Annotated in this window: 115 protein-coding genes and 1 pseudogene (1 of these 116 running past the window's edge); 56 read left to right on the top strand and 60 right to left on the bottom strand. The window is 66.0% G+C overall.

The features are described 5' to 3' along the window. From A5756_RS05500 to A5756_RS05520, 5 genes are all read right to left on the bottom strand, one after another. Positions 1–1362: NAD(P)/FAD-dependent oxidoreductase (locus tag A5756_RS05500; RefSeq protein WP_066948542.1), on the bottom strand; the 1362-nt coding region annotated here is incomplete at its 3' end. Next, complete coding sequence (locus A5756_RS05505) at positions 1359–1574, bottom strand: ferredoxin (protein ID WP_066948546.1); 216 nt, start codon at positions 1572–1574, stop codon at positions 1359–1361. The genes A5756_RS05500 and A5756_RS05505, both read right to left, overlap by 4 nt. A 116-nt stretch (positions 1575–1690) precedes the next feature. Beyond that, positions 1691–1942, bottom strand: a complete 252-nt coding sequence (locus A5756_RS05510; protein WP_066948550.1) for a hypothetical protein — start codon at positions 1940–1942, stop codon at positions 1691–1693. Between the two features lies 1 nt (position 1943). Continuing rightward, positions 1944–2189 carry a DUF6480 family protein gene (locus A5756_RS05515; RefSeq protein ID WP_082948147.1) on the bottom strand — a complete coding sequence of 82 codons (246 nt, stop codon included), beginning with the start codon at positions 2187–2189 and terminating at the stop codon, positions 1944–1946. Positions 2190–2388: 199 nt separating this feature from the next. Next, positions 2389–2643, bottom strand: coding sequence for a hypothetical protein (locus A5756_RS05520; RefSeq protein WP_066948558.1), 255 nt, complete (start codon positions 2641–2643; stop codon positions 2389–2391). Positions 2644–2888: 245 nt separating this feature from the next. On the opposite strand from A5756_RS05520, the gene A5756_RS05525 reads away from it, so the two are divergent. Next, complete coding sequence (locus A5756_RS05525) at positions 2889–3446, top strand: CsbD family protein (RefSeq protein ID WP_066948561.1); 558 nt, start codon at positions 2889–2891, stop codon at positions 3444–3446. A gap of 26 nt (positions 3447–3472) precedes the next feature. Further along, positions 3473–4147, top strand: a complete 675-nt coding sequence (locus A5756_RS05530; protein WP_066948564.1) for an IF2 family translation initiation factor — start codon at positions 3473–3475, stop codon at positions 4145–4147. A 12-nt stretch (positions 4148–4159) separates the two neighbouring features. Here A5756_RS05530 and A5756_RS05535 read toward each other — a convergent pair whose 3' ends face one another. The 4 genes from A5756_RS05535 to A5756_RS05550 form a co-directional block, all read right to left on the bottom strand. Further along, positions 4160–4837, bottom strand: a complete 678-nt coding sequence (locus A5756_RS05535; protein WP_066948567.1) for a cutinase family protein — start codon at positions 4835–4837, stop codon at positions 4160–4162. A gap of 105 nt (positions 4838–4942) precedes the next feature. Further along, positions 4943–5272, bottom strand: a complete 330-nt coding sequence (locus tag A5756_RS05540) for a DUF3253 domain-containing protein (RefSeq protein WP_231989090.1) — start codon at positions 5270–5272, stop codon at positions 4943–4945. 14 nt (positions 5273–5286) lie between these two features. Next, positions 5287–6060, bottom strand: coding sequence for an enoyl-CoA hydratase/isomerase family protein (locus A5756_RS05545; protein WP_066948570.1), 774 nt, complete (start codon positions 6058–6060; stop codon positions 5287–5289). 100 nt (positions 6061–6160) lie between these two features. Next, the gene (locus A5756_RS05550; protein WP_066948573.1) at positions 6161–7429 is read right to left on the bottom strand and encodes an alpha/beta hydrolase family protein; all 1269 of its coding nucleotides are present in this window, start codon (positions 7427–7429) and stop codon (positions 6161–6163) included. A 173-nt stretch (positions 7430–7602) separates the two neighbouring features. Between A5756_RS05550 and hrpA the strand changes: the two genes are divergently transcribed. Both hrpA and A5756_RS05560 read left to right on the top strand, forming a co-directional pair. After that, positions 7603–11523, top strand: a complete 3921-nt coding sequence (hrpA, locus tag A5756_RS05555; RefSeq protein WP_066948577.1) for an ATP-dependent RNA helicase HrpA — start codon at positions 7603–7605, stop codon at positions 11521–11523. Positions 11524–11638: 115 nt separating this feature from the next. Continuing rightward, positions 11639–13132, top strand: coding sequence for an FAD-dependent monooxygenase (locus A5756_RS05560; protein ID WP_255360741.1), 1494 nt, complete (start codon positions 11639–11641; stop codon positions 13130–13132). A 3-nt stretch (positions 13133–13135) separates the two neighbouring features. Here A5756_RS05560 and A5756_RS05565 read toward each other — a convergent pair whose 3' ends face one another. After that, positions 13136–13318 (bottom strand): hypothetical protein, encoded by a 183-nt coding sequence (locus tag A5756_RS05565; RefSeq protein WP_066948580.1) that lies wholly within the window; start codon positions 13316–13318, stop codon positions 13136–13138. A 161-nt stretch (positions 13319–13479) separates the two neighbouring features. Between A5756_RS05565 and zwf the strand changes: the two genes are divergently transcribed. Then, the gene (zwf, locus tag A5756_RS05570) at positions 13480–14985 is read left to right on the top strand and encodes a glucose-6-phosphate dehydrogenase (protein ID WP_066948583.1); all 1506 of its coding nucleotides are present in this window, start codon (positions 13480–13482) and stop codon (positions 14983–14985) included. Positions 14986–14994: 9 nt separating this feature from the next. Here the strand turns inward: zwf and A5756_RS05575 are convergent, their stop codons facing one another. After that, positions 14995–15918, bottom strand: a complete 924-nt coding sequence (locus tag A5756_RS05575) for a class I SAM-dependent methyltransferase (RefSeq protein WP_066948587.1) — start codon at positions 15916–15918, stop codon at positions 14995–14997. 161 nt (positions 15919–16079) lie between these two features. Here A5756_RS05575 and A5756_RS05580 point away from each other — a divergent pair, with 161 nt between their 5' ends. Then, on the top strand, positions 16080–16961 hold the full coding sequence (locus A5756_RS05580) for a CoA ester lyase (RefSeq protein ID WP_066948590.1): 882 nt from the start codon (positions 16080–16082) through the stop codon (positions 16959–16961). Positions 16962–16971: 10 nt separating this feature from the next. Here the strand turns inward: A5756_RS05580 and A5756_RS05585 are convergent, their stop codons facing one another. Then, positions 16972–17718, bottom strand: a complete 747-nt coding sequence (locus A5756_RS05585; RefSeq protein ID WP_066949108.1) for a sensor domain-containing protein — start codon at positions 17716–17718, stop codon at positions 16972–16974. Positions 17719–18128: 410 nt separating this feature from the next. On the opposite strand from A5756_RS05585, the gene A5756_RS25795 reads away from it, so the two are divergent. Both A5756_RS25795 and A5756_RS05600 read left to right on the top strand, forming a co-directional pair. Next, a complete protein-coding gene (locus tag A5756_RS25795; protein WP_156659257.1) occupies positions 18129–18557 on the top strand; it encodes a hypothetical protein in 429 nt (142 codons plus the stop codon). Between the two features lie 199 nt (positions 18558–18756). Beyond that, positions 18757–19992 carry an osmoprotectant NAGGN system M42 family peptidase gene (locus tag A5756_RS05600; RefSeq protein WP_156659259.1) on the top strand — a complete coding sequence of 412 codons (1236 nt, stop codon included), beginning with the start codon at positions 18757–18759 and terminating at the stop codon, positions 19990–19992. 10 nt (positions 19993–20002) lie between these two features. On the opposite strand, the gene A5756_RS05605 is transcribed toward A5756_RS05600, so the two are convergent. Both A5756_RS05605 and A5756_RS05610 read right to left on the bottom strand, forming a co-directional pair. After that, positions 20003–20776, bottom strand: coding sequence for a class I SAM-dependent methyltransferase (locus tag A5756_RS05605; protein WP_066948602.1), 774 nt, complete (start codon positions 20774–20776; stop codon positions 20003–20005). A gap of 52 nt (positions 20777–20828) precedes the next feature. Continuing rightward, positions 20829–21512 (bottom strand): GAP family protein, encoded by a 684-nt coding sequence (locus A5756_RS05610; protein ID WP_066948606.1) that lies wholly within the window; start codon positions 21510–21512, stop codon positions 20829–20831. Between the two features lie 243 nt (positions 21513–21755). Between A5756_RS05610 and A5756_RS05615 the strand changes: the two genes are divergently transcribed. The 3 genes from A5756_RS05615 to A5756_RS25800 are packed head-to-tail and all read left to right on the top strand — an operon-like array spanning position 21756 to position 24492. After that, positions 21756–23189 (top strand): FAD-binding oxidoreductase, encoded by a 1434-nt coding sequence (locus A5756_RS05615; protein ID WP_066948611.1) that lies wholly within the window; start codon positions 21756–21758, stop codon positions 23187–23189. A 41-nt stretch (positions 23190–23230) separates the two neighbouring features. Next, on the top strand, positions 23231–24295 hold the full coding sequence (locus tag A5756_RS05620; RefSeq protein WP_066948614.1) for a hypothetical protein: 1065 nt from the start codon (positions 23231–23233) through the stop codon (positions 24293–24295). Between the two features lie 26 nt (positions 24296–24321). Continuing rightward, positions 24322–24492 carry a hypothetical protein gene (locus A5756_RS25800; RefSeq protein ID WP_156659261.1) on the top strand — a complete coding sequence of 57 codons (171 nt, stop codon included), beginning with the start codon at positions 24322–24324 and terminating at the stop codon, positions 24490–24492. Between the two features lie 25 nt (positions 24493–24517). Here A5756_RS25800 and A5756_RS05625 read toward each other — a convergent pair whose 3' ends face one another. From A5756_RS05625 to A5756_RS05635, 3 genes are all read right to left on the bottom strand, one after another. After that, a complete protein-coding gene (locus A5756_RS05625; RefSeq protein ID WP_066948618.1) occupies positions 24518–25078 on the bottom strand; it encodes an FKBP-type peptidyl-prolyl cis-trans isomerase in 561 nt (186 codons plus the stop codon). Between the two features lie 48 nt (positions 25079–25126). Beyond that, positions 25127–25438, bottom strand: coding sequence for a DUF732 domain-containing protein (locus A5756_RS05630; RefSeq protein WP_082948153.1), 312 nt, complete (start codon positions 25436–25438; stop codon positions 25127–25129). A gap of 149 nt (positions 25439–25587) precedes the next feature. Further along, a complete protein-coding gene (locus A5756_RS05635; RefSeq protein WP_066948621.1) occupies positions 25588–25956 on the bottom strand; it encodes a hypothetical protein in 369 nt (122 codons plus the stop codon). A 165-nt stretch (positions 25957–26121) separates the two neighbouring features. Between A5756_RS05635 and A5756_RS05640 the strand changes: the two genes are divergently transcribed. Then, entirely contained in the window at positions 26122–28425 is a 2304-nt protein-coding gene (locus A5756_RS05640) for a bifunctional diguanylate cyclase/phosphodiesterase (RefSeq protein WP_197505742.1), read from the top strand. 22 nt (positions 28426–28447) lie between these two features. On the opposite strand, the gene A5756_RS05645 is transcribed toward A5756_RS05640, so the two are convergent. Both A5756_RS05645 and A5756_RS05650 read right to left on the bottom strand, forming a co-directional pair. Beyond that, on the bottom strand, positions 28448–28924 hold the full coding sequence (locus A5756_RS05645; RefSeq protein WP_066948628.1) for an ATPase: 477 nt from the start codon (positions 28922–28924) through the stop codon (positions 28448–28450). Next, positions 28921–29625, bottom strand: a complete 705-nt coding sequence (locus A5756_RS05650) for a DUF899 family protein (RefSeq protein ID WP_066949114.1) — start codon at positions 29623–29625, stop codon at positions 28921–28923. The genes A5756_RS05645 and A5756_RS05650 overlap by 4 nt, the downstream gene beginning before the upstream one ends. 199 nt (positions 29626–29824) lie before the next feature. On the opposite strand from A5756_RS05650, the gene A5756_RS25285 reads away from it, so the two are divergent. The 7 genes from A5756_RS25285 (at position 29825) to A5756_RS05675 (ending at position 36659) form a co-directional block, all read left to right on the top strand. After that, positions 29825–30055, top strand: coding sequence for a DUF167 domain-containing protein (locus A5756_RS25285; RefSeq protein WP_082948143.1), 231 nt, complete (start codon positions 29825–29827; stop codon positions 30053–30055). A 122-nt stretch (positions 30056–30177) separates the two neighbouring features. Next, positions 30178–31017 (top strand): PPOX class F420-dependent oxidoreductase, encoded by an 840-nt coding sequence (locus A5756_RS05655; RefSeq protein WP_066948633.1) that lies wholly within the window; start codon positions 30178–30180, stop codon positions 31015–31017. A gap of 273 nt (positions 31018–31290) precedes the next feature. After that, complete coding sequence (locus A5756_RS05660; RefSeq protein ID WP_066948637.1) at positions 31291–31767, top strand: DUF1772 domain-containing protein; 477 nt, start codon at positions 31291–31293, stop codon at positions 31765–31767. A gap of 86 nt (positions 31768–31853) precedes the next feature. After that, positions 31854–31985, top strand: a complete 132-nt coding sequence (locus A5756_RS26605) for a hypothetical protein (RefSeq protein ID WP_255360742.1) — start codon at positions 31854–31856, stop codon at positions 31983–31985. Next, entirely contained in the window at positions 31982–32365 is a 384-nt protein-coding gene (locus A5756_RS05665) for a DUF4267 domain-containing protein (protein ID WP_066948640.1), read from the top strand. Before A5756_RS26605 ends, A5756_RS05665 begins: the two co-directional genes overlap by 4 nt. A 410-nt stretch (positions 32366–32775) precedes the next feature. After that, positions 32776–33882, top strand: a complete 1107-nt coding sequence (locus A5756_RS05670) for a methyltransferase (RefSeq protein WP_066948643.1) — start codon at positions 32776–32778, stop codon at positions 33880–33882. A 512-nt stretch (positions 33883–34394) separates the two neighbouring features. Continuing rightward, positions 34395–36659 carry a bifunctional diguanylate cyclase/phosphodiesterase gene (locus A5756_RS05675; RefSeq protein ID WP_156659263.1) on the top strand — a complete coding sequence of 755 codons (2265 nt, stop codon included), beginning with the start codon at positions 34395–34397 and terminating at the stop codon, positions 36657–36659. A gap of 173 nt (positions 36660–36832) precedes the next feature. Here A5756_RS05675 and A5756_RS05680 read toward each other — a convergent pair whose 3' ends face one another. Beyond that, positions 36833–37651 carry an alpha/beta fold hydrolase gene (locus A5756_RS05680; protein WP_066948650.1) on the bottom strand — a complete coding sequence of 273 codons (819 nt, stop codon included), beginning with the start codon at positions 37649–37651 and terminating at the stop codon, positions 36833–36835. A gap of 612 nt (positions 37652–38263) precedes the next feature. On the opposite strand from A5756_RS05680, the gene A5756_RS05685 reads away from it, so the two are divergent. Together A5756_RS05685 and A5756_RS05690 are read left to right on the top strand one after the other, a co-directional pair. After that, complete coding sequence (locus tag A5756_RS05685) at positions 38264–39067, top strand: SDR family oxidoreductase (protein WP_066948653.1); 804 nt, start codon at positions 38264–38266, stop codon at positions 39065–39067. Positions 39068–39151: 84 nt separating this feature from the next. After that, positions 39152–40045: a helix-turn-helix transcriptional regulator gene (locus tag A5756_RS05690; RefSeq protein WP_066948657.1), complete on the top strand. Its 894-nt coding sequence runs from the start codon at positions 39152–39154 to the stop codon at positions 40043–40045. Positions 40046–40201: 156 nt separating this feature from the next. Here the strand turns inward: A5756_RS05690 and A5756_RS05695 are convergent, their stop codons facing one another. Then, complete coding sequence (locus tag A5756_RS05695) at positions 40202–40699, bottom strand: hypothetical protein (RefSeq protein ID WP_231989086.1); 498 nt, start codon at positions 40697–40699, stop codon at positions 40202–40204. Positions 40700–40800: 101 nt separating this feature from the next. Continuing rightward, positions 40801–41142, bottom strand: coding sequence for a hypothetical protein (locus tag A5756_RS05700; RefSeq protein WP_232005324.1), 342 nt, complete (start codon positions 41140–41142; stop codon positions 40801–40803). 400 nt (positions 41143–41542) lie between these two features. On the opposite strand from A5756_RS05700, the gene A5756_RS05705 reads away from it, so the two are divergent. Further along, positions 41543–41881, top strand: coding sequence for a hypothetical protein (locus tag A5756_RS05705; RefSeq protein WP_231989085.1), 339 nt, complete (start codon positions 41543–41545; stop codon positions 41879–41881). A gap of 353 nt (positions 41882–42234) precedes the next feature. On the opposite strand, the gene A5756_RS05710 is transcribed toward A5756_RS05705, so the two are convergent. The 3 genes from A5756_RS05710 to A5756_RS05720 form a co-directional block, all read right to left on the bottom strand. Further along, positions 42235–42975: an SDR family NAD(P)-dependent oxidoreductase gene (locus A5756_RS05710; RefSeq protein WP_066948672.1), complete on the bottom strand. Its 741-nt coding sequence runs from the start codon at positions 42973–42975 to the stop codon at positions 42235–42237. 65 nt (positions 42976–43040) lie between these two features. Beyond that, positions 43041–43403: a nuclear transport factor 2 family protein gene (locus A5756_RS05715; RefSeq protein ID WP_231989084.1), complete on the bottom strand. Its 363-nt coding sequence runs from the start codon at positions 43401–43403 to the stop codon at positions 43041–43043. Between the two features lie 41 nt (positions 43404–43444). Further along, entirely contained in the window at positions 43445–43873 is a 429-nt protein-coding gene (locus A5756_RS05720; RefSeq protein WP_082948151.1) for a MarR family winged helix-turn-helix transcriptional regulator, read from the bottom strand. A gap of 443 nt (positions 43874–44316) precedes the next feature. On the opposite strand from A5756_RS05720, the gene A5756_RS26375 reads away from it, so the two are divergent. Together A5756_RS26375 and A5756_RS05730 are read left to right on the top strand one after the other, a co-directional pair. After that, positions 44317–44628, top strand: coding sequence for a lipoprotein LpqH (locus tag A5756_RS26375; RefSeq protein WP_197507859.1), 312 nt, complete (start codon positions 44317–44319; stop codon positions 44626–44628). Positions 44629–44893: 265 nt separating this feature from the next. Continuing rightward, on the top strand, positions 44894–45829 hold the full coding sequence (locus A5756_RS05730; protein WP_066948683.1) for an SAM-dependent methyltransferase: 936 nt from the start codon (positions 44894–44896) through the stop codon (positions 45827–45829). Positions 45830–45885: 56 nt separating this feature from the next. Here the strand turns inward: A5756_RS05730 and A5756_RS05735 are convergent, their stop codons facing one another. Next, positions 45886–46341 (bottom strand): DUF1942 domain-containing protein, encoded by a 456-nt coding sequence (locus A5756_RS05735; RefSeq protein ID WP_066948686.1) that lies wholly within the window; start codon positions 46339–46341, stop codon positions 45886–45888. A gap of 308 nt (positions 46342–46649) precedes the next feature. Between A5756_RS05735 and A5756_RS05740 the strand changes: the two genes are divergently transcribed. Continuing rightward, entirely contained in the window at positions 46650–47261 is a 612-nt protein-coding gene (locus A5756_RS05740; protein ID WP_066948691.1) for an LGFP repeat-containing protein, read from the top strand. Positions 47262–47287: 26 nt separating this feature from the next. Here A5756_RS05740 and A5756_RS05745 read toward each other — a convergent pair whose 3' ends face one another. After that, entirely contained in the window at positions 47288–48115 is an 828-nt protein-coding gene (locus A5756_RS05745; RefSeq protein ID WP_066948696.1) for a DUF1906 domain-containing protein, read from the bottom strand. Between the two features lie 279 nt (positions 48116–48394). Continuing rightward, positions 48395–50080, bottom strand: coding sequence for a GMC family oxidoreductase (locus tag A5756_RS05750; RefSeq protein ID WP_066948699.1), 1686 nt, complete (start codon positions 50078–50080; stop codon positions 48395–48397). 438 nt (positions 50081–50518) lie between these two features. Here A5756_RS05750 and A5756_RS05755 point away from each other — a divergent pair, with 438 nt between their 5' ends. The 3 genes from A5756_RS05755 to A5756_RS05765 all read left to right on the top strand — a co-directional run bounded on the left by A5756_RS05755 (position 50519) and on the right by A5756_RS05765 (position 54155). Then, positions 50519–50920: a nuclear transport factor 2 family protein gene (locus A5756_RS05755; protein WP_066948702.1), complete on the top strand. Its 402-nt coding sequence runs from the start codon at positions 50519–50521 to the stop codon at positions 50918–50920. Positions 50921–50941: 21 nt separating this feature from the next. After that, entirely contained in the window at positions 50942–51667 is a 726-nt protein-coding gene (locus A5756_RS05760) for a YafY family protein (RefSeq protein WP_066948706.1), read from the top strand. A gap of 889 nt (positions 51668–52556) precedes the next feature. Continuing rightward, entirely contained in the window at positions 52557–54155 is a 1599-nt protein-coding gene (locus tag A5756_RS05765; RefSeq protein ID WP_066948709.1) for a PPE family protein, read from the top strand. A gap of 24 nt (positions 54156–54179) precedes the next feature. Here A5756_RS05765 and A5756_RS05770 read toward each other — a convergent pair whose 3' ends face one another. Next, positions 54180–55547 (bottom strand): aldehyde dehydrogenase, encoded by a 1368-nt coding sequence (locus A5756_RS05770; protein ID WP_369828586.1) that lies wholly within the window; start codon positions 55545–55547, stop codon positions 54180–54182. A 140-nt stretch (positions 55548–55687) separates the two neighbouring features. On the opposite strand from A5756_RS05770, the gene A5756_RS05775 reads away from it, so the two are divergent. The 4 genes from A5756_RS05775 (at position 55688) to A5756_RS05790 (ending at position 61065) form a co-directional block, all read left to right on the top strand. Next, positions 55688–56617, top strand: coding sequence for an alpha/beta hydrolase (locus A5756_RS05775; protein WP_066948713.1), 930 nt, complete (start codon positions 55688–55690; stop codon positions 56615–56617). Positions 56618–56821: 204 nt separating this feature from the next. Further along, positions 56822–57430: a TetR/AcrR family transcriptional regulator gene (locus tag A5756_RS05780; RefSeq protein WP_066948717.1), complete on the top strand. Its 609-nt coding sequence runs from the start codon at positions 56822–56824 to the stop codon at positions 57428–57430. A gap of 276 nt (positions 57431–57706) precedes the next feature. Further along, a complete protein-coding gene (locus A5756_RS05785; RefSeq protein WP_197505326.1) occupies positions 57707–58153 on the top strand; it encodes an MmpS family transport accessory protein in 447 nt (148 codons plus the stop codon). After that, positions 58150–61065 (top strand): RND family transporter, encoded by a 2916-nt coding sequence (locus tag A5756_RS05790; RefSeq protein WP_066948721.1) that lies wholly within the window; start codon positions 58150–58152, stop codon positions 61063–61065. Before A5756_RS05785 ends, A5756_RS05790 begins: the two co-directional genes overlap by 4 nt. Here A5756_RS05790 and A5756_RS05795 read toward each other — a convergent pair. The 4 genes from A5756_RS05795 to A5756_RS05810 all read right to left on the bottom strand — a co-directional run bounded on the left by A5756_RS05795 (position 61058) and on the right by A5756_RS05810 (position 64475). Beyond that, positions 61058–61840 carry an SDR family oxidoreductase gene (locus tag A5756_RS05795; protein WP_066948725.1) on the bottom strand — a complete coding sequence of 261 codons (783 nt, stop codon included), beginning with the start codon at positions 61838–61840 and terminating at the stop codon, positions 61058–61060. The two genes, A5756_RS05790 and A5756_RS05795, sit on opposite strands and share 8 nt — an antisense overlap. 68 nt (positions 61841–61908) lie before the next feature. Further along, the gene (locus A5756_RS05800) at positions 61909–62775 is read right to left on the bottom strand and encodes a hypothetical protein (RefSeq protein ID WP_066948728.1); all 867 of its coding nucleotides are present in this window, start codon (positions 62773–62775) and stop codon (positions 61909–61911) included. A gap of 12 nt (positions 62776–62787) precedes the next feature. Beyond that, positions 62788–64017 carry an acyl-CoA dehydrogenase family protein gene (locus A5756_RS05805; protein ID WP_066949124.1) on the bottom strand — a complete coding sequence of 410 codons (1230 nt, stop codon included), beginning with the start codon at positions 64015–64017 and terminating at the stop codon, positions 62788–62790. An 80-nt stretch (positions 64018–64097) separates the two neighbouring features. Then, on the bottom strand, positions 64098–64475 hold the full coding sequence (locus A5756_RS05810) for a DUF1801 domain-containing protein (protein WP_066948732.1): 378 nt from the start codon (positions 64473–64475) through the stop codon (positions 64098–64100). 83 nt (positions 64476–64558) lie between these two features. Here A5756_RS05810 and A5756_RS05815 point away from each other — a divergent pair, with 83 nt between their 5' ends. The 3 genes from A5756_RS05815 to A5756_RS05825 all read left to right on the top strand — a co-directional run bounded on the left by A5756_RS05815 (position 64559) and on the right by A5756_RS05825 (position 67066). Then, a complete protein-coding gene (locus A5756_RS05815) occupies positions 64559–65365 on the top strand; it encodes an acyl-CoA thioesterase II (RefSeq protein WP_066948735.1) in 807 nt (268 codons plus the stop codon). A 62-nt stretch (positions 65366–65427) separates the two neighbouring features. After that, positions 65428–65961, top strand: a complete 534-nt coding sequence (locus tag A5756_RS05820) for a nuclear transport factor 2 family protein (protein WP_066948739.1) — start codon at positions 65428–65430, stop codon at positions 65959–65961. Between the two features lie 4 nt (positions 65962–65965). Continuing rightward, entirely contained in the window at positions 65966–67066 is a 1101-nt protein-coding gene (locus A5756_RS05825) for an NAD(P)-dependent oxidoreductase (protein WP_066948743.1), read from the top strand. A gap of 58 nt (positions 67067–67124) precedes the next feature. Here the strand turns inward: A5756_RS05825 and A5756_RS05830 are convergent, their stop codons facing one another. Next, positions 67125–68096: an aldo/keto reductase gene (locus tag A5756_RS05830; protein WP_066948747.1), complete on the bottom strand. Its 972-nt coding sequence runs from the start codon at positions 68094–68096 to the stop codon at positions 67125–67127. Between the two features lie 83 nt (positions 68097–68179). Here A5756_RS05830 and A5756_RS05835 point away from each other — a divergent pair, with 83 nt between their 5' ends. From A5756_RS05835 to A5756_RS05895, 13 genes are all read left to right on the top strand, one after another. Beyond that, a complete protein-coding gene (locus tag A5756_RS05835; RefSeq protein WP_066948750.1) occupies positions 68180–69514 on the top strand; it encodes an acyltransferase in 1335 nt (444 codons plus the stop codon). A gap of 173 nt (positions 69515–69687) precedes the next feature. After that, positions 69688–69993 (top strand): hypothetical protein, encoded by a 306-nt coding sequence (locus A5756_RS05840; protein WP_066948754.1) that lies wholly within the window; start codon positions 69688–69690, stop codon positions 69991–69993. A 224-nt stretch (positions 69994–70217) separates the two neighbouring features. Next, the gene (locus A5756_RS05845; RefSeq protein WP_066948758.1) at positions 70218–70886 is read left to right on the top strand and encodes a TetR/AcrR family transcriptional regulator; all 669 of its coding nucleotides are present in this window, start codon (positions 70218–70220) and stop codon (positions 70884–70886) included. A 649-nt stretch (positions 70887–71535) separates the two neighbouring features. Continuing rightward, the gene (locus A5756_RS05850) at positions 71536–72249 is read left to right on the top strand and encodes an MlaE family ABC transporter permease (protein ID WP_369806105.1); all 714 of its coding nucleotides are present in this window, start codon (positions 71536–71538) and stop codon (positions 72247–72249) included. Between the two features lies 1 nt (position 72250). After that, positions 72251–73120 (top strand): ABC transporter permease, encoded by an 870-nt coding sequence (locus tag A5756_RS05855; RefSeq protein WP_066948763.1) that lies wholly within the window; start codon positions 72251–72253, stop codon positions 73118–73120. A gap of 6 nt (positions 73121–73126) precedes the next feature. Next, on the top strand, positions 73127–74434 hold the full coding sequence (locus A5756_RS05860) for an MCE family protein (protein WP_066948766.1): 1308 nt from the start codon (positions 73127–73129) through the stop codon (positions 74432–74434). Beyond that, positions 74431–75471 carry a virulence factor Mce family protein gene (locus tag A5756_RS05865; RefSeq protein ID WP_066948769.1) on the top strand — a complete coding sequence of 347 codons (1041 nt, stop codon included), beginning with the start codon at positions 74431–74433 and terminating at the stop codon, positions 75469–75471. Before A5756_RS05860 ends, A5756_RS05865 begins: the two co-directional genes overlap by 4 nt. Continuing rightward, the gene (locus A5756_RS05870) at positions 75468–77027 is read left to right on the top strand and encodes a virulence factor Mce family protein (RefSeq protein WP_066948773.1); all 1560 of its coding nucleotides are present in this window, start codon (positions 75468–75470) and stop codon (positions 77025–77027) included. The genes A5756_RS05865 and A5756_RS05870 overlap by 4 nt, the downstream gene beginning before the upstream one ends. After that, complete coding sequence (locus A5756_RS05875) at positions 77024–78586, top strand: virulence factor Mce family protein (RefSeq protein WP_066948776.1); 1563 nt, start codon at positions 77024–77026, stop codon at positions 78584–78586. Before A5756_RS05870 ends, A5756_RS05875 begins: the two co-directional genes overlap by 4 nt. After that, on the top strand, positions 78583–79758 hold the full coding sequence (locus tag A5756_RS05880) for a virulence factor Mce family protein (protein WP_066948780.1): 1176 nt from the start codon (positions 78583–78585) through the stop codon (positions 79756–79758). The genes A5756_RS05875 and A5756_RS05880 overlap by 4 nt, the downstream gene beginning before the upstream one ends. Next, positions 79752–81308, top strand: coding sequence for an MlaD family protein (locus tag A5756_RS05885; protein ID WP_066948784.1), 1557 nt, complete (start codon positions 79752–79754; stop codon positions 81306–81308). The genes A5756_RS05880 and A5756_RS05885 overlap by 7 nt, the downstream gene beginning before the upstream one ends. A gap of 15 nt (positions 81309–81323) precedes the next feature. Then, positions 81324–81797, top strand: coding sequence for a type II toxin-antitoxin system Phd/YefM family antitoxin (locus A5756_RS05890; protein ID WP_066948787.1), 474 nt, complete (start codon positions 81324–81326; stop codon positions 81795–81797). Between the two features lie 67 nt (positions 81798–81864). Beyond that, positions 81865–82716 carry a pyridoxamine 5'-phosphate oxidase family protein gene (locus A5756_RS05895; RefSeq protein WP_066948791.1) on the top strand — a complete coding sequence of 284 codons (852 nt, stop codon included), beginning with the start codon at positions 81865–81867 and terminating at the stop codon, positions 82714–82716. Here the strand turns inward: A5756_RS05895 and A5756_RS05900 are convergent. After that, positions 82713–83354, bottom strand: coding sequence for a TetR/AcrR family transcriptional regulator (locus A5756_RS05900; protein WP_066948796.1), 642 nt, complete (start codon positions 83352–83354; stop codon positions 82713–82715). The two genes, A5756_RS05895 and A5756_RS05900, sit on opposite strands and share 4 nt — an antisense overlap. A 95-nt stretch (positions 83355–83449) precedes the next feature. Between A5756_RS05900 and A5756_RS05905 the strand changes: the two genes are divergently transcribed. Genes A5756_RS05905 through A5756_RS05915 form a run of 3 tightly spaced genes read left to right on the top strand, consistent with a single transcriptional unit; the run spans position 83450 to position 87155 of the window. After that, positions 83450–84580 (top strand): VOC family protein, encoded by a 1131-nt coding sequence (locus A5756_RS05905; RefSeq protein ID WP_066948799.1) that lies wholly within the window; start codon positions 83450–83452, stop codon positions 84578–84580. Continuing rightward, on the top strand, positions 84577–85521 hold the full coding sequence (locus tag A5756_RS05910; RefSeq protein ID WP_066948802.1) for a fumarylacetoacetate hydrolase family protein: 945 nt from the start codon (positions 84577–84579) through the stop codon (positions 85519–85521). The genes A5756_RS05905 and A5756_RS05910 overlap by 4 nt, the downstream gene beginning before the upstream one ends. Continuing rightward, positions 85518–87155 (top strand): bifunctional 3-(3-hydroxy-phenyl)propionate/3-hydroxycinnamic acid hydroxylase, encoded by a 1638-nt coding sequence (locus A5756_RS05915; RefSeq protein ID WP_231989083.1) that lies wholly within the window; start codon positions 85518–85520, stop codon positions 87153–87155. Before A5756_RS05910 ends, A5756_RS05915 begins: the two co-directional genes overlap by 4 nt. Here the strand turns inward: A5756_RS05915 and A5756_RS25290 are convergent. The 11 genes from A5756_RS25290 to A5756_RS05975 all read right to left on the bottom strand — a co-directional run bounded on the left by A5756_RS25290 (position 87047) and on the right by A5756_RS05975 (position 97134). Further along, entirely contained in the window at positions 87047–87937 is an 891-nt protein-coding gene (locus tag A5756_RS25290; protein ID WP_067260722.1) for a universal stress protein, read from the bottom strand. The genes A5756_RS05915 and A5756_RS25290 overlap by 109 nt on opposite strands. A 136-nt stretch (positions 87938–88073) precedes the next feature. Further along, complete coding sequence (locus A5756_RS05930; RefSeq protein ID WP_066948814.1) at positions 88074–88988, bottom strand: formate/nitrite transporter family protein; 915 nt, start codon at positions 88986–88988, stop codon at positions 88074–88076. Further along, a complete protein-coding gene (locus A5756_RS05935) occupies positions 88985–89254 on the bottom strand; it encodes a hypothetical protein (RefSeq protein ID WP_066948818.1) in 270 nt (89 codons plus the stop codon). The genes A5756_RS05930 and A5756_RS05935 overlap by 4 nt, the downstream gene beginning before the upstream one ends. Continuing rightward, the gene (locus A5756_RS05940; protein ID WP_066948822.1) at positions 89251–89871 is read right to left on the bottom strand and encodes an RNA polymerase sigma factor; all 621 of its coding nucleotides are present in this window, start codon (positions 89869–89871) and stop codon (positions 89251–89253) included. Before A5756_RS05940 ends, A5756_RS05935 begins: the two co-directional genes overlap by 4 nt. A 10-nt stretch (positions 89872–89881) precedes the next feature. Beyond that, positions 89882–90949, bottom strand: coding sequence for an acyl-CoA dehydrogenase family protein (locus A5756_RS05945; protein ID WP_066948827.1), 1068 nt, complete (start codon positions 90947–90949; stop codon positions 89882–89884). Then, positions 90946–91422 carry a cyanase gene (gene cynS / locus A5756_RS05950; protein ID WP_066948831.1) on the bottom strand — a complete coding sequence of 159 codons (477 nt, stop codon included), beginning with the start codon at positions 91420–91422 and terminating at the stop codon, positions 90946–90948. The genes A5756_RS05945 and cynS overlap by 4 nt, the downstream gene beginning before the upstream one ends. A 22-nt stretch (positions 91423–91444) precedes the next feature. Next, the gene (locus A5756_RS05955; RefSeq protein ID WP_066948835.1) at positions 91445–91969 is read right to left on the bottom strand and encodes an OsmC family protein; all 525 of its coding nucleotides are present in this window, start codon (positions 91967–91969) and stop codon (positions 91445–91447) included. A 162-nt stretch (positions 91970–92131) separates the two neighbouring features. Further along, positions 92132–93415, bottom strand: a complete 1284-nt coding sequence (efeB, locus tag A5756_RS05960; protein WP_066948838.1) for an iron uptake transporter deferrochelatase/peroxidase subunit — start codon at positions 93413–93415, stop codon at positions 92132–92134. Positions 93416–93419: 4 nt separating this feature from the next. Then, positions 93420–94595 carry an iron uptake system protein EfeO gene (gene efeO / locus A5756_RS05965; protein ID WP_197505319.1) on the bottom strand — a complete coding sequence of 392 codons (1176 nt, stop codon included), beginning with the start codon at positions 94593–94595 and terminating at the stop codon, positions 93420–93422. A 37-nt stretch (positions 94596–94632) separates the two neighbouring features. Continuing rightward, positions 94633–96240: an iron uptake transporter permease EfeU gene (efeU, locus tag A5756_RS05970; RefSeq protein WP_066948841.1), complete on the bottom strand. Its 1608-nt coding sequence runs from the start codon at positions 96238–96240 to the stop codon at positions 94633–94635. A gap of 60 nt (positions 96241–96300) precedes the next feature. Further along, positions 96301–97134 (bottom strand): DUF3097 family protein, encoded by an 834-nt coding sequence (locus A5756_RS05975; protein ID WP_066948846.1) that lies wholly within the window; start codon positions 97132–97134, stop codon positions 96301–96303. Positions 97135–97350: 216 nt separating this feature from the next. On the opposite strand from A5756_RS05975, the gene A5756_RS05980 reads away from it, so the two are divergent. Then, entirely contained in the window at positions 97351–97638 is a 288-nt protein-coding gene (locus A5756_RS05980; RefSeq protein WP_066948850.1) for a DUF3349 domain-containing protein, read from the top strand. A 22-nt stretch (positions 97639–97660) separates the two neighbouring features. Here A5756_RS05980 and A5756_RS05985 read toward each other — a convergent pair whose 3' ends face one another. The 6 genes from A5756_RS05985 to A5756_RS06010 are packed head-to-tail and all read right to left on the bottom strand — an operon-like array spanning position 97661 to position 103797. Then, positions 97661–98638, bottom strand: a complete 978-nt coding sequence (locus tag A5756_RS05985; RefSeq protein ID WP_066948855.1) for a patatin-like phospholipase family protein — start codon at positions 98636–98638, stop codon at positions 97661–97663. A gap of 13 nt (positions 98639–98651) precedes the next feature. Beyond that, entirely contained in the window at positions 98652–99722 is a 1071-nt protein-coding gene (locus A5756_RS05990; protein WP_066948858.1) for an ABC transporter ATP-binding protein, read from the bottom strand. Between the two features lie 3 nt (positions 99723–99725). Then, positions 99726–100520, bottom strand: a complete 795-nt coding sequence (locus A5756_RS05995; RefSeq protein WP_066948861.1) for a carbohydrate ABC transporter permease — start codon at positions 100518–100520, stop codon at positions 99726–99728. A 34-nt stretch (positions 100521–100554) separates the two neighbouring features. Beyond that, positions 100555–101496: a carbohydrate ABC transporter permease gene (locus tag A5756_RS06000; protein ID WP_066948864.1), complete on the bottom strand. Its 942-nt coding sequence runs from the start codon at positions 101494–101496 to the stop codon at positions 100555–100557. After that, on the bottom strand, positions 101493–102815 hold the full coding sequence (locus A5756_RS06005; RefSeq protein ID WP_066948867.1) for a sugar ABC transporter substrate-binding protein: 1323 nt from the start codon (positions 102813–102815) through the stop codon (positions 101493–101495). Before A5756_RS06005 ends, A5756_RS06000 begins: the two co-directional genes overlap by 4 nt. Next, complete coding sequence (locus tag A5756_RS06010; RefSeq protein WP_066948870.1) at positions 102805–103797, bottom strand: sigma-70 family RNA polymerase sigma factor; 993 nt, start codon at positions 103795–103797, stop codon at positions 102805–102807. The genes A5756_RS06005 and A5756_RS06010 overlap by 11 nt, the downstream gene beginning before the upstream one ends. A 169-nt stretch (positions 103798–103966) precedes the next feature. Between A5756_RS06010 and A5756_RS06015 the strand changes: the two genes are divergently transcribed. Next, on the top strand, positions 103967–104317 hold the full coding sequence (locus tag A5756_RS06015; protein ID WP_066949130.1) for a DoxX family protein: 351 nt from the start codon (positions 103967–103969) through the stop codon (positions 104315–104317). Positions 104318–104329: 12 nt separating this feature from the next. Here the strand turns inward: A5756_RS06015 and A5756_RS06020 are convergent, their stop codons facing one another. Both A5756_RS06020 and pncA read right to left on the bottom strand, forming a co-directional pair. Next, positions 104330–105130, bottom strand: a complete 801-nt coding sequence (locus tag A5756_RS06020; protein WP_066948874.1) for a ketosteroid isomerase family protein — start codon at positions 105128–105130, stop codon at positions 104330–104332. After that, positions 105130–105690: a pyrazinamidase PncA gene (gene pncA / locus A5756_RS06025; protein WP_082948140.1), complete on the bottom strand. Its 561-nt coding sequence runs from the start codon at positions 105688–105690 to the stop codon at positions 105130–105132. Before pncA ends, A5756_RS06020 begins: the two co-directional genes overlap by 1 nt. Before the next feature lie 95 nt (positions 105691–105785). Between pncA and A5756_RS06030 the strand changes: the two genes are divergently transcribed. Beyond that, positions 105786–106817 carry a DoxX family protein gene (locus tag A5756_RS06030; RefSeq protein ID WP_066948882.1) on the top strand — a complete coding sequence of 344 codons (1032 nt, stop codon included), beginning with the start codon at positions 105786–105788 and terminating at the stop codon, positions 106815–106817. 4 nt (positions 106818–106821) lie between these two features. On the opposite strand, the gene A5756_RS06035 is transcribed toward A5756_RS06030, so the two are convergent. From A5756_RS06035 to A5756_RS06045, 3 genes are read right to left on the bottom strand one after another with little or no spacing between them, the layout of a single operon-like run. Then, complete coding sequence (locus tag A5756_RS06035) at positions 106822–107316, bottom strand: gluconokinase (RefSeq protein WP_066948886.1); 495 nt, start codon at positions 107314–107316, stop codon at positions 106822–106824. Next, positions 107313–109319 carry a phosphotransferase gene (locus tag A5756_RS06040; RefSeq protein WP_066948890.1) on the bottom strand — a complete coding sequence of 669 codons (2007 nt, stop codon included), beginning with the start codon at positions 109317–109319 and terminating at the stop codon, positions 107313–107315. Before A5756_RS06040 ends, A5756_RS06035 begins: the two co-directional genes overlap by 4 nt. Before the next feature lie 18 nt (positions 109320–109337). Next, the gene (locus A5756_RS06045) at positions 109338–110843 is read right to left on the bottom strand and encodes a carboxylesterase/lipase family protein (protein WP_066948895.1); all 1506 of its coding nucleotides are present in this window, start codon (positions 110841–110843) and stop codon (positions 109338–109340) included. Positions 110844–110923: 80 nt separating this feature from the next. Here A5756_RS06045 and A5756_RS06050 point away from each other — a divergent pair, with 80 nt between their 5' ends. Further along, positions 110924–111595 carry a hypothetical protein gene (locus A5756_RS06050; RefSeq protein WP_066948897.1) on the top strand — a complete coding sequence of 224 codons (672 nt, stop codon included), beginning with the start codon at positions 110924–110926 and terminating at the stop codon, positions 111593–111595. On the opposite strand, the pseudogene A5756_RS06055 reads toward A5756_RS06050, so the two are convergent. Beyond that, a pseudogene (locus tag A5756_RS06055) lies at positions 111582–112321 on the bottom strand (SDR family NAD(P)-dependent oxidoreductase). The gene A5756_RS06050 and the pseudogene A5756_RS06055 overlap by 14 nt on opposite strands. 8 nt (positions 112322–112329) lie before the next feature. After that, positions 112330–113562 (bottom strand): cytochrome P450, encoded by a 1233-nt coding sequence (locus A5756_RS06060; RefSeq protein ID WP_066948900.1) that lies wholly within the window; start codon positions 113560–113562, stop codon positions 112330–112332. Between the two features lie 92 nt (positions 113563–113654). Here A5756_RS06060 and A5756_RS06065 point away from each other — a divergent pair, with 92 nt between their 5' ends. Then, a complete protein-coding gene (locus A5756_RS06065; protein ID WP_066948903.1) occupies positions 113655–114284 on the top strand; it encodes a TetR/AcrR family transcriptional regulator in 630 nt (209 codons plus the stop codon). Between the two features lie 5 nt (positions 114285–114289). Here A5756_RS06065 and A5756_RS06070 read toward each other — a convergent pair whose 3' ends face one another. Further along, positions 114290–114806: the 3' portion of a mycofactocin-coupled SDR family oxidoreductase gene (locus tag A5756_RS06070; protein WP_066948906.1), read on the bottom strand. 299 nt of this gene lie beyond the right edge of the window; only the last 517 of its 816 coding nucleotides appear in the window; the start codon falls outside the window, past its right edge — the gene reads right to left on this strand; the stop codon is at positions 114290–114292.

Below are 114806 nucleotides of genomic sequence, written 5' to 3' on the forward strand. Positions count from 1 at the left end.
GGCGTGTCCGGTCAGCACCACGTCGGGCAGGGCGGGGGGTTCGCGGGTAGCGGGGAACCGGGCCGGCATCGGCTCTAAGATGACCGTAGGGTCGTATCCGGGGGGGGGGGGGGGGAAGGGCGCCGACCGCTCGATGAGGGAGGCGTAATACGGCAACCACTTGCCATGGTTGAACGTCACCGCCCCCACGATTCGGCCCCGGTAGCCGTAGGCGGCCGCGAAGCGGCGTTCCGTGATCGAACCTTGGGTGAAGACGATCTCGTCGCCGAACGAACACACCCCGACGCTCTTGATGTTCACGCCGAACTGGCCGGACCAGAAAGAGGGCAGCGGCAGGTGCGGTCGACGCCCCAGCTCGAGGCTGATCATATTGTTGGCCGCCACCTCGGCGCCGAAAGCGGCATTGTCCCAATGCTCTTGGGACATGAACTGGTATTCGTAGAGGACGTGCGGGGCGCGGGCCACGTCGCCGGCGACGAAGATGTTGTCGGTCACCACGCCATTGATGTCGAAGGCGCGGCAGCCGGCGTCACACGCCACTCCCCAGAACCCACTCGCCAGCTGAGCGCCGTCCAGCCATTCCACGTTGCGGATCGAGCCCAGCGAGGCGACCACCACATCGACGTCGAGCACGGTGCCATCCGAAAGGCGGGCGGCGCGGACGCGGCCGTCGGCGTCGCCGTCGAGGCCGTCGACCGCCACACCGGTACGCAGGTCGACGCCGGCCTCGATCTGCATCCGTGCGGCGATATCGCCGATCACGCCGCCGAGCGCGCCGACCAGCGGAGCCTTGCCACGTTCGGCGACGGTCACCGGCAGGCCGAGGTCCCGGCACACCGACGCGATCTCGGAACCCACGAAACCGGACCCGACGATGAGGACCCGGCGGGGTCGGTCCTTCAGCGCGGCGGCCAATCTCGCGGCATCGTCACACGTGCGCACCGTGAATAACCCGGCCAGGGCGGCCTCATCCGAATTGAACCACGGGCGGGCCCTGGTCCCGGTGGCGATCAGCAGCCGGTCGTAGTCGAGCCTCTCGCCGTTGGCCAGCAACACTTGACGGTTGGACCGGTCCAATCCCACCGCCGCGACGCCCAGTCGCCAGTCCGCGTCGACGGGTTGCAGGCGGGGCAGCTTCGTGTGGTCGGCGGGCACCCAACCCTTCAATACCTGCTTGGACAGGGGCGGCCGATCGTAGGGCTCGTGCGGCTCATCACCGACGATGGTGAGCGAGCCGCGAAACCCTTTGTGCCGCAGCGTTTCCGCGGCGCGCAGGCCGGCCAGTGAGGCGCCGACGATGACGATTCGGCCGTCGGACTTGAACGATTCGACGAGCTGGCCGACGAGGGAAGCGGTGCTCACGGGGTGTCCCGGTCGGCGGGCGGATCCACTTCGAGGATGATCGCCTGCACCGGGCAGGAGGCCGCCGCGCGCAATACGCGCAGACGCTGGGAATCGTCCGGGTTGGGGTCGTACGCTAACGCTTCTTCGCCGACAAGCCGCAGCACGTCGGGCGCCAGAGGGACACACTGCGCGTAGCCCTGACACTTGTTGAGATCGACGACCAGCCGCATACTCCGACCTTCCGCCCGTCGGCTACCAGCCCCCTTGCGGGCAGACTACTTCGCCGCGGCTGTCGGCTACGAAAGATCACGGAGATTCGCTGCGCAGCGGTCGCAGCGCAGGGATATCAGGCACCCAAGTTGCGGAGCGCAGTGTCGAGCTCCTCGGCCTGTTCGGCCAGCTCACGTTCCGACAGCTGCCTGCCCCCGGCCCGGTCCAGCACCTCTCGGCGCGTCGCGATCTGCAGTGCGCCACGGTAATCCGGTGCATCCAACTCTGCCGGCGAGGCGACGTCGATGCGGCCCTCGATCGCGACCAGCGCGGCGTGCTCATCCTGGCAGTCGAGTAGCCGCCGGACATCGTCAGCGGTGACGGTCATCCTAAGTCGCCCCAACCATTTTCATGACGAGCAGCACCGCTACCGCGAGGAAGACCACGACGAAGACGCAAACGGCGGTCACCGTGAGTACGGAGCTGGGGGTGAATCGCCCGGTCGCCGGCGGTTGGCGCTCGCCCACGCCCGACGTCTGCGGTGCCGCGGGGGGAGTGGATCCCGGGGGGACGCCGCCACCGGCCTCGAGCCCGGGCGTTTGCACCGGGTCGGGATTAGGGGGTTGTGCTGTCATCGCTGACGCCCGTCCTTTCCTGGGCTTTCGGTGTCTCGCTCGCGCCGGCGTCCGTCCCGGGTCGCTTCGCCACCCGCGCACGCCATTGCGCCGTTGCATTCCCGCCCAGAACGCGCCCAAACGGGGTGCTGCGATTACGGCCCGATCAGCCAGCGTCCGCCCGGCAAATGAGCGGCATCAGGCGGCTGGAAGCCGGTGTCTAGGATTCCGCGTGCGGAGTGGGGCTTTGTGCGGATTCCCACTTCGACTCCAGCGACCTGCTCACCGTGGTGCCGGCGGGCAGGTCGAGCTGGAAGGTCTCCCCGTCGTCGTCCTGGAAGGTGACGGTGTAACCGGTGTCGGTGGAGTCTTTGAACACCACCTTGTAGGGCTGTTCGCCCGAGCCACGGTCGACGGCGATGATGTCGCCAGGGGTGACGTCGTCGATGAGGTCGTTGCCGGAGGCTTTGGACATACGGTCGACGGTAGCCGATGGCGCGGCCGCGCCGGTGTCACGATGACAGTCGCCCATCCTCGACGACCGCATTGCACGCGAATTACTCTGCAGCGCTGGCGAATTGATTCACCCCCGGTACATCGATCCGGTCCGACGCGTGGGTGACGCAGGTCACATGCGGGTTTGATCGCCCTCATCGGTGGAATCACTGGGCGTACACGAGCGAACGCAATTCTTGGCTAACCGCCGCAAGGAGATTTTCGATGAGCGAGCAGAACAAAGCCGACGAGGCCCGGCGGGGCCTGATCGATTCGGTGAAAGGCAAAGCCAAAGAGGTGTTCGGGGCTGTTACCGGCAACGAATCGCTGACCGCCGAGGGGCAACTCGAGCAGACCCAGGCGCACGAGCGCAAGGAAGCGAACGCGATGGAGGCCGTCGCCGAGGCGCAGGCCAAGCAGGCGCAGGACGCCGCGGCCGAAGCCAGGGTCCAGGGCGCCCAACAGCGGGTCGCGGCGAACGCGCAAGCCGTCGCCGCCGAAGAATCGATCGAAGCCCAGGAGGCGGCTCAGAAACGGGCCGCCGAGGAGGCCGCGCGGCAGCGGGCGACCGCCGAGAAGACCCAGGCCGAGCTGGACGCGCAGCGTGAAGCGCAGCGAGCGAAAGCCGAAGAGCGCGCCGAGATCCGTGAAGCGTCGGAGGACATCATCGACGCCGTCGCCGAGCACCAGACCTCGGTCCAGGTGGCGCACAACGAGGCGTCGGAGGCCGACCGCCTGCGACGTCAAGCCCAGAACGTCACCGACGAAGCCGACCTGCCCTGACGGCGGGTCACACACAGGAGAAGTTGATGAGAATATCCGAAGTCCCGTTCGCCGTTCTGCGGTTCCACTACCAGCTGGCCCGTTTCCCATTGCAGGTCATCGAGGATCGGGTTGTCACCCGAATCCCGACCGAAGCGCCCGCGCGGCTGCTGTTCGAGCGCTCGCTCGGCATGCTGGACACCACGGTCGGCAATGTGCTCGATGATCCGAAGCTGGTCGAGCGGGGGACGGCACTCGTTGAACGCAGCGACGCGCTGGGCCGCGCGGCGCAGCTGGACGCGAAGGCCGTAGCCAGGAAGGAGCAGGCCGACGCGAAGCTGAAGGGCGCCCGCGACGAGGCGATCGCGGACCGGCAGGAAGCGCAGGCGGCCACGCAGCAGGAGATCACCGAGGCCCGCAACGCCGCCGAGCAACGCAAACGCGAAGCCGCGCAATCGGCCCAGCAGCAGAGCGCCGCGGCGAAGCGGCGCGCCGACGAGGCGGCGGAGAGGCAGAAGCGGACGGTCGAGTCGGCCAAACGCCAGGTGGAGACCAGGACTCAGGCCGCCGAGAAGGCCGCCTCCAAGGCCGCGGCGGCGAAGATCGACGAGGCCGAGGACAAGCTGGGCGACGCCGCCGAAAAGCGCTCCGAGGCGGACCGCGTCGCGCAACTGGCGGCCGCCGAGAAGCGGCAGCGGCAAGAAGAACGCGCGAACGACTGACGGCCGCGCGCCTCAGACGCGCGGCGCCGGCCCCTGGTTGATCTTGTTGGCCGCGAACGTCGCGGCCTGGGCGGTCATTCCGGCGTCGATATAGGAGACGTGCGCCATGATGTTGCCGCCTCCGGAGCAGATCGGGTCGTCGGGGGCGCACAGGCTGATGGTCTTGGATCCGTACGCCGGGTTGATCGTCGGTAGCGGTTGTCCGCCCCACAACATGGATGAGAATCCGCTGCTGGGCTCGCCGAAGAGGGCCACCGCGGCGACGTGGTCGGCGACCGAGGGCGCCATCGCGTTGGTCGCCAGATCGATCACCGTCGAGCCCTGCGAGTATCCGCCGAGGACGATCCTCGAGTTCGGGCAGCTGGCCACCGTGTCTTGAATATGTGTGCTTGCGTCATTGGATCCGGCGTTGGCGCTGTTGTGGTAGTCGTCGTTGGCCGGGTAGTTGACGGCGTAGACGTCGACGGACTTGCCTCCGAGCTGCGAGGTGAGCGAGTCCACGAACGCCTGCCCGATGTTGCCCAGACCGGGCTCCTGATGAGTGCCGCGGGCGAACACCACCGAGACGTCGGAGCATGCGTCGGCGGCAGCGGAGGGCAGGGCTGACGAGTCCCAGACGGGGATGCTCAGCGCAGCCCAGGTCGTCGCCACCGACACACCAACTATGCGACCAAATCTGCGTGCACTCATGCCGAAATCCTGTCACATCATCGACCGCGGCGGTCCTGCCGGTTGACGCTGGGTCGGGGAAGCGAACGCATACAGCCGAATCATATTGCGGCGCAACGGAAGCTCTCAGTCGGCGGTAGTCCGGATGCGAATGGGGCCGGTCCAGTCGCCCTCGGGATCGACAGCGGAGCCGCGCTGCGTGATCTCCACGTCGCCCGATCTGGCGAGCTGCCGCGCGACGTCGCGTGCTTCGGGCATCAGCGCGCGCCAGTTCTCGCCACCCACGGCCCGGGCCGCGTCCGACGGGCAGATGCTGCTCCGCGAGCCGCGGTGCTCGGCCAGCGCGCGGATCGACGATTCGAGTCGCCGCCTGATCGGCCCGTCCCCGAGCGCGATCTCGGCATAGTCGGCGCCGGGCCCGCCGCCGTCACGGACCCGGCCCAGCTCGGCACGCAATCGCCCACCCATTCCTAGCGGCCGCGCCACTGGGGCTTGCGCTTCTCGGCCCACGCCCGGAGGCCCTCGGCGACGTCCTCGGTCGCCCCGGCCACCTTGCGCATGGTCTCCCCGAAGCGAACGGCCTCGATCCAGCCCATGTCCGCCGTCCGCCACGCCACTTCCTTGGTCGCCCGCTGGGCCAGGGGAGCGGCCTCGGTCAGGGTCCGGGCCCAGGCCCGGGCCTCGGCCTGCAAGTCGTCCGGCTCGACGAGCTTCCACACCAGACCGATTTCCTTGGCCCGCACGGCGCTCATGGGCTTGCCGGTCAGGAGCAGTTCCATGGCGTGGGCCCAGCCCACCCGCTGGGGTAGCCGGATGGCCCCGACGATGGTGGGCACGCCGATCGACACCTCGGGAAAACAGAACGTCGCCTCGGTGCTGGCGATGACGAAGTCGCAGAAGAGCGCGCCGGTCACTCCATAGCCGATGCAGGGCCCGTGCACGGCGGCGATGGTCGGCTTGAACAGCTCCATCCCCGACTCGAAGGAGTTGATCGTCGGCTTCTCCCAGAAGGTGCCGCCGAAGGTGCCCACCGAGCCCTCGCCGTCCTTGAGGTCGCCGCCGGCGCAGTAGACGCTGCCGTTGGCGGTCAGGATCGCGACCCACGCGTCCAGGTCGTCGCGGAACCGCTCCCACGCCGCGTTCAAGTCTTGACGGAGAGGCCCGTTGATGGCGTTACGAGCCTCGGGGCGGTTGAGGGTGATGGTAGCGACGTGGTCGTCCAGCTCATACGTGACGAGACTCATGGGTTCACCCTAGGGCGCCGAGTGTGGGCCCTACGGATGAAAACTGACTCGAATTCGTCCATCGGCCCCACGCTCGGCGAACGGCCCACGGCCCGACCCCCTAAGTACGGCAGGTCGCGGTGACACCTGGGGTTTGCAGCCGTCCGGCAAGCCAGGGCAGCGTTGCGGCGAATGCTGTTGCGGCAGAGGGCCAGTCGTGCTTCCCGGGCAGTTCGACGATGCTGCAGTCGATGCCATGGGCGGCACCGAGACCGCAGAGCGATTCCGCGGCGGCCTGACCGACCGCCTGCGACCGGCCGCCATGCCCACCCGGAACCGCGAACAGACCGGACAGATCGGAGTAGGCGCCGTGGCGCGCGATGACCGTGCTGGGGTCGAACGACGACCAGGCCTCCGAGTCGCCGCCAAACAACCGGTCGACGGTTTGGGATCGCGTGCCCGCGTTGGGCGCGAGGTCACCGCCGACGTCGACGAAGGCGCCGAACGTGCCGGGATGCATGACGGCCAAATCGACCGCGCAGGTACCGCCGGAGGAGAAGCCGACGACGCCCCACCTCGCCGCCGCGAATTGGGCATTGATCGCGGGAACGACATCGGCGGTCAGGTGGTCGGCGGCGTTGCCGCGCGACCCGTTCACACACTCGGTGTCGACGCCGAATCCGCCGGTCGCGTCGGCGAAGACGGCGATGGGCGCGTTGCCGGCGTGCGTCGCGGCAAAGGCGTCGAGGGTGCTGACGGCCTCGCCGGCGCGAATCCAGTCGGCCGGTGTGTTGAATTCCCCGCCGAGCATGAGCACCGCCGGCAGCCGCGCTGGTGGTGTGCTGCTGAACCAGGCCGGTGGCAGGTAGACCCATTCGCCGCGGTGGCGAAAACCCGACGCTTGGTCGCCGGAGTCCACCGCGACGACCACGCCGCGTGACGGCTTGACGCCTTTGTGCCGCATCGCCGCAACGGCATCCCAGTCGGCTTGGCCCGGCAACGGCGCATTGGTCAGTTGGCCCCAGGCGGCGTAGACAGTGGGGAAGTAACCCAGCCAGCCGTTGATCGTCAATCCCGTGCTCAGCAGGCAAAACGACGCCGCGAACACAGCGGCGTTGCGCCGCCACCAGCCGGCGCCATGCCAGCCGACTACCGCGATCACCACGGAGAATCCCGTGAGCGAGACCCACAGCCACATCGGCCACGGCGCCGGCTCGCTGGCCAGACCGAGCGTTTCGTAATGCCAGTGAATGAGCGCGCCGAACAGGACGCCCATAACCGCCCCCGCCGGCACCGACAACACCCGCCAGCGGCGCCCTCGCCATCCGATCGCGTAAACCAACGCCACGACGGTGAGCAGCTCGACGGCGATCGGGATGGCGCCCCGCATCAACGAGATCCGCCACAGGGGATTGGTGTAGTCGGCCGCCTGCGCGAGACGCGAAAACGCTGCCGGCTTCGGATATTCCGGACGCCGCCGTGGATTACCCGGGCCGATTGCGCGCGAATCACCGTCGCCCGACCCGATGATGTCCGCGAGCGGGCACGCCTACCCTGGCCCGAGTGGCCGAACTGTCCGTCGCGGAACTGCGCACCCGACTCGACGGTCTGACAACCCGCGACGCCGCACGCCTCGGCAGGCGCCTGAAGAATCTGCGCGGAGCCAAACCCGACCAGCTGCGGCAGCTCGCCGAGCAGATCACGCAGGCCGAAGCGCTCGTCGCCGCGCGGCAAGCCGCGGTGCCGGCCATCAGCTATCCCGATCTCCCGGTCAGCGCGCAGCGGCGGGAGATCGCCGACGCGATTCGGGACAACCAGGTCGTCGTCGTCGCCGGTGAAACTGGTTCGGGCAAGACCACCCAACTGCCCAAGATCTGTCTCGACGCCGGCCGGGGCGTCCGCGGAACCATCGGGCACACCCAGCCCCGGAGGCTGGCCGCCCGCACGGTCGCGCAACGCATCGCCGACGAATTGGGCGGCCCGCTCGGCGAGACCGTCGGCTTCACGGTCCGGTTCACCGATCAGGTCAGCGACCGCACCCTGGTGAAGCTGATGACCGACGGCATCCTGCTCGCCGAGATTCAGCGGGACCGCCGGCTGCTGCGCTACGACACACTGATCCTCGACGAGGCCCACGAGCGCAGCCTGAACATCGACTTCCTACTGGGTTACCTGCGCGAGCTGCTGCCGCGCCGCCCCGACCTGAAGGTGATCGTCACCTCGGCGACCATCGAGCCGCAACGGTTCGCGGACCACTTCGGCGGTGCGCCGATCCTCGAAGTGTCCGGGCGGACGCACCCGGTAGAGATCCGCTACCGGCCGCTGGAACTCCCCGTGTCAAGCGGCCGGGAGGATGATCCCGACGACCCAGATCACGAGATCGTGCGCACCGAGACCCGTGACGAGGTCGAGGCGATCGTCGACGCGATCGCTGAGCTCGAGGCCGAACAAGCCGGGGACGTCCTGGTGTTCCTCTCGGGCGAACGCGAAATCCGGGATACCGCCGAGGCTTTGGGCGGATTGAGAAACACCGAGGTGCTTCCGCTGTACGCCCGGTTGCCGACCGCTGAGCAGCAGAAGGTGTTCGCGCCCCACACCGGGCGCCGGGTCGTGCTGGCAACCAACGTCGCCGAGACGTCGCTGACGGTGCCGGGTATTCGCTACGTCGTCGACCCCGGCAACGCCCGTATCTCGCGCTACAGCCGCCGCTTGAAGGTTCAACGGCTGCCGATCGAACCGATCTCGCAGGCCTCCGCCGCCCAACGGGCGGGCCGCTGCGGCCGGGTCGCGGCCGGCGTGTGCATCCGCCTGTACTCCGAGGAGGACTTCGCGGCCCGTCCGCGCTACACCGAGCCCGAGATCTTGCGGACCAACCTCGCCGCGGTGCTGTTGCAGATGGCCGCGCTGCGGCTCGGCGAGGTGGAGAACTTTCCATTTCTCGACCCGCCGGACCGGCGCAGTGTCCGCGACGGCGTGCAGCTGCTGCAGGAGTTGGGAGCTTTCGACGCCCAGGGCACCATCACCGACCTCGGCCGCCGCCTGGCCCGCCTGCCGGTCGACCCCCGCCTGGGCCGGATGATCCTGCGGGCTCACACCGAGGGATGCGTGCGGGAGGTGCTGGTGCTGGCCGCGGCGCTGACCATCCACGACCCGCGGGAGCGGCCCACCGACCGCGAGGAGGCCGCCCGTCAGAAGCATGCTCGCTTCGCCGACGAGAACTCCGACTTCCTTACCTACCTCAACCTCTGGCGCTACCTAAGCGAACAGCGGAATACCCTGACGGGCAACGGATTTCGCCGCATGTGCCGAGATGAGTTTCTGCACTACCTGCGCATCCGCGAGTGGCAGGACCTGGTCGGGCAACTCCGTGGCATCGCGCGCGACCTGGGCATCGTTGAAGGTGCCGCATCCGATGCGCCCGCCGACCCGGAGCAGGTGCACGCGGCGCTGTTGGCCGGGCTGCTGTCGCACGTAGGCATGCGCCGCGAGGGCGGACGCGAATACGGCCGTGAGTTTCTAGGCGCGCGCAACTCGCACTTCGTCCTCGCACCGGGCTCAGCGCTCACCAAAAGCCCACCCCGCTGGGTGGTCGTGGCCGAGCTGGTCGAAACCAGCCGCCTGTACGGGCGCACCGCCGCGCGCATCCAGCCCGAGGCGGTCGAGCGGATCGCGGGCGACCTCGTGCAGCGCACCTACAGCGAACCGCACTGGGACGCCAGGCGCGGCGAGGTGATGGCCTACGAGCGGGCGACGCTCTACGGCCTGCCGCTGGTTGCGCGCCGCCGCGTCGGTTACGCCGGGGTGGAGCCGACGGTGGCGCGGGAGTTGTTCATCCGGCACGCGCTGGTGGAGGGCGACTGGCAGACCCGCCACCACTTCTTTCGCGACAACGCGCGGCTGCGCGCCGACCTCGAGGAGCTGGAGGAGCGTGCCCGCCGCCGCGACCTCCTCGTCGGTGACGACGAGGTCTACGCGCTCTACGATGCCCGCATTCCGGCCCAAGTCGTCTCCGCGCGGCACTTCGACGGGTGGTGGAAGAAGCAGCGACACAAGACACCGGAGTTGCTGACCTTCACTCGGGACGATCTGTTGCGCACCGCCGACACCGCCGACGCCGAGCGGCCGACCGCCTGGCATTCGGGCGACGTCACGCTGCCGCTGACCTACCGGTTCGAGCCGGGTGCCCCCGACGACGGCGTCACGGTGCACGTGCCGATCGACGTGCTCGCGCGGTTGGGCGGTGACGAGTTCGCCTGGCAGGTGCCGGCGATGCGCGAGGAGCTGGTGACCGCGCTCATCCGCTCACTGCCAAAAGACTTGCGCCGCAACTTCGTTCCCGCCCCCGACACCGCCCGAGCCGTGCTGACGGGGATCGACGCGGCGGAGGAGTCGTTGCTGGAGGCGCTGCAGCGCGAATTGCGCCGTCGCACCGGCATTCTGGTGCCCGTCGAAGCATTCGACCTCGACAAGTTACCGGCGCATCTGCGGGTGACCTTCGCCGTCGAGTCCCCCGACGGTACCGAGGTCGCCCGCGGAAAGGACCTCGACGCGTTGCAACTACGGCTGGCCGCGCCCGCTCGTCAGGCCGTGGCGGGGGCGGTCGCCGGCGGGCTGGAACGGACGGGCCTGCGCACCTGGCCCGACGACCTCGACGCGCTGCCGCGTGTCGTCGAGCGAACGGTCGACGGCCGCGCCGTGCGCGGCTTTCCGGGCTTCGTCGACGCGGGCAGCGCGGTCGACCTGCGGGTCTTTGCGACGCAGGCGGAGCGGGACAACGCGCTGGGGCCGGGAATGCGGCGATTGGTCGGGCTGAGCGTGGCGTCGCCGGTCAAAGCGGTTGAGCGACAACTGAGCTCACGAACCCGCCTGGCGCTCGGCGCGAACCCGGACGGCTCGCTGACCGCGCTGCTCGAGGACTGCGCCGATGCCGCGACGGGCGCGCTGGCGCCCGGGCCGGTGTGGACCCACGACGAGTTCGCCGCGCTACGCGAGCGGGTGGGCGAGGCGCTCGTGTCCGCGACCGCCGACATCGTGGCCCGCGTGGAGCAAGTGTTGGACGCCGCGCAGGACGTGCAACTCGCCCTGCCCGGCCGGCCGCCGCCCGCGCAGTCCGAGGCGATCGCCGACGTTCGCGCTCAGCTGGATCGACTGTTGGTGCCGGGGTTCGTCGCCGCCACCGGAACTGCCCACCTGGGCGATCTCATCCGCTACCTGAGCGCAATCCGCCGGCGCCTCGAGAGGCTGCCGCACGGGATCGACGGGGACCGGGAGCGAATGCAGCGGGTGCGCGCCGTGCAGCGCGCCTACGACGATCTGACACAGTCGCTGCCACCAGCGCGGCAGGCGGCGTCCGACGTCCGCGAACTTGGGTGGCAGATCGAGGAATTACGGGTGAGCCTTTGGGCCCAGCAGCTGGGCACCCCGCGGCCGGTTAGCGAGCAGCGGATCTACCGAGCGATCGACGCGCTACGCGACCGTACGTGAATTATTGCCCTCCCACTCTCAACGTATAGCGCACCGGGGGGCTTGCGGCAAGGGCGGGGTGATGCCGCACAATCGCTGGCCGAAGCCGATTTTCGCTCTTATCAGGGGGTTGGGAGTGTTATCACACGAGAACGTCGACCACGCGGTGCTGATCGCCGGAGGAGGCCCGACGGGCCTGATGTTGGCCGGTGAATTGGCGTTGGCGGGGGTCGATGTGGCGATAGTCGAGCGGCGCGCCGGCCAGGACCTCATCGGTGCGCGCGCCGGGGGTCTGCACGCGCGCACCATCGAGGTCCTCGATCAGCGGGGCATCGCCGATCGGTTTCTTGCCCGGGGCGAGGTTGCCCAGGTCGCCGGGTTCTCCCAGATTCGGCTCGACATCAGCGACTTTCCCACCCGGCATCCCTACGGTCTCGCGTTGTGGCAGAACGAGATCGAACGCATACTCGCCGACTGGGTGGACGAGTTGGAGGTGCGGTTCTATCGCGAACATGAGGCGATTGGCATCGCCCAGGACCGCAGGGGTGTCGACGTGGCGTTGTCCGATGGCCGATCCCTGCGAGGGGCATACGTCGTCGGCTGCGACGGCGGGCGCAGCGTGGTCCGTAAAGCCGCCGGCATCGATTTCCCCGGCTGGGAGCCGACAACCAGTTACCTGCTCGGCGAGGTCCAAATGGATTTCGGGACAGGGGATTCGCCGGTATGGGGCATCCGCCACGATGCACTCGGGGTGCATTCCCTTTCCGCGTTTGAGGAGGGCGGGCCGGTGCGAGTCATGGTCACCGAGCGGCGTCTCGGGCCAAGCAGCGAACCCACGTTAGGCGACCTGAGTGAGGCGCTGATCGCCGTATACGGAACGGACTACGGGATACACAGTCCCGCTTGGCTTTCCCGATTTACCGACACGGCGCGGCAAGCCGCAACCTATCGCGACCGGCGCGTCCTGCTGGCCGGGGACGCCGCGCATGTCCACCACCCGGTGGGCGGCCAGGGGCTCAACACCGGCGTGCAGGATGCGGTCAATCTGGGGTGGAAGCTGGGACAAGTGGTCAACGGCACGTCGCCCGGCAGCCTGCTCGACAGCTATCACACCGAACGGCACCCGGTCGCCGCGCGCGTGCTGCGCAACGCGATGGCGCAGATGGCGCTTCTTCGCCCCGACGACCGAACCAAGGCCTTGCGCGACACGATTGGCGACCTGCTCGCCATGGAAGAACCTCGCCAACGGTTCGCCGCCATGATGTCCGGCCTGGACATCCGCTACGACCTGGGCGACGCACACCCGCTGCTCGGACGGCGCATGCCCGACCTTGACCTGGTCACCGCCGAGGGGCCGCTGCGGGTTTTCACGCTGCTACACCAGGCCCGACCGGTGCTGCTCAACCTCGGCGAAGCGGGCCGATTCAACCTGGCTTCCCGGGCGGACAGGGTCCAGCTGGTCGACGCGGAATACGGAGGTAACTGGGAACTTCCGGCAGTCGGCAGGGTAACGGCTCCCGACGCGGTATTGATTCGTCCGGACGGGCACGTGGCCTGGGTCGGAATTGGCACGAGTGACGGCTTGGGCGACGCGCTCACGGCGTGGTGCGGCGCCCCGCCCGGCCCTTAGGGGCTAATCCGGCGGTTCGTCGCCCGAGCCGAGGGTGGGGGCGCGTTTCCGGTCGCTGGGCTTGCCGGCAACGCCTTCGGCCTCCCGGTCGTCGGCGACCTTCTCCTCGAGCTGGTCGACGATGTCTTCCAGCTCCTGAGAGTGGCCCCGGAGATCTTTGTCGGGTTTCGTCATATCACTTTCCATCGACTGTGGTCGGGCAGCGCCCGTCGCTTTCCAGTACCCCATCCGCCGGCTGGTAACCGGCCGGGTCTTGTGATCCTCAACATGGCGGTGAAGTGGCCGCGTTGGCCGAGCTAGCAGTGACGGACGCGACATTACGCCGCAGCGGTGGAAGTATCGCAGGGGTGGCCGATAAGAAACCGCAGACCATCTCGTACCCGGCGGCCGACAGGCGTCCGCGCCGCCACGAAACCGAGCCGCTCGATCCCCACGTCATCGTTCTGTTCGGTGCGACCGGGGATCTGGCGAAACGCAGGCTGATCCCCGGCTTGGCCTATCTGGACCAGTCCGAGCTTGCGCCCGACATCCAGATCGTCGCGACGTCGCTGGAAGACCTCAGTGATGACGATTTCCGCGATATCGCCAAAGATGCCATCGAGTCGTTCGGCAGGCACAAGCTCACGTCCGAACAGTGGGCCAATTTCGCGAAGATCATCACCTACGTCCCGCAGGGGAAGGGACCGGAAGCGCTGGCGGCGGCGGTCGCCGAAGCCGAAGCCGAGCTGGGCTCCAACGTCAAGCGGCTGCATTACCTGTCGGTGCCCCCCAAAGCCGCGCGCGAAGTCATCACCATGCTGAGCGACGCCAAGCTCGTCGAGCGCTCGCGGGTGGTGATGGAGAAGCCGTTCGGAACCGACCTGGCCAGCGCGGTGGCGCTCAACGACTTCGTGCACGAAACGTTCGAGGAATCCCAGATTTTCCGTATCGACCACTTCCTCGGCAAGGAGGCAGCACAGAACATTCTGGCGTTCCGCTTCGCCAACGGACTGTTCGAGCCGATCTGGAATCGCAACTTCATCGACCATATCCAGATCGACATCCCCGAGGCTCTCGGCCTGGATCAGCGGGCGAACTTCTACGAGGAGACCGGCGCCTACAAGGACATGGTCGTGACCCACCTGTTCCAGGTGATGGCGTTCGTCGTCATGGAGCCGCCCACGGCGCTCGAACCTTTTGCCATCAGCGAAGAAAAGAACAAGGTGTTCCGCTCGATGCTGCCGGTCAAACCCTCCAACGTGGTGCGCGGCCAATACAACGGCTACCGCGAAGAGAAAGGCGTGGCAAAGGATTCCGACACCGAGACGTTCATCGCCCTCAAGGTCGGCATCGACAACTGGCGCTGGGCGGGCGTGCCCATCTATCTGCGTACCGGCAAGAAGATGGCCGAGGGCATCCGCATCATCTCGATCGCATTCCGGGAGGCGCCCCGGACGATGTTTCCGCCCGGCTCGGGGGTCGGGACTCAGGGTCCCGACCACCTGACGTTCGACCTCGCCGACAACTCGAAGGTTTCGCTGTCCTTCTACGGCAAGCGGCCGGGCCCCGGCATGAAGCTGGACAAGTTGTCCATGCAGTTCTCCTCGCAGGAGATCGACACCGTCGTGGACGTGCTGGAGGCCTACGAACGGCTCATCCTCGACGCCATGCGGGGTGACCACACGCTCTTCAACACCGCGGAGGGCATCGAATCGTTGTGGGAGCGTTCGCAGGAGCTGCTCGACGACCCCCCGCCGGCGAAGATGTACCAGCCGGGCACCTGGGGTCCCAACGCCATCCATCAACTGATCGCACCCAATGCGTGGCGGTTGCCCTTCGAGCGGGAATGGCGCGACGCCAGGCCTGACTCCTAGCCGGCGCGGTCAGCCCAGTTCGGCGCTGATGTAGGTGATGGCGTGCCGAAATTCCTTGAGCATTTCGTTGTCAGGAACGACGAAGCCGTGCTCGGCGTATAGCTGGTCGGTGGGGTGGGGGGCGACGATCCAGCCGGTCGCGGCCAGGTGCTCTCCGGCGGGTTGGCGCACCCCCTCCCACACCAGATCGGCGACGTCGATGTCCAGTCCGTGCTTACGCCACGTGGTGCGCATCGCCCGGGCGCGCTCGTTGGTGAACACGGCCATGTCGGTGATGTTCTCGGTGGCCAGCCGGCTGCCCGGTGCGCTGAGCGCGGTGATGTTGTCCAGGAGGCGGTCCTGTGCCTGCGGCGGCAGGTAGGGGAGCAGGCCTTCGGCGATCCAGGCCGTCGGTGCCGTCGGGTCAAAACCCGTGCCACGCAGCGCGGTTGGCCAATCCTCGCGCAGGTCGATGCCTACCGTTCGGCGTTCGGCGGTCGGTTCGGCACCGATCCGGGCCAGCGTTTCGCTTTTGAAGGCGATGACCTCGGGCTGATCAACCTCGTAAACCACCGTGCCCGCCGTCCAGGCCAAGCGATAGGCCCGGGCGTCGAGCCCGGCGGCCAAGATCACGGCCTGACGTATCCCGGCGCTGGACGCCGATGTGAGGAAATCATCGAAAAACCTGGTGCGTACGGCGATCTGCTCGCGACGCTGCTGCAGGGTCACGGGCATGTCGTCGTTTTCGAGCGGGATCTGGCCGTCGAGCATGCGGACGAAGAACGGGTGCCCGACCGCGCGCACCAACGGCTCGGCGAACCGGTCATCCAGCAGCGGATCGGGCTCGCGGGAGGCCAGCGCCCGGGACGCGGCGACCATCGTCGCGGTAGCCCCAACACTGGAAGCCAAATCCCAGCTGTCGCCCTCGGTGCGCGCCGAACCAAGTGATGACACTCGCCGCTCCCTCCTTTGATTCGCCCGCCGCGGCGGCAGGAGTCCGGATGTTCGCCGCCAACGGACTGTGCGGCCATACCACCTGAGATCGAAGGGTACTTTCTGCCTAAGCCGCGCTCACCAAGCCCCCGCTGAGCTCGAGACAGGAAGCGAATCACTGGATGGCACCGACTCTGCGCCCGCGCCGCTCGGCGTTGTATCTGCCCGGCAACAAGACCCGCGCATTGGAGAAGGGTAAATCGCTGCCCGCGGACGTGGTCATCCTCGACCTCGAGGACGCCGTAGGACCCGACGCCAAAGCCGATTCGCGGGCCGCGGTGTGCGACGCGATCTCCCCGGACAGCTACGGGCCCCGGGAGGTCGTGGTGCGCATCAACGGCTTGGACACCGAGTGGCACGACGAGGACTTGGCCGCGGTGGCGGGTTCGGCCGCCCACGGCGTGCTGGTGCCGAAAGTCGAGTCGGGCGATCAGGTCCGAGCGCTGGCCGCGACGCTGGCCAAGCTCGACGCCCCGGAGTCGTTGCGGCTGTGGGTGATGATCGAAACGCCGCGCTCCTTCCTGAGGGTCGAGGAGATCGCTTCGGCCAGTGACCGACTGGCCGCGCTGGTGATCGGCACCAACGACCTGGTGAACGATCTGCACGCGTTGCACGTGCCTGGCCGCACGCCGGTCGTGCCCGCGTTGTCGTTGGCGGTGCTGGGAGCCAGGGCGGCCGGAAAGGTGATTTTGGACGGCGTGTTCAACGACATCACCGATGAAGACGGATTTCGCGCCGAGGCTCGGCAGGGCCGCGAAATGGGTTTCGACGGCAAGACTTTGATCCATCCGTCTCAGATCGGCCCAGCCAACGACCTGTTCGGTCCGTCGGAGCAGGAAGTCGCCGACGCCCGCAAGGTTGTCGCGGCCTATGAGGAAGCGCGGGCCGCGGGGACCAGTGTCATCACGGTGGACGGTCGGATGGTCGAGAGCCTGCACGTCCGCAACGCCGAGCGCATCCTCGCGCTCGCGGACCTCATCGCGGAACTGGCGTCCGCCTCCTAGACGTACGGGCTCATTGCTTGTCGACTCGGCCGGCGATCTGGCCGGCGAGTTTGACCGCCAAGTCCGCCGGTTCCTTGCGGACCACACCGACATCGATCGCCACGTTGTTGCGCACGGTCAGCGCGCGCTGGCAGGTCATGGTCAGCAGGACGTTGCCGTTGTCGCGCACTGTCATCGTCAGGGTGGTGCTCAACATCCCGTTGGCGTTGGAGACCGGTCCCACCTGCCACCCCGTCTCGGGGGTGTCCTGTCCGGCGGGAGTGGTGAATTGGCGGTTCGCGCAGGCCGGCCAGCGCTGCGCCGAGCTACTGAAGAAGGCGTTCGCCTCTTTGGGAGACGGGAACAGCACCAGTACCTGGCCCACCTCGGGATCCGGCTCATTGGAATTCGGGGGAAGGGACGCGACCTCGTCGTCGCCGCTGACCGCGGTGTAACCGCTACCCGCATAGACGGGAGCCTGACCGGGGCCGATGGCATAGATGCAGTCGTCGGGGAATTTCCAGCCCGCGGGCCAAGGCTGCTTCGCGTTGTCGTCTTGGAGCTTGTCGTTCTTTTCTTTGCTCTTCGATCCGGTCACACCCAGCGCGCTGTCGATCTCCGCCGAACCGAGCAAGAGCCCCGACAGCGCCGCCTGCGCGACCGGCGGACGCGTCGAGGTCGTCGTCGACGAGCCGGGGCCACCTTCATTGCTACCGCCGCACGCGGCAACCAGTAATCCGATGGTCGCGAACGAGATCGCGGCTGACAGTCGGCGCATGTATTGCTCACCTTTCACGGTCGCGTTCAGCTCTGCAAGCCTCCGCGCGACCAGACGCATCCACGACCAAGCTAACGAGGTGGACGGAAGCATAACCGCTCGGACAGCAAATTGCGTGATTCGTCGCAAAGTGTTCGATGAACCGTCGTTCGAAACTCGGGATTCATGTCGCTCGCGTAGCGCGCCGACCGGGCCAAGACCGACGGATCGGCCCGCTCGGCGGCCCGCAACCGGGAATCATTCGCAGATCAAGGGTTTCCTAGGGCAACAAAATCGGGCGGTGCCGTCCACCGACGCAGGCGCCGCAGCGCGTCTCGGATTCAAATGCGAATTAAAACCGCGCCGGGGGTATGCCAGTTGCCGGTAAGGTGCATTCAGCAAACGCCATTCTTGGAACAGAGGAGCCTCCGATGCGGCTGGACCGAACCAAGATCGCGGGAGTCGTCGCCATCGCGATCGTCGCAGCGGGATGCTCGAACGGCACGTCATCGTCGGGCTCGTCGTCAAGCCCGTCGGCGGCCTCGGGCTCCCAGGCGCCCAGCTCGGCACCGCCGACGACGACACCACCCTCGTCCTCCACGCAAGGCGGCTCCTTCGATCAATCCACCTGCTTGGACATTTCGTTCACCAAAGACAACTTGATGGTGACCCAGAAACCCGAGGATGCGCGCAGGTTCGCCGACACGCTGGAAAAGTACGGGCCGCCCGAATCGGTCAAGGCCGCGATCGAGCACTTCGTCACCACCGTCGGCGCGCAGCCCAACGATCCCGACCTCAACGCCAACCGGGACGCGCTTACCGCCTGGATCAAGCAGGTGTGTCCCAACGTCAACCCGTAACATTGGATCAGCTAAGCCCGTCGCCTTTGCGCGAGCGAATCCGGTTGCGCCAACGGGCGTCCGGACACCACGTGCTCTACCGTGATGGCGGGGGGACAGGGGTGCCCGGTTTCGGCGCGGGCGCCCGCCCGTACCGGTGAGTCGACGGTGACCACGCGGTAGGTTGAACGCGGTTCCGGACGACTCGAGAGGAGACACCGTGCGTCACAGCGCGGCCATGGCCGAGGCCGACCGCACGTGGATGGTTGACACGCTGCTCGCGCTGCTGCAGACGCCGAGTCCGGCGGGGCGCACGGATGCGGTGATGCAGCTGATCGGCGACATCTTCGATGACTTCGGGGTGCCGTTCTCGTTGACGCGCCGCGGCGCGTTGACCGCCGAACTCCCAGGGGACTCCGCGACTATCGACCGCGCGCTCGTCGTTCACGCCGACACCATCGGCTGCATGGTGCGTCGGCTCAAAGACAATGGCCGTCTCGAGGTCATTCCGGTCGGCACGTTCTCGGCCCGGTTCGCGGCGGGCGCCCGGGTGCGGATCTTTTCCGACGATCCCGACGAATTCATCACCGGCACAGTCATGCCGCTCAAGGCCAGTGGGCACGCCTTCGGTGACGAGATCGACCTGCAGCCCACCGACTGGGAACACGTCGAGGTCCGCGTCGACCGCAAGGTGTCCTCGCGGGAGGACTTGGTCCGGCTGGGCCTGCAGATCGGTGACTTCGTCGCCTTCATCGCCAGCCCCGAGCTGACCGCCGACGGCTACATCGTTTCCCGCCACCTGGACGGTAAGGCCGGCGTCGCGATCGCGCTGGCCCTTGCCAAGAATTTCGCCGAGAACAAGTTAGTGCTGCCGCACCGCACCATGGTCATGATCACCATCACCGAGGAGGTCGGCCACGGCGCGAGCCATGGCTTGCCCGCCGACGTCGCCGAATTGGTCTCGGTGGACAACGCGGTGTGTGCACCCGGCCAGCACTCCATCGAGGACGGCGTGACTATACCGATGGCCGATCTGCACGGTCCGTTCGATTACCACCTGACCCGGAAGCTGTGCCGGCTCGCGCAGGAGCAGGAAATCCCATGTGCGCGGGACGTGTTCCGCTTCTACCGCTCCGACGCCGCCGCGGCGATCGAGGCGGGCGCGGGCACTCGCGCGGCGCTCGTCGGCTTCGGGCTCGACGGCAGCCACGGTTGGGAGCGCACTCATCTGGATTCGCTGCAGGCGGCGTACTGCCTGCTGCACACCTGGCTGCAGACGCCGTTGACCTTCGCTAAATGGGATGCCAAGCCGTCGGGCCAGCTGCGGGACTTCCCATCGTCCGAGCAGCCCGCCCCGAGCGAGCGGTGGGTGCCGCTCGCACGTGGCGAATACGAGGGACCAGGCGAGGCGTCGCCGGGATCGCACTGGCCGCCGTCGGAGGGCCCGCAGGCCTGAGGCGTAGCGCCTAGCGTCCGACACCGCGGGGGATCCGGTCGGCGCGCCAGCACCGGGACTTCATCGGGACCTCGATCGCTTCGGCCCGGGGGAATCGCTCAGTCAGGGCAGCGCGGGCATTGGCGAGTCGCTCGGCGCGCTCATCCGCAGACGCGATGATCACCCGGCTGTAGGTGCCCACCATTGCGACGACGTCGTCGATGCTCATCGTCCGCGCGAACGTGAATGTTTCGCGGGCGAGGTTGTGGAAGATCTGCGGGTCGGGGAGCACAACGTTTTCGTGGCGCCGGCGGAAGCGGTCGGGCGATTCAGCCTCGGGTGTGTCTTCGCCCGGCAGCAGGTCGAGGTCGCGCACCCAATCCACGTCACGATCTCGACTGGTCCAGATCAGGCCGAACCGCCCGCCGTCGCGCAGTACCCGGCCGATCTCCGGAACGGCCCGGTTGGGATCCATCCAGTGCCACGCCGACGAAACAAACACCGCGTCGGCGGAAAGGTCGGGAAGCGGAATCGACTCCCCAGTGCCTTCGATGGCACGAACCCCGGGAGACCGCTCGGTGAGTACGGCCCGCATGCGCGCATCGGGTTCCACGGCGATGACCGTCGCTACCCTGTCCACGAGTGTGCGGGTGAACAGCCCGGTGCCCGCGCCCACGTCGACAGCCACCCCGCAATGGGGTGGCACCAGCCAGTCCACGGCTTGCTGCGGGGGGTGCGGGCGCAACCCGTCATAGTGCTCGGCGATCGAGCCGAAGGAAGTCGCGCGCTCTTGGCGATCAGTCACACGCAACAAGATATTGCGGCTCGCTATGCAAGAGATGAGAAAGAGTGCCGCGTCACCACAGGGCGCTGTGATTGACGAGCGCGTCGGCCACCAGTCCGATTCCGAAGACCAGGAACAACAGCCGGACCGACATCGGGCCGTAGCGGGTCAGGGCGCGGACAAGCCTGCGCTGAATGCGCTTGGCGCGCATGGTTCGTCGCATCGAAAGGGCAAGGATCAGCAATGGTGGGGAAAGTGCGATCGCCCAATAGGCGACGATCGCCAAGGGCCAGAACGGTGGCCTCGGGTGCAGGGCGGCGAGCATGGCCAGGCCCGTGAGATAGGGGATTGCGGTTGGCGCCTGCCCGCTACCGACGGCCAATCCGAGAAACCCGAGCAGCCATGGCCGTTCGCGCATCGCCGCCAGCGCCCAGCCCGGAGCCGATGATTGGGCGGTCAACGGGAAGTACGCCAGGCCGGTCAGCACGAGGCCGAGCACCAGCTCGCCTCGAAAACGGATGGCCGGCGTCACGTGGAAATGGACGACATGGGTCAAGAAGCTGAGGCCCAGTACCGTGCACAGCCCGAATGTGGTTGTGACGGCGAACACGCCCGCGATGAAGCTCAGGGCACCCGGAATCGGCGACCGGCGATTCAACCGGCTGTCGAAAATGACGGCCGAGACGACGCCCAGATTGAGGACGTTCAACGAATCGAGAAACGCCAGGCCCGCAAGCGCCAGCACAAGAGGACCCACGCGCCTGAACCCCGGCTACCGACTGGACTGGCCGGGCGTGCACATCAAAGCGGCGATCATGCTGCAGACAATACGAGCCGCAGAGCGGCGTGTCCGTTTGAGGCGGCGCCCGCCGTACTCGGCGGGTGCATCACCGGGGCGGCTCGTATCGGTTTCGATCCGGTCACACGGCATGGGGCACCGAGGTTTTGGTTGTCAGGCGTTTGACAATGCCGGACATGAGGCAGACGCGGGAGCCCGACGGTGGCGCGTGAAATCTCACGCCAGACGTTCCTGCGGGGGACCGCCGGAGCGTTGGCCGCCGGTGCGGTTTTCGGCTCCGCCCGGGCCACCGCCGCCCCCAACCCCACCGGGTGGGAGGGTCTGTCCACCGCCATCGGTGGACAAGTGCTGCTACCGGACAACGGTGCTTTCGGGTCGGCCAAGCAGGTGTTCAACACCAACTACAACGGCTCGACGCCCGCTGCCATCGTGACCCCGACGTCGCCGGCTGACGTGCAGAAGGCCATGGCGTTCGCCGCCGCCCACAACCTGAAGGTGGCGCCGCGCAGCGGCGGGCATTCCTACATCGGCGCCTCCACGGCGAACGGCGTCATGGTGCTCGACCTGCGTCAGCTGCCCGGAGGAATCAATTACGACGCCGGTACTGGGAACATCACGGTGACGCCCGCGACCAGCTTGTACGCGATGCACCAGACGTTGGCAGGCGCCGGCCGCGGCATCCCGACGGGTACCTGCCCGTCGGTCGGGGCGTCCGGGCACGCCCTGGGCGGGGGATTGGGCGCCAATTCCCGCCACGCGGGGCTGCTCTGTGACCAATTGCTGTCGGCGTCGGTAGTGCTGCCCGGGGGTCAGGCCGTGACCGCGTCCAGCGCCAGCAATCCCGACCTCTTCTGGGCGTTGCCCGGTGGTGGCGGCGGCAACTTCGGCGTGACCACTTCGCTGACCTTCGCCACCTTTCCCACCACGGATCTTGACGTGGTGAACCTCAACTTTCCCCCCGAGGCGTTAGCGCAAGTACTGGTCGGCTGGCAGAACTGGCTGCGCACCGCCGACCGGAACAGCTGGGCGCTGGCGGACGCCACCGTCGATGGAATGGGCACGCATTGCCGCATCATGGCGACCTGCCCGGTCGGATCGGGGGGCAGCGTAGGGGCGGCCATCACCAAAGCCGTTGGGGTGCAACCGACTGGGACCGAGAACCACACCTTCAACTATCTCGACCTGGTGCGGTACCTGGCCGTCGGGAACCTCAACCCGTCACCGCTCGGATACGTCGGCGGATCCGACGTGCTGCCCGTCGTCAACGCGGCCACCGCCCAGGGCATCGCCAAGGCGGTCGACACCTTTCCGCGTGGAGCCGGCCGCATGTTGGCCATCATGCATGCGCTGGACGGCGCCCTCGCCGATGTGGCGCCTGGGGCAACCGCCTTCCCGTGGCGTCGCCAGTACGCGCTGGTGCAGTGGTACGTCGAAACCGGCGACGCGGCGGCGGCGACCAACTGGCTCAACACTGCACACCAGGCCGTTCAGCCGTACTCGGTCGGCGGCTACGTGAACTACATCGAGGCGAACCAACCGGCCTCGCGATACTTCAGCTCGAACCTGTCCCGGCTGACCGCCGTGCGCCAGAAGTACGATCCCAGCCGAATCATGTTCTCGGGGCTCAACTTCTAGTGAATGGCGTGCGCGCCTGACCTCGGGACATAATCCCCAGCATGCCCGACACGGTAAAAATCACGTTGGATCGCGCCAGCGTGGCGATGGGCGACGACGTCGAGTCCCATCGCGTCTTCTGGGTCTTCCCCGACTCGGCCACCGTCGACGATTTGCTCGTCGAAGTCTCCCGCTACGTGCCGGGGATTGCCGGACCGGCCGGGTGGCTTGTCGACGTCAATACCGGTGACCGGGTACGCCGACGCGACCTCGGCATTATCTACACGCGCGATGACCTCAGGCAAGAGGATCAGATCTGCCGATTGACGGCCGGTAACACAACATTGGGCGATCTTGCCCGGTTGGCAAAGGTGCCCGATCTTGATGTGTACGCCCGGTACCTGACCCGGGACATGGGACGGCCGCTCGCGCTGAGCGAGGTGACGGCCGGCCCCGCCTATACCGGCGCCCAGCCGACCAAGCTGCAATCCGAGGCCGAGGCACAAGCCAATACGGACTGGGTCTTCACGCGCGAGCTGGATCGTCGCGCCGCCGAGGTCGCTGCGACTCGTCGCAACTGGATTCGCGCAAACATCATCGCGGGGAGCACGCCACCCGCCGGGACCGACATTTTCATTGCCCGCAATTTCCACTACTTGGCCGACCTACACTGCCCAGCCAGCATGGATGTGGCCGCGCAACTGCTGCTGGGAACCGACGAAGCTCGATACGAAAGCCTCAGCTCGACAATCGATATCGGCGCCCGCCCGGCGATGGTGACCCTGGCGATGGTGCTTGCGGCGTTCGAATGGCGTATGGCCTACGGCAGCTGGCAGGCCGGCGGACGCCCCTATCTCAAGCCCTACTTCGAATACCTCGCCGGCTGCGGTTATCGGCTCTCGCCGATCGAACAAGTCATGGCCGGCCAGATCACGGCTGAGCAATTGAAGTTCTCGCAGGGCGACATCGCCAGGCTGAACCGCGTCCGGCAACTGCGGGATCTGCAATACCAGCTGCGGATGAACCGCTACTACGCCAAAACGCTGACCGAGGAGCAGTACCGGGCGGCTATCACCTCTGTCCACGCCGAACTTTCCGACCTTGGCGAGCTTCCCGGACCCATGTAGGCCGCTTCGCGCGACGGCGACGACGGGTGCGGGCGTCAACGCCCAGCGAGATCCACACCGTCACGTTCTACGTCACGGCGTTCTTCGGTGTCCGCGGCGGCTCGATCAGTTCCTGGCGCGAGTATTGGGATACCACCCATGTCGCTCAGCAGCTCGGCATTGATCCGGCGCTCATGTTTGCGCCGCTGAGCAGTTGAGCGACAGGGGATTTGGTGCGCGGAGCTAGCCGGATGCGCTGAGGATCTTGATCGCGAACACGAGCGAGTCGCCCGGCCGGATTCCAGCGCTGGGTTGGCCGTTGGGGTATCCATCCGCGGAAGTCATCGCGACGCCCACCGTCGATCCGACCTTTTGCCCCGCGATGGCCTTCTGGAATCCGGGCACGACGCCGTTGAGCGGGAAGTCAACCGGGGCGCCCCGTTCGTAGCTGTTGTCGAACACCGACCCATCACGTCCGTTGACGCCCATGTAGCAGACGGAAACCCTGGCCGCGGCGGGGACCACAGGTCCGTCTCCCGCGTGCAGCGTGTGGACCTGGGTCTGGGTCACGCTGAACGGTACCGTCACGTCCACGCGCGGTGCCGTCGTATCCGTGGATCCGGTAACCGCCACGCTGCCGGTGCTTCCCGCCAGCGTCCAGTCCGGCGTTCCACCATTCTGTGCGGGTGCTGTCGGGCACGAGCCGGCCGCGGTTGCCGTGCCGGATCCGACGAGGGTCACAACGGTTGCCGCGACGCAGGCCGCGACGGAGGAATACACCAGGGAGGACTTCACGGCCGTCACGCTACAGCCAGTTGACTTGTCCCTCGGCGGTAGCCCTGCGCCTACCCGTCAGGTGCAGAGGCTGGGGGCGTCGCACACGTTGCCGGGGCAATAGGTCGAGTGCGCAGCGTCGACCATGGTGCCGACGTCCAACAACGTCACGCCCCTCGCGTTCAAGTGGGCGTGAACGTCGTCGGCAATTTGTTGTGGCGTCCAACCCCAGGTGAGGTCGTAGCAGATGAGGTGCGCCTCCCCGATGAGCGCCTCTTCCGTCTGGGGCGGCCAGCTGAGCCCGACGGCGCGCAGTTGTGCGAGGTATGCGTCGTCTTGTGGGGTGGCAGCCGCAAGTGCGGCGCTGCTAACCAGGGCAGCTCCGGCCATCACGGGGATGGTGAGGGTGGCCAGCCAACGAGGTGAGGGCATTCGATTCCCTTCCATTCTTCTTGGCGGTAGCACGGCCGCAGACATGAACAATAGCGAAAATCCCGAAGGCGGGTCCGCGTTCTCAGTCACTGTCGCGCTTGCCGTCTTTAGCCGGTCAGCGCAGCCACACCGAGACCGGCGAAGAGCGCCGCGCCACCCCCGCATGCGATCGCGCCAGCCGGCGACAACGTCTGGCGCCGCAGGCCGTGGACGGCTGCGACGACGTCCAAGGTGTCGACTAAAAGGCCCAGTTGCAGAGCGCGCGTGCGCAGCCGAGGTGAGGCGGTGTCCATGATGGCAATGGCCAGCGTTAGTTCGCGAGAACCGAACAGTTGAGTGGTCAGCGGCTGTTGACGGTCAGAACCCAGGCCGATCAGAGCCGCTGTCTTTTTGGGAGCAAGCCATGCGCTCAGGCCTGTCGCAAACCGCAATGCGGCGAAAGTGGGCAGGAGTACGCGGTTTCGGGTCTCGTTCATACGCCCACCCTCTCAAAGGGAGGCTTCCCTGGCCATTGGACCTGGTGCGGTGTCCTGCTCCCGTTCAGCGCCGTAATGGCCGAGAAACAGGTAAGCAAATTTGCACAACTACTTTTGCGGTGTGTCTTATCCTGCTTGCGAACCGCACCCGGCAGATTGAGGGGAATGTTGTCTCTGACACGAAGCCGCGTTGTGGTGGTCGTGTTGGCAACTATCGGGCTCCTCGCGTTCGCGACGATGCTGTTCATCTCGACCGGCGACTCGGGGCGCGGGCTAGTCGCCCCGGCAGGCTCCGTCATTGCAGGCGTCTTTGCACTCGCATGTTCAGCCAGTGCCGCGCGCGGTTCTCGAAGCCGCCAACGCCTTGCGTGGACCGTTCTTTCTACCGGGTTGCTCGGCTGGACCGCCGGCCAAGCAGTGTGGTGCTACGTCGCGGTCGGTGGCAGTCTTCCGGTCGCGGGCCTCTCGGCGGCCAACTTCGGCTACCTCATCTTGCCGCTGTGCGCGCTGGCAACCGCGGTCGCAATTCCCAGCCGGGATGATGCGCGATTTGGGATCGGCCTCCTGCTTGACGGCATCCTCGTCACCGCGTCGCTATTGATCATTCTCGTCATCCTGGCAGTGGGTCGCGGGGCGCACTCACCACAGACGGTCAGCGTTCCCGAGATCCTGTTGGCCACCGCGGCCGGCGTGTATGTGGGCCTCGTCGCCACGACCTTCGTCGTGGTGAGGAAGGCCGAGGCGGACCGCAAGCTTTCACCCACGCTGATGATGCTGGGGTGGGGCATCATCGCAGCGACCGGGGTGATCCATGTCGCAAAGGATTACGCCGACCAGGCGCCGAATGACCTCGTCGTTCTTGGGTGGGCAGGCGGAATGTACTTCGTCGCGCTGTCCGGAATCACTTCTCAGCCCAGCCAGGAACCCGACCTCGGTTTTTCGCAACCCTCTTCGAGGGCGTCGTTGTGGCTGCCCTACCTGCCCGTATTGCTCGCCATTGTCGTTGGTGCCGTGCACTTTTGGCCTGCATACCGGAGCGAGGCGTTCATTTTCTTGGTTTGCGTGGTGCTTTTCGTTACCACCCTGGCCCGCCACATCTTGCTGCTCGACCGAAAGCAACGTCTGCTCGTCGCGGTGTCTGACGCCGCCCTACGCGACCCGCTAACGGGGTTGGCAAATCAGCAACTATTTGATGATCGCCTGGCGCACGCGCTGCGCTTACACGTTCAGCACAGCGTGCCGGTCAGCGTGCTCACGGTGGGCGTCGACGATTTCAAGCTGGTGAACGACACGCTGGGTTATGACGTGGGCGACGAACTCCTGCGCGCCGTTGGCCAGCGGATCCAAGCCAATACCAACGACATTCACACCGTTGCGCGGATGAGCGGGGACGAATTCGCGATTCTGGTCGAAGACCGTCCCGACGCGGCAGTGCAGGTTGCCAACGGGCTTGCACGATCTTTCCAGGAACCCATCGACATTGAGGATCACCGCCTGGACGTGCGCGTGAGTATCGGTGTGGCTTCGGCTAATTCAGGGCTCGTCGCCGCCCCAACGCCGGGTGATCTCCTCAGACAGGCCGATGCGGCACGATCCGTCGCCCGGCAGGCGAACTCGGCCAATGTTCGGACGTTCACACCCGAGATGGACGATCAACTTGGCGGGGCGCCGGCCTACGACAGTGCCATCGCGCGACTGCAGTTGCTGGGCGAACTGCGACGCGCCATTGAGAACGGCTCGCTGACCCTGCTCTACCAGCCGAAATTCGGCTTGATGACCGGCTCGGTGCGCGGAGTAGAGGCGCTCGTCCGGTGGCAGCACCCGCGCTTTGGCGTGCTGAAGCCCGCCCAGTTTTTGCCCCTGGTTCGCGAGCACGGGCTGATGCATGCGCTCACCGATCTGGTGTTGTCGCGCGCCGTCGCCGACGCTGCCGCTTGGCACGCGGAAGGTGCAGCGATCCCGGTCGCGATCAACCTGGCGGCGCCCTCGCTCGACAAGGATGCGCTGCCCGACCGCATCATGTCGGTGCTCCACACATACGCAATGTCTCCTGGTTCTCTCACGATTGAGATCACCGAGGATTTGGTGGTGGCCGACCTGGCCAAGGCCCGCACGGTGCTGGATCGTCTCCGGGAGAACGGCATCCGGGTGGCGATCGACGACTTCGGCAGCGGCTACGCCACTCTGACCTATCTGCGCGAGCTACCGGTCGATGAAGTCAAACTCGGCCGCGAGTTCATCGCGCCGATCCTGCACGACGACCGAGCCGCAATCATCACGCACTCGGTCATCGAGTTGGCATCTGCGTTCGGCATCGCGACCGTTGCCGAAGGCGTCGAGGACCTCGCCACGGCCCAACGACTCAAGGACTACGGTTGCGACGCCGTACAAGGGAACTTCTTCTGCCGCCCGCTGCCTGCTTCCGAGATTCCGCGAGTCTCTGGCATCTCCACATTCGCGGCGCAATAGTCGTCGTCTCCCAAACGACGGCTTAGTTCGCGACCGATCGCTCCAGAGTGGCCAGCGACGCGGCTAGGTAGTCTTCACCGAAAATCGGCATATCGCCGACTCGGTCGCGGAACTCCTGCGGTGTGCCGCTCCAGTCATAAGTGAGCGTCACGTCGGTGTGGTTCCCGTTAGGTGCGAGGTCATAGCGCCAGAACCAACCACCGGGATTGTGGTTGCCCGCCTCGTCGAGCACGCCCGGCATCCAACCGATGGCACGGTCCGTGTCGAAAACATTGACCAGGTTGTGGGTGACATAGTCGCCGCCGGCCCGGTCGAGGTACATGTTCATCGCGAACATCTGTCCCGCGCGGGTGATGGGCGCGGTGTCCACCGAGTCACGGACCCAGTCAGTGGGCTCGGTGTTTTGGTGCCGCGCCGGGTCGGCGAGGACCGCGAAGATCTCGGCCGGCGTCGCGGCGATGGTGCGGGTGACGACGTAACGTTCTGTGGTTGAGCTCATTCGATGTCCTCACTGGCGGGCCCGTAGGCGGCTGCGATACCGGGGGAGTCGAGCCAACCCGAGTACGTGGGGCGAGAGGGCCACCCTTCGGGCGAATCGAGCCATTCCTCCTGCCGGCCCCACGGCAGGATGTCGATCAGACCAAAGGAGTGACTGAGCTGCTCGGTGCCCCGCCCATTGGTATGCCAAGTCCTGTACACCGTGTCCCCGTGGCGCAGGAATACGTTGACGCCAAAACCGCCGCCGGGCGGAGCATCCATGTCGGTGGCGAAGGGGCTCTGCGACGACGAGTACCACTCCATCCGGTTGCCGACCTTTCGCTTGTAGGCGAGCGCTTCCTCGATCGGTCCGTTGGTGACGATGACGAACCGGGCGTCGTAGTTGTCGAGGAACTCCAGACGGGTGAACTGCGACGTGAAGCCCGTGCACCCGGGGCATTGCCACTCCGCGCCGTCTGACCACATGTGGTGGTACACGATGAGCTGGGAGCGGCCGGCGAACACGTCGGCCAGGCGGATCGGGCCATCAGCCCCGATCAGGGTGTAGTCGGGCACTTCGACCATCGGCAGCCGCCGGCGTTGGGCGGCGACCGCGTCCAATTCTCGAGTGGCGGCCTTCTCCCTTTTGCGCAATTCATCGAGCGCGGCGCGCCACGTTTGTTGATCGACGACCCGCGGCAGGGCCGTGGCTTTGGATGACATGGGATCCACCTTTGCTTCGATTTCTTCGTCCCGAAAGGTCTGACTGCCGAAGTGTCCGGAATTCATCGGAGCGTCGCTGCCGCGGTGATCTTGACCTAGCGACGCAGATCAGAGCGTGGCCTCTTCCTACATCAGCTATGGCAGGGCGCCACCAGGAACGGGCAGCGGAGCGCATACCCGGCCGGTAGCCTTACGCGGCATGAACGACTCCGTCGTCGTCAGGGTCAAGCCCGGCAGTCGCAAGGGGCCCCTCGTTGAGGTCGGTCCTGACGGTGAGCTGACCGTCTACGTTCGGGAACCTGCGGTTGACGGCAAGGCCAACGACGCCGTGACCCGGCTACTGGCAGCCCACCTGCGATTGCCAAGGAGTCGGGTCGAGTTGATATCCGGAACCACAGCACGGCTCAAACGTTTCCGCGTGAGCCGTTGAGTGTCGCACGGCGCGACGCAGGCCTGGGCCCCCGCCGGCGCCGTCGCCCGCCTCGTCACATATTGATGCCCAATTCCGTCTAGCGATTAGGAGCAGTAAGGAAGCATCGTCGGAAGGGCGCCATGATGAATCGCTTGAGTACGGGCGCGCAGATCTACCTGGTCGCGGTGACAGCGGCCGTGGGGGCAACCACCTCTGGGATCGGGATCTGGTGCCTAGTCGATCCGAATTCGTTCGCCGATGCCGTCGGATTCGATGCCCATCGGCACTTCCTGCATGACGTGGGCGCGTTCCAGTTGGGCCTTGGCGTCACCCTGCTCCTCGCGCTGATCTGGGCGGACGCGTTGGCCACGGCGCTCGCGGGATTCATTGCGGCGAACGCCGTGCACACGGTGAACCACGTCGTGGACCTCGACGTGGGTGGTTCGGCCGCGCAAGCGTGGGTTCTCGGAGTGGTGTCAGTTGCCCTGGCCCTGGCATTCGGGCTGCGGTTGCGCCAACTCGGCTACGTTCTGGGCTCCGTTGGCACGGCAGCCAACCCGACGTTGGTGCCCTTCGTGCGCCAGAAGACCATCGCGCTCACCACCTTTCGCAAGGATGGCACTCCGGGCTCGAGCCCGATCAGCATCGCGGTGGAAGGAGATCGCGCCTACTTTCGAAGTTTCGAACGGGCGGTCAAAGTGCGCCGGATTCGCCGTAACCCGAGCGTTGAATTCGGCCCGGCGACGGCATCGGGGAAACCGACGGGAACCGCGCTGCCTGGCCGCGTGCGTCTGCTAGAGGGGGCTGAATATCAGAAGGCGGCACGCCTGCTGCGGCAGAAATATCCTTTTCTGCATGGCGTGCTGGTGCCGTCCGCTCACCGGCTCATGCGGCGCAAGTTCGGCCGCACGATTCACGCGGAGTTGACTCTGTTGTCGGATCTAGGACCTAGCCGGTCGCAAGCTGATTTTCTCGCCTAAATACGTTTGGGCACAGCTCCTTTCGCACGTACATTAAGCTCCGCTCCAATCCCTTCCGCGGCATCTGTCGACCGGGGGAGCGCCCGCCCCGGCTGACGTCTATCCCGGGGTGGCCTATCGGACGTCGAGGGCGGCGTTGACATGGTCGCTCACGACGATCGCCCACCGCGGTACCGCATATGGTAGCGGCGATATAACTGCTAGCACCGCTATTGACACCGATGTGCATAGGGGTTAGCGTTGCTAGCAGTACGGCATGAGGGGAGTTACGACATGGTTTTGGACGTCATCGTCCGTGCCGCTGCACTCATCGCGGTCCTGGCTACCGCAGTGGTCTACGGGACCGACGTGTTCTGTGCGATCGTGCTGCGACCGGCCTTGGCGTTGGTCGACGACGATGCCGTGGTCGTGGTCATGGGACGCGTGCACCAATACGCAGACCGGCGCATGCCTGTGCCGGGGGTGCTCGGGGTTGTTGCCGCTGCGGCGAGTGCGATGCTCGCCACGGTGGCAGCGCATTGGGCACAGGCGATCGCGGCGGGCGTCGCGCTGGTCCTGCTGTTGGTCTGGCTTGCGCTGTACACGAAGGTGAGCGCACCAATCAATCGGCAACTGACAGCGGCTGCGCACCTTAGCCGGCGATTACCAGAAGCGCGTGCGCTGCAAGAGAAGTGGGACTCGATCATCGGCGCCCGCGCGACCCTCCAGGGTATGGCAGTGGCCGCGCTATGCGTGGAGCTGATGATCTGACGTGCCACCGAGCCAGCCGACTTCAACCGAAGGGGGACAGGTTCGATGTTCCAGCTCAGGATCTACACGCTGCGATCACCTCAGGCATGACCAGCCCGGAATTCGCCGACGACATGACCGGATTCGACGTTGGCGACATCGTCGACGTTCAGACGACACCGCTTGACCCGACGCCGTTTTCACCGATTGACAAACGACCCAAGGAGCGCGCGACATGACCGTGACCACGACCATCGGCTACACGCTCGCCGGACTCCTAGCCGCGGGCATCATCTTCATCGGCGCACGTTTCCTCGTCGCGCCGCGCGTCGCCGCCGCCGGCTACGGCGTGCTCCCCGATCTGGACCGACCGGGGGTGGGCGCGTACCTGAGCGTCAAGGGCGTGCGCGACACCGCCAGTGGGCTCTTCGTCATCATCCTGATGATCGCGGGCGCGACCCACCTGGTCGGCTGGGTGATGTTGGCCGCCAGCATCATTCCGATTGGCGACGCGACCATCGTGCTCCGCAACGGCGGCTCGAAGTCGGTAGCGTGGGGAGTCCACGGCGCCACCGCCGCCGTCATGCTCATCACCAGTGCGTTCCTGCTCGTGCCCTAAGGGAGGAGGAACGCGACCGCGTCATCCACCCTGATCATCGAACCTATTGCACTGCAAGAGCTTTAACCCGCAGCGACCCCGAGGGGTGGACCCACAGTGGCCGCGGGAACGCAGCCGGTAGTTGTTGCGGCGGTAAATGCGAGGATCGTCGCAACGACGACCTTCGTGACTAGACGTGACATGGCAACTCCGTTCATCCGGCCCCTCGTCAGAACTTTAGATGGAACGGCCAATTATTTCAACCACTATTGAAATACTGCGGGTCCGCAGGCATAGTTCCTGTGCGGACAGTTTTATCGGCCGCGCAGCAGGAGCGCTCAGACGAGCGTTAGGCGCATTAGTGTGTGCGCTGATGCCGTCAGCAACGGCGGCCCTGTCCTTCCTGCCTGCGCGCCTGAAAGAACCGAGCCATGAACGAGAAGGGGAGTCACTTGACGTCTAAGGTTCCGCCGGTCAAGGTCGCGCGAGCCGTTGAACGGACCCGCCACCACTTGTCGCGCCTGCGCCAGCGCTCCGCGCCGCCTGCCGCAGTGATGATGGAATTGATTCTGAACGCATGGGTGGCCCAGACGATCACGTCCGCGGCGGATCTTGGGGTAGCGGATGCCCTGGCGGATGGCCCACTGTCGGGCGAGCAACTGGCTGACCGGGTCGGTGCCGACGCCGACGCCCTGAGGCGACTGATGCGAGCGTTGATCGGCATAGGGATTTTCCGACTGGGCAGCGACGGGCGTTACGCACTCACGCCACTAGCGGACACGCTGCGCACCGACGCGCCGGTCTCAATGGCCGGAATGGCGCGGTGGGTCGGCTCACCTCAGCATCGCGAGCACTGGAGCCACCTGACCGACGCGATTCGCACCGGGAACCCGGTGCTCCCAAAGCTTCGCGGCAAACCGGCCTTCGAATACCTGGCCGACGAAGCGGAGTTGGGTGGGATCTTCAACTCTGCCATGACCAATGTGTCCGAGTTTTCTACCGTGCCCTTGACCGCCGCCTACGACTTCGGTGCGTTCGGCACGATTGTCGATGTGGGCGGCGGACACGGTCGGCTGCTGGCGGCGATCCTCGAGACGGCTCCGAATTCGCGCGGCGTGCTGTTCGATCTTCCGGAGGTCGTAGCCGGGGCCCCTGAGTTGTTTCGCAAGTACGGTGTCGATGACCGCGCCCGGATCGAAGAGGGCTCGTTCTTCGATTCCGTGCCGCAGGGGGGCGACGCATATGTGCTCAAAAACGTCATCCACGACTGGCCCGAGGAAGACGCGGTCCGCATCCTGAAAAACGTCCGCGCCGCGACCCGCACCGGCGCGCGCCTGTTGCTCTGCGAGTTCGTCATTCCCGACCACGACCGGGACTTCCACGGCAAATGGGTGGACATCGAGATGCTGGTCGTCGCCGGCGCACGCGAACGCACCGCAGAAGAGTACGGCCGGCTGTTCGACCGAGCCGGTTTCCGGCTGAATCGCGTCGTCGACACCGTGTCGCCGCTCAGCATCATCGAGGCAACCGCCGTATAGCCAAGGCGACTCCGGCGCCTTGGCAGGATTGCAACGGCAGATCCGGTGATTTTGCGAGACGCACCTTCCCAGCGCGCATTGACGGTTTCAGTGCGCGGCCTAGTCGTCTCGCCGCGTGCGCGGACGTGCAGGCGCCCGCGAGGTACGCCGCGTACCGCTCGGCGTTCGTGATGGGGAAGACTGCGTACTCGGTATTCCGCGCGAATAGCACTGGGGCGTAGAACTTTTCAGCGAGAGTCTTTCCCGCAGCGGGGAGATCGCGGGAATCTGGAGCTGACCTCACTGTGTGCGGCATCGCCCAAGACCTTCCGATCAATCATGCTCGGCAAACGTGTACGGCTCCAAGACGTGGTCGGGGATGGACGCTTCATAAACTGACAGGCCTCCAGACGATTCCGCATCCGCTTTGCTGAAAAGGCGCTGACGTTTCTCCGGCATGAGCGATAACGGTCCCGGTACCGCCCTGTTCTGCCAAGATTTACACGTCATACCGGCGGGCTGGAGGGGGCGCGTTGCGGTTTCTGAGCCGCCGCATGGGTTATTGGCTGTCTGCAGTCGTCGTTGCTGCGGCAGAATTCAACGCGCTCGGGTTGTGGGGGGTGGCGACGGCACAGCGGGCGCAGTTCGTTCTCGAAGCAGTGTTGTGCGTCGTGGCGCTGCTCGCCGGGCTGCTTGTCGTTCGGCGGGTGGCCGGCCTGGCGCGGTGGTGGCGAGTGACCCTTCTGGCGGCCATCGCCACCTTTCTGACAGCTGAGGCCCTCTCTCAGCGACCCCGGGCGGCCAATAGCGACGCGACCGCGCCAACGTCAGCGGTCATCGGCTATTTCGTTGCCGGACTGCTGTTCGGTGCGGCGATACTTCTGCTGGTCCGGTCCGGCCACCGAGCTCTGACGCGAACGTGGATGGGGGGACGGCAGAGCTTAATTACCACCGGCCTTGATGGATTGTTGGCGACACTCGCGTTCTTCCACCTGGTCTATGTCGCCCGGCTGGGGGCCATGCACGGAGCCGCGCTGCCGAGGTCGACCAACACCGCAGTCGTAACCGGCATCGAGGCAGTCGAACTCGTCGTGGTGGTGAGTGCCCTTCTGCTGGCGATGTGGTATCCGCCGTATCGACCGGGCCGGACGAATTACATGCTGCTTGCCGCCGCTGTGATCACCCTGACGTCTTCAGACCGGCTGCTCGCCTACCTTCGCAGCGTCGGGGTGACCCAGCTGGACTTGTGGATCGGCACCGGATTCGTCATGGCTCCGCTGCTGATCGCATGGAGTCTGGTGGATTTTCCAGCACGCGCCCGCCCCGAGCACGACGAAGAAATGCCGACCAATTGGGCGCAGCTCACCCTGCCGTACGTGGGATTCATGGGCAGTACCGCGCTCGTCACCTTCCACGAGCTCATCGGACGCCGGGTCGACCCCATCTTCATCGGCACCTACGTTGCGATGGCCGTGCTCGTTTCGACCCGGTACCTGGTGGCGATGCGCGTGCAGAGGACGCTCACCGAGCAGCTCATCGACGCCAAACGCCGCCTCGCGCATCAGGCTCATCACGACCCGTTGACCCACCTACCCAATCGATTGTTCTTGGCGCAGCGGCTGGACGATGCGATACGCGACGGACCGTTCGTGCTGATCTTCGTCGACATCGACGATTTCAAAGAGGTCAACGACCGATTCGGGCACGCCGCCGGTGACGAACTGTTATGCGCGATCAGCGCGCGGCTCAGGAGTTGCCTTGGCGCCGACGACACACTGGCTCGTGTCGGCGGAGACGAGTTCGCCATCCTCATCACGGGTGTCGTGGAGACACCCGAACTGGTCGCCGACCAACTGCGGGTGGCGCTTCGCAGCCCGTTCTCGCTACATGGCACGTCGGTCCGAGTGCGCGCCAGCATGGGCCTGGTCAGTCCCGGATGTGACGGCCTGCCTCGGACCTCCGATGATCTACTCAGGCAGGCCGACATCTCGATGTACACCGGAAAGCGGCTGGGCAAGGACACCGCGGTGGTCTACCGGCCGGCATTCACTGTGGCCGAGGATTTTCCGACCGCGCTTCGGCAGGCGAAAGGTGGTACTCCACAGGGCTTTCGGCTGAAATACCAACCCATCGTCGGCCTGCCACAGGGCAACCCGGTCGCCGTCGAGGCGCTTGCCCGCTGGACCACACCGAGCGGCATACAGATTCCGCCCCAGACCTTCGTTTCCCTGGCCGAAGCTAACGGCATGGGGGCAGAACTCGATGCCCTGGTACTCGATCGGGCCTGCGCGGACATCCAATCGTCCGGCCTTGGCCTGGACGTTCATATCAATATCGGCGCCGCGCGTTTGGGCAGCGTCGATTTCGAACGGGTCATCAGCAGCACGCTTGCCCGGCACGGGTTGCCGCCGCAACGAGTCGTCCTAGAGATCACCGAGACGGTTCCCATTGTGGATCTCGCCGACGCAGCGGCGGCCATCAGACGACTGAATGCCCTGGGCATCAGAGTGGCCTTGGATGACTTCGGCGCCGGATACAACTCGCTGACCTATTGGCACGAGTTGCCGGTGCAGATTGTGAAACTCGACCGCGGGCTGGCGATGGGCGTCGAGCCAGGACGTAACCTCACGCTGTATCGCTCGGTCATCGGGCTCTGCGAAGCCTTGGGCCTCAACGTCATTGCTGAAGGAATCGAAACCGCCGAACAGGCTGAGACGGTCTTCATGGCCGGATGTGGTCTGGCGCAAGGCCATCTGTTCGGTCGGGCTACCGACCTCGCTGACGTGGTCGCGTCCTAGCCGATTCGGTTGGCGCGCGTCGGCCCGAGCTCGCATCCCGCTCGACTGCGGACAGTCGGGGGCCAGCGGTCGCCGCCGCGATCGTTTATCGGCAATCGGAAGCGAAGCCCTGGCGGCTACTTCCCGTCGACTCCCGGCCGGCGATTGAGTCCACCTGTTCCAGCACTGTCGTTTCAGGACGCGATGAACGCGAGCAGGTCCGGGTTGAGGACATCGGCGTGGGTGGTCAGCATGCCGTGCGGGTAGCCGGCGTAGGTCTTCAACGCAGCGTTTTGAAGGAGGTCGACCGCTCGGGGCACCGCGCTGGCGAACGGAACGATCTGATCGTCATCGCCGTGCATCACCAGGACGGGAACGGTGATCTTCCGCAGATCCTCGGTGTAGTCCTGCAGCCATGACGCCACTGTCTCGTAGTGAGCCTGGGCGCTGCCGGACATGCCCTGACGCCACCAGTTCGCGATGACCGCCTCGGATGCCGCCGCACCCGGGCGGTTGAACCCGTAGAACGGCCCCTCTGGCACCGCACGGAAGAACTCCGACCGATTCCCCAAGACACCCGCGCGCACCGCGTCGAACCACTCTTGGGGTTGACCGCCCGGATTGTTGTCGGTCTGCATCATGCTCGGCGTCGGGGAGGACACCAGTACCGCCTTGGCGACGCGCTCCTGGTGGCGCGCCACGTAGCAGGCCACTTCAGCACCGCCGGTGGAATGCCCGATATGGACCGCTTCGCGCAGATCGAGCTGCTCGGTCAGCGCCGCGAGATCGGCCACCCAGTGCTGGATGTCATTGCCGGTCCCGACCTGCTCGGATCGACCGTGCCCGCGCCGGTCGTGGGCAATCACCCGATAGCCGTGCTGCAGGAAGAACATCATCTGCGCGTCCCAGTCGTCGGCCGTCAGCGGCCAGCCATGACTGAACACGATCGGCTGGCCAGAGCCCCAGTCCTTGAAGAAGATCTCGACACCGTCCGAGGTAGTAATGGTGGGCACAGACGTTCCTCCCGGCGGTCGCCCTCGCGGGCGCTCCCGCGATCGAGTGATTCACACTGTAAGCCACCAGGTAGAAGTTCGCGTCAACCATCGACTGCATGTTCGCCCGAGAACTGGAAATCCCTGGGCTACAGCGGAAGACGGACATCGGTGTCAGGTCCACACCTGGCCACTACTTGGTGGACGAACCACGAGGCCACCGACGACAAGCAACTCACAAACAGATCGTGACGGAAGGATTGGGGCACACCGAGTCAGCACACCAGGCAAGGGCGGCCCTCCCAGTACCTGTATCACTAGGGTCTCCCAGGCGTCCAAGTCGCCTGTCACCCTTGTTCAGTCGGCTCCCAGCCAGACCGATAAGAAAGCAATGAATCTGGGTTTGCATCACTGGAACTTTTCAGGGCCTCCCGATGTAGGCCACCGCCCTCGCGGCGACGGTCCGAACCCACGAGTTGCGCGGTTTGCACGCTGCAGATCGACAGGAGCGCGCAGTGCGGCCGCCCCGAGAGCCCGTACCAGGTGTCCGCAGTTTTGCCTCCACTGGTTCTACTCGGCTGCACCGAATGCGCGTGTTGGCGCATTCCGCCACAACAGAAGGGACACAGACCAATGGAAGACAACCAATTAAGGACTCATATCGAGCTTTTCGATCTGAGCGGGAAGTACGCCCTTGTAACCGGCGGCACCAGAGGCATTGGGATGATGATCGCGCGCGGCCTTCTGCAGGCGGGCGCCCGCGTCGTCATCAGCTCACGCAACGCAGATGCGTGCGCGGAGGCACAGCATCGGCTGTCCGAATTCGGTGACATCCAAGCAATCCCCGCCGACCTGTCCAGGCACGACGAATGTCAGCGCCTAGCGGATCTGGTCACGACCGACTCACACTTGGACATCCTCGTCAACAACGCGGGAGCGATGTGGCGCGAGCCGCTAGAAACGTTCCCGGACGAGGCCTGGGACTCAGTGATCGACCTCAACCTCAAGTCACCGTTCTGGCTGGTGCAGGCGCTGCTCCCCGCACTGCGCGAGGCGGGCACTGCCGATGATCCCGCGCGGATCATCAACGTCGGCAGTATCGCCGCCATCCACGTCGCCCAGTCGCCCAACTATTCGTACGCCAGTAGCAAGGCGGCACTGCATCAACTCACCAGAGTGCTTGCCAGAGAGTTGGGCCCACAGCACATCACGGTGAACGCGGTCGCACCGGGAGTGTTCCCTTCGCAGATGATGGCGTCCACGCTCGATGCCATCGGTGACACGATCGCGGCGGCGGCGCCTCTGCGCCGGCTCGGCCACGACGATGACATGGCGGGTGTCGCCGTGTTTCTCGCCAGCCGGGCTGGGTCCTACCTCACGGGAACCATCATTCCGGTCGACGGCGGCATCGCGACGACCGCAACGGGTACGCCCTAGGCGGTCTCCAAGTCGGGTCTTACGCGGTCGTAGGGGTACCAGCAGTGCCTCCCATAGACTGCGGGACGGACCTACGGTGAAGGGATGGCCACGACGGACCTTCGCACCGATATCCGGGAGTTTCTCAGCTCTCGTCGCGCCCGCATCACGCCCGAACAGGCGGGCCTGCCCGCATACGGCGGCAATCGTCGGGTCAAAGGTCTACGTCGCGAAGAGGTAGCGCTACTGGCGGGGGTATCGGTCGACTACTACGTGCGCATGGAGCGCGGCGGCCTCGCCAGTGCCTCCGATGGTGTGCTCGACGCGTTGGCCTCGGCCTTGCAACTCGACGAGGCCGAGCGCGACCACCTGTTCCACCTCGCGCGCCATTTCGCGGCGACCGGCGGCCCGCGCCGGCGCAGGCCCGCCGTGAGGGTCCGCTCGTCACTGCAGCAGGTGCTCGACGCGATCTCCGATGCGCCGGCCTCGATCGGTAACGGACGTTATGACGTGGTGGCCATGAACCAGCTCGGGCGCGCGCTGTATTCACCGGTGCTGGCCGACCCGCACCGACCCGCGAACACGGCGCGGTTCGTGTATCTGGCTCCCGAAGCGGCCAGAGATTTCTTCGTCGACTACGACACAATTGCCGGTGACGTGGCCGCGAAGCTACGCATGCAAGCCGGCCGCAATCCGCACGACGAGCAGCTGATCGCCCTCGTCGGCGAATTATCAACGCGCAGTGACCTATTCCGGCAGCGGTGGGCTTCTCAGGACGTGCGGCTGCACCGGTCCGGGCGCAAGCGGTTGCGCCATCCGATCGTGGGCCAGCTCGACTTGGACGTCGAGTCCCTCGAACTGCCCGCCGACCCCGGCCTGCACCTCAACGTCTACACCGCGCCCGCGGGCACGCCGACCGCTGATAATCTGGCGCTCTTGGCGTCGTGGGCGGCCACCCAACAGACGCTGGCCACCGAGCTAGGAGCACCCAATCACTAGTCGAACTTTGGCGTACTAGTCGCACACTTCCCGCCGACCACCTCGGGGTGATCGAACATGGCGACGAGTACGCATACGGTCGCGACATTCACGGAGCTCCCCACACCCGAGCCACTTCTAGCCGCAACAGTGGGTCATACATCGGGACGAAAGCGCCTATGCCGCATGGGTGGGGCAGGCGCGTGCCAGGGCGGCCATCTCGTCGCCGAACTCCTGGTTAACCCGGGCCACCGCTTTCGCCGACGGCGGCAGTTCCGTTTTCAGCGGGTCTTGTCTGCCTAGGTCGTCGTTCATCTGGTTGGCGTCATTCATGAATTCTCGGGCTAGCGCCGCAGCTCGTTGCGCGTGGGCCGACAGGCCAGGCGCGGTCACCTGGTTGGCTCGCCGCGCAAGGCCATCGAGCCATGCCTGATAGTCGGCGTCAGTGGGCACGGAGTTTTCTTCGTAGGAGCCCGGTGGCGCGAACCGCGTCTTGGCTTTCAACGAGGCCTGCATGTCGCGGTTGAAATCGATGAATTGCCGCACACTCCAACACGGTTGCGCCCGCTCATCGATGCGCAACGCGACGAACAGACCCGCGGCGGCCACGACCACGCACCATGCCGTCAGCAACCGCCGGGCGGTCCTGCGTGTGCGGAGACTGTTCGCGGCCACAAGACCAACCTAATTGCTGATGGGGCCGCGCGAAACCACGTCATCGGGCATCAGCTGCCCGCGCTCTCAACTGTCTCGGGGACCAAGCCGGCGCCGCCCCGTCACGCGTGGGGGCAGAAGATGCCCAGGATCTGTTGGCAGTTGTCCTTGTTGATGAGCGCCGGCGGGGGCGGGGGCGGCGGTGCCGGTGGGTTGTCGCCGTCCCAAATGTTCTGGGCGACATTGCCCTGCCCGAAGTAGACGTAATAGTAGGTGTGGCAGATGTTGTTGTCCCAAATGACGGGATTGGTGACGTGGTTACCGGTCGGCGGCAAAGGTTCCCCCGGGCACCAGCGGTGCGGGCCGCCATCGGCGTTGGCGGTGCCCGCGGCGAGCCCGAGACCTGCGGCACCCAGTCCGCCGGCCACCAGGGCGGTTGTCGCCAACCGCGCGATCCGTCGCATCATGATTGTCCTGTTCCGTCGGGTGGCCCCCGGAGTGGGGCGCTCTCGAGCTGAAGCAAATAGCGCGCCCGCCGCTACCGATCCCAAACTTGTCCAGCGGTCGCCGTGGCCGCTGCGCGGTTTGGGCAAGTCCCATGCATGCTGAGCGATTGCGGGGGGTGACACCGCATGGCCGCTTGCCGTGTAACGCCCCGACGTCAGGCGGGTGTCAGACTGGCTTCGCCAGGTGAGCGCGAAAGTGGCCGACGGGCGGGCCGAACTGTTCTTCGACCACCACCTCCGACGAAGTTGAGTACGAACTGCCGTCCCGCCGCCGCGGCGGGATGGGGGCTGTCAGGCGAGCATGGTTGCCGCGCAGCGCGACTCCGTGCTGTGACCGTTAAGGATCGTTACCGCAATCGTGATTTTCGCGCTCGTATCATTGAATTCACGAGAATTCGAAAGTTTCGACCTCAACAACGCCGATCGGCGTCCGCGAGCCTGGGGGGCTGATATGACCATCGCAATCGCCGAGCGCGAGCCAGTCGAGAAAGACGCGTCCCACGCGCACGCCGATGCCGCTTTGGCGGTCGCAAGGGTCAACGCGATGCCCTGGCGAGGGGACATCGTTCTCGCCGAATGGAAGCCGCGCTGGCGACCCACGGAAGAAGAGATCGTGCGCGCGGCGATCGCGGTGATTTTGGCCGCCCTTGTTGTGATGATCGGCGTCGCCGCGGGCGCGATCTTGACAATGGGCTAGCAGCGGATAGGGCAGGTGGCCCTGAGCCCCACGAGAGAATGCGATCAGGGACCACAAGTTGTCGGCACGACCGAGTAGCTTGAAAGTGCTGCAGCACAACGTGTACGGACGCCCAGGAAGCACTACGGATAACCCGCAAGTTTTGATCATGCATGTTGCTTCACCGCGGCGTCACCGGGGGAGCCGAGCCGAGATCACCAACTCGGGCTTGCGAGAGTTGACCGAGGTGGTCTGCTCTTCGAACTCGGCAACCAAGCCGGTAGCGGCAACGATCTGTAGATGGAGCCCCATTCGCTACCCCCGGGCCAGAGTCGCCCCGCGTGGTGCATCGAGCACGTCGCGGGGAGGCTACATCAGACCTGGATCTGTCCGCCGTCCACAGTGAGCTCCGCACCGGTGAGGAAGCTGCTCTGATCCGAGGCCAAGAACAGCACCGCCGCTGCGATCTCCTCGGGGCGTCCCAGCCGCTTCATTGGCAGCTGAGCGGCCATGCCATCGAGCAGGTTCTGCTGCTGGTCAGCCGGCGCCAGGCCGGTGAGTCCGGGTGTTTCGACAGGGCCGGGCACGACGGTGTTGACCCGGATCTTGCGGTCGGCCAGTTCCGCCGCCCACGTGCGGCCGAGGGACCGGATGGCCGCTTTGGATGCCGCATAGAGACCGAACGCGGGTTCGCCCTTGGAGGCCGCGGTAGATCCGGCGAGGACGATCGATGCGCCCTCGTTGAGCAAAGGCAGTGTCTTCTGCACGGTGAACACCGTGCCGGCGACGTTGCGGTCGAAGTTGTTCCGGTAGTGCTCGGGGGTCACATCGGCCAAGGCGGCGAAATCGCCGCCACCGGCATTGGCGAAGACAACGTCAAGGCCCTTGCCGTGGGCTGAGATTTCGGCGGCCAGGCTGTCGAGTTCGTCTGGCTTACTGACATCGCTCTGCACCGCATGGGCGCCGATCGAGGCGGCTGCCCCGTCGAGGCGGGCGCGGTCGCGACCGGTGATGAAAACATAAGCGCCTTCGTCAGCGAGGCGCTTGGCCGTAGCCAGACCGATGCCCGAGGATCCGCCAGTGACCAGTGCTGTCTTGCCGTCGAGCTGTCCCATGGTCGGGCCCCGTTCTTGTCGTGTTGTTGATCCGCTACCCGACTACAACCTACGGGATACATCACCTATTCCGGCGAGTTCAATACCGTCCACAGTCGATTGATCCGTTCGCCGGATATTTCGGCCACGTCGAAGCCCGATGCCACGGTGTTACCGTCAGCGGTGTGTAGCTCCCACGCCAAAAAACCGAGTCCACGGGTCTGGCGGACCGTACCGGCCTTGACGAAATGCAGGCCCCGCAGCTTTTCCTGCAGCCCGGCCGCTTTGGCATTGAGGTCGTCGCGGCCGGTTACTACACCTTCATCGTCGATCCATTGCACGTTGTCCGCGTAGGTTGTCGCGATCGCCTCTGTGCGCCGCCGCGGGTCGCGCTCATTGAACACGGCCAGGAGGTTGGCTTCCATCAGCCGGGTGATGACATCGCTCACGTGACACTCCAGAGTTTAGTGATGTATCACCTAAAATAGCACTACCTTGTTGCCGGTGGCAGCGAGCTATTGTGATCGAGGTTGACGTGAATGTGCTCCAACGCGGCGGTCAGCGGTGCCAGCAGGTTCTCAGGCAGGGGATCAAAGAACAGGCTGCGTACCAGGTTGACATGACCGGGAGCGGCATCGACGAGGGCGTGCCACCCATTCTGGGTAAGTACGACATGGCTGGTGCGGCCGTCCTCGGCGCTGGGCCGCCGTTCGGTGAGGCCGCGTTCCTCCATGCGCCGCAATTGATGTGACAACCTGCTGCGTTCCCATCCGATCCGCGCTGCGAGATCGCTGACGCGCATGGCCTCCTCGCGGTCACCGCTGAGTGCGACGAGAACGTCGTAGTCGGCCAGCGACAACCCGGATTCGGCCTGCAGCTGGCGGTTCATCTCGTAGTTCATCCGTAGCTGCACGCGCATGTAGGCCACCCAGGCGCGCTGTTGCCTCGGGGTTAGCCACTGCCGCTTTGGTGATATGCCACGCACTTTTCTTGGAGTCACGTTGATCAGTATGACGGCGCAACGGGCTCAGCGCGGGTGATCGGCGAAGCTGTCCCAGGTGCATCCGCCCACCATTGGTCCGCAATAACTGCGGAGTCCGAGGCCTTGACGGCCGGTGTATCCGTTATGCTGCCGGTTGTTCCGGAATGTCGGTGCGCAGTTCAATTGCGAATAACTTTTGCAAAGGCAGCTCTCAAGTATTGCCCAGTTCAACGTCCGCCAGCGGAGCTGCGATTGCGGCCATACTCCTGATCGTTAGCGCACCGACTACGGCCTGCAGCCACCGGCCGTCATTTCATGCTGACGAAACGGTCAACTCAACAACCACATCCACCGATGCCGCGGCGGCAAAAAGCGACTCATTGACGTTGGCCGACAGAGTTTTCCCGCTGCACGAGGTCCAATGCCGCCGCATGGGCGGCGCGGTGCTGGTCACGGCCAAAACGCAGTCCGGCGACAGTGTCATCGTCGACGCAGCGGGCGGCAAACTCGAAACCCTGGACTTCAGCGCCGATGGTATCGCCTACTTCTGGGAACCGACGTCGACCGGAGGAGTGCCGGCCCCGGCGCTGACGCAGGACCGTGACCATTACGCGGTCACTGGCAAGATCAAACAGCTTCACGACTACACCAAGATCAGTGATTTCACGTTTAGGGCAACCTGCCCGCATTGAACATTCCGCCATGCGCATTACCGGCCCCATCCGGCTGTGACGGGCCGATGACCGCACCGGGATCGACTGTGCGCCAAGGCCGGCCGCCGTCCAGCAGATCTGGCGAACCGCTAACCATGTGGCACCACCATGATGTCGCGGGCACAATGTCGGATTCAGGGAGTGATCGAGAAGCGCGTCAGTTGTCCGGTCTCATTCGGCTTGGCGGTGGGGGAGCGCCCGGACACGGGTTGTACTGTGTCCAGGCGACTTTCGGAGGTTCACCATGACACTACCCAACGACGACGCCTGGGGTCCGGCCACCAGAGTGGGAACCACGGCCACGATGGCGGCGGCGGCGAGAGCCGTCGCCACCAGGGATGGGATCATCGACGATCCTTTCGCCGAGCCGCTGGTGCGCGCCGTCGGTGTGAGCTTTCTGACCCGCTGGGCTACCGGCGAGCTCGTCGCCTCGGACCTCGACGCCGAGGGCAGCTCGTGGGGCCTGGCGCAGATGCCCGCATCGATTGCGGCCCGCACGCGGTACTTCGACGAGTTGTGTGCCAATGCCGCAGGAGCGGGCATCCGCCAAGCCGTAATACTCGCCTCGGGCCTCGACGCGCGCGCCTACCGACTGGACTGGCCCCCGGGGATCACGGTGTTCGAGATCGATCAACCGGCCGTCATCGAGTTCAAAACCACTACGCTGGCCAAGCTCGGTGCCGAACCAAAAGTTGACTTACGCACGGTCGCCATTGACCTGCGCGACGACTGGTCGACGGCACTGACGACGGCGGGTTTGGACACCCGGAAGCCCACGGTGTGGATCGCCGAAGGCCTATTCGGTTATCTGACGCCCAAGGCCCAGGATCTGCTGCTCGATACGGTCACTGCGCTGAGTGCTCCAGGCAGCCGACTCGGGAGTGAGGCTGTGCCGAATACCGCCGATATGGAACCCAACGCAGCGCGCGAACGCATGCGCGAGGCGACGGCCAAGTGGCGCGACCACGGCTTCGAACTCGACTTCGACGTGATCGAGTTCGAAGGCGAGCGCCACGCCGTCGGGCCGTACCTGGATGCGCGCGGCTGGACGTCGGTCGCAACGCCGATGGCCGAGTTGCTCGCTCGCCACGGGTTCGGGGCCATCGCGCAGGCCGACGATGATCGACAGACGATGAACGGCGTCACCTACTACACGTCAACGCTGAACACAGACCGTTAGCCGTCACCGGGGGTTCCGTCACGCTTGCACGCTCGGAAAGGTCGCGGCAACTGTTGCTAGCTCTTCCAGACGACCTTGTCCGTGCCTCCGGCGTCCCGGTAGACGACGCTGTCGGGGTTTGTACCGTTGCGAACGTCGAAGTAGATACGCCCCGTAACAGGGCTGCCGAGGGGGAGCGGCCCCTCAGGAAGGCCATCGGTCTGGTTGCCCTTCATCACCGCGTACGTAGAGCTGTTGACGGCCCGAGCGTTGAAGTCGGCAATGTTCGGAGTGGCGTTACCACTCACACCCTTGGCGGTGACATCGGAGTACCAGATGCCGTCGTTGTGGCCGCTGGGCAGCAGGTCGATCACGGTGTAGTCGATGGTGCCGCCCATACTGGAAAGCTCTGCCATCTGGCCGAATTGCAGCACTTGGGGATCGGCCAATGCCGGTGTCGCCGCGAACAGTCCGGCCGCGGCCAAAACAGCTGTTGCCGCTGCCGTTTTCGATGCAATGTGTGAGAACGCCACGTCGGGCTCCCTTCGTGAGGTGCCGGCTCTCGAAGAGCGGCACTGATTCACGAGGTCTATCCAAAGCTCGGAATTTCAAACCTGATGTTTGCTAGCACGCTCCCAGGAGCCCATGGTGGATTTCATCGAGCACCGGTGATCCTTATTGAGGTGCTCCGACTCGCCGTCGATGGCCGCGTTGTAAGTTCGTCCGGAGCTACGAAGATCGCGACCGCCTGCGCCCCTCATTTGGTTCGGTTTTAGTCCCGGGCGGGCGAGGAGGTCTACCGCATTTGACCCACACCACAGGAAGACGGGGAAGGAAGCGCATGAGAACGATCGCATACCGCCACGCGGCAGTCGTCGGCCTGGCCGCCGTCGCGCTGATCACTGTGGGCTGCAGCCATGGCAAGGGCGTCGGAGCGTCGGCACCGCCTCGGGTCGGGGTGAACGCCGCCACCGCGACGTCTAAAGCCCCAGCGCCACCCACCGAGGTGAAGCTCATCGGGGAGCGCGACGTCGAGGTGACTCTGACCGGCCCGATCGCTGCCAAGTACTCGTCGGCAACCCTGAGTCAGAGGCAGGCTCTCGGCAAGCCATTGACGGGTGACCGCAATGCGGGCACCCGGGAGAGCGGGGTGGTGTTCCAGCAGTTCCAGGGCGGCGTGATCACCGCCAAGAACGCCGGGGCCGGCACGCCCGCATACATCACGCTGGGCAAGATCCGGGAGGCGTGGAATGTCCCACGCGACCCGGACGGCGCGCCTGCGGTCACCGGCACTAACGGTTCGGCAGGTCCGCTGGGCTTAGCCACCAGCGACGCGAACGCCGCCGGCGATCTGCTCGTGGAGACGTTCGAGCACGGCAAGATCGAGTACAACACGAAGACCGGCCAGGTCGCGGTGACGGTCAACGACAAGGTCGTGCCAACCGGGCTGTAGCCGAATCGCGGGCAGCGACCTTGCCACTACCGCACATCGCCACCTGGATGGCTCGCATGGAGGTTCCACTGGCCGCAATCGGGGGCCAGGACATCGTTGACGTCGACTTCGAGTCCGCCGACCTTCGGCCCGGGATTGGACGCGGTGCTCACGACTCGCTGGTAGAGGACAGCGGCGGGGTGGACCTGATTGCCGGACCAGGCTCGAGTTTGCCAGATCCAGCGGCGGCCAGGTGTGCTCGAAGACCCGACAACGCCATCGGCCGCGGCCCACTGGCACGTCCTGACGCCTCCGTAGATCCCCGTGCGTTGAACCCCTAGAACCGAGTTGATTCCGCGAAACCATTGCAGCGCAGTGCGACTCCAGGTGTCGCGATTGATGTCCTCGTCGATGGTGAAGAAAATTGGTGCACCCTGGCTGCCGCCTGCGGCGGTGTGTAGCTGCCAGGCGGTGCGCGCGTCCGCGATGCCGCCGGCGTAGCCCCGCGTGAAGTCCGACGGTGTCGACCCACCTGGTTTGCCGTATTGGTAGTTACTGACGATCACCAGGCCTGCGGCTTTCAATGAGTCGGCATAGGGCCGAGTGATCGGCTTGGCGCCAAACGATGTGCCAGGACGCGACTCCGATACGTAGTTGACCACCCCGCTATAGCCGGCAGCTCGAATCTCCTGCGCAGGAATCTGGCGCGCGGCGAAGTCGATCAGTTGGGGAGGAGCGGCGGCGGCCGCCGTAGGCATGCGGCAGGCGACTGTCGCGGCACCCAAACCGGCCAACGCTGTTGCGTAGCGCAGCGCGTCGCGCCGAGAAACCGTTCGCAGTCGCACATCGCGGGCCGGCGGGGGCAAACTGTGCATCGCGCGATGTTAACGATGTGACTGTTGTCACCGATAGACCTGCGCTAGCCGAAACGCGGTTGCATTCCCAAACGGATACCGAACGGTGACCGTTCGGCTATGACTTCGGGTGCAAAACGAAGATCGCGCGATCCATCTGACGAAAACAGCGAGATTTACTGATAGCCCTCCATATTCGGTCCCGCCGCATTTCTCCTCAAGCAGTTGCGCGCGAGCGGGGGAGCGGCTTGGGCTTCCCCGCTGCCGGGGCACCAGATCGATATCCCGCTGTTAACCGACTTATCCCACAATCGCCCGCGCTGCGCGCTCTGCGATGAGCATGACCGGCGCGTTGGTGTTGCCGGAAATGATGGTGGGCATACTCGACGCATCGACCACCCGAAGTCCGCCGACGCGGTACACGCGGCAGTCGGTGTCGAGCACCGTGGCGGCCGAACGCGGCCGCCCGCGGGCGTCAAAGGCTCCCATCGCGCAGGTACCCACCGGATGGAAGATAGTCGTGCCGAGTTCACCGGCCGCCCTCTGCAGCTCTTCATCGCTCACCAGTTGCGGGCCGGGTAACAACTCCTGCGGGCGGTAGCGGGCCAGAGCCGGCGCCGCCATGATCTGCCGGGTCATCCGGAGGCCCCGCACGGCGACTTGGCGATCGGCGTCAGTCGACAGGTAATTGCAGAAGATCTTCGGGTAGGTCAGGGGATCTGCACTGGCCATGCGCACATGGCCTCGCGAGCTGGGTCGGAGATTGCAGACCGAAGGAGTAATCGCTCCGAAGGGGTGCAGGGGTTCGCCGAACTTCGGCAACGACAAGGGCTGCACGTGCCACTCCAGATCGGCGGCTTCCAGCGCGGGGTCGCTCTTGGCAAAAGCCCCGAGTGTGGAAGGGGGCATCGTCATGGGCCCCGATCGCAGTAGTAGGTACTGAAGTCCTATGCCTGCACGGCTAATCCAGTTCCGGTACAGCGTGTTGACGGTCGGGGCGCCCCGGATCCGGTAGATCGTTCGAATCTGCAGGTGGTCTTGCAGGTTTTCGCCTACTCCTGGCAGATCGACGGCCACCGGTACTTGATGTTGGGCAAGCAGGCCGGCCGGACCCAGACCCGAGACCTGCATTAGATGCGGCGAGCCAATAGCCCCAGCGCTGAGGATCACCTCGTGGCGGGCTCGGACGTCGATGATTTGGCCGCCTCTGAGAAGCCGCAGGCCGGTGACGCGGTGCTGGGCCGTCGTCCAGGCCCCGCGACGCTGATCGTCCGGGACCTGGTCGTCCATCAGGAGCCGCAAGGCCTGGGTCTGCGTGTAGACGGTGAGGTTCGGCCGGTGGGCGATGGGATGCAGGAAGGCATCGGCCATCGACCAGCGACGGCCACGCCGTTGGTTGACGTGAAAGTACGCAGAGCCGGCGTTGACGCCCCGGTTGAATTCATCGATCGGGAGGATGCCCATCTCGGCAGCTGCGGCCTGCCAGGCGTCCAGGATTTTCCAGCGCACGCGTGGCCGCTCGACAGGGATCTCGCCACCGGCGCCGTGGCAGTCGTCGGCTCCGCCGAAGTAGTCCTCCAATTTTTTGTAGATCGCCAGCGTCTCGCCTGGCCTGTCCGGGCCACCCCAACGCCATCGCTCGTCTCCGGTGGCCTGCGCCCACAGGTTGTAGTCGCTAGCCTGGCCGCGCATGTGGATCATGGCGTTGATCGACGAGCAGCCGCCGATCACTCGGCCGCGCGCGTAGTGAATGCTGCGGCCGGCCAGGCCGGGGTCGGGCTCAGTCGTGAAGCACCAGTCGGTGCGGGGGTTGGCGATTGTGTACAGATAACCGACCGGCACCTTGATCCAGAACCAGTCGTCGGTGCCGCCGGCCTCGATCAGGAGGACACGGCGATCAGGGTTGGCGCTGAGCCGATTGGCGAGCAGGCAGCCTGCGCTGCCTGCTCCCACGATGATGAAGTCGAATTCGGCGATCGGGCTCATTCCGGTATCGGTCCTCCATAGCGTCGGATGCGAGTCCTAGTGTGCGCGATGACCACCACATCTCGTCGAGGAATGATTGGCCTTGAGAGCTACGCGTTGACTTCGGTGTCTGACAATTGTTGTGGCACAAGTCAAAACGGAATCTTTTACGGGCAAACTCCACCCGCGAGAGGTGGGGCCAGGTCGCTTACTGGTAACCCGCCATATTCGATTCCGCCGTATTACTCCTAGTGCGAAACGCTCGCTTGCGCGAATGAGCAGGGAGCTGTGCCGGTAAGGAGCCCGCGATGCCCCGCTACGACCTGACCGGAATCACGTAGTCGCACACCCGTCGTCCCGATCCGCCGGCGCGGCGGGCTCTCAGCGTGAGTCGTTCCCCTCGACTTGGCACACAAACACCGACATACCGTTGTCGCGGCGGTGCCTGACGCTGGTGTGATGAACAAGAACGAGAACCTAATGGAGACGAACACGGCTGCAGCGGATGCGGCGCTCGCGGTGTGGTTGGAGATGTGGAACACCGACGGTGAGATCGCGCGTCGGATCTGTAGTGAGGATTTCCGGATTCATTTCCTGAACTCCGAGACGGATGGGTCGAACCCGGGCGACGACGTGCTGGGCGCGGAGAGTTTCGTTCGGTTCCTGGAGGTGTATCGCGAGCGGCATCCGGATGTGGTGTTCATCGAGTTCGCGCGGGCCGTGGACGGCGCGCACGGGCGGATGCTGTGGAACGTACAGGACGGGCAGGTTGCTGCGGGCGGGGTCGATGTCTTCGACTTCACCGAGGATGGGTTGATCCGCGAGGTGTGGTCGGTGGGCGGGACGCGCTCGTTCACCTGAGACCGGGGGAGACTGACATTCGTGAGGAGAGCCGAGCGGTTGTACGCGCTGGTCGATCTGCTGCGGGGATCGCGCCGACCGTTGTCGGCCGCTCGGCTCTCGGAGGAGTTCGAGGTGTCGAAACGCACGATCGAGCGGGACATCCAATCGCTTCAGCTCGCGGGGGTCCCGATCTACGCCGACCACGGGGTGTTGGGCGGGTATTCGATCCTGCGGGATCACTCCTTGCCGCCGCTGAATCTCACGGTGCCGGAGTCGCTGGCGGTGCTCGCGGGGCTTGGGCTCTTGGAGACATCGCCTTACGGTGCGGCGGCGCGTCGCGCGCGGGCGAAGGTCCTCGCGATCAGCCGCGAGGATCAGCTCGCGCCAGTCGATGAGGCGTTGGCGTCGATGTTCGTCATCGACGCCCAGCCGCCGTCCGAAGCGGCGATCTCGCTGATTCCCGAGGCGATCGCCGCGCGCCGAGTCGTGCGGTTGGACTACACCTCCGAGGACGGCGAGACCCACACCACCCGTGACGTGGAGGCGATGGGTCTGCTGCGCGGAGGTGATTCGTGGATGTTCGTGGGATGGTGTCGGCTGCGCGAAGGCATCCGCGGATTTCACCTCGACCGCATCCGGCACCTGGAAATCACCGGAGAGATGTTTCCCGAACGCGATCCTGCGGTGCTGAATGCGGATCTGTCGCGGTGGCGCACTCGGCGACTCGGAGGACGCCCCGAGCCGACAACCGCGGGTCCATCGTGAAGCACCCAAGTTGACATAATGTCGCTTATCGGCACAACGGCGACCAGGCCATCGCATGGAGGGCACTCGACAACGCTCGGACGAGGCCACCGAGACAAGCTGCCGTGCTCGCGCCCCCGTCACCACCAGTGCGGCACTGCCCGCGAAGATCATGAACTCGGGGCCACGCACCCGAATCGGGCGGCTAGCGGCCCGCGACGCCCCCCGATCCGTTCGTCCGCGTGCATGACCTCAATTCGTCACTGTGACGAATTACTCACCGCCCCAGCGGTATTGGTGATATGGATGATCAGTCACCATCGCGCCGCGCAAGCTCGACTCCCGATCATCACGACGGGGCCACGCCGTAGAAATGAACGGCAACTACGCGCCTCGGTCGCCGGGCGGCCAGGCACCCCACGACAACCCTGGTGCACCTTCCGCGCCCTGGCCCCCGGTTGATGACGCGACCAATTGCCGGGCCAGACCGACGCCCCAAGCAAAGCACCATCCAGCTTTGGCCGCATGGTGGGACCCACTCCCACTTCCGCCACGCCGGCGTGCAAAGCCACAATTCGTCACTGTGACGAATTGTGTTCCACCCCAACGGTATTGGCGACACGAATGCATCATGTCGCCATCGAGCCGCGCGCCCCCGCGACCGCCGGCCGCACTACGCGTTGCTTGGCCTCCCCATTCGGGAGCAACCCGTATCCGTAGCGCGAATCTAGGGGCACGGTTAAACCGCTACGATAGAACCGTAGATACAGGAATATCACAGCTATATATCCTTATATGCGTAGTCGGGCGATCTTAGGATCAACCCCGTGATCCGCCCACCAAGAGGGTCCGCGCTCATTTCTAACCATGACGTGGCTCGGCTGCGACGGCCCGAACAGACCAACCTGCGATGACGGGGCCGATCTGGATGGCTTTCCCGCCGGAGGTCCATTCGATGTTGTTGTCCAGCGGGCCGGGTCCCGGACCGCTGCTGGTCTCGGCGAGCGCATGGCACTCACTGAGCACCGAGTACGCCGCGGTCGCCGGCGAACTCAGTTCACTCCTTGGCGAGGTTGAGGCCAGCGCGTGGGAAGGACCAAGCGCCGCGAACTATGTGGCCGCCCACGCGCCGTACCTCGGCTGGCTGATTCAGTCCAGCGCATTCAGCGCCGGGATGGGCGCGCGGCAAGAGGGCGCCGCGACGGCATACACGACGGCGTTGGCCGCGATGCCGACGCTGGGCGAGCTGGCGGCGAACCACGCCACGCACTCGGTATTGGTGGCGACGAACTTCTTTGGAATCAACGCAATTCCGATAGCGCTGAACGAGGCGGATTACTCGCGAATGTGGGTACAGGCCGCCACAACGATGAGCACCTACCAGGCCGTCTCGATCTCCGCGGTCGCCGGGGCCCCACCCAATACGGGGGCGCCGCGAATCATGGCGGCGGACATGGGCACGGGGAGCATGGATGCCGGTTCTGGAATGAGCGGCGGCTCGGGGATGGGCGGCGGAAATCCCTACATCATGGGAACCTCACTCCCCCAAAATCCCCAGGAGTGGCTGCAAGCGCTCTTTCCCTTCAACCCCTTTTCGCCGCAGGGCTGGTCGATGCACCCGAGTCTGTCGATGTTCCTCTCGCGCGTGGAGACCCTGATCCCGATGTATGCCCACGATCCCGCGCAGCTGTTCGAGACGATCGTGATGCTCGCTCTGCAATTCGTCATTCACCGAACGCTCGTATTCATCAACCTTCTCCTGTTCAACCCGGTGGGGTTGCTCAGCTTCTTCCTGAGCAATCCGGTCTACACCCTCGGACTGGTTACGCCGATGTTGGCGGTTCCCGCCGGAGCCGCAGGCGGCTTGGCGGGGCTGGCGGGACTGCCAGGAGCGGCTCCTGCCCCTGGCGCCGTTCCGATCCCATTGCCCGCGACGGCAATTCCGCTCACCCAAACGCCGCCGCTACCCGCGCTCGCCGCCGCACCGACCATCAACGCCACGCCGTTTCACGCGTCGGCGGTGTCGGCGCCTGCGCCAGTCGCTGCGGCCGCGCCGGGCGCGCCGCCCGGTCCGCCGCCAACGCCGGTGGGACCGGAAAGTGCCGTGGCCGCACAGAATTTCGTGTCCCCGTATCTGGTGGGTGGTCTCGGCGCCGGGTCGGAGTCCAAGGTTGCCGGCCAATCTCGCAAGCGGACCGCAGCTGCGGCCGCGGCCGCGGCGACCGCGGCGGGGGCGGCGGCACAAGAGCAACAAGCCAGGGGCCGTCGGCGACGGGCACCCCGCCGCACACACAGGGGTTACCGCTACGAATTCCTCGACCTAGAACCCGAATTCAGCGCCTCAAGCGATCCGCCAGCGATGGCCTCCGGCCAGGGCGCGGGACCGCTCGGCTTCGTCAATCCCGCAGCGCCGCGCGCCGCGGGATTGACCAGGCTGGCCGGCGACGGCTTCGGCGGCGAATCAACCGTCCCGATGCTTCCCGGTGGCTGGGAGGCCGACCCGGCCTGAACGTGACCTCGTGACGCTTTGCAATCAGTCGCCGGGCGCCGACCAGTGCACCACCTTCATGGCTGTCATCTCGTCGAGCAGTTCGGGCCCGAAGCCGAAGCCCGTGCCGCTGGCACGGCGGGGCTCGGCGGTTCCGCCGGGCGCACCGCCGAAGACGGAGTTGATCTTCACCGTGCCGACAGGAAGGCTGCGCCACGCCTCCTGGGCATGCGCCATGCTCCCGGTGAGTACCGTGGCCGCCAGGCCGTAGCGATCGTCGGCGGCTTCGGTCAGCGCCGCTGCGAAGTCCGGCACCACCCGCACCGGCGCGACCGGACCGAACGTTTCCTCGCGCATGATCAGCATCTCGGGAGAGCAGTCACTCAACACCGTGGGTGGATAGAACGAGCCCGTCCCGGGCTGCGGCTCGCCGCCGACCAGGACGTGGGCCCCGGCCCGGGTCGCGTCTTCGACGTGCGCGTGCACATGTTCACGATGACGCTCGTCGACCAGCGGTCCGATGCGGTCGGCCCACGAGATCGCCTCGTCGATCAGTGCATTGAGGAAAGCGTCGGCGATCGATTGCACGACATAGACCCGCTCTACCGAGACGCAGCTCTGTCCGGCGTTGGCGAAGGCGCCCAGTGCGGTCTGGCCGGCCGCCCAGGCCGGGTCCACGTCGGCGTCGACGATCAACGCGTCGTTTCCGCCATTCTCCAGCAGTGCCTTGGCACCGCGTTCGGCACACGCGCGCGCGATCTCTCGGCCGGTTGCGCTGCTGCCCACGTGCGCGACGACGTCGACCAGCTCCGCAGCCGCCAAGCGCTCCCCGACGGTCTCGTCGCCGTCCACGATCTCGAGCACGCCATCGGGCAGGCGGGCGGCCAGCAATTCGGCGAACCGTCGGCCGGTCTGTGGGCAGCGCTCGCTGGCCTTGTGTACCACGGTGTTTCCCGTCACGAGGGCCGCGCCCAGCAGCCCGGCAGCGACGGCGATGGGATCGTTCCACCGCATGATCACCGCGACCACGCCGCGCGGTTGGGGAACCATCAGGTCGGTCGCGGACCATCCGCCCTGCAGAGCGTGGCCGCGGTGGAGCGGCCCCAATTGAGCGTACTGCAGCAGCGTGTCGATTCCGGCATCCACGCCGCTGCGCGCGTCGCCGCGCAACTTGCCGGTTTCCCGCTCGTTCAATTCGGCGAGTTCGTCCGCGGCAGTGCGGACGTCGCCCGCGGCCGCCGCTATCGCGGCCGCCCTTTCGCCCGGCGGGGTGCGCGCCCACCCGTGGGCCGCAGCCGCGGCGCGTGCGACGGCGTCGTCGCAGTCGGCCGGCTCGGTGATCGGCACCTGCGTGACGGTGTCGCCGGTCCGGGGATCCAGAACACTGATGATTTTGGTAAGGGTCGAGGCCACGCCAGCGAATACCCTGTCCCCGGCCCGACCAATCGGGAGCCCCCGAGCGTCGCCAGCTGACAGAACTGAAGATGCCCCGTGGACACAACGGCGTTCCTGTATGTTCGGCGTGTCGGCGGCGTGAGAGAGCAGAGGCATCGATGGCAAGCGGACCCGCCGACAATGACTTCGCTTCACGACACGTGGTGAATCCCGGCCTGCGCAAGGTGGCCCGATTTCTGCCTCGCGGATACGCCCTGCACCGCGGTCTCAAGGTCCAGCGGACGATCATGAACCTCTTCAGCAGCACGGGGCGGCTGCGGGACGTACCGGTCGCCACGGTCGACGAGCACGTCACCGTTCGCCTGCATCGTCCGACCAACTTTCCCCACCGCGGACCGGCACTGCTTTGGGTGCACGGCGGCGGCACCATCATGGGTCACGCCGCCCAGGACGACAAATACCTTCGCAAGCTGTCCCACCGCACGGGTGTCGCGATCGCGGCCGTGGAACACCGCTTGGCGCCCGAGCACCCTTATCCGACCCCGATTGAAGACTGTTACGCGGCACTGCTGTGGCTCGCGCGCCAACCGTGGGTGGACCCGGAGCGAATCGCCGTCGGCGGGGCCAGCGCCGGTGGACACTTCGCAGCGGCGCTGGCGCAGTGGGCTCACGACCGCACCGACGTCAAACTGGCTTTTCAGATGTTGGTGTATCCGATGCTGGACGATCGGACCGGCACCGAACGGGACGGCCAGCGGCGCATTATGTGGACGGCGAGCGACAACCAGTTGGCGTGGCGCTGGTACCTCAACGGTGCCGACCCCAAAGAAGCGGCCCCCGCCCGTCGGGACGATTTGTCCGGCCTGCCGCCGGCCTGGATCGGGGTCGGGACGTTGGACCTCTTCTATGAGGAGTGCCTGCAATACGCCCGGCGCCTGCGCGAGGCGGGTGTTCCCGTGCACGAGGAGATCGCCCTTGGAGCCTTTCACGCATTCGACCAGATCGCGGACAAGGCGCCGGTGTCGGTGAACTTCTTCGCCAGTCAATGCGATCACCTTCGGGACGCCCTCGTCACGCCCCGCGCCTAGAGGCGGCTGGCGACAACTCCCCTGCATCGATCGATCCCCTTGTGCGGCAGCGTGTTTTAGCAGACTGATGACGGGCACACGATTGGCTGGCCCGTTAGGCGAGCCCAAGCCGGGAACGACGCCGGCCACTCGCCGGAGGTCCGCGCGACCCGAATCCGCCGCCTTTTGACTGCAAATTGTGCAGAACGTGCAACTATAGGTGCTATGTCCAACCCGGTGGGTCTGCGGGAGCGTCGTCGGCGCCAGACGAGCGCTGACATTCGCGACGCCGCGGTGCGCCTCGCACTGGAACGCGGATTCGACAAGGTGACCATCGATGAGATCTGCGCCGATGCGGGGGTGTCGACGCGCACCTTCTTCAACTACTTCCCGAACAAAGAGTCCGCGATCGCGTACGGCCCTTCGGACATACCTCCGGAGCTGGTAGCCGATTTCGTCGCGGCCGGGCCCGCCCCCTATTCGGTGGTGTTGGAAGAGTTGATCACGCTGGCGGCGCACCATCTCCGCGACGTGCCCCCGAAACGCGAACAAGCGGCCGGCATGCTGGAACTCGCCAAAACTTCCCCGGCGGTACTGGCGGCATTCCTCGCCGACTTGGAGCGGTTCCAGAATCACCTGACCGATGTTGTAGCGCGCCGCCAAGGCATGCGAGCCGACGACGAGATAGTCGCGTTGATCGCCGCGCTGGCGTTGACGGCCGTGCGTTCGGGAATCGAGCGCTGGTCAAGCGGGGAAGCCGGCGCCGCGGACGACACGCCGATGCCCTATGTCGAGCGGGCCGCTGCGCTGGTCAACAGCATCTTTACAAAGTGATTTGAAACACCGCGCGCAATTATTGCATGGCGTGCAAGGTATGCACATTATGTACTATGCTCATCAGGCGGTATCCGAAGACGCTTCATGAAGTAGGTGTCGGTACCGGGGGCGGCCGCTGGTGCGCTTGGGCTACCGTCCCAACTTCGGGCGATCGAGCGCGCACGCATCATAGTGATCAGCGAGAACCATTGCGGTGCAACGTAAGTCGTGGCGCTTCCCCGCCCATGCGTTGGTGTACAGGTCACACTGACGCTGACCGAGGACGGCGGCCTGATGGGGAAGGAACCACCTGAGGTGAAGGTTGTGCGCAACGCGTGGTTGCCGATGCTGATCGTCGCGGTCCTGGTGGTCGGCGGCTTCGCCGTGGCCCGGGTCAAGTCATTCTTCGGAGCCCACGACACGGGCGTCATGACGAGCCCGCGGCTGGATGACTCCAAGCCGTTCAAGCCAAAGGTCGTCAAGTACGAGGTCTTCGGCTCGGCCCGCACCGCCAACGTGAATTACTTGGACCTGTCCTCTGACCCGAAGCGGGTCGACAATGCGACCTTGCCCTGGACGCTAGTGCTCAGCACGACCGCCCCCTCCGTCTTCCCGAACCTCTCGGCGCAAAGCGACGGTGATTCCCTCGGTTGTCGCATCACCATCGACGACGAAGTCAAGGCCGAGAACCTGACCGACCGCGTGCACGCCCTGACCTTCTGCTTGGTGAAATCCGCATGAGCGCACACGTCGACGACGCCCGCACCGACACCATCCCCGTCGCCCAAGAACCGGTGCGGGACAAGATTCCGCGGATCATCCGAACCTTCGCCGTGCCCATCATCCTCGGCTGGATCGCGCTCATCGCGGTGCTCAACGTCGTCGTCCCCCAGTTGGACGAGGTCGGGAAGATGCGCTCGGTGGAGATGACTCCCGACGATGCGCAGTCGGTCGTCGCGACCAAGCGGATGGGCGCGATCTTCAACGAGTACAAGTCCAACAGCTCGGTCATGATCGTGCTCGAGGGCCAAAATCCCCTCGGCGCCGACGCCCACGCCTACTACGACCAGATGGTCAAGAAGCTCGACGCCGACACCAAACACGTTGAGCACGTTCAGGATATGTGGAGCGATCCACTGACCGGGGCGGGCGCGCAGAGCAACGACGGCAAGGCCGCCTACGTCCAGGTGTATCTGGCCGGTAACCAGGGCGAAGCCCTGGCCAACGAATCCGTCGAGTCGGTGCAAAACATCGTCAAGAGCTTGACCCCGCCAAAAGGGGTAAAGGCCTACGTCACCGGGCCCGCCGCTCTATCGGCGGATCAGCACACCGCCGGCGACCGCAGCCTGCAGCTCATCACCGCGGCCACCTTCACGGTCATCATCGGGATGCTGCTGTTGGTCTATCGCTCGGTCGTCACCGTGCTACTCACGTTGTTGATGGTGGTCTTCGAACTCTCGGCCGCCCGTGGGATGGTCGCTTTCCTGGGCTATTACAAGATCATTGGGCTTTCGACGTTCGCCACCAACCTGTTGGTCACGTTGGCGATCGCGGCCGCCACCGACTATGCGATCTTCTTGATCGGCCGATATCAGGAAGCCCGCGCCGTGGGTGAATCACGCGAAGACGCGTATTACACCATGTACAAGGGCACCGCACATGTGGTGCTCGGGTCAGGCCTGACCATCGCCGGCGCCACCTTCTGCCTGCACTTCACCAACCTGCCCTACTTCCAGACGCTGGGCATCCCGTTGGCCATCGGCATGGTGGTGGTCGTGGCGGCCGCGTTGACGCTCGGTCCCGCGGTGATTTCGGTGGCGACGCGTTTCCGCAAGACGCTCGAACCCAAGCGCACCCAACGGATTCGCGGGTGGCGCAAGGTCGGCGCGCTCGTGGTCCGCTGGCCCGCCCCGATCCTGGTTTTGACGATCGGCATCGCCCTCGTCGGATTGCTGACCCTGCCCGGCTACCGCACCAATTACAACGACCGCAACTATCTGCCCGCCGACCTCCCCGCCAACGAGGGTTACGCGGCCGCGGACCGGCACTTCTCCCAGGCGCGGATGAATCCCGAAGTGCTGATGATCGAAGCCGACCATGACCTGCGCAACTCCGCGGACTTCCTGGTCATCGACAAGATTGCCAAGACGGTCTTCCGGGTGCCGGGAATCGGTCGCGTGCAAGCAATCACCCGGCCCCAGGGCACGCCGATCGAGCACACCTCGATCCCGTTCCAGATCAGCATGCAGGGCGTCACCCAGCAGATGAACCAGAAGTATCAGGAAGACCAGATGGCCGACATGCTGCATCAGGCCGACATGATGCAGACGACCATCGACAGCATGGAAAAGATGTCGAGCATCACTGCGCAGATGGCCAACGACATGCACCAGATGGTCAAGAAGATGCACGACATGACCATCGACATCAACGAATTACGCCAGCACATGGCCGATTTCGAGGACTTCTTCCGCCCCATCCGCAGCTACCTCTACTGGGAACGGCACTGCTACGACATCCCGGTGTGCTGGTCGTTGCGGTCCGTCTTCGACGGCCTCGACGGCATCGACATCATGACCGACGACATCGAGAGCCTGCTGCCGATCATGGATCATCTCGACACACTGATGCCCCAGATGGTGGCGCTGATGCCGTCGATGATCGAGAACATGAAGGCCATGAAAACGACGATGCTGACCATGTATGCGACGCAGAAGGGTCTGCAGGATCAGCAGAACGAGGCGCAGAAGAACTCCAATGCAATGGGCAAGGCGTTCGATGCGTCGAAGAACGACGACTCGTTCTACTTGCCGCCGGAGACCTTCAACAACGCCGAGTTCAAGAAGGGGATGAAGAACTTCATCTCCCCCGACGGCCATGCCGTGCGTTTCATCATCAGCCATGACGGCGATCCGATGTCGGCCGAAGGCATTTCGCACATCGGCGCCATCAAGAAGGCCGCCTACGAATCGCTCAAGGGCACGCCGCTGGAGGGTTCCAAAATCTATCTGGCGGGCACCGCGTCGATCTACAAAGACCTCAGCGACGGCAACACCTATGACCTGTTGATCGCCGGGATCTCTTCGCTGTGCTTGATTTTCATCATCATGCTGCTCATCACGCGGGGCGTGGTGGCATCAGCGGTCATCGTGGGAACCGTCTTGCTCTCGCTGGGCGCGTCGTTCGGCCTGTCGGTGTTGATCTGGCAGCATCTCATCGGCATCGAGCTGCACTGGATGGTGCTCGCGATGTCGGTCATCATCCTGCTCGCCGTGGGCGCCGACTACAACCTGCTTCTGGTAGCGCGGTTCAAGGAGGAGATCCACGCCGGCCTGAACACCGGGATCATCCGGTCGATGGGGGGCACCGGCTCGGTCGTCACGTCGGCGGGCCTGGTGTTCGCCTTCACGATGATGACAATGGCGGTCAGCGAGCTGACGGTCATCGGCCAGGTCGGTACCACCATCGGATTGGGTCTGCTGTTCGACACCCTGATCGTCCGGTCGTTGATGACGCCATCGATCGCCGCGCTGCTGGGCAAGTGGTTCTGGTGGCCCCAACGTGTGCGGCAACGCCCGGTTCCGTCGCCCTGGCCCAAGCCGAGTGACGAGAAGGCGCCCGAGGAGACCGAATCACTCGCTCCGGCTAGGTAACCCAGTCCGGCTGCCCGGCGGTGTCGACCGCGGAGAAGTCCTTGTGGCCCAGGCCGGCGGTGGTGCCGCCGTCGACGACGAACTCCGAGCCGGTCGAATAGCTCGACTCGTCGCTGGCCAGGTAGACGACGAGGTTGGAGACTTCCTTGGGCTCGGCGATGCGTCCCAGCGCGGTCTGGAAGATGTCCTCGGGAACCCACTCTGTCATCGGGGTTTTGATGAGCCCAGGGTGGATCGAGTTCACCCGGATCCCGCTGGGCCCGAGCTCTAGTGCCGCCGACTTGGTCAGGCCCCGGACGGCGAATTTGGTGGCGGTGTACCCGTGGCAGGCGATGGTGCCGGCGATTCCCTCGATGGAGGAGATGTTGATGATCGATCCCCTCCCGGCTTCCTTCATCGGCTTCACCACGGCGCGGATACCCAGGAACACGCCCGTCAGGTTGATGTCGAGGATCCGCTGCCATTCCGAGAGCGCGTAGTCCTCGAAGGTGCCGATGTTGATGATGCCGGCGTTGTTCACGAGGATGTCGATGCCGCCGAATTCACTGAGGACGGTGGCCACCGCGGCGTCCCAATCCTCGGGCTTCGTCACGTCCAGGTGCAGGTAGCGGGCGGCGTCTCCGACCTCGGCAGCGACGGCCTTGCCCTCGTCATCGAGGATGTCCCCGAACACCACCTTGGCCCCCTCGGCCACCAGCGTCCGCACGTGCGAGGCGCCCATCCCCCGCGCGCCCCCGCTGATAAGCGCGACCTTCCCGGCCAACCGTTCTGCCACCGCAATTCTCCTGTCGTGTGAGTCTTTAGCACCATACAGATGTGGGCAGATGTATGACCAGGGTTGAGTCAGCCGACGATGTCGAAGATCGCAGCGGCGGAGGTGACGGCCTTGTCCGCGTTGCCCTCGTCGTGCAGCAGCATGCGCACGCCGACGCGTCCCGGCCCACCCGGGTGCGCGGTGCCCTCGACGCGGAACGGACCCACCTTGCCGCGCGACATGAACATGACGTGCCAGCTGGCCACTTGGAGCTTCCGGGTCCCGGCGACGTCGGCGGCCAGATCGATCGCCGCTGTTTCGAGCACGACGTGTTGCGGTCCGATGTGCAGCGCGGCGTCCGGAGAAGCGAGTTCGGTACTGAGCTCGGGCAGCACCCAGTGGCCGTCGCCACGCCTGCTGGCGCCGAAGGCCTGCCACAGCGGCGGCAGGTCCGGCGAGTCCTCGACCACCAGCTCCGTGCCCGAAACATCCATCCGGTCCAGACCTTCCGGCGGGATGCCGATGATCGCCCCCTGCCCCTCGTTGAAGGCGATCACCCGATCCGGGTTGTCGGCGTCGACGATCTTGCACCGCCCGTAGCCCATGGTGCGGCCCTGGTGCACGACGCCGGAGTCGACGATCTCGACCCGGCTGACGTCATAGCCCGGGTCGACGATCTGCACCGACGCGATGACCGGATTGGGCACCGCGACCATGTCGGTCTGGCAGCCCTCCGGGGAGGAAATGGCCAATGGCGCCACCATGATGCCCCCGGCCTCGTTGCGCATGTCGCGGCGGATGGTGACGGTGTCGTCGATCTCCCCGAGGTCCATCGAGGAGTGTTTGCGGCCGATGTAGCGGTAACTGAGCAGACCGGTCCAGCGCCGGTACAGTTCGTCCCGGTAGGCCTCGGAGTCTCCCGCTAGCTCTCGGATGTCGCGAAGTCGGTCGCTCAATTCCCCGCTCCCTCAGGCTTTTCCGTGTCGCACCTGGTTGAACGGCACGCCGCGGTCGGCGGCGTACTCGCGGGGGAAGCTCAGCACCCGCTCGCCGATCACGTTGCGCGCCATCTCCGTGGTCCCGCCGCCGATGCTGGCGATCTGACGGCCCAGGTAGCGGGTGCCGATGTCGAGCAACCCCGCCTCGTCGTCGACCACGGCCGCCGGCCCGGCGACGGCCAACGCGGTGTCGTTTTCGACGTCGTGCACCTCGGCCATGGACAACCGGATGATCGATCCCGCGGCGGGCGGCAGGGATCCCTTGGCCACCGCGTGGAAGACGTGCTCGCTGAGTTGTCCGTGCACGGCCCGATGGACCAGGGCCCTACCCACCAGCTCGCGGACTCGTTCGCCGCCGGCCCGGTTCGTCTTTTCGACCAGGGACAGCAGGTCAACCGAAATGTCTTGAGCCTCAGCGATTCCCGGTCCGCTGGTGTACTCCGACCCGTCACCCATGGTTCGACGCTCGTGGTAGAGCTGGCGCGACGCGACGTCCCATCCCTTCCCCGGCTCCCCCACCACGGCGTCGTCACCGAGGTCGACGTCGTCGAAGAACTCCTCGCAGAATTCGACCGAGCCGTTCACCTGCTTGATGCGGTTGATAGTGACACCGGGATGCCGGAGCGGTACCAGGAACATCGTCAGTCCTTCGTGCTTCGGCACGCTCCAGTCGGTCCGGGCCAGGCACAAACCGTAGTCGGCGGCGAACGCCCACGTGCTCCACGTCTTGGCGCCGTTGAGGATCCACCGCCCGCCCCGGCGTTCGGCGCGGGTGAGGACGCCCGCAAGGTCCGATCCCCCGCTGGGTTCCGACAGCAGCTGCACCAGCACTTCGTCGCCGCGCAGCGCGGCCGCGATGTGTGTGCGCTTCTGCTCCTCGCTGCCCATGTCGAGGATCGTCGCGCAGCAGATGGCGAAGGACGGAACGTTGAGCATGAGCGGCGTCTCGTAGGCCAGGGCCTCCGCGTCGAACGCCTTCTTGTACTCGTAGCCCAGGCCGAGGCCGCCGTACTCGCGCGGGAAGCAGATGCCGGCGAATCCGCCGTCGTACAGCTTCTTCTGCAGTTCGCGGGCGCGCTGCCAAGAGGACAGCTCGTCGCGCTGCAGGACCATCGCGTCGCCGGAATCCAGCCGCGGGAGGGTGTCGGCCAGCCACACCCTGGCCCGGCTCCGGAAGTCTTCGACCGACTCGGGCGTCACCGGATGGCCTCCCATTCGAGCGTCGACTTTGTGCTGGGCGACTGTACAGCACCGCTCCCGCGGCTGTACAGGTTGGCGCCCTACGCCCGGTTCAGCTCCACCGCGGAGCGGATCAGCGCCTTCAATGCCTCTTCGTCGACCTTGTCGCCCTCGTGGAAGTCGATCGCGCGCCTGGTGTTGCCATCGAGACTGGAGTTGAACAGACCCGACGGATCCTTCAGCGAGGCGCCCTTGGCGAAGGTCATCTTCACGACGTTCTTGTAGGTCTCGCCCGTACAGATCATTCCGTCGTGATACCAGACCGGAACACCGCGCCACTTCCAGTCCTCGACCACATTCGGGTCGGCGTCCTTGATGAGTTCCCTGATGCGGGCCAGCATCTCGCCGCGCCAATCCCCTAACTCCTTGATCCTGGCGTCGATCAGCTCAGCGGGAGATTTGTCCTGGGAGTTGCCCATCCTGGCTCACCTTTCCGATGTTGTCTCTCGACCGCCCCGTGTCCGACGCCGGGGTCGAAGACCCGTAGTCTGCAGTACTCAGCATGACCGATACACATCCCTTCGACGACGCCATCCGGCTGGAGACCGTCGACGCCCACACCAGGCGCGGCCGGACCCATCCGGAATGGGCCAACATGGTGGGACCCTTCGGTGGAATCACGGCCGCGGTCATGCTGCGCGCCGTCGAATCGCACCCCGACCGGATCGGCGAGCCGCTGGCGTTGACGGTCAACTACGCCGCGCCCATCGCCGACGGCGACTTCGACATCTCGCTGCGGGCGGCACGCACCAACCGCACCAACCAGCACTGGATCGTCGAACTCAGTCAGGACGGAGACGTCAAGACCACGGCGACGGCGCTGTTCGCCGTCCGCCGCGACGGTTGGGCCGATACCGAAAGCCGCCCACCAAACGCGCCGACCCCCGAGCAGCTGCCCGCTACCGATCCGGGCCTCGTTCGCTGGACCAGCCTCTACGACATGCGCTTCGCCGAAGGCCCCATGCCGGGCAAAGACGGGCAGCCGAGCCCCTCGTCGACGACCACCTTGTGGGTGCGCGACGCCGCGCGACGCCCGGTCGACTACACCGTGCTGGCCGCGCTGTCGGACACCTTCTACCCGCGGGTGTTCCTGCGACGCGGCGGCTTCGTCCCCTCGGGAACCATCTCGTTGACGGCGTACTTCCACGCCGATCAGGACGAACTCGACGGGGTGGGCAACGACTTCGTCCTGTGCACCGCGCACGCCAATCGCTTCACCCGCGGCTACTTCGACCAGAGCGCACAGGTGTGGACGCGAGATGGCGCCCTGCTGGTCACCACCCATCAGGTCGTCTACTTCAAAGGCTGAGAGGTTTACACTTCGCCAGTGAAACGTCACGCCGGGACGCTGAGGGACAGGATCAAGCCGCAATGACAGAGCGCGCGGAGGGCGTGGTGGCCGACGCCGACACCGCCATGCTGCTGGCCGTCGAATCCATCAAGCAGCTCAAGGCCCGCTATTGCCGGAACCTCGACAGCAAGGACTGGGCGGCTTGGCGCACCGTCTTCACCGATGACTTCGTCAGTGACACGGCGGAGGCCGGCGGCAAGGTGATCGAGGGCGCGGACGATTTCGTGGCGTTCACGCGCAAGGCGCTTGGGCGGCCGACCCAGGCTACCGCGCACCAGGTGCATGCTCCCGAAATCGCGCTCACCTCGGCGACGACCGCGCGCGGGGTGTGGGCCCTGCAAGACGTCGTCCGGTTCGGACCCGGGGTCACATTGGTGGGCTACGGGCATTACCACGAGACCTACGAAAAGATCGGCGGACAATGGTTCATCAAGAGCTCCAAGCTAACTCGGCTGCGAGAGGATATCGTCACTCCCGTGTTTTCTCTTTATGTCTCCGACCGAATCCGCCGGGCGGTCGGCCGGGTCGCCAACCGACTGATCGGACAGTGGTAAGGCCATGACTGCCTCCACCGTTCTGGTCACCGGAGCCTTCGGACAGGTCGGCAAGCGTTGCACGCAGATCCTGCTCGACCGGGGACGCACCGTCGTCGCGATGGACCTGCGCAACGACAACACCGTCGCCGTCGAAAAAGAACTGGTCGTCGGCCGCCACCCCGGGACGCTGATTCCGGCCTATACCGACCTTCTGGACGCCGAGGCGGTGCGTGATCTCGTCGCGAGCCATCGGCCCGAAGCCGTCGTTCACCTCGCCGCGATCGTGTCCCCGCTCTCCTATCGCAGACCGGCGCTGGCCCGCAAGGTGAACGTGGGCGGTACCGAGAACCTGTTGGCGGCGTGCTCCGCACTCCCCCGCCCGCCCCTGTTCCTGATGGCGTCCAGCGCCGCGGTGTATGGATCGCGCAACCCCTACCGCCAGCCGGAGCGGATCACCCCGGACACCCCGGTGAACCCGATCGATCAATACGGTCAGGACAAAGTGCTCGCCGAGGCGGCAATCCGCGCCAGCGGCCTGCCGTACGCGCTCTTCCGGTTGGGCGGGGTCATCTCGCCGGACACGCACACGACGGTCAACGGCGACTCCCTGCTCCTGATGCGGTCGATGCCGGGCGACAACCGCATGCACGCAGTGGACGCCCGCGACGTCGCGCTTGCTTTCGCCAACGGTGTCGATCGGGAAGCCACCATCGCGGGCAAGGTGATACTGATCGGCGGCAACGAGTCGTACGTGCTCACGCAACGCGAGCTCGAGGACGGCCTGATGGAAGCCGTCGGGCTGGGTGGCCTCGGCCCGTCGGCCAGCCTGCCCGGCGATCCCGCCGACGACCGCGGCTGGAGCTTCACCGGCTGGTACGACACCACCGAAGCGCAGGCGCTGCTCGACTTTCAGGAACACGACTGGTCCGAGACCCTGGGGTGGATCGCCGGGACGCAGGGCCGCACCCGAACCATGGTGCGACTGCTGAGCCCGATCTTGCGCCCGGTCTTGCGTACAGTCCTGATGGTGCAGCGCCGGCTCGAGGGACGCGGCCCCTACGCCGACCCGTGGGCGCTGATCGAAAAGCATTACGGCGCTGCGGCTCTGGCCAGCGCGGACTAGCTATTCCGTTACGATCGAAAGCCCTTGCGCCGCAGCATGACTTCCACCTCGGCGCCCATCAGCGGTCGATCCATCCCATCTGCGCTTCGGCGTGATGACCACCCCGGGGTGGGGTGAGTCGGTCGAGCCGGGACAGCTGGTCGGGCGTCAGTTCGACGGCGTCGGCACCGACGTTTTCCTCGAGTCGCGTGACGCGCTTCGTTCCCGGAATCGGCACGATGTCGGAGCCTTTCGCCAACAACCAGGCCAGCGCGACCTGAGCGGGAGTGGCACCGACGTCGGCGCTGATGCTCCGCAGTTCATCCGCGCTTCTCAAGTTGTGCTGGAAGTTCTCGTCGAAGAAGCGCGGGTTGGTCTTGCGGTAGTCGCTGTCGGGCAACCCCTCGGTGGAGCGAATGGCACCGGTGAGGAAGCCGCGGCCCAACGGTGAGTAGGCGACGAACCCGATCCCCAGTTCGCGCAGCAGCGGCAATATCGCCTCTTCTTGGTCGCGCGTCCAAAGCGAATATTCGGATTGCACGGCGGCGATGGGATGCACGGCGTGGGCGCGCCGGATCGTGTTCACACCCACCTCCGAGAGGCCCACGTGCCGGACCTTCCCCGCAGCGACAAGCTCCGCCAGGGCACCGACCGTGTCTTCGATCGGGGTCTCGCGGTCGAGGCGGTGCTGATAGTAGAGGTCGATGTGATCGGTGCCCAGCCTTCGCAGCGAACCGTCCACCGCGATGCGGATGTTGGCCGGGCTACTGTCCGGGCCGCTGCGTCCCGTGTGGGAAATGAGGCCGAACTTGGTGGCCAGCACCACCTGATCACGCCGGCCCTGCAGGGCACGCGCGAGCAGTTCTTCGTTGACGTAGGGGCCGTACACCTCGGCGGTGTCGATCAGCGTGACGCCCAGGTCGATGGCGCGATGAACGGTGCGGATCGACTCGGCGTCGTCGCTGCCGGCGCCCGCGTAGGCCACGGACATGCCCATCGCGCCCAGGCCCAGGCGGCCGACCTCCAGGTTGGCGAGCCGAGCTTGCTTCATGGAGTCATTGTGCGCGCAGCGACTTCACGCCACGGGGCGGGTACCGTTGCGCGAGTGCACCGCATCGATCTTGCCGCGATCCGATGGACGACGTAGAAACCGCGAAACCGGCCCGCAATCTGGCGGTGGACTTCTACCGCGCGTCGGGTGTGGTTCTCATCGTGCTGGGCCACTGGCTTGCCGGTTCGGTGACCTACCACGACGGGCAATTCGGTCGCGAGAACCCGCTGCTCGACATGCCGTGGACGCAGTGGCTGACTTGGATCTTCCAGGCGGTCCCGGTGTTCTTCTTCGTCGCCGGTTACGCAGGCGCGGTGTCATGGTCGCACCGCCGCGAGGCCGACAGCTTCTCGCGCCAGGACTGGATTCGGCATCGACTGGCGCGGGTGTTGGGACCCACGACCGTGTATGTCGCGCTGGTTTCGCTGGTCGTGGTGGCTCTGCAGGTTCGGCGTGTGGCGGGCACGGTGATGGAATACGCGGGTTGGGCCGTCGCCATGCACTTGTGGTTTCTCGCCGTTTACGTCCTGGTGGTGTCACTGACACCGATTGCCGTTGCCGCACATAGGCGTTGGGGGCTCAAGGCACCGGCGGCGCTGGCCGCGGGCGTCGTGCTGGTCGATGCCGTCTCACTGGCGGGCCACGTCCCCTATGTCGGCTCGCTGAACTACCTGCTGTGCTGGGGCCTGCTCTACCAGCTTGGGATCGCTTGGCACGGTGGGCTGTTGGCCGGCCGCAGACCGGTACTGCTAGCCGTCGGTTCGGCCGTCGTTCTGGCGCTGCTGATCCGGGTGGGACCGTATCCGGTCAGCATGATCGGCGTTCCGGGCGAGGCAATCGAGAACACGTCACCCCCGACGGTGGCGATGATGGCGTTCGCCTGCACGCAAGCGGGGCTGGCCATGGCGCTCGCGGCAATTATCGACCGGGTCCTGCATCACCGCCCGGTTCGGCGCGTGCTGTCCACCGCCAATGCGAACGTGATGGCCCTCTACCTGTGGCACATGATTCCGGTCGTCGTCGTCGCGATCGTCGCTTATCCGGCCGGCTTGATCCCGCAACCGCATGAGGGTTCGGTGGCGTGGTGGCTGGTCCGGCTGGAGTGGATCACGATCCTGAGCGTCGTGACAGCGATCGAGCTGCTGTTGCTTTGGTGGCAGCGGCGGTTCTTCGCGGTTCCGCTGCCCACTTTCGGTCTCCCGCTCGGCGATCGTTGGGCCGAGGCGATCATGCTGACCGGCGCCCTCCTGGCCGCCGTTGGATTGCACCTGTTGGCGCAGGGCGGCTTCGCACCGGACGGGCATTTCTCGTGGCCGACCGCTGCCATCTTCGCCGCCGGGGTGGTGCTGGTGGCGGTGCGCCCCAGAACCCCGTCCCGCGTTTCCGGCCGGAGCTCGCAGGGACGCCCGAGCGCTTAGCGGTGGGCCGGCAGCACGATCTCTTCGGGTAATCGACTTACGACCTCTGGACAGGGGCCGTAGTGCCCTGGTCGGGGTGGTTATTCGGGGAGAAACGTTTCCCGCAAGGCTCGGATTACGTGAGCAGTTGAGCCTAGGCTAGTAGGAGACACCCTCGCTAAGGGAGTACACAAATGTCACACGCCACGCTCCACACCAGCCAGGTCCCTCAGCAGCGCGCACAGGATGCCGAGCTATTGAGGGATTCCGGAGTGCACAAGCTGGTCGTCGCGGACCGCGACGGCAATTGCTTGGCATTCCTATTGGCCTGGGACAGCTTCGACTACGACGCTGAGACGGACACCTACGTATGTGTCGTCGACAGCGACGGCAGAGAGCTGATGACTGTGTACACCGCGGGTGAGATCAAACCGACAGCCAAGGCCAACACGTATGTCGTAACCGCGCCGGAGAGATTTGGTGGTCCCAGGGCGCTGTAGACGCCGGCGAGGGAACGGCCTGCTCGTAGCAAAGCTATGACACGCCGTCCTTCATAGCGTGTTGAAGGATTCATCGAGCTGACCGCCCGGGGCGCCATTCGTCATGGCGGGTTCGGGCTCTGCCCAAGAATGTCCGGGGCCGGTGGCGGAGCCTCAGGGGATCTTGACATCGCGGCGCTTATGATAGACCGTTCGTACGGTTAGTTTGAGCCGAAGGATGGACGATGCCTCGACCTGGTAGGCGTGGCGAGATCTTCGACGCGTTTGTCCGCTATGTCGCCGAACGCGGCTACGACAGAACGAATATGGGCGACATCGCCGACGAGCTTGGCATGTCGAAGGGCACCATCGTTCATCACTTCGGAACCAAAGCGCAGATGTTGCGGGAGCTCGAAGAAACCCACCTCGCCCGCCAACTCGATGCGCTACAGATGGCCTGGGCCCGACTTGCCGCACCGCACGAACGCGTCGCCGCAATCATTTACACCTCCGCACTGCTCCAAGTCGTCGCCCGCGACGCGACGGTGGCAAGCCAGCGTGAGGTGGTTCAGCTGTCCGATGACCCGGCGATGCAGCAGGTCCGCAAGTTGCGCCATCAGCTGCAATCCCTTGCGATTGACGAAATCCGCAGCGGCATAGACAGCGGCGTGTTCCGAAGTGTCGACGTCGAACTCGCGGCACTGCAGCTGTGGGGATCGCTGCAGTGGATGTGGGTGTGGTTCGATCCCGCCGCTTCCCGGACACCCGAACAAGTCGGGGCGGCATTCGTCGATGTGTTCCTCGGCGGACTATTACTCGACCGCCTGGGACTCAGCAAGTGGGCGAACCCGTCCGCGGACATCGTCTCGGTGGTGCGCGAATGCCTAGCCGCCGTCACGGGTCCGGCAGCCTGACGCGTAGCGCCGGATAGCCCTGCGCCGGGCGGACATTGGTGCAGCACTTGCCATTTTGATGCGCCCGGCCATCTGGGCGCCGGCGATGCCGAGACGCACAAACGCCATCACTGTACGAGCGGTCGGTTTCCTACGCCCGGGGCTTTTCTTGCCCGCGGCGGCAGGAACGCGCGGCGGTCAGGCGAAAACGGTCAAAACCCCTGGTAATGACCAAGATAATTTGAGTGGTCTGCGATCCCGTGACAATTGCCCTCCCCGTGCAGCTCACCCAGGCGCCTCAGGTTATTGACTGACCGTACGGTCTAATGCCATAGTGATGCGTGGCGCAAACTAGGGCGGCATGGAGCCGAAGGGTGGGGTGTGAGAGTGCCGATTCCTCGTCTATCCCGTTTCATTCGAAACGCCGCGCACTCAAAGGCCTTTCGCTGAACAGCCGCTCTACGAACCGGCGTGCTGATCGCGATCACGGACAGCGCCGCGGTCCCCGGCTAACGACTGGGCGCCGGCCAGTCGAAGAAGCATCGGAGGTGTCGCGGCTCGTCGCATGGCCACGTCAGGGGCGGCGCGGATGACCACCTCGCACTCGGTTGCCAGCAAAGTAGGCAGCAGGATTCGCCCGGGCACCGAAGTGGCGGGCGGGTTCTTCCGCATGTGCGTGTTGACCGGAAAAGCCCTGCGGCAGCCGTTCGAGTGGCGCGAGTTCATCTGGAATGGCTGGTTTCTCATGCGGGTATCCCTGCTGCCCACCATCGCGGTGTCCATCCCGGAAACCGTGCTCCTCATCTTCACACTCAACCTCCTGCTGGCCGAGATCGGCGCCGCCGACGTCTCCGGTGCCGGTGCCGCGATCGGCGCGGTCACCCAGCTCGGCCCGATCGTGACGGTGCTGGTCGTCGCCGGCGCGGGCGGCACCGCCATCTGCGCCGACCTCGGCGCGCGCACCATCCGCGAGGAGATCGATGCGCTCGAGGTGCTCGGCATCGACCCGATCCACCGGCTGGTGGTCCCCCGGGTCGTCGCTTCCACAATCGTCGCGGTGCTGCTCAACGGCCTCGTGGTCGCCGTTGGTCTGGGGGGCGGCTATCTCTTCAGCGTCTACCTGCAGAACGTCTCGAGCGGTGCCTACCTCTCCACGTTGACGGCGCTTACCGGTCTGCCCGAGGTGGTGATCGCGTTTGTCAAGGCGGCGACGTTCGGGCTGATCGCCGGCCTGGTCGGCTGTTATCGGGGGCTGATCGTGCGCGGTGGGTCCAAAGGTTTGGGGACTGCCGTCAACGAGACGGTGGTGCTGTGCTTCATCGCGCTTTTCGCGGTCAACGCAGCGCTGACCACCATCGGCGTCCGGTTCGGGACAGGCCGCTGAGATGTCCACAATTGCAGCTCTACGCGTCCGCTTCCCGCGCACATCGGCGTTGGTCATTCGGTACGGGGACGTCCCGTCTCGGCCACTGGTCGAGATCGGGCAGATGGTCTGGTTCGCACTGACCGCCGTCGGGCAGATCCCCTTCGCGATGCACCGCTACCGCAGAGAGTTGCTGCGAATGGTTGCCCAGATGGGGATGGGCACCGGCGCGATGGCCGTGGTCGGTGGCACCGCGGCCATCGTCGGCTTCATCACCCTGTCCGCGGGCTCGCTGGTCGCCATCCAGGGCTACGCGACGCTGGGTAACATCGGTGTCGAGGCGTTCACCGGATTCTTGGCCGCGCTGGTCAATGTGCGGTTTGTCGCACCGGTAGCCGCCGGTCAGGCACTGGCCGCCACCGTCGGCGCCGGCGCCACCGCCGAACTGGGCGCTATGCGCATCAGTGAGGAGATCGACGCGCTCGAAGTGATGAGCATCCGGTCGGTCGCCTACCTGGCCTCCACCCGGGTGGTGGCCGGCCTGATCGTCATCATCCCGCTCTACGGGTTGGCGATGACCATGGCTTTCCTGTCCCAGCAGGTCACCACGGTTCTGCTCTACGGGCAGTCGATCGGCACGTACAACCACTACTTCCACACATTCCTGCGCCTCAACGACGTTGGCTGGTCGTTTGCGGAGGTGATCCTGGTTGCGGTGGTCGTGATGACGACCCACTGCTACTACGGCTACACCGCCACCGGCGGGCCGGTCGGCGTCGGTGAAGCGGTCGGTCGGTCGATGCGGCTGTCGTTGATCACGATCGTTGTGGTCGTCGTGCTCACCGCGATGGCGGTCTACGGCAAAACCCCGAACTTCAACCTCACCGTGTAGCCGCCAATGACAGCCCCGGTGAAGGAGAACCCGCAACGCATTCCGCCGTACAGGACGGCCGCGTTGGTGTTCCTGATGGTCTTCGCGGTGGTACTGGGTGTCGTCTGGTTGCAGTTTCGGGGCCGGCTCACGCCGACTACACGCTTGACGATGTTGGCTCCACGGGCCGGTTTGGTCATGGATCCGGGGTCGAAGGTCACCTACAACGGCGTGGAAATCGGCCGGGTGGCCAGCATTTCGGAGATCGAGCGTGACGGCACACAGGCGGCCAAGTTCGACTTGAACGTGAATCCGAAGTACATCGAGCTGATCCCGGCCAACGTGGACGCCAATATCAAGGCGACCACGGTGTTCGGCAACAAGTACGTGTCGTTGACATCGCCGAAAAACCCTACACCGCAACGCATCACACCGCAGCACGTGATTGATGCGAGGTCGGTGACAACGGAGTTCAATACCCTCTTCGAGACCCTCACCTCCATCACGGAGAAGCTGGATCCGGTCAAGGTCAACCTGACGCTGGCCGCAGCCGCGCAGGCGTTGACGGGCTTGGGCGACAAGTTCGGGCAATCGATCGTCAACGCCAACGCCATCCTCGACGACATCAATCCGCAGATGCCGCAGATCCGGCATGACATACAAGGGCTGGCGGCCCTGGGCGACGTCTACGCCAAGGCCGCACCCGACCTGTTCGACTCACTCAACAACGCGGTGATCACGGCACGCACGCTGCACCGGCACGAAGCCGATCTGGATGCCGCGTTGTTGGCCGCGGCCGGGTTGGGCAACACCGGCGAAGACATCTTCGCCCGCGGCGGGCCCTACTTTCAGCGCGGAGCCGCCGATCTGGTGCCCACCGCCCAGCTGCTCGACACCTACAGCCCCGAGATCTTCTGCACGATCCGCAATTACTACGACGAAGAACCGGCGGCCTATGCGACGACCGGCGGCGGCAACGGCTACGCGCTGAGAACCATGACCGAGCTGACGTCAGGCTTGGGAGGCATTCTCACGCTCCCGGGATTGGCCGGCACGGCGGCCACCATGGGGCTCCTCGGTCTGGCCGGGCTGGTCGGCGGGGCGCCGAATCCCTTTGTGTATCCGGACAATCTGCCGCGGGTGAACGCACGCGGCGGCCCCGGGGGTGCGCCGGGTTGCTGGCAGGCCGTCACCCATGACCTGTGGCCGGCGCCAAGTCTGGTGGTGGACACCGGCGCCAGCCTCGCGCCCTACAACCACTTAGACACCGGCTCACCGTATGCAATCGAGTACGTGTGGGGCCGTCAAGTCGGGGACAACACGATCAACCCATGAAAATCACCGGCTCCGCTATCAAGCTCGGCATCGTCTCGCTGGTGCTGCTGCTGATCACCGTGTCGATCGTCGTGGTGTTCGCTCAGGTGCGCTTCAACAGCACCAACCACTATCACGCGGAATTCGGGAACGCCACCGGGCTGAAAAACGGCCAGTTCGTCCGCGCCGCTGGAGTGGAGATCGGCAAGGTCAAGGCGGTGCGGCTGATCGAGGGCGGCCAGCGGGTAATGGTGGACTTCGATGTGGACCGCTCGATACCGCTCTACCAGTCGACGACCGCGCAGATCCGTTATCTCAATCTGTTCGCCGACCGCTACTTAGAGCTCAAGCGCGGCGAGGGCGAGGGCGTTGACCGGGTCCTGCCGCCGGGCGGATTCATCCCGCTGTCACGAACCTCGCCGGCGCTGGATCTCGACGCCCTGATCGGTGGTTTCAAGCCATTGTTCCGGGCGCTCGATCCCGACAAGGTCAACACCATCGCGTCGGCCATCATCACCGTGTTTCAGGGCCAGGGCGGCACCATCAACGACATCCTCGACCAGACCGCGCAGGCGACCGCGCATATCGCCGAACGCGACCACGCGATCGGTGAGGTGATCAAGAACTTGAATACCGTGCTGGACACCACCGTTCGGCATCGCAAGGAATTCGACCAGACCGTCGACAACTTCGAGAGATTGATCACCGGGCTGCAACACCACGCCGACCCGCTGGCCGCCGGCACCGCGAACATCAGCAACGCCGCCGGAACGGTGGCCGACCTACTCGCGGACAACCGCGCTCTGCTGCACAAGGCGATCAACTATCTGCAGGCTCTACAGCAGCCGCTCGTCGACCAACGCGATCAGCTCGGCGATCTGATCCACAAGACACCGACCGCGCTCAACCTGATCGGACGCAGCATCGGGCTCTACGGAGACTGGGTGAACTTCTACGTCTGCGACCTCACGATCAAGTGGAACGGACTGCAGGCCGGCGGTCCAGTACGCACGGTTCGGATCTGGCAGCAGCCCACCGGTAGGTGCACGCCGCAATGAGAACGCTGACGGAATTCAACCGCAACCGGGTCGGGCTGATGGGCATCACCGTGCTCGTGCTCGTGGTCGCCGTCGGCCAAAGCTTGACCAGTATCCCGATGATCTTCGCCAGCCCGAGTTACTACGGGCAGTTCACCGACACCGGTCAGCTCAACAAGGGCGATAAGGTGCGCATCTCCGGCGTGAATGTCGGCAAGGTGGAGGCGTTCGCTATCGACGGCGACCACGTCGTGATCAAGTTCAACATCGGTCCCAACACCATCGGCAACGAGAGCCGGCTCGCGATCAAGACCGACACCATCCTGGGTAAGAAGGTGCTCGAGATCGAGCCACGGGGAACCCAGAAGTTGCGGCCCGGGGCCGTGTTGCCACTGGGCCAAAGCACCACGCCCTATCAGCTCTACGAAGCGAACTTCGACATCACCAAGGCCGCCACCGGCTGGAACATCGACACCGTCAAGCAGTCACTGAATGTCCTGTCGCAGACCATCAATCAGACCTACCCGCATTTGAGTGCCACGCTCGACGGGTTGACCAAATTCTCCGACACCATCGGTAAGCGCGACGAAGAGGTCAAGCACTTACTCGCTCAGGCCCACCAAGTGGCCAGTGTGCTCGGTGACCGCAGCGAACAAATCAACCGGTTGCTGGTCAACGCGAAGACGCTGCTGGCGGCGTTCAACGAACGCGCCCGCGCCATCGGCCTCCTGCTGCAGAACATTTCCGCCTTCTCGGCCGAGGTGCAGGGGTTCATCAACGACAACCCCAACCTCAATCCCGTGCTGGAGCAGTTGCGTGCCATCAGCGATGTGCTGGTGGAACGCAAAGACGACCTGGCTCAAACCCTCACGTATGTAAGCCAATTCGCCGCATCGCTAGGGGAATCGGTGGCGTCGGGACCGTACTTCAAGATCGTCCTGTCCAACCTGCTGCCGTATTGGATCTTGCAGCCGTTCGTCGACGCCGCCTTCAAGAAGCGCGGCATCGACCCGGAGAACTTCTGGCGCAGCGCCGGGCTTCCGGAGTTCCGCTGGCCCGACCCCAACGGCACCCGGTTCCCCAACGGCGCACCGCCGCCCGCACCTCCGGTGCTGGAGGGCACACCAGAGCACCCGGGACCGGCCGTCCCGCCCGGAACGGCGTGTTCATACACCCCACCGCCCGACGCGCTGCCGAGGCCGTGGAACCCGTTGCCGTGCACGGGTGTAGACGTCGGACCGTTCGGTGGCAGTTTCCCGGCGCCGATCGATGTAGCCGCGTCGCCGCCGAACCCGAACGGACTGCCACCGTCACCGGGAATCCCGATCGCCGCGCGCCCCGGCGAGGCGCCGCCAGATGTCCCGGGCACACCGGTACCGCTGCCCGTCCAGGCGCCGCCGGGCGCGCGCACCGAGAACCTGCAGCCCGCCGGCCCCACCCCCCCACCGTCGACGCTCGCACCCGGGCTGCCGCCGGGGCCGCCCGCGCCGTCGGGACCCGGGCCGCAGCTGCCCGCCCCGTTCATCAACCCGGGCGGCACGGGAGGCAGCGGCATCACGGGAGGTAGCCAGAATTGAGCAACGTCTTTAACTTCCGCAAACCGCGGCCCCGGACGGTAATCGGCGTGCTGGTGGTACTGCTGGTCCTGGTCGCCGGGTCCCTCGGCTGGCGGCTCTACCAGAAGTTGACTTCCAACACCGTAATCGCTTATTTCCCAACGGCGAACGCGCTTTATTCCGGCGACAAAGTCCAAATCATGGGCGTTCGTGTCGGTTCCGTCGACAAGATCGAACCGGCCGGCGACAAGATGAAGGTGACGTTTCACTACGACAACAAGTACAAGGTGCCCGCCAACGCGTCCGCCGTCATCGTGAACCCGACGCTGGTGGCGTCACGAAGCATTCAATTGGAGCCGCCCTACAAAGGTGGTCCCGTCATGGGCGATAACGCCGTGATCCCCATCGAGCGCACGCAGGTCCCCACGGAGTGGGACCAACTGCGCGAAGGCGTCGCCAACGTCATCGCCAAACTTGGCCCGACACCCGAGCAACCCAAAGGTCCGTTCGGTGATGCCATCGAGTCATTCGCAGACGGGCTGGCCGGCAAGGGCAAGCAGATCAACACCACGCTGAACAGCCTGTCGCGGGCGTTGACCGCGCTGAACGAGGGCCGTGGCGACTTCTTCGCGGTGGTGAAGAGCCTGGCCCAGTTCGTCAACGCACTGCACAAAGACGACCAGCAGTTCGTCGCGCTGAACAAGAACCTGGCCCAGTTCACCGGCGAGTTGACCGGATCCGACCACGATCTCGCCAATGCGCTGCAGCAGTTCGACAGCCTGCTCTCCACCCTGCGCCCGTTCTTGACCAAGAACCGCGAGGTGCTCGTCCATGACCTCGACAACCTCGCCACCCTGACCACCACGTTGGTCCAGCCCGACCCACTCAACGGTTTGGAGACCGCCCTGCACGTCCTGCCGACGTTGGAGACGAACCTCAGCCAGATCTACCACCCGTCGCACGGGGCCGTCATGTCGATCCCAGCGATCCCTAACTTCGCCAACCCAATGCAGTTCTTCTGCAGCATGATTCAGGCCGGTAGCCGGCTGGGCTATCAAGAGTCCGCCGAGCTGTGTGCGCAATACCTGGCGCCAGTCCTCGATGCGATCAAGTTCAACTACCTGCCGTTCGGGCTGAACCTGTTCAGCACCGCCGAGGCGCTACCCAAGGAGGTCGCCTACTCCGAGCCGAGGCTGCACCCGCCGAACGGATACAAGGACACCACGGTGCCCGGAATCTGGGTGCCCGACACCCCGTTCTCGCACCGCAACACCCAGCCCGGCTGGGTTGTCGCGCCGGGCATGCAGGGCACACAGGTGGGGCCGATCACGGGCGGCCTGTTGACCCCCGAATCACTGGCCGAATTGATGGGCGGCCCTGACACCGGACCCCCGCCCCCGGGGCTGCAGACCCCGCCCGGGCCGCCGAACGCCTACGACGAGTACCCGGTGGTGCCACCGATCGGCCTGCGGGCCCCGCAGGTGCCGATCCCGGCACCGCCGCCCGGACCGGGTGTGATTCCGGGTCCGGTCGCGCCGACGCCGGCGCCCGTGGCCGCAGCGACGGGAGCGGGATCATGAACGCATTGCGCGCCTTGGCTATTCGAGCCCGATACCGGGCGCGGCAGGGATTCGCACTACTGGCTGCTGTCGTGATGCTGACGTCGTGCGCGAAGTGGCATGGAATCGCGAACGTACCGATGCCGGGCGGCCCGGGCTCTGGGCCCGGCAACTACACCGTCTACGTGCAGATGCCCGACACGCTGGCCCTCAACGACAACAGCCGGGTGCGGGTGGCCGATGTCTTTGTCGGCACGGTGCGCGCGATCGAACTGAAGAACTGGGTCGCGACGCTGACGCTACGTCTGGGCAAGAACGTCAAGTTGCCCAGGAACGCGACCGCCAAGATCGGGCAGACCAGCCTGCTGGGTTCGCAGCATGTGGAGCTCGCCGCACCACCCAACCCGTCCCCGGAGCTACTGAGGGACGGCGACACCATCCCGCTCAAGAATGCGTCCACTTACCCCACGACCGAGCAGACGCTCGCGAGTCTCGCCATCGTGCTGCGCGGCGGAGGCATCCCGAACCTCGAAGTGCTGCAGAACGAGGTCTACAACATCGTCAACGGTCGCGCCGAGCAGATCCGTGCCTTTCTCGGCAAGCTGGACACCTTCACCGCCCGGCTCGACGAGCAACGCGCTGACATCACCCGAGCCATCGATTCCACCAACCGGCTGCTGGCGTACGTCGGTCCCCGCTCGGACGTCCTGGATCGGGTCCTCACCGAATTCCCGCCACTGCTCAAACATTTCGCCGACAAACAGAAACTTCTGATCGACGCGGTCGACGCTACCGGGCGGCTCAGCGGAGTTGCCGACCAATACCTGTCGGCCGCGCGGGGCGACCTCCACCAGGACCTGTTGTCGCTGCAGTGCCCGTTGCGGGAACTCGGGCGTGGGTCTCCCTACCTGATTCGCGCACTCAAGCTGATACTCGTGCGGCCGTTCGACATCGACGCCGTGCCCAAGGCGTTCCGCGGCGACTACTTCAACCTGTCGCTGACGCTCGACCTGACGATGAGCGCTGTCGACAACGCGGTCCTCACCGGGACCGGGTTCTCCGGAGCGCTGCGTGCGCTCGAGCAATCGTGGGGCCGCGACCCCGAGACGATGATCCCGGACGTCCGATACACGCCGAACCCCAACGACGCCCCGGGCGGCCCGCTGGTCGAAAGGGCGGATAGGCAATGCTGACCCGCTTCATCAAGCGCCAGCTGGTCATGTTCGGCGTCCTGACTGCAATCACCGCGGTTGCGCTGGGCTGGTATTACTTGCAGATTCCCGCTGCGGCCGGGATCGGGCAGTACATGCTGAAGGCGGACCTGCCCGCGTCGGGCGGCCTGTACAAGACGTCGAACGTGACGTATCGCGGTGAAACCATCGGCACGGTCACCGCTGTCGACCCGACCGCTACGGGCGCGCGGGTGACGATGAGCATCGGCGATCGCTACAGGATCCCGGTTGACGCGTCGGCGAACGTGCATTCGGTGTCGGCGGTCGGTGAGCAGTATCTCGACCTGGTGTCGGTGGGCAACCCGCGCCAATACTTTTCGCCCGGTCAGACCATCACCAAGGGCACCATCCCCACCGACATCGGGCCGGCGATCGATGCCGCCAACCGGGGGCTGGCCGCGCTGCCCAAGGACAAGATCGCCTCGCTGCTCGACGAAACAGCCCAAGCGGTAGGCGGATTGGGCCCCGCGCTGCAACGACTGGTCGACGCGACGCAGGCGATCGCCGGTGACTTCAAGACCAACATCTCCGACATCAACGACATCGTCCAAAACTCCGGGCCCATCATCGACAGCCAGGTCGACTCCGGCGACTCGATCGAACGCTGGTCGCACAACCTGAACATCCTGGCCGCGCAGAGCGCGGAAAACGACCAGCACCTGCAAAGCATCCTGACCCAAGCGGCGCCGACCGCCGATCAGGTCAACGAGGTGTTCAGCGATGTCCGAGAGTCGCTCCCGCAGACACTGGCGAATCTCGAAATCGTGCTCGACATGCTCAAGCGCTACCACAAAGGCGTCGAGCAACTGCTGGTGGCCTATCCGCAGGGCGCTTCGGAGGGCCAGACGGTCACGAGTGCCTTCCCAGGCTACGCATCGCTGGGCACCTCGCTGACGATCAACCAGCCCCCGCCGTGCCTGACCGGGTTTCTCCCGGCATCCCAGTGGCGGTCTCCCGCGGATACCAGCCTGGCGCCGATGCCCTCCGGAACCTATTGCAAGATCCCGCAGGACACCCCTGCCAACGCGGTGCGCGGCGCACGCAACCTTCCGTGTGTCGATGTCCCCGGTAAACGGGCTGCGACGCCGCGGGAGTGCCGCGACCCCAAACCCTATGTTCCGTTGGGAACCAACCCGTGGTACGGCGACCCCAACCAGCTCGTCACCTGCCCGGCGCCGGCGGCGCGATGTGACCAGCCGGTGAAACCTGGGCTGGTGATACCCGCGCCGTCGATCAACAACGGCCTGAACCCGGCGCCCTCCGACAGGGTGGCAGGGACGCCACCCCCGACCAGCGATCCACTGCAGCGGCCGGGATCGGGAACCGTGGAATGCAATGGGCAGCAGCCGAATCCCTGCGTCTACACCCCCGGCGGTCCTCCCCCGGCCGTATACCTCCCCCAGAGCGGCGAACTGGTGGGGCCCGACGGTGTGAAGTACGCGGTCGAAAACTCGAGCAAAACGGGAGACGACGGCTGGAAGGACATGCTGGCGCCGCCGGCCAGCCGATGAAGGGATTGGATTGAAATGCGGGAAGCGATTGGCCTGGGCCAACTTCGGAGTGACGCATGCACGTATCTCGAACGGGTCGCCGCCGGGGAGACCATCGATGTCGTCCGTCGCGGCAGGCTCGTCGCGCGGATGGTGCCCGTCGGTGACTGGAGGGTGGCTCCCATCCCGGCGCGCTCTGCGAAACTCGCGGCGCGGGATGCCGGTGGGTGGGTCGGTCTGGATGAACTGCGAACCCGTGCCGGGCGCTGCTTCGACCGGGTCGCGGCCGGGGAGACGATCAGCGTTGTTCGCGGCGGCAGATTGTTGGCACAGATCGTCTCCGCCGGTGACGCGGAGAGGACCCCGAGCCCGGTCGACGCCTGCGGCGGGGTCGAGCTCGACGAATTGCGAAAGCGTGCGGGGCGCTACTTCGACGAGGTTGCGGCGGGCCAGACGATCGACGTCATCCGGGGCGGCAAGCTGGTTGCCCGCATCGTGTCGGTCGCCTAGGGGCAACAGCCGCTGGTTTTCCAGCGATGTACGGAAGGTTTGTGCGCGCTGCGGTGTTACGGCTCATGTGACCGCAACCGGCTTCCACGAGGGCGAGACCGCAACGCAGCGCCGGGCGGGCGTCGAAGCCGAGGCCGGGCGGCTCGAGGCCATGCTCGACTCATCGGGCCTGTCCCCGGGCGCCGCAAAATTTCTCGCATCACAACGGTTCGCCGCGATGACAGCGCGCGACCACGCGGGGGTCCTCTGGATCTCGCCGTTGGCCGCACCGCCGGGTTTCCTCCGCGGCCACCATGACATCTTGCGGGTGTCGGCGTTCCCCCGCGGCGGCGATCCCCTGCAGGCGATTCCTACTGGCCAACAGGTGGGACTGATCGCCATCGACTTCGCCACCCGCCGCAGGCTGCGGGTCAACGGCGAACTGATCAGTGCTGAGGACCCCGGTGGTATGACCATCCGCGTCGATCAGTCATACGGCAACTGCCCCAAGTACATTCATCGCCACACCATCGATGTGGCCACGCTCGCTACGCATCCTCGAATACCCGCGAGACGCGCGGCCGTTCTGGACGCATCCGACCAAGCGTTGATTGCACGGGCCGACACGTTCTTTCTGGGCACCAGCCATGCCACCCGTGGTCGAGATGCGTCACATCGCGGAGGACCGCCGGGGTTCGTCCGGGTCGACTCCCCGAGCCGACTGTGGTGGCCGGATTTTCCGGGAAACAACATGTTCAACAGTTTTGGCAACCTGGCCGTCGACGACGAGGCCGCTTTGCTGTTCCTCGATTTCACAACCGGCGCCACCCTGCACATAACCGGCACCGCACACGTGGTGTGGACCAAGCCGGGCGAGGCCGGCGATGACGGCGGAGTGGGTCGAAACGTCGCATTCGCCGTCAACGCCGTCGCCCGCTAGCCTTCGAAAAGTCCCCCGTCCGGTAAGGGGAGTTGGCAGATGGCGTGCGCTTCGTCGGCGCTGAGCCCGAACAACCGCAGAACGTGCTCGGTGACGACGTCGGCGGCGCGCGCGTCGTCGCGATCGGGATGGTCACGCAACAAATTTCCGAGGCCCAGCAGCGCACCCCCGGCCATGGCGAGGGCTAACTCGGGGTCCTCGACGTCGAACCGCCCGGCCGCCACGCCGGCTTTGATGTCGCGGAGTGCGCGCGGCGCCAGACCCCGTTCCGACGACAGCAATTCCAGCCCGTTGGCCAACAGAATCCGGCTCTCCTGCGGGTGCCGACGAAACAGCCGGCCAGTCAGCCGGAAACTGGTGGCGAAAGTTTGGGCCGGGTCCTCGATGGCCTCGGTGAGCCGGTCGAGCATCGAGCCGTAGGCGTCGAGTACGTCGGCGACCGCGGCCTCGAACAACTGCTCCTTGCTGTCGAAGTGGTTGTAGAAGGATCCCATCCCGACATCGGCGGCCTGGGTGATTTCCAGGACCGGGACATTGACCTTGCCCTCGGCGATCAGCCGCTGCGCGGCTTTGACCAGCGCAGCCCGGGTACGCCGCTTGCGCCGCTCCAGCCTGGTCGGTTCTGCCATCGTGCTCATTCACAGCAGTATGCATCAGTTATGAGGATTCCGTCAGATCCTTGACTGAACGTTCTCTCGTATGTGACGATTTCGTCAGTTAGTTGGGAGTAGTCATGGATTTGACCGAGAGCGCCCGCCTGAAGGCGCACAGCGAGCAGACCGCGCGGCCCGGCGAGCATCCGGGGCGGTCGCGTAACCCGGTGATCAAAGTCGCCGACATCGCGTGGTTGGAGTTCGAGCGCCCGGACCTGACCCGGGCCGAGGCGTTCGCGCGGGCGTTCGGCTTCCACACGGCGCAACACGGCCCGGACGAACTGCAGTTCCGCGGAACGTGGGCGGGAGCGCCGTGCCTCATCTTGCGGCGCGGCCGGCGCAGCCGCTTCGCCGGCGCGGCGTTCCGGGCGCCCGACGAGGCCGACGTGCTCCGGTTGGCGGACTCCGTAGGCGCATCCGTGCGACCGCTGCCGGAAACCATCGGCGGGGTGTCGGTCGAGTTGATCGACCCCAGTGGCATGCCGGTCCGCGTCGTCGCCGGATTGCATGAACTCCCGGAACTGCCGGGCCAACGACCACCCGCCTTCAATTTCGGAAACGAGATGCGGCGCGTGAACACCGGCCAGCGTCCGCCCCGAGAGCCCGCGCGGGTGCAGCGCCTGGGCCACCTGGTGGTGCAGTCGACCAAGTACGTCGAGACGCTGAACTGGTATCTGGACAACCTGGGCATGATCGTCAGCGATTTCCTGTACTTCCCCGGCCAGCGCGACCGGGGCCCAACCATGAGTTTCATCCGGTGCGACCGTGGCTCGACGCCGGCCGACCATCACACCTTGGCGATGGCCCTCGGTCCGGCCAACCGCTACGTCCATTCGGCGTATCAGGTCAGCGATCTCGACGCGCTGGCCGCCGGCGGCGAATACCTTGGTGCGCGCGGCTATTCCCGGTCCTGGGGAATCGGCAGGCACATTCAGGGCAGCCAGATCTTCGACTACTGGCGCGATCCCGATGGCTATCTGTTCGAGCACTTCACCGATGGCGACTTGTTCGACAACACGCTGGACCCGGGTTGGGCGCCCTTCACCGCATCCGGGCTGGCTCAGTGGGGACCACCGGCTAGCAGGGATTTCCTCGGAACCGACGCGAAATCGGCTCGGCGCGAATTGGTTTCGATGGCCACCGCGCTCCGCGCGGACAACGAATTCGATGTCAAACGTCTGGTCGGCCTACTGAAAGTTCCCACCTCATGACCCTTTCCGTGCTGCACACCGCCTCTGAAACCCCCTGGTGGCTCAAGACCGCCAACGGCGCAGTCAGGATCGACACCACGGCCACCAGCACCGCAGCGCTGCTGGCCGACCGGGCCGCCATCGAGAAGGCGGCCAACGGTACCGAGACCGTTGCCGTCGACACCCTCAACTTGATCTCACCGGTGACCCGGCCGTGCCGAGTCATCGCCCAGATGACCAATTACGAATCGCACGTCAGGGACGCGGGCATGGATCCGGCGTCAGTCCCGCTCACGTTCTTCCGCAAGGCATCGGCGTCCATCAACGGGCCTTTCGATGACATCGTCAAACCGCGGCACGTCAGGCTGCTCGACTACGAGGTGGAGATCGGCCTGGTCATCGGTCGTGCGATTGCCATCGGCACCACCATCTCCGAAGACAACCTGGACGATTTCGTCGCCGGGTTGGTCGTCACGAACGACGTCTCCGCGCGGGATATTCAACTCCCGCAAACCCAGTTCTACGAGGCAAAGTCGTATCCGACGTTCACGCCGGTCGGCCCGGAGCTGGTGCTACTCACCGCCAATGAGCTCAAGCGCTTCGGCGATCTGCGCCTGCGCCTGCGTGTCAATGGCCAGGAACGTCAAAACGCGCTCGTCGAGGGCGACATGCTGTACCGGCCACTGGAGGCGCTGCAGTCGCTCACCCAGTTCCAGGAACTCGCCCCGGGCGACCTGGTGCTCACCGGCACCCCGGCCGGCACCGCGCTGAGCGCGCCGCCGAAGCCCGTGCAGCTCATCGGAAACCTGTTGCCGCCCGCCATGAAATGGAAGATGTTCTTCTCGCGCCAGGCCGCCAACCAGAATTACCTGCATGACGGCGACGTCGTCGAGGCGTCGGTGGCCACCGACGACGGGGCCATCGATCTCGGAACGCAGCGCACCGCAATCCGATTCGCGTGAGCACCCCGTCCACTTGCCGGGTCCCCGTCGTCATCGTCGGCGCCGGACCGACCGGCGTCACCGCCGCCACGTTGTTGGCGCAGTACGGTGTTGACTGCCTGGTGCTCGACCGTTGGCCCGGCGTGTACACCCAGCCGCGCGCCGTGCACCTGGACGATGAGATCTATCGCATCATCGCCCGCCTCGGGATCGCCGACGAGTTCGCCGCGATCTCTCGGCCGACGCTGGGCCTGCGGCTGGTAGACAACCGGTTTCGCACGCTGGCCGAGTTCAACCGCGATCCCGCGCGGGATGTGCACGGCTATCCGCCGGCCAACATGTTCGACCAGCCGGAATTGGAGGCCCTGCTGCGGGCCAATCTCGAACGCCACCCCAACGCCCGGCTACGCGGGAACGCCGAAGTCACCGACATCGTGACGGACGGAACACACGTCCGGGTCACCTTCACCGACCGCTCCGACGGCCACGTTCATCAGGTCGACGCCGACTACCTGCTCGGCTGCGACGGCGCCAACAGCGTGGTGCGCGCCCGGATCGGCTCGGCCATGCGGGACCTGAACTTTCAGCAGCGCTGGCTGGTTGTGGACATCGCAAGCGATGCGGATCTGCGCCAGTGGGACGGGGTCCACCAGGTGTGCGACCCGGATCGCGCGGGGACATACATGCGCATCGGGCCGGCCCGATACCGGTGGGAGTTCCAATTGCTGGCCGGCGAAACCGCGAATGACTTCGACAGCCTGGACCGATTGCGGCCGTTGATCGAGCCGTGGACGAGCACCGTATCCATCGGCGAGCTGACGCTGTTGCGGGTCGCCGAGTACACCTTCCGCGCGCAGATCGCCGACCGCTGGCGTCGAGGTAATGTCTTCATCCTCGGCGACGCTGCCCACCTCACTCCCCCATTCATCGGCCAAGGTATGGGAGCGGGACTGCGAGACGCGGCCAACCTCGCGTGGAAGATCGCCGGAGTCCACCACGGCACCCTGGCGCCGGGTGTTCTGGAAACCTATGAGCGGGAACGTAAACCGCATACCCGATCCATGATTCGCCTGGCGCTCAGCGTCGGTTGGGCCATGACCGGCGGCGGCCGCCTGGGCAATGCGGTCCGCCGGGCGGTGTTGCCACGGCTGCGGCTCATCCCCGGCCTGCGAGATAAGGTCGTCGACTCGAGAACCCCTGCGCTGCACCGTTCCGCGTTGGTACGCCGATTCGTGCGACCGCACCGGCTCGCCGGCACGCTCTGCCCGAACCCGGTGCTACGCGACGGTCAACGGTTGGACGACGTACTCGGCGGCGGTTTCGCGTTGATCAGCACCGCCCGCCCCGGTGCGGCCGACGAGGCGGCGCTGCGGCAGCGCCACGTGACCGTGCTGGTCGCCGAGGCCGGCAGCCCGCTGGCGGCATGGCTAGAACGAGGCCGTGCCGCCGCCGCACTGGTGCGACCCGACCGCACCGTGGCGCACGCCGACCGCGACCTTGTCGCCCTTTGTGCCTGGACGGCAACCGTCCTTCGCCCCGCCGCACTTCAGGCGGATGCCCCGGGCCGAGCGACGATCACCGGCGTCCGAACCGAATGCAGGACCGCGTTGCTGACGGATCCCAACAGCACACCGGTCAGGCCACCGCGCCCGTGACTGCCCACGACGAGGAGCTGGGCCGTTTCCGACTTTTCGGCGAGCTGCCTGGCCGGCCCGTCACGTACGACCAGTCGCTGCACCGTCACATCCGGATAGCGTTCCTGCCAACCCGCCAGGTTCTCGGCCAGGCTCCGGTGGGCCTCCGCTTCCAGGGAAGACCAATCCGCTTCCGGGAGTTCGCTTACCGTGATGTCACTCCATGCGTGTAGGGCCGTCAGGCCGACACCACGACGGGAGGCTTCGTCGAAGGCGATTTCGATCGCGAGCTCGGAGGCCGGCGACCCGTCGACCCCCACGACGACGGGAGCGTTGTGCACGTCAGGCATGTCGTCGCCGTGGATGACCGCGACCGGGCAATGGGCGTGCCGCACCACGGTCGCACTGACCGAACCGAGCACGCCCCGGGCCAGCAGCCCTCGTCCCGCCGTGCCCACCACGATCAGCTCTGCCTCGCCGGACATGTTGATCAGGGCCAGTGCCGGGCTGGAGTACACGAGTTCCCGGTGGATGGCGACCTTTCGGTCCGCCGGGAGCACCTCCTCGGCGAGCTTGATCGCGTGCATGATCGCCTTCTTGCCCTCGTCTTCCAGCCGCACCGCTAGAGACTCGGGGTATGGGACCGGCGGCCAGGTGGCGGTCGGGGTCGTCACCGCGTGGACGACGGTCAGCGGAATCTTACGCATCGCCGCTTCGTGGGCGGCCCAGATCGCCGCCGCATTCGATGCCTTCGAGCCGTCCACCGCGACGACGATGCCGCGCTGTTGATCAGGTCCGGACATTTCGCTCTCCCTCCATCACCGGCGACGCTATAAACCCAGGCGGCAGTCGGTCGTGAGGCTTAAGTCCCTAACCAACGGGACGGAGGGCTTTCGCGGGACTTGTTAAGCCCGCCGTAACCGCGCGGTCACTCACCGGCTAGGCGCGGTGTCGTTGTAGCTGCGCGATGACCCAGAAAGGTAATGCCACCAACAGCGTGCCGCCGATCAGATTGCCCACGGTGGTGATGCCGAGGTTGGTGAGCAGGCCGTGTTGGCCGAACCCCCAACCGATCCCGCCGCGCGGTGCCGCCGGGTGAAACAGGTTGAGCAACAGGGGAAGACCGAGGAAGCCTACGTTGGCGATCACGTGCTGGGTGCCGCCGATGACGAATGCGAACGGTCCGTAGAATGCGAAGGTCATGCGGGCGACGTCGCTGCGAGCCTTGAAGAACATGCACATCGACGTCTGCAGGAACCAGGTGCACACGACGGCGAGCAGCAGTGCGGTCCAGAACGGCTGGCCGGCCTTCTGCGCGCCGACGGCAGCCGCCCGTTCGGCGAAGGCGCCCAGGTATGGGCCTCCCGCGGCCCCGCACACCGTGACGAATACCAGCGCGCCCAGGACGTTGCCGATGAGGCCGACGGTAACCAGAAAGGCGTAGCCCCCGACGCTCATGGTGCGGTTGAGGACGGCCAGAAATCCCGCGGCCATGTCGGCGGTGATCAGCGACATGCCGGACACCAGGATGAGGACGAACGACATGCCGAACGCCAGGCCCATCAACAGGCTGGCGACGCCCGGGGTCTTGACCCCGGTGCTTACCATCAATGCCAGCAGCGCTCCGAAGGCGACCATCACCCCGCCGACCAACGAGCGCATCAGAAACGCCCACGGGTGTGCCGCCTTTTCCACGGCCATGGCGGCCACTCGGTCCACCATGGCGCCGACGCTGAGCGGCTCGAACGGATCGTCGGGGACGACGTTCGGCGTCCCGCGAGAAGTCAAGCCGGGCAGGGCGTTCGGCGGGGACGCTTCGTCCTCCAATCGCGGCGCTTGCGCTTCGAGAGTCATGGGTGTTCGCCTTTCCGTAAAGCGTTGATCGCGTTGATGACCCCGGTGATGTGCTCCGCGCTGAGCTTCTCCCCCTCGAAGACGTGGTTGAGTAGAATCCTCAGATCCAGCATCTGTTGCAGGTAAACCAGGCACGGGGGGCACTCGTCGAGGTGCTTGGCCACTATCGGTCCCCACTGTTGCGGGTCGCAGTCGACGAGTTCGTCGACGAGGCGGACGAAGTCGACGCAGTCGATCGCGGGGACTGCGTTGTCGTGGATGGTCATCGGCGATACCGCTTTTCCAGTTCGTGGCGAAGATTTCCGCGGGCGCGGTAGAGCAGCGCGCGCTGCCCCTCGGCGGTCAGTTCGAGAAGGCCGGCCGCCTCTTCGGCAGTCGTGCCGACGATGTCCCGCAGGATGACCAGCTGCCGTTGCCGCTCGGGTAGCGCGTCCAGCGCCACACGGACGTACCCGATGAGCTCGTTCTCGACGGTGTGGTCCTCGGGCAGGAAGCGCCGCGACGGCGGGATACTCCAGTGCCCCGCATCGGGATGGCCGGGGGGATGCATGCGGCCGACCAGGGGGTCGACGTCATCCGCGGACAGCACCTCGTGGTCGCGGATGCGGGATTCGCGGCGCCGATGCCGCGACGCGGTGTTCTTCACGATCCCGAACAGCCAGGTTCCGACCGAGGAACGCCCCTCGAATGAATCCGCGGACTGCAGGACCTGCACCCAGGCCTCCTGCACGGCCTCTTCGGCCACCGTCGCCGAATCCACCATGGTGCGGGCGAAATTGACCATCGGCCGATGAAAGTCGCGGACCAGATCCGCCAGCGGAATCCCGCCGACCACGGGTTCCGATTTGGTGCCCCCCGGCGGCACCGCCACCGGGGTCACCATCGTCTCGCACTCAAGCGCATGCGGCCAGTTCCCAGCGGAGCTGCCCTTCGGAAGGGGATTGGACCGGGATGAACGCCGCTTCCCGGTAGCGACGGCTGGCCGATGTCCTGCTCGCATAACCCTTGCCACCGGCGGTGCGGATCTCGAGATCCGCACTGGCGCTGGACAGTTCGGCCGCGTCGAGCCGCAGCGACAACAGCTCCTTCTTGGTGGGCGACTCGTCACCGCCCACCGCTGCGGCAAGGTCCGCCAGCGTGGCTTCCGCATCGGCGAGCCTTTCCGCCACGTGCTCGACCTGGGCGCTGAAAACCGAGTTCACCCCGCCGAGACCGATTTTGGCCTGGTTTACCGCAGTCCGGGTCAGGCCCAGACACATCGCCGACTGCAAGACGAGGAATGTCGGGCGGACCGCTTGCAGGAAGTCCTCGAAGTCACGGGACAACACCTGCTCCGTGGGTACGTAGGCGCCCGTCAGGTTCAGGTATGACGAGGCGGTGCTACCCATCGCCAGCAGGTCGAAGTGATCGCCCACCACCACACCCGGCGTGTTCAGCGGCAAGGCCACGATCAGCCTCTCCCCGGCGTCGGTACGCACCGCGGTCACCATGGTCGAGTCGGGGTAGAGGTTGCTGGCCCACCTGATCGGCCCGGTCACCACGTAGCCCCCCTTGACCGGCGTGGCGGTCAGCTCCAGGCTTCCGCAGCCCGCCGCCTCCTTGAATGCCGACGCCATGCCGGTCACCCCCAGCGTGGTCCCGGCAAGGAGCGGCCGGGCCGCCACCGTACTGTAAGGCGTTGCCGCCGTGAGCAAGTACTCCACCGCCATGCGATGGGCCCACAACGAGAACCCGGTGCTCATGCATTCTCCGGAGATCAACCGGATCACTTCGGCCATGTCGGGGAGCCTGCCGTGGGCGTTGGCCGGTGCACCCAGCCGGAGCAGGCCGGCGGTACCCAGTGCGGGGAAACTGCGACGGGATTGCTGCTCGCCGCGGTCCAGCGCCCCGGCATGGGCCCGGATGTCTTCCAATAGTTCGATATTCAACTCACTGGCAGCCGGATTCATCGTCGCCGTCATCTCGATACCTCCTGGGCGGGGTGTTTCCACGCGTAATCGAGGAACTTGCCGTCAAAAGTGACGACCACTCTGTCGCCTTCGGGGTGCGGGCGCCGGTGCACGCTCATCTGAAAGTTGATCGCGCTCATGATGCCGTCACCGAATTCTTCATGGATGAGTTCCTTGATCGCCGGGCCGTAGACGGCCAGCGCCTCATGGAACCGGTAGATCGTCGGGTCTGCCGCCATGGTCACATCCGAAGCCCGGTACGGCATCATTTGCAGGACCGTTACCGCCTCGTCGTCGAGGTCGAGAAGCGACGCGACCGCTGCCGCGTCGCCGGCCGAGAGCGGATGCTGCCCGAGTAGCGCAGCGACGGTCCACACCGGGTCCTTGCCGATCGATTCGGCGATCTTCGTCCAGCTCGATCCCCGCTTGACGCGGGCCAGCCTGATCAGCTCGGCAAGCTCAGTCTTGGTCAATGTTGTTGCCACGGAATGCTTCCCGACTCAATTCCTATTCGGTGGTCAGAGTCGAGTCGACGCTCACCGGGTTGGCGAACGTGTTCACCACGGGTGACCAGGCGATCGCGTTGTCGTGGATCTCCTTGAGCGTCGCGTCGTCAGCGTCTCCGGCCAGCGTCACCTTGCACCGCACCGCACTGAAGCCCAGCCGCTTTCCCTCGGGCGTGTCACCCACCCCCCACACCGCGGAGATGTCGATGTCGCCCTCCATCTCGACCTCGATCTTGGTCAGGGTCACCCCGCGATGCGTCGCGTTGGCCAGCAGGCCCACCGACACGCACGATCCCAGCGCCGCCAGCGCGGTCTCGGAGGGGTTGGGCGCCGAGTCGTCGCCGAGCAGCGCGGGCGGCTCGCCCACCAGCATCGGCGCCAGGTCGCGTACGTAGGTCATGTTGCGGAACCCCTTCTCGCACACCGTCTTGGCTTTCAGGGTCTTCCTGCCGGTCTCCGGGTTGGCCCTGGCGTTACACGACAGCTTGTCGAGGCCTGCGGCGTCGATGACGAGCGCGTCGGTCATATGACTTCCTCCGTTTCGCTGATTTTGCGGCTTCACGGAGTTAGTGCTCTGCGACGGCCGATGTGTGACGGCGGGCGAGATTGATTTACGTGGGCGACACCAAACATCACACAGCCGAAACGCGGCGCCGTCCAACGTCGGACGACTCTTTCGGAGATTTGCTTAGCTGAAAAGGCTTTGCCCGATGTAGTGGCCTTCGGCGGGCGCCGGCGGCACCGCGAAGATTGCTGAGCCGATGTGGCGGATGTATTCGTTGAGCAGGTCGTGGGCGCCCAACCGGTTCTGCAGGCGAATAAAATCTTGCGGATCTTTTTGATACGAGATGAACAGCAGGCCGGCGTTGAGTTGGCCGTTGGCGTCGAGACCGTCGGTGTAATTGTAGGATCGGCGCCGGATCATGATGCCGTCGTTGTTCTCCCGGGCCGCCAGGCCGACGTGAGACATCGGGTCGATCAGCGGGTTGCCGTCGGCGCCTTTGGCGGTGAAGTCGGGGGTGTCGAATTCGCCCTTGCCGCTCAGCGGCGCGCCCTCTTCTTTGGTGCGGCCGAAGATCCGCTGCTGATTGCCGATGCGGTCGACGTCCCACGTCTCGAGCAGCATCCGGACCTTTCGCACGACTTGATACGTCCCGCCGTTCATCCACGGCTGGTCGCTGTCCTCGACCCAGACGAACCGCTCGTACTCCGCATCCGTGGCGATGTTGCGGGTTCCGTCTTTGAAGCCCAGGAGGTTTCGCGGCGTGTGCTGGCCCGGGCCGGCCGATGCTCGTCCGAATCCCAGCACCGCCCAGGACGGCGAGACGATGTTGCGGCCCAGGCGGGCCAGGTTTCGCACGGCGTGGTAGCAGACCTGGGGGTCGTCGGCGCACGCTTGGACCGACAGATCGCCGCCGCGCAGGCGCGGGTCCAGGTTGTCCCCGTTGAGCGTCGGCAGATCGATGAACAGGGCGGGCCGCCGTGCGGCCAGCCCGAAGCGATCGCCGAACAGCGACGGTCCCAACCCGATGGTCACGGTAAGACTGGCCGGACTAAGCCCATAGGCCTCCCCGGTATCAACGGGCGGCTGCACCTCGACCTGTGGCTGCACGGTGCCGACGGGCTTTCCCTGCTGCAGGATCGCGGCCGCCGCCGACCAGCGCGCCAGCAGGGTCTGCAGCTCGGTGCGGCCAGCGCCGGCGGCCAGCGAGAAGGACATGAACATGGCGTAACGCTGTGGCGGCGTGGCGATTCCACCCTGATGCACCTGGCCGTAGAAAGGATAACTACGCCGCAGGTCGACGTTGTCGTGGTCATCGCCTTTGCGTTCGGCTGCCAGCGCGTAACCGGCGAAGCCCCCACCGGCGGCGCCGACCGCGGTGCCGGTGAGTCCGGCCAGCACGGCCCCGCCAAGCATCCGCCGGCGCGAAACCGCTGCGGCTTCGTCGGTTTCGGTCGTGTCGTCGGTCACGAGGTCAGCCCGCCGAGACGACTTTTTGGGCGACCGTCGACAGGCTCTGGTGCAGCGGCTGGATGACCGCGGTGAGCTTCGGCGCATCGCTGGCCTTCAGCGCAGAGGTGTAAGGCCGGAAGCCGCCGAGCGAGGACGGGTCACGGTATCCGTCCAAAGTGGCCAGCACCGTGTGGAATTGCTGATCGATCTGGTTGACCAAATTGGCGTCGATCTTCTCCAGGCCCGGCCGCAGCGAAGCGTACGCCTGCTGAGCGCCCTCCACGTTGCCCGAGAAGTCGACCAGATCGATGTGGCTGAAGGCCTCCTCCTCACCGGTGATCTTGGTGTTCTGGATCTCTTCGATCAGGTCGCTGGCACCGTTGGCCAAGTCCTCGGGCTTGTACTGCAGGTTGGCGACGATGCCGTTCAATTTGCCGACGTTTCCGACCAATTCGCTGCTGAATGCCTTGGTGGCGGGGGTGATCGCGCCACCCTGCCACAAGTCGCGCTCGATGGCGTGGAAGCCCTTCCACCCGACCTTGGCGTCGACCGGCGTGGATTCACGCATGTCGATCAGATAGTCCAGGCTGCCGGCATTGTCGCCGACCGCGAAGCCCGGCAACACGAAGCCCTCCACGGTGGACTCCGAGCGCTCCCAGAACAGCCGGGCTTTGGCGTAAGCGTTCTTCGCGGCGTCGACGTTGCCCGACTGCACGGCGGCGTCGAGTGCCTTCACGGCATCGTTGAGCTGACTGATCTGGCCGACGATGTAGCCCGCGTAGTCCTTGGTGCCCTGGCTGAGGATGCCGGCCAAGGTGCCCGTCGGCGTCGCCGGTGCTTTGCCCGTGACGGTGAGGGTTTGGTATTCGGTGCTCGCGCCCGGACAGTAGAGCTGATACGCGCCGCCGTCCAACGTGACCGTGAACGAGACCGGATCCAGGCCGGGCGCGAGATTTTCCTTCTCGCCGACGATCCGCTGGTCCCTGAGCAATTCAACTTCGCTGATCCCGGGCGCATTCGTGTTGGCCACCGTGAAGGTCACCGGCCCCGCGGGCACGCTGGTGTTGTCAAGGGCGCAGCCGTCTTTGCCCGCGTTATTGGCCATGGTGACCTTCACCGCGTTCGGGGCGGTGGGCTTTCCCGCTTCGGCGTGGCCCGAGTTGCCATTCGAGTGACCACATGCGGTCGCTGAGAACACCGCAACCGCGGCCAAAGCCGTTGCGAATGGCCAGATCTCAAAGGGCCGGTGCCTTCGGGCGGTTCGATTCGGTGTCAACCGTCTTCCTTTCCTGTTCGGTCGGCGTGCCGCGCCGCGCGGCGGCCACAGCGCCAAGGACGCAGGCCAGAGCGAAGCCACCGAGTGTCAGTGGAAGCCATACCTTCCACAGTTGCGCTTCCGCACGGTTGAGATAACTTGCCGCGATCTGCGCGGCGGCCGACCGGTCTTCGGCAGCGGACGTGGACCAGTCCGTCGCAAGCCCGCCAAGACTGACGGTCTTGGCCCCGGTCAGACCACCGCCGGTCAAAACCGCCGTGCGGTTGCTCGTTGCCTGTGCATTTAGCACGGAATCACCTTGCGCAAGCACGGTATACGCGGTGGTAGTTGACCATTGACCCTGAAACGGCCCCGGAGTGCGCCCAGCCGCGAGACCGACCGGGAGCCGGCCCCCGGTCATGCTCAGCAACTGATCCAGCGTGACTTCCGACGCGCCGTCGGCCCCGGCAGCCTCGGAAGCTTGCCATACCTGTACCGGCAAGCCGTCCACGATTTTGTTCTCCGCCGGGACGAGCACGATGTTGCGGACGGTTGAGTTGCCCTGCGCGCCGACGGCCAGCTCGCGTCCGTGCGGCCCGTTCACCATCGACACCGTGGCGGTGTGGCCGGAGCGGTCGGTGACGGTGCGGGTCCGCGCTCCGCCGGAAGGACCACCGCCCGGCACCAGCGCCACCAGTCCGGCGGCGGTGAGGAGCAGCAGCGTCGAGGCGGCCGCCAACAGGCGCCCCCTGGCCCGCGGGGCGGCGGCAAGGTGAGCGGGCCACAAGAAGATGGCGAGCACGGGTACGGCGTAGAGCAACCAGCCCACCACCTCGATGATTCGGGGGTCGGCGGGTATCCCGAACATCCCGGCGGTCACGGCGCCGAGGATCGAGTTGCTGGGCAGCCAGGCAGACAGGTCGAGCACCCGCCGCTGGCCGATATTCACCCAGCCGGCCTCGTGCGCGGTGCGCAGCGCCCCCAGCACCAGCCCGGCGGCGATCAACACCAAGAACACGCCGGTGACCCGGAAAAACCGGGCGATATTGAGTTTCAATCCGCCGAAGTACAGCGCGACACCCATCGCGACCGCCGCCGCGATCCCCAGCGCACCACCCAGCACGGCGAACCACCGGTTGCCGTGCGACGTCTGGGCGGCCGCCAACAAGAACACCGATGTCTCGAAGCCCTCCTTGAGGACGGCGAGGAAGGCCATCGCGGCCAAGGCGAGCGCACCGCCGCGGTTGATCGCCTGCCGGGCATCGCGCTCGAGCTCGCCCTTGACCTGCGCGGCGTTGCCGTTCATCCAGATGATCATCGACGTCACAAACACCACGGCGATGACATTGATGACGGTTTCCATCATCTCCTGCTGCGCCTGCGGCAGGCTCGTCGCGAACAGGTTCAGGCCCACGCCGACCGCGACGCTGATCAGCACCGCCGAGGCGACGCCGGCAAACATCGGCCGTATCGGCTGGCCGTTTCGTTTCAGGAAGGCGCCGACGATGCTCACGATGAGCGCCGCCTCGAGGCCTTCGCGGAGGCCGATGAGAAAGGTGCCGATTAGTACGCCGAATACGCCCTGCATGCGCCCGATTTCTGTCCCGGGGGTCGGGACCCCGGCTTAGCCTAGCCTAAGACCGCCGCGTCACGATGCCGGCTGCGTCACGAAGTCGATGAGTTCTTCGACCCGGCTGATCAGCGCCGGCTCAAGGTCGTTCCAGTCACGCACCCGGGACCGAATATGCCGCCATGCCCTGGCGATGTCCGCCTGGTCGGCGTGGGGCAGGCCGAGCGCCCGGCATGCACCGTGCTTCCACTCGATGTGCCGTGGCACATCCGGCCACCCCGCCAGACCGAGCCGCTGGGGTTTCACCGCCTGCCAGATGTCGACGTAGGGATGGCCGACCACCAGCGTGTCGCTGCCGCCCGGCCCTCGCCGCACCGCGTCGGCGATCCTCGCCTCCTTCGAACCCGTGACCAGGTGATCGACGAGCACACCAAGCCGGCGCCCCGGACCGGGTGCGAACTCCGCCACGATCTCCACCAGGTCGTCCACGCCGCCGAGGTGCTCGACGACGACACCCTCGATCCGCAGGTCCTCGCCCCACACCTGCGCGATGAGTTCGGCGTCGTGCCGCCCCTCGACGTAGATCCGGCTGGCGCGGGCGACCCGGGCACGGGCTCCCGGCACGGCGACCGAGCCGGATGCCGTCCTCGCGGCGGCGGCAGGCGCCACACGACGCGGCGCGGTAAGGATCACCGGACGGCCCTCGAGCAAATAGCCAGGGCCCAAAGGGAAGCCGCGCACGTGCCCCCGCCGGTCTTCCAGATCGACCCGCCCGTACTCGACTCTTACCACCGCACCGACGTACCCGGTTTGCACGTCCTCGACCACGAGGCCCAGTTCGGCTGGGTGCTCGGTCGAGCGGGGCTTGCGCCGGCCTGCGGCAAGGACGTCGGTTCCGTAGCGATCAACCACGCGGCAATCCTAGAAAGCCTTGCGGCCAAACGTCGTTATGGCGCGCCCGCCGGAGGAGGATCGTGGCCAAGATCGCGCCGCCGCCCGCGCAACACCGGCGAGTAAAAAATGCGTTTTAACTGTGTGGCGTTACTCAGCTGATGACGTTGCCGATGGTACGTTGCTAGTTGTAGGATCTGCCGCTCTTTACATCGCGGCGGTGAGCGAGGTGGGAAAATGGACCTGGCCCTTTGGGTGTCGAGCATCGTGGCTTTCGTGCGGGCCGGCTATCCCACCGGCATGCCGACAACCGGATATGCGCCCCTGGCGGCCTTGGCCCGCCGGCGACTTTGCGACGACGAGATCACCGCCATTGCAAGCAAACTCATGAGGCGCCAATTCTGGCCGATCAGCCCCGTTGATATCGGTGTGGAAATCACCCGTGTCACCAATCAATTGCCGTTGCCGGCCGACGTCCAGCGGGTCGGACATCGCCTCGACGAGATCCGCTGCGCGCGCGGATAAGCCCCGACGCGGGACCTGACTCCTACTTAGCGCCTTTCGCCGGTCCGCCACACGCCGCCAGATAGTCCGGGTAGCTCCAGGTCCCCAGGAACTGTTGGCCCGCCTGCAATCCTCGTTGATACAGGCCGTCGCGTTGCTCGGCGGTGATGTTGAAGTCGATCGGGCTGACCTCTTCGGCCGGGACGAAAATGGTGCGCCGGACGGTGCAGGGGTCGTCGATGTAGGCGTTGTCCTGATTGCTCACCAGTGTCTCTATTGCCGCGATTCCCAACGAAACTGGTCCGTGCACCGGATGGGTGGGCGGGATGCCGGGACGCGCGGACAGCCGGATCCCGAACGTCGGCCATCGCGGCTCATCATCGGGCCGGTCGAACAGCTCCACCGGAAAATCGGAGAGCAAGCCGCCGTCGACCCAGGTGGCGTTGCTGACCCGAACGGGTTCGAACACATAGGGGATCGCCGACGAGGCGTGCACGGCGCGGGCGACCGGAAAATCGTCGGGGTCGAAGCCATAGGAAGCGAGGTCCCACGGGATGCGCACCAGCCGGCGCCGGGACAGGTCACTGGCCGTCACCACCAGCGACCACGCGAACTGGTCCGGCTCCTCGCCGGTGCGCAAGTCACCGAACGTCCGCACACCCAGGTCGGCGAGCAGACCGGCGAGCAGGCGCTCCAAGTAGGCCCCACGGTAGACACCGTCCGACACCAACAGCGACAATCCCCCGCCGATCAGCGGCACGTGTCCGATCAGACTGCGATCCAGGAACTTCCGGTAGTCGATGGACCGCATGACTTCCGCGAGCCGGCTGAGCGGTTCGCCCCCGACCTGCAGCGCCGCGACCAGCGACGCGACGATCGCACCCGCGCTGCTACCCGCGACGCGGGGAAACCGGTAACCGGCCCCGGACAGCGCATCGACCGCGCCGACCAGCCCGATCCCCCGGACACCGCCGCCCTCACACACCAGATCGGCACGAAACGTACTCACCGCCGGCGCCATAGGCCCACCCCCCTCAACAGATTCGTTGGCCGTCGACACCGAAGAAGTGCAGGTGCCCCGGTTCCGGGTGCAGGCGCACCCGGCTGCCCTTTTCCGGAGGCCGGCGCCCATCGGCACGCGCAACGACGGGCTGATCAATGACCTTGCCGGAGCCGGTGATTCGGCCGTAGACGTAGGCGTCCGCCCCAAGCTCCTCGACCACATCGACCTCCATCTCGACACCGAGGCCGCCCAGTTCGAAGTGCTCGGGGCGGACCCCCACGACGACTTCGCTCGCTGCATCGGTGAGCTCACGCGGTAGTGGGATGTGCCAATCCCCTAGCGAAACAGCGTAATCGACGATAGGCAGGGTGAACAGGTTCATTGCCGGCGACCCGATGAAACCCGCGACGAAGACGTTGACCGGGTTGCGGTACAGCTCGCGTGGCGCGGCGAACTGCTGCAGCACACCGTCGCACAGGACGGCGACGCGGTCACCCATGGTCATCGCCTCGACCTGGTCGTGGGTGACGTAGACGGTGGTGGTGCCGAGTCGCCGTTGCAGTGCCGCGATCTGGTTGCGGGTTTGCACCCGCAGTTTGGCATCGAGATTCGACAGCGGCTCGTCCATCAGGAAGACCTGCGGCCGGCGGACGATCGCGCGTCCCATCGCCACCCGCTGGCGTTGCCCACCGGAGAGGTCCTTGGGTTTGCGGTCCAGATAGGGCTGCAGGTCAAGCAATTTCGCGGCGTCCAGGACCCGATCGCGAATTTCGGGCTTCGGTGTCTTGGCGATCTTCAGGGCGAAGCCCATGTTTTGCGCGACCGTCATGTGCGGGTAGAGAGCATAGTTCTGGAAGACCATCGCGACGTCGCGGTCCTTGGGATCGACGGTGGTGACGTCGCGGTCGCCGATCCGGATGCGACCGGAGTCCAGCGATTCCAGCCCCGCCACCATCCGCAGCGAGGTGGTCTTGCCGCATCCGGAGGGACCGACCAGGACGACGAACTCGCCGTCGCCGACGTCCAGGTCGAGGCTGTCCAAGGCCGGCCGGTCGGCTCCGGCGTAACACCGCGTCGCTTGCTCGAAAGTCACTGAGGCCATGGGCTACCCGTTCAGCCCCGAGACGGCGATTCCCCTGACGAAGGACCGCTGGGCGATGGCATAGATGATGACCAACGGCAGCATGATGAGCATCGAAGCCGCCATGATGATCGGCCAGCGCGCCACATACTCGCCCCGCAGTCGCACCAGGCCGAGCGTCAGCGTGGCCAGGCTGTTGCGCTGGAGCATCAGCAGCGGCCACAGGAAGTCGTTCCAGACGTTGACCCAGGTGAGCACCGCCAGCACCATCACCGCGGGGCGGGCGTGGGGCAACAGGATTCGCCAATAGATCTGCCACGGCGAACAACCGTCGAGTATCGCCGCCTCTTCCAGGTCGGTAGGAAGCGTCCGGAAGAACTGCCGCATCAGGTAGGTGCCGAATGCGCTGCCGAACAAGCCCGGCACGATCATCGACCAGGGTGTGTCGACCCAGCCGAGGGTCCGCATCAAGATGAACTGCGGGATCACGGTCACGGTCAGCGGCACCATCAAGGTGCCAAGGTATAACACGAACAGCGTGTCGCGACCGCGGAATTGCAGCCTGGCGAACGCGTATCCGGCCAGCGAGCAGAAGAACACCTGGCCGGCGGTCACGCACCCGGCGTACAGCACGGTGTTGAAAAACATCCGCGCGAACGGCATCAACGAGAACACCTCGATGTAGTTGGACCACCGCGGGTGCGCCGGCAGCAGCCTGGGCTCGGTGATCTCGCCTTCCCGCTTCAATGAGCCGGACACGGCCCAGGCGATCGGAAACAACCAGCACCAGGCGATGGCGAGCAGGGCGGTGTAGACCATCAGGCTACGAACGACATTGCGCGTGAATACCCGCTCAGCTGAGGCCACGAGAAGTCTCCCAAGACCGTTGCCGGGTGATCCGCAGCTGCACCACGGTCAGCACGAGCAGGATGGCGAACATCACCCACGCCAGCGCGGAGGCGTACCCGAATTCCAGGAAGGAGAACGCGTGCTGGAACAGCATGATGCCCAGGACATAGGTGGCGGTTTCGGGGCCGCCGTTCGCGCCGTTGAGGACGTAGACCATGTCAAAAGCCTGGAACGCGTGAATGATCGAGATGACGCCCACAAACGATATCGACCCACGGATCAGCGGCACCGTGATCGACACGAACTGCCGTATCTCGCCGGCGCCGTCGATTCGCGCCGCCTCGTATACGGTCTCGGGAACGCCCTGCATCGCCGCGAGCAGGATGACGGTGGCGAAGGGCACGCTGCGCCACACGCTGAGGATGCACAGCGAGGCCATCGCCCATCGGGGTTCGACCAACCACGGGACGGGGCCGATCCCGGCCCAGCCCAGCATGATGTTGAGCAATCCGTTGTCGGTGTTGAAGACGAACTGCCAGACGACCGCCATGACGACCGACGAGATGGCCAACGGCAGAAAGACGATGGTGCGGAAAAAGCCGATGCCCCTGACCTTTCGGTTCAGCACGCCGGCCACCACGAGGCTCACGCCGATGGTCGGCACAACCGTTCCCACGGTGAAGACGACGGTGTTGCGAATGGCGATGAGGAAGAGCGGGTCCGAGGTGAAGAGCTCTTGGAAGTTCCTCAGGCCCACAAACTTTGGCGGGCGGAAGACATCCCACCGCTGAAAGCTCATGTAGAGCGAGAATCCCAGCGGAAACAGCATGAACACCGCAACGGCGGCCAGATTGGGCGCCACGAACAAGCGGCCGGCGCGGGCCCGCCGTCGCCACGGACCGGCGCCCTTGGCGGGTGTGCGCGTGGTGGCGTCGACCGATGTCATGGGCTGCGCAACACCTCGTCGATGGCGGGCGACAAACTGGCCAGCGATGTGGCGGGCCGTGATCCACGCAGCACGGGCCCGAAGCTGCGGTCCATCAAGGCGACGATCTTCTCCCATGACGAGGTGACGGGGAGCCCTTCGGAGTACGCGGGCCCTTGGGTGAGGACGGCGAGGTTGCCGACGTTCTGGTGGGCTTTGGCGAAGCCGGCCGAGTCGAGCGCCGATTGCAAAACCGGTACAAAGAGGCTGGATTCACCGATCAACGCCTGCCCGACGGGCCCGGTCGCGAATTTCACGAATTCCCATGCCTGCTCCTTGCGTTGACTGCTCGCGGAGATGGCCAATCCGGTTGAACCGATGTCGGAATGTGCGGGCTGGCCCTGCCGGCGCGGCCCCACCGGCAACGACGTGACGTCGAAGTCCAGGCCCTCGGCCCGGATGAATGTCTGGTAGCGCCAGTGGCCGCCCATGGCCATCGCCGCCCTGCCCGCCGCGAACAGGTCGGGCGTGGACATCGATTGCACCTCGGACGCATTGGGCGCGACCTTGTGCTTGTTGGCCAGGTCGGCATAGAACTGCACCGCCTCGATGAAGGCGTCGTGGTCGAAGTTGAAGTGGGTCGGGTTTTTGAGCGGGGTGGACCACGGCACCCCATTGTTCATGGCGAACAGCCCGGCCGAATAGTAGGAGAACCACATGTTCACGAAGCCCCACTGGGTCACCCGCCCGGAGCGATCTCGCCTGGTGAGTGCGGTGGCGGTGTTCAAGAAGTCGGTGAAACTCCACGGGTTTTGCCACGTTTTGGGCGGGGGCGGCACCCCGGACTCGGCGAAGAGCCGCTTGTTGTAGAACAGGTAGTTTCCGGACCATTGCTCCGGGAGTGCGTATTGGCCCCCGCTGAACGTGAAGCTGTCGTAGAGCGCCCCGATGCCGTCCGACTTCAGCTCGGCGGCGAAGGCCTGGTCGCGGGACAGCATGGTGTTGAGGTCGAGCAGCACGCCACGGGCGGCCAGCTCGGCGTAGGTGAGGTCCCACGCCATCAAAACGTCCGGGCATCTTCCGCCGGCGCAGAACGTCGACAGCTGCTGCATCACGCCCGGAGCCGAAAGCACCGGGCGGACCTTGATATCGGGGTGGCGGCGCGCGAACTCGTCGACGATGCGGGTCCTGGCATCGCGTTCGTCGGGGTTGGCCGCGAAGAAGAACGTCAAGGCGTCTTCTTCCGGTGCGCAGCCGGCCGCCCACGGCGCCAGGGATGCCGCGGTGAGCGCGCCGGCACCGCGCAGCAGCCCGCGCCGCCCGAACGGCTTATCGAGCATGGTGCTCCCGTTCTCGCCCCGTTGCCGGCCGCCCGGCCGTTTGTTTCTCCTGTCCTTGGTACCCGATGCGGCTGTGGTGTTGCTGGATCGGCCAACTCGGCAGGGCCAGCACGGCCCGGCGAATGCGGCCGGCGTCCCCGGTGATGTCAATCGCGTGGATGCGGTCATCGGTTCCGACGGCGATCAGCAGCAGCGCCTCAGCGCGCCCGTTTGGCGCGATGGCGATCCCCGGAGCCCCGTCGATGAGCACGACCGCGCCGGCCCGTGCCCGGAGAGCGAATCGACGGGTCTCCTCCGCGACCCGCTTGGCGCCGCGCAGCTCGGTCGGCACGTCGTCGGGGACCAGTGCCCGATCGACCCTGCGCACCACGTCCGGGGCCAGCAGTGCGAGCAGACCGGCGATATCACCGCCGCGGGACGCCGCGAGAAACGCCTCGACGACCTCGAGGTGCTTCGCCATGCGCTCGGGCTCGCCGCCCGGGTGGGCCACCCGCGCACGCGCCCGGCTTGCCAGCTTCTTCGCGGCTTCCGGCGACCGGTCCAGCAGACCTGCGATTCTCTCGAACGGCACCGCGAATACGTCATGCAGGACGAATGCGACTCGCTGCGCCGGTGAGAGCCGGTCGAGCACCACGAGCAGCGCGCTGCTCACCGACTCCGTCAAGAGCGCTTGCTCGTCCGCCGGCGGCGACGCGGTCGCGGCGATCCGGTCCAGTTCTTCGGGGGTGGCCAGCGGCTGTTCCGCACGTCGCTTGCGCGCCCGGAGCTGGTCGACGGCCTCGCGCGCGGTGATCGTGGTGAACCAGCCGGTGAGGTTGTCGACCGCGGCGAAATCAGCACGGCTGGCCTTCAGCCACGCCGACTGAACCGCGTCGTCGGCATCGGCCGCCGATCCCAGCAGTTGTAATGCGACAGACCTCAGGTGTCGCCGGTCGGCGTCGAAACGCTGGGCGAGATCCGTCAAATTTTTCGGGGCGCTCACGGGGTCACCTTTTCCGCACAGGAGCCGTCAAGAAGATGACTGCGTCCATCAAGCTCTCTGTTGCAAAGGAGGCCAGCACCATGACCTTATCGATTGTGCGCCGTAGCGCGTGCGGCGACCATCCGGCTCGCCGCCGCAAAAACGGCTGTCTGACAAGGGTTTGCCGCAGATGAACACCGCGTACGTTGCGATCACGCTGTTTACCGCCGCCATCACCGCCGGGATCGCCGTTGCCGATCTCATCCCGGCGGGTTTCGTCCTGGCGAACTCCGCCGAAGTCGGGGTGCCGCGTTCGTGGTTGCCGGCGCTGGGGGCGGTCAAGCTGGCCGGCGCGGCGGGGCTGATCGTGGGCCTGGTGGGCCTTCCCGCCTTGGGAATCGCTGCCGCAACCGGCCTGGTGCTGTTCTTCGTCGGCGCAGTCGTGACCCACCTGCGCGCCCGCGTCCTGTACAACATCGCGTTTCCCGGCGCGTACCTGTGCATGTCGGTGGCATCGCTTGCGTTGATGGTGCTGCGTTGACCGGGGTCGCGATCAGCCGGGAAAGTACCGGATCCGGTTGATGGCGTCGCCCCGCCAGGCCATGTCGGCGAACAGTATTCCCCGTCCACGGCCGGAGCGGACCGACATCGTCACCGTTGGGCCCGCGCCGATCATCTTGGTCGACCCGCCGCCGTCCAGCTGCTCGACCAGTTCAGCGAGGTCGAGGACGTCGTGGTCGCCGAGAGTGATTGTGGCGCGCGGTGATAACGCGCGCGCGGCCGCGATCCGATCTTGGCGCGAGGCGGCACCGAGGAATGCCTCGGCGAGCTTCTTGTGCCGCGCACCCACCCGCCGGAACCCCGTCATGAAGCCGGTGGTGCCGCGCAACCGCTGATTGCTCAACAAGCCCCGCGACAGTTGCAGGGCGGGTCCGACCGCACGTGATCCGGTCCGCAGGAATTGCAGCATCATCGCGGGAAGTTCCCAATAGGCCCGCAGTTCGCCAATGCGCCACTCGCCGTTGACGTCTCGCAGGTCGTAGCGAAGGAACGCGGGAATGTACATCGTGATCGCCGAGCCCATCGCAACCTCGAGCTCGATGTCGCGCAGCACCACGGTGTCGACGACGATGTCGAGGTCGCGGTGGAATTTGATGTCGCGCGGACCGATGAAGGTGTCATAAAAGTGGCCGATCTGCTCCTGCCCGGCGTGCGGCCGCGACCCCACCGGGTCCTCGACCCGGCCGTCGTCGGTGAACAACGCCACCCATCCGGCGCGGTCGTGCGCGGCGGGCGCCGGTGGCGAGCGCTCGACGGCGGCCAGGAGACGCTCCCGATCCGGCGCCAACCCCATCACGGACCCCCGACCATTTCGACGCCCGCGGTCCGCATCGCCTGGAGCGCCTCGGCGGCCGAGTCCGGCGAGACGGCCGCGGTCAGGTTGAGCAGCACCCTGGTGGACAGGCCCGCACGCGCGGCATCCTCGGCGGTCCGCCGGACGCACTGGTCGGTGGCGATGCCGACCACATCGACCTCGTCGACACCACGCTCCCGCAGCCAGTCCAACAGCGGGGTCCCGTTCTGGTCCAGGCCCTCGAAACCGCTGTATGCCGCGGCATGGGCGCCCTTGCGGAAGACCGCCTCGATCCGGCTGGTGTCGAGGTCGGGCCGCAGCTCCGCACCGGCACTTCCGGCGACGCAGTGCGGTGGCCATGACGATGAATAGTCCGGTCGGTCGGAGAAATGGTCGCCCGGCCGGACGTGGAAATCCTGGGTTGCTACGACGTGCCGGTAGCCCGACTCGCCGGCGAGGTAGTCGTTGATGGCGGGCGCCACGGCGGCACCGCCGGTCACCGGCAGCGAGCCGCCCTCGCAGAAATCGTTTTGCACGTCGACGATGATCAACGCCCTCACGCGTTTCACCCTATCGGTGTCGCCCACCACGGCGCTTCAGCTGGGCGTATGGGTGGGACGGTTTGTTCGCCAACCAGTCGGGTAATCCACCGGCCATGTTGATCCGGAGAATCGCGCGCCCGTTGCTTTCAGTGGCTTTCGTCGGCCAAGGAGTCAATTCCCTGCTCAACCCCAAATCGGCGGCCGCAGCCGCCGCCCCCGCGGTGGATGGTTTGCAGGCTTTGCCGAATTCGGTGAGCGGCAACATCCCGAGTGACCCCGAGACGGTCGCACAAATCACGGCGGCCGTTCAGATCGGCGGCGGCCTGCTGCTGGCCACCGGCAAACTGCCGCGCGTCGCCTCGGCCGCGCTCGCGTTCACGGTGCTACCGGCCAACCTCGGGGCGCACTCGTTCTGGAACGAGAGCGATCCGGAGGCGAAGGCGCAGAAGCGCCAGCAGTTCCTCACCGACCTCAGCCTGGTCGGCGGGTTGCTCATCGCGTCCGCCGACACGGCAGGCAAGCCGTCGCTCGGGTGGCGCGGTCGCCGGGCGGCGGAGCGGCTCTCCGAGCGAGTGTCGTCGGCGCTGCCCGGCTCCGACGACGCCCACTTCGATACCGACTTTTCGGAATTGGGCGAAAAGATCGTGCACGGCCTGCAGATCGGCGCCGAACGCGGTCGCGAACTGGCCAGCACGGCGGCCGAACGGGGCGCGCCGTACGCGGAGGCCGCGCTGGAACGCGGTCGTGAATTCGCCAGCACGGCCGCCGAGCGGAGCAAGCCGCTGGCCCAGAAGGCCCGCAAACGGGGCGAGCAGCTGGCCGACGAGGCGGCCGAGCGAGCCGCGCCGTTGGCGAAGAAGGCACGCAAGCGCAGCGAAGAACTCGCCGACGAAGCCGCCGACTGGGCGGCGCCGTTGGCGAAGAAGGCCCGCAAGCGCAGCGAGAAATTGGCCAAGAAGGCACGCAAGCGCGGTGAGGACCTGGCGAGCACGGCATTGGATCGCGGCGAGGACCTCGCCGACACCGCCCGCGCGCGCGGCATCTACCTCGCCGACACGGCCCGGGCTCGGGGCGGCTACCTGGCCGACACCGCACGCGAACGACTCGGTGAACAGGTCAAGACCGGCCGCCGCAAGCTTTCCTGACGGCTCACGCGTCGCCGCGCAGGTAGGCGTCGACGATGGCATCGACGCCCGGGCCGACATCAACGGTCGCGCCGGCCTCGTCGGCGCCGAGCGGCTCGAGCGCGTCGAATTGGGAGCGCAGCAGCCCGGCCGGCATGAAATGACCGGTCCGGGCGGCCAGCCGGCCGCTGATGAGTGCCGGTGAACCGGCGAGGTGCAGGAATTCGACCTGCGGGCAGTGCGTGCGCAACTGGTCGCGGTATTTGCGCTTGAGCGCCGAACAACTCGCCACGCCTCCGTCGCGGTGGCCGGCCAACCACTCCCCGACCTTGTCCAGCCAGGGGTAGCGGTCGTCGTCGTCGAGCGGTTCACCGGCCGCCATCTTGGCGATGTTGGCCGGCGGGTGCAGGGAGTCGGCGTCCACGAACGGCACCCGCAAGCGTCGTGCGAGCGCCGCTCCGACGGTCGACTTACCCGATCCGGAAACACCCATCACCACGACGGGGGCCCGTCCGCTCACTCTGACGCGAGGTTGCGGTTCCATTCCAGCCAGCCGACGCCGTTGCGTCCGTCGGCCGTCTGGATGGTCGCCCAGACTCGCGGGAACTGGCTCACCCGGCCGTCCGCGGCGATCAGACGCACCGGCGCCTGGCCGCGGACCTCGACGTCCGCAGTGATCTCGCCGGGATTGAGTGCCAAGGTGGCCCCCAGCGGTAACCCGTTGGCGCCGAACGACTCTCGTGATTCTACCGTTTCCAGCTCGGTGACCGTTCCCCGCGCGTCCTGGGAGTAGCCGATGCTGAAGGCCGGCGCGCCGGGAATCCGGATGTTGACGCCGTGCAGGTGGGTGCCGTCGTCGAGGTGCAGCGCGCTCCAAATCCAGTCCATGCTCCACCAGTCACGCACGCCCCACGAGTGGTCGCGCTGGCCGGGGGCCGACTCGACGCGGTAGCTGGCGTCACCGATGGTGACCGTGCCCGAGACCCGGCACGGGATCTCGTAGCGCGTCGTCAACCGGTATTTGTACGGGACGCCGTCGGTGTCCCACACCAAGCTCATCGTCATTTCGACGGGCGTGCCGGGCTCCCCGCGCAACAACGCCGACGGATCGGGGTAAGCCTGAGCGCGCACGTGCAGGTGGACGCGGTAGGTCTGCAGCGGGGTGGGCGCGGCGTGGCCGAGCTCGAAGGATTCGGTGCGCACGTCCCACGGGTTCGCCGGCAGCGGTACTTGCGCGTCGACGGCCACGGTGGGCATGCCGGGCCCGCAGAGCAGCGCATGCACCCACGCCGTCTGCTCGTTGGCGATCAGGCCGAGGCGGAACCAGCCGCCCAATCCCTGTGCCGCATCGGCGAAGTCGGCATACCAGCTCTCGCTCCACAGCGGTTCGGCGGTCGGCGCGTGCGCACCTTCGTCCTCCTCCGTGGGCCGCAGGGGTTCGGGCATCTGGGCGGCGGGCAGGGTCGTCGGCGCGTCGGTGTCGAGCACGTGATCACAGTGCCGTTGCAGCATCGTCATGAACATCCGGTCGCCGCGCTCGGTGCGTTCCACCAGCATTGACGAGACGATCGCCATCATCACGCCGAAAAAGCTTTGCCTGCGAACACCTTCGGCTACGTCGGCGAGCGACAGCGGCGCCGCGGGCCCCAGCGCCTCGTGATAGGCCCGCAACAACGCATCGTACTGCTCCCGGCGATCCGGGGTGGGCAGCGCGCAGCCGAGGAAGTAGGACAGGTCGGTCAGGGCCGGACCCCAGGAAACCGTCTGCCAATCGACGACCGTCAGCGGCCGGTCGGCCCCCGCGGTGCCGAACAACAGGTTGTCCAGGCGGTAGTCGCCGTGCATCAGCCCACAGATCCGGTCGGGCGCCGACTCGGCGGCCAGGTAGCCGTCGAAGGACGCGATCAGGCGTTCGCACACCATGCGGTGCTCCGGCGCGATCTGGTCGCCGTAGCGGTCGATGAACCCGGCGTACAGCGGGGCGATCATCGCCTGGTTGAGCGGCGATTCCCGATTCAGCCACGGGGCCTCGGCCAAGGTGGTGTCGCCGAGCAGCGGCCCGTGCAGCCGCCCGAGCTCGACGACACAGAGGTGCGCCTGTTCGGCTGTCGCACCGGCGATTTCGTCCCCGACGACGGCCGGTCCGGCATCGCCCAGCAACAGATCGAACGCGCCCGTCGCGGTATCGACGGCGGCGTGGTAGCAGGGCGCTATCGGGCCGCCCAGGCGCGGCGCTATGTCGGCGTAGAAACGCACCTCGCGCTCATAGAGGCCCAGCGCCAGCCCCGTTTGCCGACTCACCGGGTCGGTCGCCGCGACCTTGAGGACCACCGACTCGGGCCTGCCGGGCGTCGCGGCGCCATCGGCATAGCTGAGCCGGACGCGGTAGCACTCGCTCATCTGTCCGGTGCCGATGCGTTCCGCCGCGAAATCGGCGATGGGCCCGGCGCCGACCATCGATTCCAGCCATGCGGCGGTGAGGTCGCCGGGTCTTTCGATGACTTGTGCGGTGTCGGCATGCATGAGGGTCAGCGTGCCAGGTCACCGCGCCAGGGAGAAGCCGTCCCAGGCAATCCGGCGGTGCGGATGTGGATCGAACTCGACGCGGCTCTTGCGGTCGAAGACCATGACGGCACGGTCGGCGGTGGTGTAGGTGGGCCAGTCGTCGCCCGGGGCGCCGTGGCGGCTGAAGGACCGCCACCGCCGCTGCACCTGGTTACTGACCCGTAGCGCGGCGCGCCGATCGGCAGCGGCGGTCAGCAGCGCGCCGAATCGGGTGCGATAGACGTCGAAAACGGCCAGCAACTCAGTGGCATGGGTGGCGCCCAGCCCCGACCAGCGCAGCGTGCGGGGGGCGTAGTCGTAGCGGTAGAGATAGGTGGGCGCGTGCGCGCTATGCGCCTCGGCGATCTGCCAGGCCGCCGACCCGAAGGCGAAGTCGCCACCGAGCTGGACGCATGCCGACGGCGCGGGGTAGTCCGGGTATGCGGACGTAATGCGTTCGCGCGCAGCCGGTTCCGTGTCGGCCAACAGTTCCTCGATCATCTCTTGATTGGTCGGCAGCATTTTGAGGAAGCGGGTGAACAGGCGCCCCTCTTCCGCATTGGTGCCTACGATGAGCGGCACCCGGTGCGCGTGCCCTCCGCGCATCGCCTCGACCGGGTCGATGGGCACAACGTCGTCGCCGGCGACCGGGCCGATCGGAAAAGCGCCCAGCCTGTCCTCCATGCCCTGGTCGATCAGCCGGTGCTGGGCGTCGACCAGTTGCGCCGGGGACGCCTGCATCAGCACCTCGGCGGCATTCTCCGGCCGCGCCCCCAGCAGCGCGGCGAAGCGCGTCGCGAATTCCGCCGCGGTCTCTTGCGACCGGACCATGCCGGCGGCCGGGCTCTCCGAGATGGCCCGGGCGAACAGCCCTTCGGCGGCGGGCACCGCCAGCAGGGTGGCGGTGATGTGCGCGCCCGCGCTCTCCCCGAAGATGGTGACGTTGTCCGGGTCGCCACCGAACGCGGAGATGTTGTCCTTCACCCAGCGCAACGCCATCACCAGGTCGCGCAGGAACAGGTTGCTGTCGATGGCGATGTCCGGGGTCGAGAGGGACGACAGGTCCAGGCAGCCCAACGCGCCCAGCCGGTAGTTCACCGATACGTACACGCAACCGCGGCGCGCCAGCGCGGCGCCGTCGTACAGCGGCGTGGCCGAGCTGCCCAGGATGTAGCCGCCGCCGTGAATGAAGACCATGACGGGCAGCGGTTCTTCGGCGGGGCCCTCGGGGGTGACGACGTTGAGGGTGAGGCAGTCCTCCCCCATCGGCTGGTAGCGGCCGACCCCGAGCATCGTGTAGCGGCGCTGCTGGGGCGCGCAGTTGGCGAAGCCGTGGCAGTGCCGCACCCCCGACCACGGTTGCGCCGGCCGCGGCGCCCGCAATCGCAGGGGCCCGACCGGCGGTCGGGCGTACGGAATGGATCGCCAGCGGTGGACGGCGTCGCGGGTGAAACCTTCCACGGTGCCGACGGTGGTGCGTGCGCGGACGGTGCGCTGATGCATAACCCGACGTTAGCGGACATGCCGGGCGTAACGCGCGCGCAGCGCCTTATTTTGCGAGCATGGCGGTTTAGCCTGACTAGATGCGGATTGCCGCGCTGCTGGCAGCGTCGTTACTCGTCGCCGGGTGCTCCCACACCGTCGCCGGCCAGTCCCAGCAAACCCATGCCCCCACGACCGCTGCGACCACCCCGTCGGGAGGCAAACCACCGGCCCCGAACGCCGCGCCGGCGGCCGGGGCCTCGATCTCCGACGTCGTCGCGTGGATCGAGGCCGGCCATCCCGCGGACCCCGGTCGCTATCACGACGCGATCCGGGACGGTGCGACCACACCGCTCGGCAACGACATCGCATTCACGGCCGCCGCCGGCAAAGCATCCTGCACGACCGATTCCAAGCACACGGGCGCCGCCCTGCTCTGCCTGGTGAGCCTGACCAACCCACCACCCGCTCCCCCGACGTCCTACGGCGGCTGGCAGGGCGGCTGGGTGACCTTCGACGGGGCGAACCTGCAGGTGGGTGCTTCGCGCGCCGATCCCGGCCCGTTCATCAACGGCAATGGCTCGGAGTTGGCGAACGGTGACTCGCTGTCATTCGGCGACTATCGTTGCCGCGCCGATCAAACCGGACTGTATTGCGTGAACTACGCCCACCAGTCGGCCGCCCGATTGAGCCCCGCGGGCAGCCAGCCGTACGGCTGCCTGCGGCCGGCGCCCGCACCGGACGGCGTCGGCACGGCGTTCAGCTGTTCGTGATGGTCGCGAACAGCTCCGCCATCTCGTCGGCGGGCCCACCGGGGACCGTGTAGCCGGCTTCGTCGCGAATCTCATCGAGATGGTCGCGCACATCCTCGATCGACAGGTCGGGGTCGTAGAAACCCTTTGTCCGGCCGATGAAGAAGCGCGCGACATGTCCGGCACCGACCGTGTAGATCTCTCCGGAAACCGGGCATTCCCGGTGCGTCAGGAAGGCCGCCACCGGCGCGACTTGCGCCGGGTCCAGCTTTTGAAGGTATTGGCCCACAAGGTCATTCAGCACCGCTTTCGCCGCCGGGTCATCCTGCGGGCCGGCGCCGTCGATCGAGTGCGTCAGCATCCGGGTGTAGGCGATCGGCGCGATGGCGTTGACCTTGATGCCGTGCTCGGCCCCCTCGGCGGCCAGCACGCGGGTCAAGCCGACCAGCCCGGTCTTCGCCGCGCCGTAGTTGCTCATGCGTTCGGCGCCGAGGATTCCGGCGGCCGAGCAGGTGTTGAGCACCCTGCCGTAGCGCTGCTCGCGCATCGCGCGCCACGCGGGCCGCGTCACGTTGAACGCACCGTTCAAGTGGACGTCGATGAGGGGTTGGAGCCATTCCCGGTCACCGATCCACCGGTGTCGTTGACCACGACTCGGGCGCCGCGCGAGGCGAGGAGGAGTGCGTATTGTCTGCCCAAACCTCTGGCGGCACCGGTGATTACGACGACCTGATTGTCGAATCGCATGGTCGTTGTCACCAGGTGACCGGAAGCTCTTTCATGCCGTAGATGTGAGCCTCTTTGAATCTCAGTCTCTCCGGCGGCACCGCCAGCTTCAGCCCGGGTAGTCGGCGCGCCAGCGTGGCGAACGCGACCTGCATCTCGACGCGGGCCAGGTTCGCGCCGATGCATTGGTGCACGCCGTACCCGAAGCCCAAGTGTCCGCGGGTGTTTCGGTCGGCATCGAAGGATTCAGGATTATCGACGAATTCGGCGTCCCAGTTTCCGGCAAGCAGGCTCATCATGACGACCTCGCCCTCGCGAATCAGCTCACCACCGATCATCAGATCTTCAGTCGCCACGCGATCGACCTGGCTGTGCACGATGGTGAGGTAGCGCATGAGTTCTTCGACGATGTTCGCGATGGCGGCACGGTCGTCGGTTTGTCCGAGTCGCTCGAAGACTTCCGGATGTTCCAGCAGCGCAATGGTTCCCAAGGAAATCATATTGGCGGTGGTTTCGTGGCCCGCCTGCATCATGATCACCCCGTTCATGGCCGTGGTGGCACGGTCGAGTTGGCCCGTCGCCACGTATTCGGTGACCAGGCGGCTGATCAGGTCGTCTCCGGGTTCGCGTTCTTTGCGTTTCACCAGCTCCTCGATATAGGCGTACATGGCGCCGAAGGCCTGGCCCTTTTCCGCGTCGGTGGACTTCTGGTCGAGGCCGGTCGTGGTGTTGCGTTGGAAGAGTTCGAGGTCTTCGGGCGGCACTCCCAGCAACAGCGCGATCACCATAGACGGCACCGGCAAGGCGAATTCGCGCACCAGATCCGCAGGCGCACCGTTGGCGATCATTTGGCCGAGATTGTGGTCGACCACTTCCTGGATGTGCGGCCGCATCGATTCGCAACGCCGGAAGGTGAAGTTGCTGGTCATCATGCGCCGGATCCGATGGTGTTCGGGGTCGTCGGTCCGAGCGAACATCACGGGGACTTTGTTGTCAGCGTCCGTAGGCATTATGGAGTCCGGGATGGTCTTCGCGGACAAGCGCGGATCGACCAGTGCCGCCCTGATGTCCCGGTATCGGCTGACCACCCATACCGGTTTGCCCTGGAAGATCGCACGTCGCAGCCCGGGTTGTTCGCGCCAGTCCGCGAACTCGGGTGGCGGCGCGAGCGGGCAGTGTCCAGGCCGGGGCACCGGTAGCACCGGTAGTTCGGCGTCAGGGCTGGCGTCGGCGGTTCCGAAAGATTTGGAAGCTGTTGACATAAGCCGCGTTTCCCATTAACTGTCAGTTGTCTGCCAGTTGTAGAGCGTAAAGCTCCCCTTGTTGGCAGTCAACTGTCAGTTAGGCTGTCACCATGACCGCGGTTGCAGACCGGCCGTTGCGGGCGGACGCGGCTCGCAACGTCGAGCGCATCCTGCGCGCGGCGCGCGAGGTCTACGGCGACTTGGGCCCCGACGCCCCGGTGGAGGCGGTCGCTCGCCGCGCGGGGGTGGGTGAGCGAACCCTGTACCGCAGGTTCCCGGCGAAGGCCGACCTGGTCCGCGCCGCCCTGGATCAGAGCATCGCGGAGGACCTCACGCCGATGATCGACGCCGCCCGCCACGCGAAGGATCCGCTACGCGGTCTCACTCAGCTGATCGAAACGGCTATTTCATTGGGGGCGCGCGAACACAACCTGCTGACTGCCGCGCGCCGGGCCGGGGCGCTCACATCCGACATCTCGGTTTCGCTTAACGAGGCGCTCGGCGAGCTTGCCCGAGAAGGCCAGCGCGTAGGCAGCATCCGCGCCGACCTGGTCGCCGATGACCTCCCGCGCCTGATCGCGATGCTCTTCAGCGTGCTGTCGACGATGGAGTCGGGCAGCGACGGATGGCGACGCTATGTCGCACTCGTCGTCGATGCGATTTCGGTCAACGATCGACAGCCGTTGCCGCCGGCCGCTGCGCTGCGTTACGAGATCGGGCCGAATAGCTGGCCGCTCTGAGCGATTTAGTTGATGGTCACCCCGGCGTCGACTTTGAACTCGAGCCCCGTCACATATCGGGATTCATCGGATAGCAGGAACAGCACCGCGTTGCTGACGTCGACGGGTTCCACGGCCGGAGTGGGCATCGCGTTGACGAAGATGGGAATCAGGTCGGACCGTTGCTCACCCAGGAGGGGCCCGAACGACGGCGGGACCATCCCCGTGGGGACACCGGTCGGCAGCAGGGTATTGACGCGAACGCTTTGTGCCGCCAGTTCGTTGGCCAAGGCCAGCGTCAGCCCGACCACACCATGCTTGGCCGCCGTGTAGGGCGTCTGCAGCGGAAAGCCCTTGATCGCACCGGCGGAGCTGACATTGACCAGGCTGCCGCCGCCCTGGTCGAGCAAGTGCGGTATCGCGGCCGCGCAGGTGTTCCACACCCCGATGAGATTGACATCGACCACCGTGCGCCACTGATCGGCGGTTGTCTTGTCCCAGGACGCCACAGTCAGCACACCGGCGTTTGCCACAGCGCCGTCG

It is taken from the genome of Mycobacterium sp. 852002-53434_SCH5985345 (genome assembly GCF_001667155.1).
Classification (GTDB): Bacteria; Actinomycetota; Actinomycetes; order Mycobacteriales; family Mycobacteriaceae; genus Mycobacterium.

Bases quoted from the DNA above. Each gene is read 5' to 3' on its own strand.
- A5756_RS05505 (WP_066948546.1), bottom strand. From the start codon at position 1,574: ATGCGGCTGGTCGTCGATCTCAACAAGTGTCAGGGCTACGCGCAGTGT.
- A5756_RS05510 (WP_066948550.1), bottom strand. From the start codon at position 1,942: ATGACCGTCACCGCTGACGATGTCCGGCGGCTACTCGACTGCCAGGAT.
- A5756_RS05515 (WP_082948147.1), bottom strand. From the start codon at position 2,189: ATGACAGCACAACCCCCTAATCCCGACCCGGTGCAAACGCCCGGGCTC.
- A5756_RS05520 (WP_066948558.1), bottom strand. From the start codon at position 2,643: ATGTCCAAAGCCTCCGGCAACGACCTCATCGACGACGTCACCCCTGGC.
- A5756_RS05525 (WP_066948561.1), top strand. From the start codon at position 2,889: ATGAGCGAGCAGAACAAAGCCGACGAGGCCCGGCGGGGCCTGATCGAT.
- A5756_RS05530 (WP_066948564.1), top strand. From the start codon at position 3,473: ATGAGAATATCCGAAGTCCCGTTCGCCGTTCTGCGGTTCCACTACCAG.
- A5756_RS05535 (WP_066948567.1), bottom strand. From the start codon at position 4,837: ATGAGTGCACGCAGATTTGGTCGCATAGTTGGTGTGTCGGTGGCGACG.
- A5756_RS05545 (WP_066948570.1), bottom strand. From the start codon at position 6,060: ATGAGTCTCGTCACGTATGAGCTGGACGACCACGTCGCTACCATCACC.
- A5756_RS05550 (WP_066948573.1), bottom strand. From the start codon at position 7,429: ATGCGGGGCGCCATCCCGATCGCCGTCGAGCTGCTCACCGTCGTGGCG.
- A5756_RS05565 (WP_066948580.1), bottom strand. From the start codon at position 13,318: ATGGAAAGTGATATGACGAAACCCGACAAAGATCTCCGGGGCCACTCT.
- A5756_RS05580 (WP_066948590.1), top strand. From the start codon at position 16,080: ATGGCACCGACTCTGCGCCCGCGCCGCTCGGCGTTGTATCTGCCCGGC.
- A5756_RS05585 (WP_066949108.1), bottom strand. From the start codon at position 17,718: ATGCGCCGACTGTCAGCCGCGATCTCGTTCGCGACCATCGGATTACTG.
- A5756_RS25795 (WP_156659257.1), top strand. From the start codon at position 18,129: ATGCGGCTGGACCGAACCAAGATCGCGGGAGTCGTCGCCATCGCGATC.
- A5756_RS05620 (WP_066948614.1), top strand. From the start codon at position 23,231: ATGCCCGACACGGTAAAAATCACGTTGGATCGCGCCAGCGTGGCGATG.
- A5756_RS05630 (WP_082948153.1), bottom strand. From the start codon at position 25,438: ATGGCCGGAGCTGCCCTGGTTAGCAGCGCCGCACTTGCGGCTGCCACC.
- A5756_RS05635 (WP_066948621.1), bottom strand. From the start codon at position 25,956: ATGAACGAGACCCGAAACCGCGTACTCCTGCCCACTTTCGCCGCATTG.
- A5756_RS05640 (WP_197505742.1), top strand. From the start codon at position 26,122: ATGTTGTCTCTGACACGAAGCCGCGTTGTGGTGGTCGTGTTGGCAACT.
- A5756_RS05645 (WP_066948628.1), bottom strand. From the start codon at position 28,924: ATGAGCTCAACCACAGAACGTTACGTCGTCACCCGCACCATCGCCGCG.
- A5756_RS05650 (WP_066949114.1), bottom strand. From the start codon at position 29,625: ATGTCATCCAAAGCCACGGCCCTGCCGCGGGTCGTCGATCAACAAACG.
- A5756_RS25285 (WP_082948143.1), top strand. From the start codon at position 29,825: ATGAACGACTCCGTCGTCGTCAGGGTCAAGCCCGGCAGTCGCAAGGGG.
- A5756_RS05655 (WP_066948633.1), top strand. From the start codon at position 30,178: ATGATGAATCGCTTGAGTACGGGCGCGCAGATCTACCTGGTCGCGGTG.
- A5756_RS05660 (WP_066948637.1), top strand. From the start codon at position 31,291: ATGGTTTTGGACGTCATCGTCCGTGCCGCTGCACTCATCGCGGTCCTG.
- A5756_RS26605 (WP_255360742.1), top strand. From the start codon at position 31,854: ATGACCAGCCCGGAATTCGCCGACGACATGACCGGATTCGACGTTGGC.
- A5756_RS05665 (WP_066948640.1), top strand. From the start codon at position 31,982: ATGACCGTGACCACGACCATCGGCTACACGCTCGCCGGACTCCTAGCC.
- A5756_RS05670 (WP_066948643.1), top strand. From the start codon at position 32,776: ATGAACGAGAAGGGGAGTCACTTGACGTCTAAGGTTCCGCCGGTCAAG.
- A5756_RS05685 (WP_066948653.1), top strand. From the start codon at position 38,264: ATGGAAGACAACCAATTAAGGACTCATATCGAGCTTTTCGATCTGAGC.
- A5756_RS05690 (WP_066948657.1), top strand. From the start codon at position 39,152: ATGGCCACGACGGACCTTCGCACCGATATCCGGGAGTTTCTCAGCTCT.
- A5756_RS05700 (WP_232005324.1), bottom strand. From the start codon at position 41,142: ATGCGACGGATCGCGCGGTTGGCGACAACCGCCCTGGTGGCCGGCGGA.
- A5756_RS05710 (WP_066948672.1), bottom strand. From the start codon at position 42,975: ATGGGACAGCTCGACGGCAAGACAGCACTGGTCACTGGCGGATCCTCG.
- A5756_RS05720 (WP_082948151.1), bottom strand. From the start codon at position 43,873: ATGCGCGTGCAGCTACGGATGAACTACGAGATGAACCGCCAGCTGCAG.
- A5756_RS05730 (WP_066948683.1), top strand. From the start codon at position 44,894: ATGACACTACCCAACGACGACGCCTGGGGTCCGGCCACCAGAGTGGGA.
- A5756_RS05740 (WP_066948691.1), top strand. From the start codon at position 46,650: ATGAGAACGATCGCATACCGCCACGCGGCAGTCGTCGGCCTGGCCGCC.
- A5756_RS05745 (WP_066948696.1), bottom strand. From the start codon at position 48,115: ATGCACAGTTTGCCCCCGCCGGCCCGCGATGTGCGACTGCGAACGGTT.
- A5756_RS05750 (WP_066948699.1), bottom strand. From the start codon at position 50,080: ATGAGCCCGATCGCCGAATTCGACTTCATCATCGTGGGAGCAGGCAGC.
- A5756_RS05755 (WP_066948702.1), top strand. From the start codon at position 50,519: ATGAACAAGAACGAGAACCTAATGGAGACGAACACGGCTGCAGCGGAT.
- A5756_RS05765 (WP_066948709.1), top strand. From the start codon at position 52,557: ATGACGGGGCCGATCTGGATGGCTTTCCCGCCGGAGGTCCATTCGATG.
- A5756_RS05775 (WP_066948713.1), top strand. From the start codon at position 55,688: ATGGCAAGCGGACCCGCCGACAATGACTTCGCTTCACGACACGTGGTG.
- A5756_RS05780 (WP_066948717.1), top strand. From the start codon at position 56,822: ATGTCCAACCCGGTGGGTCTGCGGGAGCGTCGTCGGCGCCAGACGAGC.
- A5756_RS05785 (WP_197505326.1), top strand. From the start codon at position 57,707: ATGGGGAAGGAACCACCTGAGGTGAAGGTTGTGCGCAACGCGTGGTTG.
- A5756_RS05790 (WP_066948721.1), top strand. From the start codon at position 58,150: ATGAGCGCACACGTCGACGACGCCCGCACCGACACCATCCCCGTCGCC.
- A5756_RS05810 (WP_066948732.1), bottom strand. From the start codon at position 64,475: ATGGGCAACTCCCAGGACAAATCTCCCGCTGAGCTGATCGACGCCAGG.
- A5756_RS05815 (WP_066948735.1), top strand. From the start codon at position 64,559: ATGACCGATACACATCCCTTCGACGACGCCATCCGGCTGGAGACCGTC.
- A5756_RS05820 (WP_066948739.1), top strand. From the start codon at position 65,428: ATGACAGAGCGCGCGGAGGGCGTGGTGGCCGACGCCGACACCGCCATG.
- A5756_RS05825 (WP_066948743.1), top strand. From the start codon at position 65,966: ATGACTGCCTCCACCGTTCTGGTCACCGGAGCCTTCGGACAGGTCGGC.
- A5756_RS05830 (WP_066948747.1), bottom strand. From the start codon at position 68,096: ATGAAGCAAGCTCGGCTCGCCAACCTGGAGGTCGGCCGCCTGGGCCTG.
- A5756_RS05835 (WP_066948750.1), top strand. From the start codon at position 68,180: ATGGACGACGTAGAAACCGCGAAACCGGCCCGCAATCTGGCGGTGGAC.
- A5756_RS05840 (WP_066948754.1), top strand. From the start codon at position 69,688: ATGTCACACGCCACGCTCCACACCAGCCAGGTCCCTCAGCAGCGCGCA.
- A5756_RS05845 (WP_066948758.1), top strand. From the start codon at position 70,218: ATGCCTCGACCTGGTAGGCGTGGCGAGATCTTCGACGCGTTTGTCCGC.
- A5756_RS05850 (WP_369806105.1), top strand. From the start codon at position 71,536: ATGTGCGTGTTGACCGGAAAAGCCCTGCGGCAGCCGTTCGAGTGGCGC.
- A5756_RS05855 (WP_066948763.1), top strand. From the start codon at position 72,251: ATGTCCACAATTGCAGCTCTACGCGTCCGCTTCCCGCGCACATCGGCG.
- A5756_RS05860 (WP_066948766.1), top strand. From the start codon at position 73,127: ATGACAGCCCCGGTGAAGGAGAACCCGCAACGCATTCCGCCGTACAGG.
- A5756_RS05865 (WP_066948769.1), top strand. From the start codon at position 74,431: ATGAAAATCACCGGCTCCGCTATCAAGCTCGGCATCGTCTCGCTGGTG.
- A5756_RS05870 (WP_066948773.1), top strand. From the start codon at position 75,468: ATGAGAACGCTGACGGAATTCAACCGCAACCGGGTCGGGCTGATGGGC.
- A5756_RS05880 (WP_066948780.1), top strand. From the start codon at position 78,583: ATGAACGCATTGCGCGCCTTGGCTATTCGAGCCCGATACCGGGCGCGG.
- A5756_RS05885 (WP_066948784.1), top strand. From the start codon at position 79,752: ATGCTGACCCGCTTCATCAAGCGCCAGCTGGTCATGTTCGGCGTCCTG.
- A5756_RS05890 (WP_066948787.1), top strand. From the start codon at position 81,324: ATGCGGGAAGCGATTGGCCTGGGCCAACTTCGGAGTGACGCATGCACG.
- A5756_RS05900 (WP_066948796.1), bottom strand. From the start codon at position 83,354: ATGAGCACGATGGCAGAACCGACCAGGCTGGAGCGGCGCAAGCGGCGT.
- A5756_RS05905 (WP_066948799.1), top strand. From the start codon at position 83,450: ATGGATTTGACCGAGAGCGCCCGCCTGAAGGCGCACAGCGAGCAGACC.
- A5756_RS05910 (WP_066948802.1), top strand. From the start codon at position 84,577: ATGACCCTTTCCGTGCTGCACACCGCCTCTGAAACCCCCTGGTGGCTC.
- A5756_RS25290 (WP_067260722.1), bottom strand. From the start codon at position 87,937: ATGTCCGGACCTGATCAACAGCGCGGCATCGTCGTCGCGGTGGACGGC.
- A5756_RS05930 (WP_066948814.1), bottom strand. From the start codon at position 88,988: ATGACTCTCGAAGCGCAAGCGCCGCGATTGGAGGACGAAGCGTCCCCG.
- A5756_RS05935 (WP_066948818.1), bottom strand. From the start codon at position 89,254: ATGACCATCCACGACAACGCAGTCCCCGCGATCGACTGCGTCGACTTC.
- A5756_RS05940 (WP_066948822.1), bottom strand. From the start codon at position 89,871: ATGGTGACCCCGGTGGCGGTGCCGCCGGGGGGCACCAAATCGGAACCC.
- A5756_RS05945 (WP_066948827.1), bottom strand. From the start codon at position 90,949: ATGACGGCGACGATGAATCCGGCTGCCAGTGAGTTGAATATCGAACTA.
- A5756_RS05955 (WP_066948835.1), bottom strand. From the start codon at position 91,969: ATGACCGACGCGCTCGTCATCGACGCCGCAGGCCTCGACAAGCTGTCG.
- efeU (WP_066948841.1), bottom strand. From the start codon at position 96,240: ATGCAGGGCGTATTCGGCGTACTAATCGGCACCTTTCTCATCGGCCTC.
- A5756_RS05980 (WP_066948850.1), top strand. From the start codon at position 97,351: ATGGACCTGGCCCTTTGGGTGTCGAGCATCGTGGCTTTCGTGCGGGCC.
- A5756_RS05985 (WP_066948855.1), bottom strand. From the start codon at position 98,638: ATGGCGCCGGCGGTGAGTACGTTTCGTGCCGATCTGGTGTGTGAGGGC.
- A5756_RS05990 (WP_066948858.1), bottom strand. From the start codon at position 99,722: ATGGCCTCAGTGACTTTCGAGCAAGCGACGCGGTGTTACGCCGGAGCC.
- A5756_RS05995 (WP_066948861.1), bottom strand. From the start codon at position 100,520: ATGGTCTACACCGCCCTGCTCGCCATCGCCTGGTGCTGGTTGTTTCCG.
- A5756_RS06000 (WP_066948864.1), bottom strand. From the start codon at position 101,496: ATGACATCGGTCGACGCCACCACGCGCACACCCGCCAAGGGCGCCGGT.
- A5756_RS06005 (WP_066948867.1), bottom strand. From the start codon at position 102,815: ATGCTCGATAAGCCGTTCGGGCGGCGCGGGCTGCTGCGCGGTGCCGGC.
- A5756_RS06015 (WP_066949130.1), top strand. From the start codon at position 103,967: ATGAACACCGCGTACGTTGCGATCACGCTGTTTACCGCCGCCATCACC.
- A5756_RS06020 (WP_066948874.1), bottom strand. From the start codon at position 105,130: ATGGGGTTGGCGCCGGATCGGGAGCGTCTCCTGGCCGCCGTCGAGCGC.
- A5756_RS06030 (WP_066948882.1), top strand. From the start codon at position 105,786: ATGTTGATCCGGAGAATCGCGCGCCCGTTGCTTTCAGTGGCTTTCGTC.
- A5756_RS06040 (WP_066948890.1), bottom strand. From the start codon at position 109,319: ATGCATGCCGACACCGCACAAGTCATCGAAAGACCCGGCGACCTCACC.
- A5756_RS06045 (WP_066948895.1), bottom strand. From the start codon at position 110,843: ATGCATCAGCGCACCGTCCGCGCACGCACCACCGTCGGCACCGTGGAA.
- A5756_RS06050 (WP_066948897.1), top strand. From the start codon at position 110,924: ATGCGGATTGCCGCGCTGCTGGCAGCGTCGTTACTCGTCGCCGGGTGC.
- A5756_RS06060 (WP_066948900.1), bottom strand. From the start codon at position 113,562: ATGTCAACAGCTTCCAAATCTTTCGGAACCGCCGACGCCAGCCCTGAC.
- A5756_RS06065 (WP_066948903.1), top strand. From the start codon at position 113,655: ATGACCGCGGTTGCAGACCGGCCGTTGCGGGCGGACGCGGCTCGCAAC.